This is a genomic window from Segatella maculosa OT 289, assembly GCF_000243015.1.
GTDB classification, from domain to species: domain Bacteria; phylum Bacteroidota; class Bacteroidia; order Bacteroidales; family Bacteroidaceae; genus Prevotella; species Prevotella maculosa.
This window is the reverse complement of sequence record NZ_JH594500.1, coordinates 449,017-555,342: the sequence shown is the minus strand read 5'-3', so window position 1 is coordinate 555,342 and position 106,326 is coordinate 449,017. Positions and strand designations below refer to the sequence as shown.

Annotated in this window: 100 protein-coding genes and 3 pseudogenes (1 of these 103 only partly in view); 62 read left to right on the top strand and 41 right to left on the bottom strand. The window is 45.8% G+C overall.

Features of this window, described 5'->3' with window-relative positions; translation table 11 throughout:
* The first annotated feature begins 219 nt into the window (after positions 1-219).
* Both HMPREF9944_RS02235 and HMPREF9944_RS02230 read left to right on the top strand, forming a co-directional pair.
* Positions 220-1,896, top strand: a complete 1,677-nt coding sequence (locus HMPREF9944_RS02235) for a hypothetical protein (protein ID WP_008564155.1) — start codon at positions 220-222, stop codon at positions 1,894-1,896.
* Positions 1,897-2,142: 246 nt separating this feature from the next.
* A complete protein-coding gene (locus HMPREF9944_RS02230) occupies positions 2,143-2,583 on the top strand; it encodes an HU family DNA-binding protein (RefSeq protein WP_008564154.1) in 441 nt (146 codons plus the stop codon).
* A gap of 532 nt (positions 2,584-3,115) precedes the next feature.
* Here HMPREF9944_RS02230 and ppdK read toward each other — a convergent pair.
* Positions 3,116-5,833, bottom strand: a complete 2,718-nt coding sequence (ppdK, locus tag HMPREF9944_RS02220) for a pyruvate, phosphate dikinase (RefSeq protein ID WP_008564150.1) — start codon at positions 5,831-5,833, stop codon at positions 3,116-3,118.
* Between the two features lie 215 nt (positions 5,834-6,048).
* On the opposite strand from ppdK, the gene rlmD reads away from it, so the two are divergent.
* The 6 genes and pseudogenes from rlmD to HMPREF9944_RS13500 all read left to right on the top strand — a co-directional run.
* Positions 6,049-7,494 carry a 23S rRNA (uracil(1939)-C(5))-methyltransferase RlmD gene (gene rlmD / locus HMPREF9944_RS02215; RefSeq protein WP_008564148.1) on the top strand — a complete coding sequence of 482 codons (1,446 nt, stop codon included), beginning with the start codon at positions 6,049-6,051 and terminating at the stop codon, positions 7,492-7,494.
* A gap of 17 nt (positions 7,495-7,511) precedes the next feature.
* A complete protein-coding gene (locus tag HMPREF9944_RS02210; RefSeq protein ID WP_008564146.1) occupies positions 7,512-8,636 on the top strand; it encodes a porin in 1,125 nt (374 codons plus the stop codon).
* Between the two features lie 270 nt (positions 8,637-8,906).
* Positions 8,907-9,824 (top strand): homoserine O-acetyltransferase MetA, encoded by a 918-nt coding sequence (metA, locus tag HMPREF9944_RS02205; protein WP_008564144.1) that lies wholly within the window; start codon positions 8,907-8,909, stop codon positions 9,822-9,824.
* A 3-nt stretch (positions 9,825-9,827) separates the two neighbouring features.
* Positions 9,828-11,696, top strand: coding sequence for a peptidase U32 family protein (locus HMPREF9944_RS02200; RefSeq protein WP_008564143.1), 1,869 nt, complete (start codon positions 9,828-9,830; stop codon positions 11,694-11,696).
* Positions 11,697-11,705: 9 nt separating this feature from the next.
* Positions 11,706-12,722, top strand: a complete 1,017-nt coding sequence (locus HMPREF9944_RS02195; protein WP_008564142.1) for a beta-carotene 15,15'-monooxygenase — start codon at positions 11,706-11,708, stop codon at positions 12,720-12,722.
* A gap of 584 nt (positions 12,723-13,306) precedes the next feature.
* Positions 13,307-13,425, top strand: a pseudogene (locus HMPREF9944_RS13500) (IS5 family transposase); the annotation flags it as partial.
* Between the two features lie 10 nt (positions 13,426-13,435).
* Here HMPREF9944_RS13500 and cobC read toward each other — a convergent pair.
* Genes cobC through cobU form a run of 4 tightly spaced genes read right to left on the bottom strand, consistent with a single transcriptional unit; the run spans position 13,436 to position 16,313 of the window.
* Positions 13,436-13,972 carry an alpha-ribazole phosphatase gene (gene cobC, locus HMPREF9944_RS02190; protein ID WP_008564140.1) on the bottom strand — a complete coding sequence of 179 codons (537 nt, stop codon included), beginning with the start codon at positions 13,970-13,972 and terminating at the stop codon, positions 13,436-13,438.
* Positions 13,969-14,742: an adenosylcobinamide-GDP ribazoletransferase gene (cobS, locus tag HMPREF9944_RS02185; RefSeq protein WP_008564139.1), complete on the bottom strand. Its 774-nt coding sequence runs from the start codon at positions 14,740-14,742 to the stop codon at positions 13,969-13,971. The genes cobC and cobS overlap by 4 nt, the downstream gene beginning before the upstream one ends.
* A 3-nt stretch (positions 14,743-14,745) precedes the next feature.
* Positions 14,746-15,783 (bottom strand): nicotinate-nucleotide--dimethylbenzimidazole phosphoribosyltransferase, encoded by a 1,038-nt coding sequence (gene cobT, locus HMPREF9944_RS02180; protein ID WP_008564138.1) that lies wholly within the window; start codon positions 15,781-15,783, stop codon positions 14,746-14,748.
* 2 nt (positions 15,784-15,785) lie between these two features.
* Positions 15,786-16,313, bottom strand: coding sequence for a bifunctional adenosylcobinamide kinase/adenosylcobinamide-phosphate guanylyltransferase (gene cobU, locus HMPREF9944_RS02175; RefSeq protein ID WP_044113195.1), 528 nt, complete (start codon positions 16,311-16,313; stop codon positions 15,786-15,788).
* A 226-nt stretch (positions 16,314-16,539) separates the two neighbouring features.
* Here cobU and HMPREF9944_RS02170 point away from each other — a divergent pair, with 226 nt between their 5' ends.
* The 15 genes from HMPREF9944_RS02170 to HMPREF9944_RS02100 all read left to right on the top strand — a co-directional run bounded on the left by HMPREF9944_RS02170 (position 16,540) and on the right by HMPREF9944_RS02100 (position 32,417).
* Positions 16,540-17,628 carry an OmpA family protein gene (locus HMPREF9944_RS02170; protein ID WP_008564134.1) on the top strand — a complete coding sequence of 363 codons (1,089 nt, stop codon included), beginning with the start codon at positions 16,540-16,542 and terminating at the stop codon, positions 17,626-17,628.
* An 894-nt stretch (positions 17,629-18,522) separates the two neighbouring features.
* Complete coding sequence (locus HMPREF9944_RS02165) at positions 18,523-19,776, top strand: nucleotide sugar dehydrogenase (protein WP_044113194.1); 1,254 nt, start codon at positions 18,523-18,525, stop codon at positions 19,774-19,776.
* Positions 19,777-19,828: 52 nt separating this feature from the next.
* Positions 19,829-20,575, top strand: a complete 747-nt coding sequence (locus HMPREF9944_RS02160) for a cytidylyltransferase domain-containing protein (protein WP_008564131.1) — start codon at positions 19,829-19,831, stop codon at positions 20,573-20,575.
* A gap of 10 nt (positions 20,576-20,585) precedes the next feature.
* Complete coding sequence (locus tag HMPREF9944_RS02155; RefSeq protein WP_008564130.1) at positions 20,586-21,626, top strand: N-acetylneuraminate synthase family protein; 1,041 nt, start codon at positions 20,586-20,588, stop codon at positions 21,624-21,626.
* Entirely contained in the window at positions 21,626-22,126 is a 501-nt protein-coding gene (locus HMPREF9944_RS02150; RefSeq protein ID WP_008564129.1) for a KdsC family phosphatase, read from the top strand. Before HMPREF9944_RS02155 ends, HMPREF9944_RS02150 begins: the two co-directional genes overlap by 1 nt.
* On the top strand, positions 22,123-23,403 hold the full coding sequence (locus HMPREF9944_RS02145) for a DUF4910 domain-containing protein (protein WP_008564128.1): 1,281 nt from the start codon (positions 22,123-22,125) through the stop codon (positions 23,401-23,403). The genes HMPREF9944_RS02150 and HMPREF9944_RS02145 overlap by 4 nt, the downstream gene beginning before the upstream one ends.
* The gene (locus tag HMPREF9944_RS02140; protein WP_008564127.1) at positions 23,400-24,413 is read left to right on the top strand and encodes a hypothetical protein; all 1,014 of its coding nucleotides are present in this window, start codon (positions 23,400-23,402) and stop codon (positions 24,411-24,413) included. The genes HMPREF9944_RS02145 and HMPREF9944_RS02140 overlap by 4 nt, the downstream gene beginning before the upstream one ends.
* A gap of 15 nt (positions 24,414-24,428) precedes the next feature.
* Positions 24,429-24,941, top strand: coding sequence for an acyltransferase (locus HMPREF9944_RS02135; protein ID WP_008564126.1), 513 nt, complete (start codon positions 24,429-24,431; stop codon positions 24,939-24,941).
* A gap of 10 nt (positions 24,942-24,951) precedes the next feature.
* On the top strand, positions 24,952-26,232 hold the full coding sequence (locus tag HMPREF9944_RS02130; RefSeq protein ID WP_008564125.1) for a lipopolysaccharide biosynthesis protein: 1,281 nt from the start codon (positions 24,952-24,954) through the stop codon (positions 26,230-26,232).
* A gap of 68 nt (positions 26,233-26,300) precedes the next feature.
* Positions 26,301-27,470: a glycosyltransferase family 4 protein gene (locus tag HMPREF9944_RS02125; RefSeq protein WP_008564123.1), complete on the top strand. Its 1,170-nt coding sequence runs from the start codon at positions 26,301-26,303 to the stop codon at positions 27,468-27,470.
* 193 nt (positions 27,471-27,663) lie between these two features.
* Positions 27,664-28,260: an acyltransferase gene (locus HMPREF9944_RS02120; RefSeq protein ID WP_244861097.1), complete on the top strand. Its 597-nt coding sequence runs from the start codon at positions 27,664-27,666 to the stop codon at positions 28,258-28,260.
* The gene (locus tag HMPREF9944_RS02115; RefSeq protein ID WP_008564120.1) at positions 28,245-28,964 is read left to right on the top strand and encodes a glycosyltransferase family 2 protein; all 720 of its coding nucleotides are present in this window, start codon (positions 28,245-28,247) and stop codon (positions 28,962-28,964) included. Before HMPREF9944_RS02120 ends, HMPREF9944_RS02115 begins: the two co-directional genes overlap by 16 nt.
* A complete protein-coding gene (locus HMPREF9944_RS02110) occupies positions 28,964-30,049 on the top strand; it encodes a glycosyltransferase (RefSeq protein ID WP_008564119.1) in 1,086 nt (361 codons plus the stop codon). Before HMPREF9944_RS02115 ends, HMPREF9944_RS02110 begins: the two co-directional genes overlap by 1 nt.
* A gap of 2 nt (positions 30,050-30,051) precedes the next feature.
* Positions 30,052-31,290, top strand: coding sequence for an O-antigen ligase family protein (locus HMPREF9944_RS02105; RefSeq protein WP_008564118.1), 1,239 nt, complete (start codon positions 30,052-30,054; stop codon positions 31,288-31,290).
* A 41-nt stretch (positions 31,291-31,331) separates the two neighbouring features.
* Positions 31,332-32,417, top strand: coding sequence for a glycosyltransferase (locus HMPREF9944_RS02100; RefSeq protein ID WP_044113192.1), 1,086 nt, complete (start codon positions 31,332-31,334; stop codon positions 32,415-32,417).
* 154 nt (positions 32,418-32,571) lie between these two features.
* Here the strand turns inward: HMPREF9944_RS02100 and HMPREF9944_RS02095 are convergent, their stop codons facing one another.
* Positions 32,572-32,934, bottom strand: a complete 363-nt coding sequence (locus HMPREF9944_RS02095; protein WP_008564116.1) for a hypothetical protein — start codon at positions 32,932-32,934, stop codon at positions 32,572-32,574.
* A 929-nt stretch (positions 32,935-33,863) separates the two neighbouring features.
* Between HMPREF9944_RS02095 and HMPREF9944_RS02090 the strand changes: the two genes are divergently transcribed.
* Positions 33,864-35,099 (top strand): site-specific integrase, encoded by a 1,236-nt coding sequence (locus HMPREF9944_RS02090; protein WP_008564115.1) that lies wholly within the window; start codon positions 33,864-33,866, stop codon positions 35,097-35,099.
* A gap of 14 nt (positions 35,100-35,113) precedes the next feature.
* On the top strand, positions 35,114-35,476 hold the full coding sequence (locus HMPREF9944_RS02085) for a hypothetical protein (protein WP_008564114.1): 363 nt from the start codon (positions 35,114-35,116) through the stop codon (positions 35,474-35,476).
* A gap of 49 nt (positions 35,477-35,525) precedes the next feature.
* On the opposite strand, the gene HMPREF9944_RS02080 is transcribed toward HMPREF9944_RS02085, so the two are convergent.
* Positions 35,526-35,828 (bottom strand): helix-turn-helix domain-containing protein, encoded by a 303-nt coding sequence (locus HMPREF9944_RS02080; RefSeq protein WP_008564113.1) that lies wholly within the window; start codon positions 35,826-35,828, stop codon positions 35,526-35,528.
* Positions 35,829-35,865: 37 nt separating this feature from the next.
* The gene (locus HMPREF9944_RS02075; RefSeq protein WP_008564112.1) at positions 35,866-36,144 is read right to left on the bottom strand and encodes a helix-turn-helix domain-containing protein; all 279 of its coding nucleotides are present in this window, start codon (positions 36,142-36,144) and stop codon (positions 35,866-35,868) included.
* Between the two features lie 221 nt (positions 36,145-36,365).
* Here HMPREF9944_RS02075 and HMPREF9944_RS02070 point away from each other — a divergent pair, with 221 nt between their 5' ends.
* Both HMPREF9944_RS02070 and HMPREF9944_RS02065 read left to right on the top strand, forming a co-directional pair.
* A complete protein-coding gene (locus HMPREF9944_RS02070) occupies positions 36,366-36,719 on the top strand; it encodes a helix-turn-helix domain-containing protein (protein ID WP_008564110.1) in 354 nt (117 codons plus the stop codon).
* Positions 36,703-37,023, top strand: a complete 321-nt coding sequence (locus tag HMPREF9944_RS02065; protein ID WP_008564108.1) for a helix-turn-helix domain-containing protein — start codon at positions 36,703-36,705, stop codon at positions 37,021-37,023. Before HMPREF9944_RS02070 ends, HMPREF9944_RS02065 begins: the two co-directional genes overlap by 17 nt.
* 89 nt (positions 37,024-37,112) lie before the next feature.
* On the opposite strand, the pseudogene HMPREF9944_RS12650 reads toward HMPREF9944_RS02065, so the two are convergent.
* The 10 genes and pseudogenes from HMPREF9944_RS12650 to HMPREF9944_RS02010 all read right to left on the bottom strand — a co-directional run.
* Positions 37,113-38,171 (bottom strand): annotated as a pseudogene (locus HMPREF9944_RS12650) (DNA methylase); the annotation flags it as partial.
* 123 nt (positions 38,172-38,294) lie between these two features.
* Positions 38,295-38,834, bottom strand: a complete 540-nt coding sequence (locus HMPREF9944_RS02055) for a ClbS/DfsB family four-helix bundle protein (protein ID WP_008564105.1) — start codon at positions 38,832-38,834, stop codon at positions 38,295-38,297.
* 87 nt (positions 38,835-38,921) lie between these two features.
* A complete protein-coding gene (locus tag HMPREF9944_RS02050) occupies positions 38,922-39,371 on the bottom strand; it encodes an HU family DNA-binding protein (protein ID WP_044113189.1) in 450 nt (149 codons plus the stop codon).
* Positions 39,372-39,677: 306 nt separating this feature from the next.
* Positions 39,678-40,649 (bottom strand): hypothetical protein, encoded by a 972-nt coding sequence (locus HMPREF9944_RS12480; protein ID WP_008564103.1) that lies wholly within the window; start codon positions 40,647-40,649, stop codon positions 39,678-39,680.
* Between the two features lie 200 nt (positions 40,650-40,849).
* Positions 40,850-41,689 (bottom strand): annotated as a pseudogene (locus tag HMPREF9944_RS02035) (SAM-dependent methyltransferase); the annotation flags it as partial.
* Positions 41,676-42,107, bottom strand: coding sequence for a DUF1896 family protein (locus HMPREF9944_RS02030; protein WP_008564101.1), 432 nt, complete (start codon positions 42,105-42,107; stop codon positions 41,676-41,678). The pseudogene HMPREF9944_RS02035 and the gene HMPREF9944_RS02030, both read right to left, overlap by 14 nt.
* Before the next feature lie 274 nt (positions 42,108-42,381).
* Entirely contained in the window at positions 42,382-44,511 is a 2,130-nt protein-coding gene (locus tag HMPREF9944_RS02025; RefSeq protein ID WP_008564100.1) for a type IA DNA topoisomerase, read from the bottom strand.
* A gap of 34 nt (positions 44,512-44,545) precedes the next feature.
* Positions 44,546-45,940: a DUF3945 domain-containing protein gene (locus tag HMPREF9944_RS02020; protein WP_008564099.1), complete on the bottom strand. Its 1,395-nt coding sequence runs from the start codon at positions 45,938-45,940 to the stop codon at positions 44,546-44,548.
* A gap of 173 nt (positions 45,941-46,113) precedes the next feature.
* Complete coding sequence (locus HMPREF9944_RS02015; protein WP_008564096.1) at positions 46,114-47,811, bottom strand: ABC transporter ATP-binding protein; 1,698 nt, start codon at positions 47,809-47,811, stop codon at positions 46,114-46,116.
* A gap of 2 nt (positions 47,812-47,813) precedes the next feature.
* Entirely contained in the window at positions 47,814-49,559 is a 1,746-nt protein-coding gene (locus HMPREF9944_RS02010; protein WP_008564095.1) for an ABC transporter ATP-binding protein, read from the bottom strand.
* Between the two features lie 204 nt (positions 49,560-49,763).
* Between HMPREF9944_RS02010 and HMPREF9944_RS02005 the strand changes: the two genes are divergently transcribed.
* The 6 genes from HMPREF9944_RS02005 (at position 49,764) to HMPREF9944_RS01985 (ending at position 55,619) form a co-directional block, all read left to right on the top strand.
* Complete coding sequence (locus tag HMPREF9944_RS02005) at positions 49,764-52,139, top strand: TonB-dependent receptor (RefSeq protein WP_044113184.1); 2,376 nt, start codon at positions 49,764-49,766, stop codon at positions 52,137-52,139.
* 18 nt (positions 52,140-52,157) lie between these two features.
* On the top strand, positions 52,158-53,339 hold the full coding sequence (locus HMPREF9944_RS02000; RefSeq protein ID WP_008564092.1) for a hypothetical protein: 1,182 nt from the start codon (positions 52,158-52,160) through the stop codon (positions 53,337-53,339).
* A 139-nt stretch (positions 53,340-53,478) separates the two neighbouring features.
* Positions 53,479-54,459: a helix-turn-helix domain-containing protein gene (locus HMPREF9944_RS01995; protein ID WP_044113182.1), complete on the top strand. Its 981-nt coding sequence runs from the start codon at positions 53,479-53,481 to the stop codon at positions 54,457-54,459.
* Positions 54,460-54,546: 87 nt separating this feature from the next.
* Complete coding sequence (locus HMPREF9944_RS01990) at positions 54,547-54,924, top strand: hypothetical protein (protein ID WP_008564090.1); 378 nt, start codon at positions 54,547-54,549, stop codon at positions 54,922-54,924.
* A 112-nt stretch (positions 54,925-55,036) separates the two neighbouring features.
* Entirely contained in the window at positions 55,037-55,270 is a 234-nt protein-coding gene (locus tag HMPREF9944_RS12645) for a hypothetical protein (RefSeq protein WP_008564089.1), read from the top strand.
* A 22-nt stretch (positions 55,271-55,292) separates the two neighbouring features.
* Positions 55,293-55,619, top strand: coding sequence for an RteC domain-containing protein (locus HMPREF9944_RS01985; RefSeq protein WP_044113225.1), 327 nt, complete (start codon positions 55,293-55,295; stop codon positions 55,617-55,619).
* 136 nt (positions 55,620-55,755) lie between these two features.
* Here HMPREF9944_RS01985 and HMPREF9944_RS13275 read toward each other — a convergent pair whose 3' ends face one another.
* The 4 genes from HMPREF9944_RS13275 to mobA all read right to left on the bottom strand — a co-directional run bounded on the left by HMPREF9944_RS13275 (position 55,756) and on the right by mobA (position 60,044).
* The gene (locus tag HMPREF9944_RS13275; protein WP_315456030.1) at positions 55,756-55,959 is read right to left on the bottom strand and encodes a permease of the drug/metabolite transporter; all 204 of its coding nucleotides are present in this window, start codon (positions 55,957-55,959) and stop codon (positions 55,756-55,758) included.
* Positions 55,960-56,263: 304 nt separating this feature from the next.
* Positions 56,264-58,273, bottom strand: a complete 2,010-nt coding sequence (gene mobC / locus HMPREF9944_RS01975; protein WP_008564086.1) for a conjugal transfer protein MobC — start codon at positions 58,271-58,273, stop codon at positions 56,264-56,266.
* A 140-nt stretch (positions 58,274-58,413) separates the two neighbouring features.
* Positions 58,414-59,646, bottom strand: a complete 1,233-nt coding sequence (gene mobB / locus HMPREF9944_RS01970) for a conjugal transfer protein MobB (protein WP_008564085.1) — start codon at positions 59,644-59,646, stop codon at positions 58,414-58,416.
* Positions 59,631-60,044, bottom strand: a complete 414-nt coding sequence (gene mobA / locus HMPREF9944_RS01965; protein WP_008564084.1) for a conjugal transfer protein MobA — start codon at positions 60,042-60,044, stop codon at positions 59,631-59,633. Before mobA ends, mobB begins: the two co-directional genes overlap by 16 nt.
* 783 nt (positions 60,045-60,827) lie before the next feature.
* Between mobA and HMPREF9944_RS01960 the strand changes: the two genes are divergently transcribed.
* The 20 genes from HMPREF9944_RS01960 to avs4 all read left to right on the top strand — a co-directional run bounded on the left by HMPREF9944_RS01960 (position 60,828) and on the right by avs4 (position 80,110).
* Positions 60,828-61,610 carry a ParA family protein gene (locus HMPREF9944_RS01960; RefSeq protein ID WP_008564083.1) on the top strand — a complete coding sequence of 261 codons (783 nt, stop codon included), beginning with the start codon at positions 60,828-60,830 and terminating at the stop codon, positions 61,608-61,610.
* Complete coding sequence (locus tag HMPREF9944_RS01955; RefSeq protein ID WP_008564081.1) at positions 61,594-62,022, top strand: DUF3408 domain-containing protein; 429 nt, start codon at positions 61,594-61,596, stop codon at positions 62,020-62,022. The genes HMPREF9944_RS01960 and HMPREF9944_RS01955 overlap by 17 nt, the downstream gene beginning before the upstream one ends.
* Positions 62,023-62,047: 25 nt before the next feature.
* Positions 62,048-62,401, top strand: a complete 354-nt coding sequence (locus HMPREF9944_RS01950; RefSeq protein WP_008564079.1) for a DUF3408 domain-containing protein — start codon at positions 62,048-62,050, stop codon at positions 62,399-62,401.
* Positions 62,398-62,988 carry a hypothetical protein gene (locus HMPREF9944_RS01945; protein ID WP_008564077.1) on the top strand — a complete coding sequence of 197 codons (591 nt, stop codon included), beginning with the start codon at positions 62,398-62,400 and terminating at the stop codon, positions 62,986-62,988. Before HMPREF9944_RS01950 ends, HMPREF9944_RS01945 begins: the two co-directional genes overlap by 4 nt.
* Positions 62,989-63,017: 29 nt before the next feature.
* Positions 63,018-63,758 (top strand): ParA family protein, encoded by a 741-nt coding sequence (locus HMPREF9944_RS01940; protein WP_008564076.1) that lies wholly within the window; start codon positions 63,018-63,020, stop codon positions 63,756-63,758.
* A complete protein-coding gene (locus HMPREF9944_RS01935) occupies positions 63,746-64,351 on the top strand; it encodes a hypothetical protein (RefSeq protein ID WP_008564075.1) in 606 nt (201 codons plus the stop codon). The genes HMPREF9944_RS01940 and HMPREF9944_RS01935 overlap by 13 nt, the downstream gene beginning before the upstream one ends.
* Before the next feature lie 144 nt (positions 64,352-64,495).
* Positions 64,496-64,795 (top strand): DUF4134 domain-containing protein, encoded by a 300-nt coding sequence (locus tag HMPREF9944_RS01930; RefSeq protein WP_004341665.1) that lies wholly within the window; start codon positions 64,496-64,498, stop codon positions 64,793-64,795.
* Between the two features lie 4 nt (positions 64,796-64,799).
* Positions 64,800-65,177, top strand: a complete 378-nt coding sequence (locus HMPREF9944_RS01925) for a DUF4133 domain-containing protein (protein WP_004362402.1) — start codon at positions 64,800-64,802, stop codon at positions 65,175-65,177.
* Positions 65,174-67,660, top strand: a complete 2,487-nt coding sequence (locus HMPREF9944_RS01920) for a TraG family conjugative transposon ATPase (protein WP_008564073.1) — start codon at positions 65,174-65,176, stop codon at positions 67,658-67,660. Before HMPREF9944_RS01925 ends, HMPREF9944_RS01920 begins: the two co-directional genes overlap by 4 nt.
* Positions 67,661-67,809: 149 nt before the next feature.
* Entirely contained in the window at positions 67,810-68,439 is a 630-nt protein-coding gene (locus tag HMPREF9944_RS01915) for a DUF4141 domain-containing protein (protein ID WP_021663181.1), read from the top strand.
* A gap of 2 nt (positions 68,440-68,441) precedes the next feature.
* The gene (traJ, locus tag HMPREF9944_RS01910; RefSeq protein ID WP_008564070.1) at positions 68,442-69,518 is read left to right on the top strand and encodes a conjugative transposon protein TraJ; all 1,077 of its coding nucleotides are present in this window, start codon (positions 68,442-68,444) and stop codon (positions 69,516-69,518) included.
* Between the two features lie 19 nt (positions 69,519-69,537).
* A complete protein-coding gene (gene traK / locus HMPREF9944_RS01905; RefSeq protein WP_008564069.1) occupies positions 69,538-70,161 on the top strand; it encodes a conjugative transposon protein TraK in 624 nt (207 codons plus the stop codon).
* Positions 70,158-70,490, top strand: a complete 333-nt coding sequence (locus tag HMPREF9944_RS01900; RefSeq protein WP_018920027.1) for a TraL conjugative transposon family protein — start codon at positions 70,158-70,160, stop codon at positions 70,488-70,490. The genes traK and HMPREF9944_RS01900 overlap by 4 nt, the downstream gene beginning before the upstream one ends.
* On the top strand, positions 70,441-71,802 hold the full coding sequence (gene traM / locus HMPREF9944_RS01895) for a conjugative transposon protein TraM (RefSeq protein WP_008564067.1): 1,362 nt from the start codon (positions 70,441-70,443) through the stop codon (positions 71,800-71,802). Before HMPREF9944_RS01900 ends, traM begins: the two co-directional genes overlap by 50 nt.
* A 38-nt stretch (positions 71,803-71,840) precedes the next feature.
* Positions 71,841-72,761, top strand: coding sequence for a conjugative transposon protein TraN (traN, locus tag HMPREF9944_RS01890; RefSeq protein ID WP_008564066.1), 921 nt, complete (start codon positions 71,841-71,843; stop codon positions 72,759-72,761).
* Position 72,762: 1 nt separating this feature from the next.
* Complete coding sequence (locus tag HMPREF9944_RS01885; RefSeq protein WP_008564065.1) at positions 72,763-73,347, top strand: conjugal transfer protein TraO; 585 nt, start codon at positions 72,763-72,765, stop codon at positions 73,345-73,347.
* Between the two features lie 2 nt (positions 73,348-73,349).
* Complete coding sequence (locus HMPREF9944_RS01880; RefSeq protein WP_044113170.1) at positions 73,350-74,195, top strand: toprim domain-containing protein; 846 nt, start codon at positions 73,350-73,352, stop codon at positions 74,193-74,195.
* A gap of 27 nt (positions 74,196-74,222) precedes the next feature.
* Complete coding sequence (locus HMPREF9944_RS01875) at positions 74,223-74,684, top strand: DUF3872 domain-containing protein (protein ID WP_008564063.1); 462 nt, start codon at positions 74,223-74,225, stop codon at positions 74,682-74,684.
* Positions 74,668-75,177 (top strand): lysozyme, encoded by a 510-nt coding sequence (locus HMPREF9944_RS01870; RefSeq protein ID WP_008564062.1) that lies wholly within the window; start codon positions 74,668-74,670, stop codon positions 75,175-75,177. Before HMPREF9944_RS01875 ends, HMPREF9944_RS01870 begins: the two co-directional genes overlap by 17 nt.
* 241 nt (positions 75,178-75,418) lie before the next feature.
* Positions 75,419-80,110, top strand: a complete 4,692-nt coding sequence (gene avs4 / locus HMPREF9944_RS01865; RefSeq protein ID WP_008564061.1) for an AVAST type 4 anti-phage nuclease Avs4 — start codon at positions 75,419-75,421, stop codon at positions 80,108-80,110.
* Between the two features lie 316 nt (positions 80,111-80,426).
* Here avs4 and HMPREF9944_RS01860 read toward each other — a convergent pair whose 3' ends face one another.
* The 10 genes from HMPREF9944_RS01860 to HMPREF9944_RS13270 form a co-directional block, all read right to left on the bottom strand.
* Positions 80,427-80,657, bottom strand: coding sequence for a hypothetical protein (locus HMPREF9944_RS01860; protein WP_044113168.1), 231 nt, complete (start codon positions 80,655-80,657; stop codon positions 80,427-80,429).
* A 4-nt stretch (positions 80,658-80,661) separates the two neighbouring features.
* Positions 80,662-80,916, bottom strand: a complete 255-nt coding sequence (locus HMPREF9944_RS01855) for a hypothetical protein (RefSeq protein WP_005847781.1) — start codon at positions 80,914-80,916, stop codon at positions 80,662-80,664.
* Between the two features lie 27 nt (positions 80,917-80,943).
* Positions 80,944-82,218 carry a PcfJ domain-containing protein gene (locus tag HMPREF9944_RS01850; RefSeq protein ID WP_008564054.1) on the bottom strand — a complete coding sequence of 425 codons (1,275 nt, stop codon included), beginning with the start codon at positions 82,216-82,218 and terminating at the stop codon, positions 80,944-80,946.
* Positions 82,219-82,235: 17 nt separating this feature from the next.
* Complete coding sequence (locus HMPREF9944_RS01845) at positions 82,236-82,766, bottom strand: antirestriction protein ArdA (protein ID WP_008564052.1); 531 nt, start codon at positions 82,764-82,766, stop codon at positions 82,236-82,238.
* 21 nt (positions 82,767-82,787) lie between these two features.
* Entirely contained in the window at positions 82,788-83,204 is a 417-nt protein-coding gene (locus HMPREF9944_RS01840; RefSeq protein WP_008564050.1) for a PcfK-like family protein, read from the bottom strand.
* Between the two features lie 17 nt (positions 83,205-83,221).
* Positions 83,222-83,812 carry a hypothetical protein gene (locus HMPREF9944_RS01835; RefSeq protein ID WP_008564048.1) on the bottom strand — a complete coding sequence of 197 codons (591 nt, stop codon included), beginning with the start codon at positions 83,810-83,812 and terminating at the stop codon, positions 83,222-83,224.
* Positions 83,809-84,105, bottom strand: coding sequence for a hypothetical protein (locus HMPREF9944_RS01830; protein WP_008564046.1), 297 nt, complete (start codon positions 84,103-84,105; stop codon positions 83,809-83,811). The genes HMPREF9944_RS01835 and HMPREF9944_RS01830 overlap by 4 nt, the downstream gene beginning before the upstream one ends.
* 11 nt (positions 84,106-84,116) lie before the next feature.
* Entirely contained in the window at positions 84,117-84,335 is a 219-nt protein-coding gene (locus HMPREF9944_RS01825) for a hypothetical protein (protein WP_004341687.1), read from the bottom strand.
* A gap of 12 nt (positions 84,336-84,347) precedes the next feature.
* On the bottom strand, positions 84,348-84,557 hold the full coding sequence (locus HMPREF9944_RS01820; protein ID WP_019189062.1) for a hypothetical protein: 210 nt from the start codon (positions 84,555-84,557) through the stop codon (positions 84,348-84,350).
* Between the two features lie 170 nt (positions 84,558-84,727).
* Entirely contained in the window at positions 84,728-84,949 is a 222-nt protein-coding gene (locus HMPREF9944_RS13270) for a hypothetical protein (RefSeq protein ID WP_244861093.1), read from the bottom strand.
* Between the two features lie 515 nt (positions 84,950-85,464).
* Here HMPREF9944_RS13270 and HMPREF9944_RS01810 point away from each other — a divergent pair.
* From HMPREF9944_RS01810 to HMPREF9944_RS01795, 4 genes are read left to right on the top strand one after another with little or no spacing between them, the layout of a single operon-like run.
* Positions 85,465-87,870, top strand: coding sequence for a TonB-dependent receptor (locus HMPREF9944_RS01810; protein WP_406674614.1), 2,406 nt, complete (start codon positions 85,465-85,467; stop codon positions 87,868-87,870).
* Between the two features lie 29 nt (positions 87,871-87,899).
* Positions 87,900-89,327: a hypothetical protein gene (locus HMPREF9944_RS01805; RefSeq protein WP_008564041.1), complete on the top strand. Its 1,428-nt coding sequence runs from the start codon at positions 87,900-87,902 to the stop codon at positions 89,325-89,327.
* Between the two features lie 51 nt (positions 89,328-89,378).
* Complete coding sequence (locus HMPREF9944_RS01800) at positions 89,379-90,785, top strand: hypothetical protein (RefSeq protein ID WP_008564039.1); 1,407 nt, start codon at positions 89,379-89,381, stop codon at positions 90,783-90,785.
* A 21-nt stretch (positions 90,786-90,806) separates the two neighbouring features.
* Entirely contained in the window at positions 90,807-91,916 is a 1,110-nt protein-coding gene (locus HMPREF9944_RS01795; RefSeq protein WP_008564037.1) for a DUF4876 domain-containing protein, read from the top strand.
* A 497-nt stretch (positions 91,917-92,413) separates the two neighbouring features.
* On the opposite strand, the gene HMPREF9944_RS01790 is transcribed toward HMPREF9944_RS01795, so the two are convergent.
* Genes HMPREF9944_RS01790 through HMPREF9944_RS01780 form a run of 3 tightly spaced genes read right to left on the bottom strand, consistent with a single transcriptional unit; the run spans position 92,414 to position 96,316 of the window.
* The gene (locus HMPREF9944_RS01790; RefSeq protein ID WP_008564035.1) at positions 92,414-93,298 is read right to left on the bottom strand and encodes an FAD-dependent thymidylate synthase; all 885 of its coding nucleotides are present in this window, start codon (positions 93,296-93,298) and stop codon (positions 92,414-92,416) included.
* A gap of 32 nt (positions 93,299-93,330) precedes the next feature.
* Positions 93,331-94,011: a tetratricopeptide repeat protein gene (locus HMPREF9944_RS01785; protein ID WP_008564034.1), complete on the bottom strand. Its 681-nt coding sequence runs from the start codon at positions 94,009-94,011 to the stop codon at positions 93,331-93,333.
* Positions 94,004-96,316, bottom strand: coding sequence for a penicillin-binding protein 1A (locus tag HMPREF9944_RS01780; protein ID WP_008564033.1), 2,313 nt, complete (start codon positions 96,314-96,316; stop codon positions 94,004-94,006). The genes HMPREF9944_RS01785 and HMPREF9944_RS01780 overlap by 8 nt, the downstream gene beginning before the upstream one ends.
* 169 nt (positions 96,317-96,485) lie before the next feature.
* Here HMPREF9944_RS01780 and pyrB point away from each other — a divergent pair, with 169 nt between their 5' ends.
* The 5 genes from pyrB (at position 96,486) to dapA (ending at position 101,233) form a co-directional block, all read left to right on the top strand.
* Positions 96,486-97,442 carry an aspartate carbamoyltransferase gene (gene pyrB, locus HMPREF9944_RS01775; RefSeq protein ID WP_008564032.1) on the top strand — a complete coding sequence of 319 codons (957 nt, stop codon included), beginning with the start codon at positions 96,486-96,488 and terminating at the stop codon, positions 97,440-97,442.
* Positions 97,443-97,445: 3 nt separating this feature from the next.
* Positions 97,446-97,901 carry an aspartate carbamoyltransferase regulatory subunit gene (gene pyrI, locus HMPREF9944_RS01770; protein ID WP_008564031.1) on the top strand — a complete coding sequence of 152 codons (456 nt, stop codon included), beginning with the start codon at positions 97,446-97,448 and terminating at the stop codon, positions 97,899-97,901.
* Positions 97,902-97,953: 52 nt separating this feature from the next.
* Positions 97,954-99,234, top strand: a complete 1,281-nt coding sequence (glyA, locus tag HMPREF9944_RS01765) for a serine hydroxymethyltransferase (RefSeq protein WP_008564030.1) — start codon at positions 97,954-97,956, stop codon at positions 99,232-99,234.
* Positions 99,235-99,626: 392 nt separating this feature from the next.
* Positions 99,627-100,058 (top strand): Hsp20/alpha crystallin family protein, encoded by a 432-nt coding sequence (locus tag HMPREF9944_RS01760; RefSeq protein WP_025830016.1) that lies wholly within the window; start codon positions 99,627-99,629, stop codon positions 100,056-100,058.
* 287 nt (positions 100,059-100,345) lie between these two features.
* Complete coding sequence (gene dapA / locus HMPREF9944_RS01755) at positions 100,346-101,233, top strand: 4-hydroxy-tetrahydrodipicolinate synthase (RefSeq protein ID WP_008564028.1); 888 nt, start codon at positions 100,346-100,348, stop codon at positions 101,231-101,233.
* Positions 101,234-101,640: 407 nt separating this feature from the next.
* Here dapA and HMPREF9944_RS01750 read toward each other — a convergent pair whose 3' ends face one another.
* The 6 genes from HMPREF9944_RS01750 to atpB form a co-directional block, all read right to left on the bottom strand.
* Positions 101,641-102,609, bottom strand: coding sequence for a F0F1 ATP synthase subunit gamma (locus HMPREF9944_RS01750; RefSeq protein WP_008564027.1), 969 nt, complete (start codon positions 102,607-102,609; stop codon positions 101,641-101,643).
* Between the two features lie 12 nt (positions 102,610-102,621).
* Positions 102,622-104,205 (bottom strand): F0F1 ATP synthase subunit alpha, encoded by a 1,584-nt coding sequence (atpA, locus tag HMPREF9944_RS01745; RefSeq protein ID WP_008564026.1) that lies wholly within the window; start codon positions 104,203-104,205, stop codon positions 102,622-102,624.
* 25 nt (positions 104,206-104,230) lie between these two features.
* Entirely contained in the window at positions 104,231-104,767 is a 537-nt protein-coding gene (locus tag HMPREF9944_RS01740; RefSeq protein ID WP_008564025.1) for a F0F1 ATP synthase subunit delta, read from the bottom strand.
* A gap of 12 nt (positions 104,768-104,779) precedes the next feature.
* On the bottom strand, positions 104,780-105,298 hold the full coding sequence (gene atpF, locus HMPREF9944_RS01735; protein WP_008564024.1) for a F0F1 ATP synthase subunit B: 519 nt from the start codon (positions 105,296-105,298) through the stop codon (positions 104,780-104,782).
* Between the two features lie 17 nt (positions 105,299-105,315).
* The gene (gene atpE / locus HMPREF9944_RS01730; protein ID WP_008564022.1) at positions 105,316-105,558 is read right to left on the bottom strand and encodes an ATP synthase F0 subunit C; all 243 of its coding nucleotides are present in this window, start codon (positions 105,556-105,558) and stop codon (positions 105,316-105,318) included.
* Between the two features lie 63 nt (positions 105,559-105,621).
* Positions 105,622-106,326: the 3' portion of a F0F1 ATP synthase subunit A gene (gene atpB / locus HMPREF9944_RS01725; protein ID WP_044113157.1), read on the bottom strand. 345 nt of this gene lie beyond the right edge of the window; 705 of the gene's 1,050 nt are visible here — the last part of the coding sequence; its start codon lies off the right edge, out of view; the stop codon is at positions 105,622-105,624.

Genomic DNA, 106,326 nt, shown 5'->3' with positions numbered 1-106,326 from the left:
CAGGCCGTCAGTGGTCAGCACCAACACATCGGACAAGGTGGCACGTTTGGCAATGCAAAGCGAGGCAGTGATGAAGAGTGGGAGGAGACCTCCCCCAACCCCTCCGAAGGAGGGGAGAACACCCTGCCAAGCTATAATGTGTGGGAGGAATAATACCCACCCCGGCCCTCCCAAAGGGAGGGAGAACAAACTTGTAGAATAATTAAAAGGAAAGAGCAAATGAAAGTAAAGACAATAATAAAGACTGGCCAACTATTCATAGTGGCGGTATTGCTTGCCGCCTGTGCCAATGAATACATTGCGCAGGACAAAAAGAAAGAGAACGGAACGGAAGCACCGAAAGGCGGCGTAGTCTTCGCGACCAATGACACAAAGATTTCGGCAAAGCGCCGGTTCATAGATGAAGACGAGTTTGCCGGAGCAAAGACACGCACAAACATCAAGCACACCGTGGGCCAAGGTGCCGATGCCTATTGGACGAGCGACGACTTCATCTGGGTGAAGAAACAAGACGGCACTTGGGCTAAAAGTACAGCTATCACACTGCATGACGGCGGAGCCAGCGCAGAGTTTTCCCTGCCCGGTAGCAAGTCGGACTATGCCGACGGTTGCGAAGTGCGCTACACGGGAAACTCCTTGACTTCTTATGGTTCGCCTGCAGCATCAGGCTCTGTCGGTTTTCCCAAAGAGCAAAGTCGCACGGCACCCAACGACTTCAGTAAAGCTGGCGACTGGGGCGACTGTGGCTCAGGTATAGCACGCAACACAGGTAATCCTGACAAGTTCAACTTCACTCTTACACATAAGTCTTCCTATCTTTGCTTCCTGCCTCGTTGCGAAAACGCAGCGCTTGCACCGAATATTCGGCTGAAAGGTATTAAAATTACGTCGACGTCGAACCAGATATTCTTTTCCTATATTCACGATTTTGACGGTGAACACCTCACAGAGATAGGATACCCCCAACTCTTTCAGTCTATCAACGTGACCCTTCCCGACTTCCCCCTCTACACCGACGCGCGCCAAGAGGACAATGCCACCTATCTCGTCGTTCCCCCCGACACCTACGACTTCAAGATAGAGTACACCGTCAAAGACCCGACGACCAACGTGGAGGCCGTCGTCACCCAGACGCTCACCAATAAGACCTTCGACAAAGGCAATATCTATGACGTTACGGCCAATCTCACTGTGCCATCATTGCATACGCCTAAATACTACATGTGGGATGCCCGGCAAGACTATTGGTGGGGCCACTTAAGAGCCGACGGAACACCCGATGGCAATTATCCAAAAAGTAAGATAAACGACCCGGAGCGGTGGTTCAATACTAATTACAACCTGGGCAACCGCTACGATGCCCAGACCGCACTCTTCCAAACGCTCCCCAACGCCAACGAGCTGTGCTGGTATGTACGGTATGGCGACCCGCATACTGATTACGGATATCGTGTTGTGGCCCGAAATGGGCACCTGCAGAATGTCTATCTCAGTGGTGGCCTTTGGCTGAGAAAGAAAGCCGCCATCGTGGCCTACCTCAAAACTCAAGGGTATCCGAGCAACCTCACCTGGGAACAGATGAAAGAGGCCTACTGGCCCACGGCCGGTGCTCCCCACATCGATTACCGCGTGACCCCTCAGACGCCACTTCCTAGAACCAACACGACCTACGGCACTCCCTCCAACCTTGCAGACTATTTCTTCCTGCCTGCTTTGGGTTCATACAACTACGAGGGCACGCTGTACCTTATCAACTCCGACGGCAACTACTGGTCGTTGAGTGCCGGCCCGCAGTACATGTACGACGCGTTTACCCTGCACTTCAGCTCTACCAAAGTGGAAGTGGTAATCGCCAACCGCCGCGATATCGGGTTGAGTGTGCAGGCGTTTGAGTGAGCCCACGGCCCGAATTCAAGCGACATTTCCGCCCGGTTGGAAAAAGATAGGGATGTAATCAGAAAAAGATCTAGATGTTTTTTAAAAAACATCCTGATCTTTTTGGAAAAACATCTAGATCTTTTTTTAAAAACATCTGGATGTTTCCAGAAAAGGGGCGGGAAGGGCCGGAAGCGACAAGAGGAAATGAGAGATTTATCATCATAACAATCAATTTTTTAACCGCATTAAAAGAAAGGAATAACTATGGCAAATCGTCCATTGCAGTTTGTCTTGAGACTGCGCAAACTGAAAGTGAAAGGCAAGGAAAACAAAGTTGACATGCAAGTGGCCGTTCCCACGGGGCGCAAGCGAGTGGACTTCCGCTCGTTTTGCAAGGCGGTGTCGAACAACACCACGTTCTCGCCCGAGGAGGTGCACGCCGTGCTGAACATGAGTATTGCCACGGCACGCAACTTCGTGGCCAACGGCGACACGGTGGAGTTCGGCGACATGGGAACGCTGCTGCCTTCGTTCAAGAGTAAGGCGGTGCCCAAGGACGAGAAGTTCAATGCTGTCAAGCACATCGTGAAGCCCGTTGTCCACCTTATGCCCTCGAAGAAGTATTTCGAGCTGAACGACGCGAGCTTCGAACAGGTGGAAGACAAGAAGAAAGGCAAAGGAGGGATAGGGCAGCACGGGAATTAAGGCCCACCCCCGGCCCCTCCCGAAGGGAGGGGAGGAGAGCCTCCCCCCAACCCCCTCCGAAGGAGGGGGAGACCGAGCTTGCGAGGAGTTAGTTTGCACGCTGTTTGTGCTCCCCTCCTTCGGAGGGGCTGGGGGAGGTTTCTTGGGGAGGGCGCACGACTTACCTGTATTTAGTCAAAATCAAAATTCACCTTATGATTAACTCGCTTGTCTGTGTTGCCCTCCCCGTTTTAATACACACCCGGGAGCCTGCCCCAAAAAAGCCCACCCCGAAAGCCTCCCCCCAACCCCCTCCAAAGGAGGGGGAGACCGAGCTTGCGGGCAATGATGAATAATGTCATTATGAATTGAATAGACCTTGTGAACTAAAGTGTTCGCAAGGTCTATTTGCATTTTACTCCCCTCCCTCTTCGGGGAGGGGTTGGGGGAGAGGCTTCTACTCCCCCTCCCTCGGGAGGGGTTGGGGGTGGGCTTCTCCCCTCCTTTGGAGGGGCAGGGGGAGGCTTTTGGAGAGGCTTTCGGGGGGAGGCCCTTATTCTATTGCTGCCTGTGCTGCTGCCAATCGGGCGATGGGTACGCGGAACGGTGAGCAGCTTACATAATCGAGACCGACGCGATGACAGAATTTGACGGACGAAGGCTCGCCACCATGTTCGCCGCAAATGCCACACTTCAGGTCCGGACGGGTGAAGCGGCCTTTCTCTACGGCCATTTCGACAAGTTGTCCTACGCCTGTCTGGTCTAAGACTTGGAACGGATCGACTTTCAGTATCTTCTTCTCAAGATATACGGGCAGAAAACTTGCAATGTCGTCGCGGCTGTATCCGAACGTCATCTGCGTGAGATCGTTCGTCCCGAAGCTGAAGTATTCGGCTTCCTTGGCGATGTAGTCGGCTGTCAAGGCGGCACGTGGGACTTCAATCATCGTTCCGACCTTGAACGAAATCTCGACGCCTTCTTTCTCGAAAAGGGCTTTTGCCGTTGAGCGAATGACATCTTTCTGCATATCGAACTCGTTGACAATGCCGATAAGTGGCACCATGATTTCGGGCTGTGGCCGGTAGCCTTCTTTCTTCAGCTCGATGGCTGCGCCGAGAATGGCACGCGTCTGCATGGCCGTTATTTCAGGATAGGTGTTGCCCAAGCGGCAGCCGCGATGACCGAGCATCGGATTGTGTTCGCTCAGGGAGTTCACTCTGTGTTGGATTTCCTCGACAGAAAGTCCCATTTCCTCGGCCATGACTTTCTGCCCGGCAAGGTCGTGGGGAACGAACTCGTGTAGGGGCGGGTCGAGCAGTCGGATATTGACAGGGTAGCCGTCCATCGCTTTCAAGATGCCGTAGAAGTCTTGCTTCTGATAGGGCAACAGCTTCTCGAGTGCTTTCTCGCGCCCTTCTTTGGAGTCGGAAAGTATCATTTCGCGCATGGCCTTTATCTTCTCATTTTCAAAGAACATGTGTTCCGTGCGGCACAGACCGATACCCACCGCGCCGAAATTGCGTGCCACTTCTGCATCATGGGGCGTATCAGCATTCGTACGGACAACGAGCTTCGTATATTTCTGACACAACTCCATTAACTGTGCGAAGTCTCCCGTGACTTCGGCTGGCTTGGTCTTGACTTCACCGAGATAGACTTCGCCCGTGGAGCCATTGATGGAAATGTAGTCACCTTCGTGAATGAGTTTACCATCGATTTCGACCGTGCGTGCCTTGTAGTCCACATTAATGGCACCGGCACCGCTGACGCAACACTTTCCCATACCGCGGGCTACGACTGCGGCGTGGCTGGTCATGCCGCCACGTGCGGTCAGTATGCCTTCGGCTGCACTCATACCGGCAAGGTCTTCAGGACTCGTCTCGATGCGAACCATAATGACCTGATGTCCCTCTTCATGCCATCTCTCTGCGTCGTCGGCAAAGAAAACGACTTGACCGCAGGCTGCACCCGGACTTGCAGGGAGGCCTCGCGTTAGCACCTTGGCATTGAGTTGGGCTTCCTTATCGAATACGGGGTGAAGCAGCTCGTCCAACTTGTTAGGCTCACAACGTAGGAGTGCCGTTTTTTCGTCGATTTCGCCTTCACGCAACAAATCCATGGCTATTTTTACCATGGCAGTGCCGGTGCGCTTACCATTGCGTGTCTGAAGGAACCATAGGTGTCCTTCCTGAACCGTGAACTCCATATCCTGCATGTCATGGTAGTGTGCTTCCAACTTCTGCTGAATATCGTTCAACTGTGCATAAATCTCGGGCATGGCTTCCTCCATCGACGGATACTTTGAAGCACGGACGCTCTCATCGATGCATTGTTGCTCGGCCCAACACAAAGAACCTTTCTTGGTAATCTGCTGTGGGGTGCGAATTCCTGCAACAACGTCCTCGCCTTGTGCATTGACCAAATATTCTCCATTAAAACAATTCTCGCCTGTTGCCGCGTCTCTGCTGAAGCAAACGCCGGTAGCCGAAGTATTCCCCATGTTGCCAAAAACCATGGCCATAACATTGACTGCGGTCCCCCATTCAGCAGGAATGCCCTCCATCTTGCGATAAAGAATGGCGCGTTCGTTCATCCAAGAATCAAATACGGCACAGATGGCACCCCACAACTGTTCCATCGGGTCTGTGGGGAAGTCGTTGCCCGTCTGCTGCTTGATGGCTGCCTTGAAAGCCCTTACCAATTGCTTCAGTTCGTCGACGTTCATTTCGTTGTCAAGCGTAATTCCACGCTGCCGCTTCACGTCCATGATGATGGCCTCGAAGGGGTCGATATCCTCTTTGTTGACTGGTTTCATGCCGAGGACGACATCTCCGTACATCTGTACGAAGCGACGGTAACTGTCGTATGCAAAGCGTTCATTACCGGTCTTGCGGGCCAAACCTTCTACCACCTCGTCATTAAGGCCAAGGTTTAAGATGGTATCCATCATGCCCGGCATACTCGCACGTGCACCGGAGCGCACACTGACGAGCAGTGGATTGTCAACATCGCCAAACTTCGACTTCATCAAGGTCTCAATATGCTTGACTGAAGTTTCGACTTCTTGCTTTAACAGGTTGACAACTTCCTGCTTGCCTTTCTCGAAGTATTCGTTACAGACGTCTGTCGTGATTGTAAATCCGGGAGGCACGGGAACGCCAATCAAATTCATTTCGGCAAGGTTCGCTCCTTTTCCACCAAGCAGATTTCTCATATCTGCTCCACCTTCGGCCTTACCGTTTCCGAAAGTATAAACTCTTTTCTCACTCATAGTTAAATAGGTGTCTGATAGTTTTATTTCGTTAAATTTATTTTTTGTATCGCAAATATAGTATAAATAAATTAAGTTACCAAACTTTTAGTTCCTTTTTTGTAAACCACACCTTACATTTCACCATATAGGCAAGCATGAGGGAATTAAATGACTGTTCCACGTCAGACTTTGGGATTATTTTACTACTTTTGCAAACAAATTCAATATCAGATATGACAAGAAAGCATAAGCCTTTCCCTATATTAGAAAATGTGTTGATTGAGGCGATTGCAGCCGAAGGCAAATGCCTCTTCCATTACGAAGACAAAGTGGTCTTCGTCTCTTTTTGTGTTCCTGGGGACATTGTGGACGTGCAAATCACCAAGAAGAAACACAGTTTCATGGAGGGCAGGATTGTGCGGATAGTACAATATAGTAAGGTGCGCGAGACACCGATGTGTGTTCATTTCGGTATTTGCGGCGGATGTAAATGGCAGAATCTTCCCTACGAGGAGCAATTGAAAGCCAAGCAGCAGCAGGTTTTCGACCAATTGACACGTATCGGAAAGATTGCTCTCCCGGAGTTCAATCCCATCATGGGTAGTGTCAAGACGAAAGAATATCGTAACAAATTAGAGTTTGGCTGTGCCAATAAACGCTGGTACACTAAGGAGGAAATAGAGGCGATGCCGCCCCGTGAAGCGGGAAAGGAGGGCAATTTGAACGAGAGTGCCATCGGATTTCATATCACAGGCGCATTTGACAAAATTTATCCGATAGAGAAATGTCTGCTGATGGACGACCTGCACAATCAAATCCGCAACGAGATAAGCCGCTATGCGAAAGCACAAGGCATGTCGTTCTATGACATCCGCGCACAGCACGGTTTGCTGCGTGGTTTGATGATGCGCAATTCCAATACTGGAGAGTTCATGCTTTTGGTGCAGTTCCACTATGACGAAGAAGGCGACGAGCAACGCGCACAAAGCCTGCTTCGGCACGTCGCCGACCGCTTCCCACAGATAACAAGTCTGATTTACGTGGATAATCAAAAAGGGAACGACACCTTCGGCGATTTGGAACTGACGACGTTCAAGGGGACGGACTTTATCTATGAAACGATGGAAGACCTGAAATTCAAAGTGGGTCCGAAGAGTTTCTACCAGACGAATACCGAGCAGGCTTATCATTTATACAGTGTCCCTCGCAAGTTCGCCGCACTCACGGGCGAGGAACTCGTCTACGATCTCTACACCGGGACGGGCACAATAGCCAACTTCGTGGCCCGCCGCGCCCGCCGGGTCATCGGCATAGAATATGTGCCCGAGGCCATTGAAGACGCAAAAGAAAACAGCAAGGTGAACAATATCGCCAATACGCTGTTCTACGCAGGCGACATGAAGAACATTCTCACCGACGGCTTCATCGCCGAACACGGTCGCCCTGACGTAATCATCACCGACCCGCCGCGTGCAGGCATGCACCCCGACGTGGTGCGCGTCATACTGAACGCAGCCCCGGGGCGCATCGTCTACGTGAGCTGTAATCCCGCGACGCAGGCGCGCGATTTACAGTTGATGGACACGGCATACAAGGTGACGGCGGTTCAGCCCGTCGACATGTTCCCTCACACGCCCCACGTAGAGAACGTGGTCTTACTGGAAAAAAGAGACAACTAAAATACCTACTGAAAAAGATGAAAAAGACTTTATTCGCCGTGCTGCTTGCGCTCTCCGCGCTCAGTGGCAGTGCGCAGCAAAAAGAATGGTTCAGCAATGTCAGGCTGTCCGGCTACGGCATGGCCCAGTATCAATGCAGCGACCAGGAAGGAAGCAAGAGCAACACGTTCAATCTGCGGCTGCTCCGCTTATCGCTCGATGGGCGTATCCTGAACGATTTCTATTGGAAGACGCAGATTCAGTTCAACGGAAACACATCGACCTTGGGCAGTAGTCCGCGCGTCGTCGATTTGTTTGCCGAATGGCAGAAGTATGATTTCTTCAAGGTCAAGATAGGCCAATACAAACGGCCGTTCACATTCGAGAACCCCATGCACCCCATCGATCAGGGCTTCATGGGCGTGGGGCAGGCCGTGTCGAAACTGGCCGGCTTCAGCGACCGAAGCGGCGAACAGCCCAGCAACGGCCGCGACATGGGGCTGCAAATCCAAGGCGATTTCCTCAAGAACGCGGCCGGTCGGCATCTGCTGCACTATCAGATCGGACTCTTCAACGGGCAAGGCATCAACACGAAAGACGTAGACCAGCGCAAAGACCTTATCGGTGGCCTGTGGGTGATGCCAGTGGCGGGCATGCGGCTCGGTGTGTTCGGCTGGGAAGGCTCTGTGGCCCGCAAGGGCAAATGGCTCGAAGGTACGACGCGTTATGAGGGTATCCGTTCGCTGCCGAAGCACCGCTACGCCATAAGCGGCGAATACAAGTTCGACGACTGGACACTGCGCTCGGAGTATGTCCACTCGATGGGCCGCGCGTTCGCAAAGCCCATCAGCAACACGAATGCGCAGGACCCCGGCTTCACGAACTGCGAGGTAAACGAGACCTTGGGCAGCAAGGCCGACGGATTTTACAGCTTGGTCATCGCGCCCGTCGTCAGGAACAAGTTGCACGTGAAGGCGCGCTACGACCTCTACCGGCCGAGTGCGGAGTGGGGCAGGGCGCGCACGCAGTATGAGGTGGGAGCCGACTATCTGTTCCACAAGAACTTTCAAATCAACCTCGAGTATGCACGCATCAACGACCGAGGTCTGAAGACGGCGCATAATTATAATGTGATAGACGTAGAGGTGGACTTCAGGTTTTGAACGTCCGTCACCGACCTGTTTTTAAAGAGACATAGCTCTAATTCAAAAGAGAGGGGGATCTAATTTCATTTACATCCCCCTCTCGCGCTCGTGACATCCCCCTCTCGCGTTCGTGAGACCCGGGTCTCATGCCCGTGACATCCCCATCTGTTTTAAAAAACATCTACGGCTGACAAAAACGGCGAATACGGCGGGTTTGCGGCATACTCTTTTCCGTTTTCGAATAAAAACCGTTATCTTTGCATCACCGAACTCATAAGAAAACGAGATATGCCGTTAAGATTACCCGACAGATTGCCTGCAATCGATATTCTGAAGCATGAGAACATCTTCGTCATGGACGAGACGCGAGCCCACAGTCAGGAAATTCGTCCGCTGCGGATCGTGGTGCTCAATCTGATGCCGCTGAAGATAACCACGGAGACCGACCTCGTGCGTCTGCTCTCGAACACGCCGTTGCAGATGGAAATCTGCTTTATGAAACTCAGAAGCCATACGCCCAAGAACACGCCCGTGGAGCACATGATGATGTTCTATAAGGATTTCGACGAACTGGCCACGCATAAGTTCGACGGCATGATCATTACCGGCGCACCCATCGAAATGATGGATTACGAGGAGGTGGAATATTGGGCGGAAATCAGGGAGATATTCGACTGGGCGCGCACGCACGTCACGAGCACCATGTATCTGTGCTGGGGCGCGATGGCTGGGCTGTATCATTTCTATGGCATTCCTAAATATGCGTTGCCGAAGAAGATGTTCGGCATCTTCCGACAATACCCTTTGTCGCAGGCTTTGCCCATATTCCGAGGTTTTGACGACAGCTTTTTCATGCCACAGAGCAGGCACACGGAGGTGCGGCGCGAAGACATCGAAGCCGTGCCCGGACTCGAAATCATTGCGGCGTCTCCCGAGAGCGGTGTCAGTATCGTCATGGCGCGTGGAGGTCGGGAATTCTTCATCACCGGGCACTTGGAGTATGCGCCGAATACGCTCGACCGCGAGTTCAGACGCGACAAAGACGTTCGCGACGACGTGGAACTGCCCGTCAACTATTATCGTGACAATCGCCCCGAAGCGGGACCGGTGGTGTCGTGGCGGGCGCATGCCAACCTGTTCTACAGCAACTGGATAAACTATTACGTTTACCAGCAGACTCCGTATAACATTGACGACATCAGATAAGAAATGCGCACACTGGAACTGCTGGCTCCGGCCAAGAACCTTGAATGCGGCAAGATGGCTATCGACCACGGGGCAGACGCGGTGTACATCGGGGCCACGCGCTTCGGTGCCCGTGCGGCTGCAGGCAACAGCGTCGACGATATTCGCCGGCTCTGTGAGTATGCCCACCCGTATGGCGCACGGGTTTATGTCACTGTGAATACAATCATCTACGAAGACGAACTCTCCGCCACTCGGCTGTTGCTGAAAGACCTGAATGCCTGCGGTGTCGATGCACTGCTGGTGCAGGACATGGGCATCTTAGAAATGGTGGCAGAGTGGCGGGAGCCGGAACCTTTCAAGATGGAACTGCATGCCTCGACACAGACCGACAACCGCTCTGCGGAGAAGGTCAGATGGCTGCAGGAACTTGGTTTCAAGCGGGCCGTGTTGGCGCGTGAACTTTCGGCCAAGGATATTTCGGAAATCCGCGAGAAGGTTCCCAATATGGAGTTAGAGGTTTTTGTGCACGGAGCGCTGTGTGTCAGTTATTCCGGCGTGTGCTACGCTTCAGAGCATTGCTTCCACAGAAGCGCAAACCGTGGGGCCTGTGCGCAGTTCTGCCGAATGAAGTTCGACTTGTTGGATAATGCCGGCAGAGCGGTGGAGCATCAGCGCTATTTGCTGTCGATGCGCGACATGTGTCGCATTGACCATCTCGAATTGCTTGCCGACAGCGGTGCCTGCTCGTTCAAGATCGAGGGCCGACTGAAAGATGTGGAATACGTGAAGAACGTGGTCAGCGCGTATAGTTGTGAGTTGGACAAGCTCATAGCGAAACGCCCCGACGACTATCGGCGCGCTTCCTACGGCAAGGTAGACTATACGTTCCAGTCCAATCTGCGAAAGACTTTCAATCGCGGATTCACCACTTATTTTCTGGAAGGCCGCCAAAACGACATTGCCTGCTTCGACACGCCGAAAGCGATGGGCGAGTATGTGGGCAAGGTGAAGGAGCTGCGCGGCGGCTCTTTCAATGTGGCCGGCACAGCGTCGTTTGAGAATGGCGACGGGCTGTGTTTCGTCAATGACCGGCATGAGTTGGAAGGCTTTCGCATCAACAAGGCCGTCGGAAATAGACTCTATCCGCTGAAAATGCCGTCCGACTTAAAGCCCGGCGTGGCCCTCTATCGCAACAACGACGTGGCGTTTTCCCGCCTGCTGTCGGGTGTAACGGCCGAACGCAGGCTCCCCGTCAAAATGAAATTCCGTGCGACTGCCGACGGTTTCGCACTTCATGTTGAAAGCGTAGAGACGGGGGTAGAGGTTCGCTCGGAAATAACGTTCGCGCATCAGGAGGCCCGTCAGCCGCAACACGATAATATAAAGAAGCAACTGACAAAGTTGGGCAACACCATCTATTCGTGCAGCGATGTCGAGGTGGAGGAAGAGGCCGCAAGGCTGTTTGTTCCATCAAGTCTGTTGGCAGAACTTCGGAGAGACGCCGTCCGGCAATTGGCGCAAAAAACGGTCTTGAGCAAAGAAGTGCTGAGCCGGAAGCCGGCAGAAACTTGCGCCCGCGGGGTGGGGGACGTGCCGCGGGAATACGCGCAGTTTCCCTATCTCTATAATATTTCCAACCACCTTGCCGAGCGTTTCTATCAAGCGCACGGATTGGAAAACATTCGTCCGGCTTTTGAATTGGCGCCGACGAAGGAACCCTTGATTATGCAGTGCCGGCATTGCATTAAATATTCGCTGGGCTTTTGTGTCAAGCGAGGCGGCAAACAACCCACATGGACGGAGCCGCTTTATCTCCGGTTGGGAGACGGACGACGTTTCCGACTGGAATTCAACTGCGCGGCGTGCCAAATGAACATCTATGCAGAATAAAAAAAAGATATGAACATTGACAGAAACCATACGGTCCGACAACTTTTCCGCTGTGCATGCGCGGTGGCGGCAATCTTGCTGCTGACCTCGTGCTACCACCGCAAGCAGACCACGCACGATGCTACGGTGACGTATAATGCGAAGCAGCTCGACTCTCTGTCGTTTCAAACCAAGCACCACTACACCAACAATTTCAATTTCATTGTGAAGGCCGACTCGCTGGCCCTTATCCGACAGCAGCCCGAAGAGGTGTCGGCCCTGCTACCCACCGACACGATTTATGTCCGCAAGCACGATCATCTGGTCGTGGCTGATATCAGAATCATGCCCACAGACTCGATAGACTCGGTCTGGGTTCAGGTGGCGCGCGACCAATCCACGTTCGGCTGGCAACGGGAATCCTATCTGCTGCCCAAGGTGGTGCCCGACGACCCGATTTCGCAGTTCATCTCCACCTTCTCCGATATCCATCTGCTGATATTCCTGATAGTCATTGTCGGGATATTGGCCGGCTACGTCATTCGCAAACTCATGCGCAAGAATGCCCATCTGGTGCATTTCCGCGACATCGATTCCTTTTACCCTACGTTGCTGACCCTCATCGTCGCGTCGGCCGCAGCCCTCTATGCCGGCATACAGAACTTCGCCCCCGACGTGTGGCGGCATTTCTATTTCCATCCGACGCTCAATCCCTGTTCCGTTCCGCCGTTGCTCGCTATCTTCCTTTCCTCCGTATGGGCCATGCTTATCGTGGGTATCGCTGCCGTGGACGACACTTTCCATAAACTCCCTGCGGCCGAGGCCGTGCTTTATATATGTGGGTTGATAGGTGTCTGCGCTGTGGATTATATTGTCTTCAGCATTTTGTCGCTTTATTATATCGGCTATCTGCTGCTGGCGGCCTATGTCTATTTTGCGCTGTATCGCTATGCCACAAAATCGGGCACGTCGTTCATCTGCGGCAACTGCGGCCGTGCGATGCGCCGAAAGGGACGCTGTCCGCATTGCGGGGCGTGGAATGATTAGGGGCGATACTATCAGCCGCACGGGGATGCTTGGCCGCCCGCACCGTGAATTGCTGGACGCGATACGACTCGTCTCAGGCAGTGTCGAGCTGCCGTATTTCGGTGTGTGAATGCTCCAAGTTTTGGAGATGGCTCTTTTTAGAGATTTTAATTATCATGGTTATAAATGTTATTTGCTAATAATGTGGTGCTTTTGCCGTAGGGCGCAGTATTTCGTTTTTCCATTTTTTTGTTTCCGCCCGTGGGCGTCACACTTTTTTTCTTTTCTATTATCATCGCCCGGGGGCGAAAGCAGTTGATTGTTAAAAAATATATCTTCGCCCGTGGGCGACGGATATTTCATTACGTTTTTTTAACTTCGCCCGTGGGCGAAAAGATTTTCTGTTAATTTTTATTTCGTCGCCCGTGGGCGAAGATCATTTTATTAACCCTAATTAACTTCGCCCGTGGGCGACGGACATTTTTTCTCGGTTCAACCCCTTTCCGCCGTGGCGGAAGCCCCGCGCCCCTTCGGTTTCCTTGTTTCGGGGGGGTATGCCTTCGTCATCGGGCCGCTGTAGTTGATGGTGATGGGGTAGTCATTCCTCCCAAATAGACAGGATAATCGACCGGACTTCCCTCTACGAAGCATTATGGAAATCGCCTGTACCAAGGGCTATAAATCAACGGGTCGCCCGAGTTATGACGGCTTGGTGTTGTTCCAAGATTTTAGTTTTATATTTCAATCTCTTCGATTCCTCCGAACGGCACGAGGTTCTCGAAGGCATTTTCCTTAGTGAACAAACCGCCGTAGATGCCGGCACAGATAAGGACGCCGCCATGAGAAAACACGGCGACACGGTTGTAGGAGCGAGTTTTGAGTTGGTCGAGAAAGGCCGCGACGCGACGGTAGAGCATGGGAAAACTCTCGCCGCCGGTGGTTTCGAGGTGCATATAGTCTTCGTACCACGCAAGGATATGCGAGTCTTCGCGTTCGATGTCATCGTAGCGACGCATCTCCCATTCGCCCATGTTTATCTCCTTGAGACGGTCGTCGAGCGTAGGGGTGGGGTAGCCGCAGTAAGCCGCCAACTGGCGGGCACGCGTCAGCGGCGAAGAGAAGATGGCATCGAAAGGTAGGTTCTTTTGAAGGTTGTGCTTGGTGGCAGCGGCTTCTTGCTCGAATGTGTCGGCAAGAGCTACGTCGCTCCAGCCATAGCATGTACCTTCGGGGAGGGCTACCTTGGTATGTCTGATGAGTGTTACTTTCATGAATTGAGTGTGATGTAGGTGAGATAGAAAGTGAGTTCAGTCAGCAGGAACACGGCTCCGCAACAGTCGCCTGTATAGCCGTTGATACGGCGATGCATCAACAGGTAGAGCAGATAGAATACGAGTGCAGGCATAGCGATGCCGAGGTAGGGCAGGCCTGCAAAATACCACAAGCCGATAGCGGGAAGTGTGCCTTGTATGAGGAGCAACAAACCGGCCTTGATGCTTATTTTGCGGTAGACTACTTGGCCTTTTGCCGTTTCGGCCGTCCGTGCGTAAGGCATCATCTGAATGAGTTGGGCGGTCATCATCTTGAAGAAAGGGTCTGCTGCAAGTATCATCAGTGCTGTGATGCGTGGCGGGAGTATCGTTAGACTTTGATGGAGCAGCATGAAGTAGAGGACGAGCCCCACGACGCCATAGGTGCCGATGCGGCTGTCTTTCATGATGTCGAGAATGCGCTTGCGGTCGGTTCCGCCTCCACCGAAGCCGTCGATGAAGTCGGCAAGTCCGTCTTCATGTAAGGCTCCGGTGATGAGAATGCGCACGATGATGGCTGCCATGGCAGCCAATGCTGTCGGCACAACGAACGAACCAAAGTAAAGGGTGGCTGCCATGCAACCGGCGGTGAGCCAGCCAGTGAGCGGCCATAGTTCGACTACGGTTTCGTAGGCTTCTTTTCGGGGTTGATGGATACGCCAGAAAGGTAGGCGAGTGAAGAATATGAAAGCGGCGAAAAGGCGGTCGCGCCATGGAAGACGAATATTCATCGGTCAGAAATATTTAGTGATATGGGCATTGTCGAAGTTGTTCATCTCGTTCATCATACGTACGGAAGATTCGATAATGGGATAAGCGCACAGGGCTCCGGTACCTTCGCCGAGCCTCATACCTAAGGATAGTAGAGGCTTGGCGTTCATGCAGTCAAGCATTCTGCGGTGCCCGCTTTCGCCACTGCAATGACCAAAGACGGCATAATGTAGAATGTTCGGATATAATCTTGATGCCGCCAGCATGCAGGCCGTCATAATAAAACCATCGACCATGATGATCATGTGGTGCTCGGCAGCACGGAGCATGGCCCCGATAGCTCCTACCATCTCAAAGCCTCCGAAATAGCGAATAGCGTCAATCGTTTGGCAGGAACGAGCATTGAAGCGGATTAGGGCATTCTTCAAAACGTTCTCTTTGTGGCGTATGCCTTCGTTGTCGAGCCCCGAACCGGCCCCGATACATTCGCTTAGTGGGATGTTTCCGAAAAGACTCATCCAGATACTCGACGGACATGTATTAGCAATCCCCATTTCTCCCATGCAAATAACGGTACACCCCTCTTCAAAACAGCGGTCGGCCATCTCTTTCCCTGTGCTGATGGCTCGGTCGAATTCTTCTTCTGTCATGGCCGGACCATGCAGAAAGTTCTTAGTTCCATAGGCTATCTTGCGGTCGATGATGGTTGGATAGGCCGTGAGTTCATGGTCTATTCCCATATCAATGATATGTAGTTTGAAGCCATGCTGACGGCATAGCATGTTGACTCCGCCACCACCTTTAGTGAAATTAATCATCTGTTGCCATGTCACGTCGCGGGGAGAGGCCGATACACCTTCGCGTTCAATGCCGTGGTCTCCTCCGAAGAGCAAATGGCAAGGGTGGGAAAGTGTAGGAGATAATGTTTGTTGAATAAGTCCGATTTGCAGGGCCAGTTCTTCTAATCTCCCTAAAGAACCCTTAGGTTTATTCAGATTGTCAATCTTCTTGACAAGTAAAGCTTTGATATCCTCTTTGGGTGCTTCTATATTGAACTTCATCTCTATTTGATTTTAACGGGAATCCCTGCAACCATCAAGATAACTTCGTCGGCTTTAGCTGCTACATATTGGTTCATCCAGCCTTCCAAATCGGTAAAGCTTCTTTGAATGGCATTATCACTGACGCTACCGCTCCCGATTTCATTGGTCACGAAGATAAATGTTGCCTCTTGAGCCGTGAATTTATCGAATTCTCTTTCGATAGCCTCCAAGGCTTCGTCAACTCCGGGTTGTTCTCCTACTTTTCTATCTTTATCATAAAAGAAGTTCGTACACCAAAGCGTGATACAGTCAATCACGCACACCTTATTATATATATAGTGCCTTGACAGATATTTCTCTTCTTCTATGTTCGTCCAGTTTGCTCCTCTACGTTCCCGATGTCGGTTTACACGTTCTTTGAATTCTTCGTCCCATATGTGCGCTGTAGCCATATAAATAGGATAGTCAGAAAGCGATAGCGCCAATTGCTCGGCATACATGCTTTTACCTGACCGTTGTCCGCCGGTAATCAGTATAATTTTTTTCATGATGCGAAGATAATAAAAACTTATCTAAGAACCGATGATGACTCAAGAAACAATAGAGAAAAAGGTGTAAAATTGATAAAGTCAATTGTTTTTTCTCACTTTTTATGCTTTGTAGCATAATTTTATTTGTAAAAATTTGGTGGTTCCAATATTTTTTAATTACTTTGTACCCGTAAAATAAGAAAAAGAATAAATTCAATAATCATTAATTAATTTTTAGAGAGACATGAAAAAGTTAGTTTTATTGTTCGCTGCGGCTACTATAGCGGTATCTGCTTCTGCGCAAACTGTAGAGGAGAGCAAGACGTTCGATAACATCTATGTAGGTGTCAACGGCGGTGTCGCTACAAAAACGACGAAGAATGACGGTGTAAAAGGTAGACTGAAGACATTGGATCCCAATGCTGGCATTCGTGTAGGTCGTTGGTTTACTCCTGTGTTTGGTTTGGCTGTTGAAAGCAATGCTTATTTCTCAAATAAGCCTTGGAAGTCAACTGGCACATTTGTTCGCTTTTTGAATACAAGCCTTCTCGGTACTGTTAATCTGAGCAACTGGTTTGGCGGTTATAAGGGTGAGCCACGTACGTTCGAAGTTATTGCTCTCGGCGGTATTGGCTGGGGTCATCTGTTCGGCAATACGAAGCAGTATAAAGCAGCTAAGTGCCACAATAACTTTACTTCAAAGTTGGGACTTGACTTCGCTTTCAATTTAGGTGCAGACAAAGCATGGCAGATTTATGTTGAGCCGGCTATCATCTATGGTCTCAACGATAAGACCAACAGTCCTTATCACTTGGGTAACGATGTTATTCAGTACAATGTAAATCACAGCTTTGTGCAGTTGAATGCCGGTTTGGTTTACAAGTTCAAGACTTCTAACGGTACTCATAACTTCAAGATTGCAACATTGCGTGATCAGAGCGAAATTGATGCACTCAATTCACAGATTAGTGATCTTCGTGACGAACTTGCAAAGAAGCCAAAAGAGGTTATCAGAGAAGTTGTTAAGGAAGTTCCTGCTGAAGGAAACACTGCTTGCACCAATCCTCTGTTCGTAACATTCGCTCAAGGCAAGTCTAAACTTACAAGCGATGCCAAGAAAGTTCTTGATAATATTGCACAGGGTAGCAAGGTTCAGATTGTTGGTACGTCTTCTCCTGAAGGCTCAACCTCATTCAACAATAGACTTTCTCAGAACCGTGCAAACGTTGTTGCTAACTACTTGAAGAATAAGGGTGTGACCGTAGAAAAGGCTGATGGTAAGGGTGTTCAAGGCATTACTTCTAACCGTCTTGCTATAATCTACGTAAAATAAAGCAAGAATAAAATCCATAGAGGACCTTTTTGGGGCGACATAATCCTTGTCTCCCCGATAAAAAAGGTAGTTAAAAGATAAATAATGCATGAGTTCGGTACGTGGTGTATCGGACTCATGTTTTTTTGTTTTATATGGTTGTGGAGCTCACGTTGTGAGGTTTAGAATTTAATCTCAGCTATTTTGCTACTTGATATGACTGATATTACAGTCTAAAATGACTGATATTAGAACGTAATATGGGTGAGATTGGAATGCAAGCCATAAGCTGTTGATTATCAATATAACTGGTATCTCGAACAACTTGAATAAATATAGGGGGATGTACAGCTCACGTGTCCGCTCAAACAGTCATGTATATATATTCAATTCCAATGATGCCACCTCCTTGGCTTGGTCATATTACGTCGTAAAACAGAGGAGATAGAAAGGAATGTAAGCCATATTTACATACAACATTCGGCTATTAGCAAAGAAAAAACACAAAGAAACCTGTATGTGATTGATTTTACAGACCGACTTATGATGGTTTTATGTGTTTTTTTTGTATTTTTGCAAGGTCTGTTATGAACAAACTATTGATCAGACTGTAAGATGGTTGTGACGCAATTTTGGATAAAACAAGGTTGCAGAGCAAGGAATTAGAGAATTATAAGGTTATAAAACGACAAAATGGATAGGCGTATTGCAGATATAGTGAGCACGATTTGCCCTTCTACGCCATTCTTTCTCTATCCCTACGGACGCTCTTATATGTGGTTTGATTACGTGCATGTTCTCGTACTACTTATTCCATAAGCATGGAGTGAGTGGGAAGAGAGTTCTTGTTAGTAGTTTTTACAATCCGGTTGGGGATAAACGGGATTCTAATTTGCCATAAATTAAAAGTTATCAATGGAAAATAATAATATGAAAATAGCTATTGCGGGCACCGGATATGTGGGACTCAGTATCGCAACGTTGTTGGCACAACATCATCATGTGGTGGCGGTAGACGTCATACCTGAAAAAGTGGAGATGCTGAACAGGCGCGTTTCCCCCATTCAGGACGAGTATATTGAGAAGTATTTCACTGAGAAAAAGCTGGATTTGACAGCCACACTTGATGCTGCTTCGGCCTACAAAGATGCCGATTTCGTAGTGATAGCTACGCCTACCAACTACGATCCCGTAAAAAATTATTTTGATACCCGGCATGTGGAAGAGGTTATCGAACTTGTCTTGCAGGTGAATCCACAGGCCATCATGGTGATTAAGTCCACAATTCCTGTGGGCTATACCGAAGGCGTTCGTGCAAAATACCATTCCGATAACATCATTTTCGCGCCAGAATTCCTGCGCGAGAGTAAGGCACTCTATGATAATCTCTATCCCAGTCGCATTATTGTCGGCCGACCTGAAGGAGATGAGCGATTGGATAAGGCGGCACGCTGTTTCGCCAGCCTCTTGCAAGAGGGCGCTATCAAGCAGAATATCGAGACATTGTTCATGGGATTGACGGAAGCCGAGGCCGTTAAGCTTTTCGCCAACACCTATCTTGCCTTGCGTGTCAGCTACTTCAATGAGTTGGATACTTATGCCGAGATGAAAGGACTGAAGAGTAAGGATATAATTGATGGGGTAGGGCTTGACCCACGCATTGGTACGTTCTATAATAATCCTTCTTTCGGCTATGGAGGCTATTGTCTTCCCAAAGATACGAAGCAGTTATTGGCCAACTATGCAGATGTTCCTGAGAACCTGATTGAGGCTATCGTGGAGAGTAATCGCACACGTAAGGATTTCATTGCAGATCGTGTGCTCCACAAAGCAGGCTACTATGACTATTATCATCGTGGAGATTATGATTCAAAACAAGAGCGGCAATGTGTCATCGGCGTTTATCGACTGACGATGAAAAGCAACAGCGACAATTTCCGACAGTCAAGTATTCAGGGTGTAATGAAGCGTATCAAGGCGAAAGGAGCCGATGTCATCATCTACGAGCCTACACTTGAAGACGGTTCAACGTTCTTTGGCAGCAAAGTCATTAATAATCTTGACGTGTTCAAACAGCGTTGTCAGGCAATCATAGCCAATCGCTACGATAATTGTCTGGAGGATGTCAAAGAAAAGGTTTATACAAGAGACTTGTTCAGAAGAGATTAGGATAGAATAAAATAAGACAAGTGGTTGGAAATTATAATAAAAGAACGGGCTTATGATTACATTTATGATTCAGGCGCGTGTGGGTTCAACGCGATTACCTAACAAAATACTCCTGCCTTTCTATGAAAACAAGTGTATTTTGCAACTGTTGCTTGATAAACTCAAGCAGGTTGAAGGTACGAACATCGTGATAGCGACCTCTAAGGATTCGCAAAATGATGCGATAGAAGCATTGGCCAAGCAAGAAGGTGTGCGTTGTTTCCGAGGCGAAGAGAACGATGTATTACAACGATTTATCGATGCGGCGCATGCCTTTGATGCAGAAAGACTCATTCGCATCTGCTCTGACAATCCTTTTTTAGAGCTTCATTCAATCCGGCAATTGGTGGAAAAAGCACGGCAGAGTAATTGCGATTATATGAGTTTCAATATCAATGGCACACCATCGATTAAAACACACTATGGCTTTTGGACAGAATATGTGACGTGCAATGCCTTGGAATGTGTGAAGAACACCACGCAAGAGCCACTCTATCACGAGCATGTCACGAACTACATCTATAGCCATCCCGATGATTTTTCCATTGAATGGTTAGATGGTCCTGCGGTTCTGGCTACTCATTCTCATGTGCGATTAACTACCGACACACGCTCGGATTTCGAGACAGCACAGCAGGTTTATAGTGCATTATGTAGCAAAAACCCCTATCCTTCCATTGCCGAAGTAATCGATTTCTTAGATCATCACCCCGCATTCTATCAGCAAATGGAAGCGCAAATCAAGCAAAACAGCAAATAAACGTAACGATATGGAAGCGACATATATAATAGGTGAGATTGGACAAAACCATAATGGCTCAGTTGATATCGCCAAACTTTTAACAGAATTAGTATCACGTCCGATTACAGAAGAAGATTTCGGCTTAGCCCTTATGCCTATAGATGCGGTCAAACTGACTAAGAGAGACCTCGCAGAAGAGCTATCATCATCGCAGATGAATCGCCCCTATGACACGCCAAACTCCTTTGGAAAGACTTATGGTGAGCATCGTCAGTTCTTAGAACTCAGTGATGAAGAGCACTACGAGGTCTATAAATATGCCAAGTCTTTGGGCTTAGAGTTCGTCGAAACGTTATGTGCAAAAGGGTGTTTGTCACTACTTCGTCTCTTCACGCCCGACAGATTGAAAGTTGCCAGTCGTGATTTAACCAACCTTCCGCTATTGGAAGCCTTAGCCGAAACGCGCATACCGATTATTCTTTCAACGGGTATGGCAGGCAAAAAAGAATTAGATGAAGCTTTAGAAGTGATAACAAAGTATCACGATAACATCGCTATTCTGCATTGTGTATCGCAATATCCAACCGAACCCGATAATCTAAACCTTCTCACCATTCGCTATCTACAGAAGCATTATGGTCAATATACCATTGGCTTTAGCGACCATACGATTGGTATTGCTGCCCCAATTGTAGCCGTAGGTATGGGCGCAAAGATTATCGAAAAGCATATCACCATTGACCGGGGCATGAAAGGTACCGACCAAAAAGGCTCTTTAGGTCCTGATGGTGTACGTAGAATGGTGCGCGATATCCGCTTGGTTGAACATTGGTTAGGCACAGAAGACCTTTACATTGATCGGAGTGTTGCTGCGTCAAAAGTTAAACTTGAACGCTCCATTGCGTCCAATAAGGATTTGAAAGTGGGCCATATTATCACCGAAAATGATATTCATATGCTTAGTCCGGGCGATGGTTTTAAGTGGTCAGAACGTTCTCTCCTGATTGGAAAGAAGCTCAAAACGTTCGTTCCCAAGAATGAGATTATTTACCAAAAGTATTTGGAATGATGAGAAAACTCCCCCGAATAATACTTACAGACATTGATGGTGTGTGGACCGATGGAGGCATGTACTATGACCAAACGGGCAATGAGTGGAAACGTTTCAACACGTCAGATAGTGCAGGCGTGCTGTTTTCTCATCGCCTTTCCATCCCCGTTGGCATCATTACAGGCGAAGATACCGAGATTGTTACACGCCGGTCAGAGAAGCTAAAGATTGATTATCTTTATCAAGGCGTTAGCGATAAGTTGAAAGTAGTGCACGAAATCTGTCGTAATTTGAATGTAACATTGGCAGAGATTGCCTATATCGGTGATGATTTGGGCGATTTAGAAGTGTTAAAAGCGGTGCAAAAAGCTGGTGGAATCACAGGTGTCCCAAGCAGTGCTTCAGCCTATATCCGATCCTATAGCAGCATCGATTTAGAGAAAAGAGGAGGCGAAGGCGTCTTCCGTGAGTTTGTAGAACGCATCATTATCGGTGCGAATGAACAATTGCCATTATGAACACAACCGAGTTAGAAGCTATTTTTGATGAGCTTTGGCCATTGAACCGAAGTCTTTCGGGTGAAGGAAACCGTCGATCCTTTGCTATTTTAAACCATTATATGCCTTTCAACATTCGTGAAATTCCAAGCGGTACTACTTGTTTTGATTGGACAATCCCGCCCGAATGGAATGTAAACGAAGCTTGGATTAAAGATGATAAAGGGCAGAAAATTGTTGATTTCAGAGACAATAATCTACATCTTCTGGGCTATTCTACGCCGATTCATGAAACGATGTCGTTTGAAATGTTGTGCAAACACCTATATACTTTGCCCGATTTTCCCGATGCAATACCTTATAGGACGTCCTATTATTCAAGGCGATGGGGCTTTTGTTTATCGCAAAACCAGTTCGACAAACTCGATAAAACAGCCCAATATGAAGTGTTGATAGATAGTAGTTTAGATGAAAAAGGCAGCATGACCGTGGGCGAGGCCACCTTAAAGGGCGACTCAGAGAAGTGCGTTTACCTCACCTCTTACATCTGTCATCCCTCCATGGCCAATAATGAGTTGTCGGGACCACTGTTGTTATTGGAGCTCTATCAGCGCTTAAAGCAGAAGCATTTGCACTACACCTACAAGTTTTTACTTATGCCTGAGACCATCGGAAGCATTTGGTATCTCTCAGAACACTATCAAGAGATGCTGCAAAACACGCTTGCAGGCATCGTTCTTACCTGCGTAGGCGACCGCGGAAACTTCTCGTTGAAGAAGTCACGAATAGGCGATTCCGACATCGACCGCATCGCAAGCTATTACATTCAACAAAAAAAAGGAACTCTTATCGACTTCTTTCCTTCGGGAGGAAGTGATGAAAGGCAATACTGTTCTCCCGGTATCAACCTTCCATTCTGTTCGATAACGCGAACGATGTATGAGCAATATAAAGAATATCATACCTCAAAAGACAATAAAGCTTTTATCTCTTTCGAATCTATTTTGGGCTCTGCTGACTTGCTTGAACGTATTATTGACACCCTCGAAAATGATGAAATATTTATCAATCTCATGCCTTATTGTGAAGTTCAATTAGGAAAACGAGGGCTCTATCCTACATTAAGTGCCGTGGGAAATAAGTCAGATGAGCTCAAAGCCATGATGTGGTTACTCAACTATTCAGATGGGAAACATTCCCTTTTTGATATTATTCAAAAGTCGAATATTAACCTCGATAACTTTCTTTCTGCGCGCAATCGCTTATTAGAACAACATATAATCAAAAAAAAGTCATGACTTCTGCCTTTCAAAAAGCAGTACCTTCTGTTTTCGTTATTACCTCTCCGTTTCAAGCGCTTTGTGCATTTAATGCCCTCAAGGAGTTCGAAATTACTGACTATCGCTTTTATTTAGCCCTGATAGAGGACGTTCGTAATGAACAGCTTTTTACGCTTTTCAGACAGCAAGGCATTGCTTATGAAGTTGTAAATATGGAAAAACTGACGAAAATCGATAGCATTAAATTCTTGAAGCCTCATATTTCAAAATACAAACGGCTGTTTATCGGCGATTCACGAAACCTCTTACAATACTATATTGGGCTGTCACGGTTGAGTAATGGTGGAAGCATCGTCTATTTAGATGATGGTAATGATAACATATTTCTACTGAAGGGATATAAACCTAAGGTTCGGATGAGAGTGCGATTACACCAATTATCATTTGTATTGGCCTGTAAATTGCGGAGTATAGATAACCATAACAACATCTATACCGTATATGGAGACATTCACAATGTAGCCTTTAATATTCGTCTAAATGATTTCAAACAAATCGTTAATCAGCAGAACAATGGCGACCTCCGCGATGTTTTTTTCATCGGAACCAACTACGATCGTTTCTGCGAACCGGGCAATCTGCCTTTTGATAGGGTGATGAATAACTTAGAAGCTACGTTCAAAGAACTGCAAGAACGGTATGGAAGCCAACACAACATTTACTATATTCCACATGGAAGAGATACGCACGAACTTCCCAAATCACTGTGTTCAAAGTATAATGTGCAATATATTAGACCGGAAGTGACCGTTGAGCTATTCCTTTCCAACCTTGGATACCAGCCTTATTACGTATTAGGTTACACTTCAACGGCACTTTATAACATCAAATTACTATTCCCAAAGACACGTATTGAGAATGTTATCTTTAAGGTAAAAGCCACAAACGATTTCATTAGGCAAATAGAAGTTGTAACCGATTATTATAAAAATCATGGCATTAAGACTATATGTGCCAAGGAAAAATAAACAAGAAAATAAAATATGGTACTATTTTCTAAATTGCGGTTAGCAATAAACTTCTTCCAAAAATGGTGGTTTACGCTAAGGGCTAAACGTATATTGGGCGGCTATGGTGAGGGACTTGAGGTGAACAAACGATGTCTTTTCTCCCAACAAACTATGGTAAAAGATTATTGTTGTTTTAACGGAATGAAGATTTTAGGGAGTGGAAAAGTTCACATTGGAAGCTATTTTCATTCAGGAACCGAGTGCATGCTTATCACTGAAAATCACAATTATGAGGGTAATCAAATCCCCTATGACAGCACATATATCTATAAAGACATCACCATTGAGGACTTTGTATGGATTGGAAACCGCGTTATCATTATGGGAGGTATCCGTATTGGTGAAGGCGCAATCATCGCTGCAGGTGCTGTTGTCACGCGAGATGTACCCCGATGTGCCATTGTTGGCGGTAATCCTGCCCTCATTATCAAATACAGAGACGTCGCTCACTTCGACCAATTAAAACAAGAACGAAAGTTTCATTAAATCTTTTTGGATGACGATAAACTCAATCTTTCTGCACGCTAAAGGTAATAAGACATTAGTGAACGGATCGCTCTACTCGCTTTTTTCATTCTTAGGACAAGGTTGTAACTTCCTTATCCTCATTTTGGTTGCTGGTTATATCTTACCTACCGATTATGGAAAACTTAGCATTTTCAGCACAATTGTCACCTTTGCAGGCTACTTTATTGGGCTTTCGACCTATGGATATGTATCTATTTCCTATTTCCGTGAGACCTATTCGGTATTTAAAAAGGACTTTACGGCTATTATTTTCATTCACACTTTGTCGTTTCTTGTACTCACACTGGTGGCCTCTTTACTCACCGATAACATGGTAAAAGCCTTGGAAATAACACGTCCTTTGCTCTATTATGCACTGATTATTTCGTTCGGTAATCTCTTGTTTAATATTCATCAGGATTATCTTCGTATTCAAGAACGACTTAAAAGCTATGGTATTTGGAGTATTACTAATGCACTTTTGAACTTTATTCTTACCCTAATTTTTGTTATTCTGCTCAAGCAAGGATGGCTCGGACGCATCGATGCACAGTTGATTTGCATAACCATCTTGGGGCTGTTGGCACTTTTTTCATTCTACCATGCCCGTCTTTTCACTACAGGCTTTTCGTGGAAACGCTACAAAATGATTATCTTTTTTGGTCTCCCTATGATTCCACACTTGGCTACCATATGGATAAAACAGGGCTTAGACCGCTATATTATCAATTATCATTACTCTACTTATGAGGTGGGTATCTTTAGTTTTGCCATTAACTTGGTTACTGTTATTGTCATGATTGGTTCGGCTTTCAACGCTACTAATTCCGTAACACTCTATCAGATTTTGGGTAATAAAGCCACTTCAAGTGAAGAAAAACGCATGGCTTTGCGTCGACAAACTAAGACTATCGCTTGCGTTTATGCTGCAGCGAGCGTTGTTTATGTACTCTGTATCGTCCCCATTTGCTATATCGCATTGCCCAAATACACTCCTGCTGTCCCTTATTTTCTCATACTTTGCGGCTATGGAATACTGCAATGCTTTTATTTTCTCTATTGCAACTACATGTTTTTCTACAAGGAAACAAAACAGTTGATGTATATAACTTTCGGCTCTTCACTACTGCATCTCACGCTTTCTCTGCTGTTTACGCAATACTCTCTCTATGTAACGGCCACGATTTACGTGCTGGTTCAAGCCCTCATCCTAGCGTTGGTGGTTCATTATTCAAGCAAGATATTAAAGGAGAATTTGGTAGAATGCTAAGTATCATGCGCCGTTAAGCACGGCAAAATAATTATTTTCTGCGAGGTTTATTATCTAAAAATCTATTTATGCGCATTGCAATCGTAGGTCCGGCCAATCCTTTTGAGTTTAAAAGCTATTTCAACGGCAATCAAAATCCACCCAATATCAATGGAAATGCGGCTTCTGTGAATGCACATATTCAATCACTGTTGGACTTAGGACAAACGGTTGAGGTGTTTACTTATGATATAAACAACACGAATTCAAATCTGTTTTTCAAAGGAAAACAGCTCCGCTTTACGGTCATCTCACGTAAAAAGAATATAATTATTCGCTTTATTCGCATGGATATTGTGCGGAATTTACGCAAGGAAATCGGTAAACGATGGTATGATATTGATGTGATTCATGCGCAGTGGACCTATGAATATGCCTATGCCATCACAAAATTTGCAGGGGGAAAACCCTGTTTCTGTACGGTCAGAGATTGGTGTCCTTATCAGATACCGTTGCAAAAGCGATTGGGAGATAAACTTTATTGGCATGTAAACCGTTTTTTCTTCAAACGTGTTTTTGCAACTTCCGATCTCCATTTTATAGCTAATTCCGAATATACTTACGCCTGTATCAAGGCATATCGTGCGCAACTGACCCCTCATAAGCTATTCAACGGCATTAAATCACAGTTCATTCTCACCGAGAGAACACACTATCCCGCAACGACGACTTTCGTTTCGATTGCGCAAAGCATCACCGAACCGCGCAAAAACATCGAAAAATTGTTACAAGCCTTTCAGAAACTACGTACGTATCACGACACGAAACTCCTCTTGATTGGTGCGTATGACGAGGAAAAAGTGAACGCATGGCGCGGCAAGGGTCTCTTAAATCAAGTGGAACTGCGGGGCAGTATTGACCATGATAGTGTAATTTTGGTGTTAGACGGTTGCTCCGTTCTGGTGCATCCTGCTATGGAAGAGACTTTTGGAAACATTCTTTTAGAGGGCATGGCACGTCGAATTCCTGTCATTGGCGGCCTTCATGCAGGAGGCGTTCCGCAGGTTTTGGGGCAAGGGAAGTATGGTATTCTCTGCGATGTCACAAGTGTTGACAGCTTGTTACAGGCCATGTTGAAGGCAGAGGACCCCAAGATTGCTCAACCACTCATTGCAGATGCCACAACTTATCTGCAGCAGAACTTCAGTTCCGACGTGGTAGGCAAGAAGCATTTACAGGTCTATCAAACTTATATTTAAGTTAATGCGCTTTCAATATCAGCCATATTACTTGTTAATCTCAGCCATATTAGGCGCTAATATCAGCTATATTACACGCTAATCTCAGCTATATTGCGACGCAATAACAGTGCTTTCAGTTCATCATGTTATGACTTTCATGCATCATCTCACATTTTTCTTTCGCATCAAACGCAAATTGGTGCAAATCATTATGCTTAGATTGAACCCCATCAAGTTTGCCATTTATGGCATCAAGTTGGGCAAACGGGCGTGTATTTACAATCATGTTTATCTGCATGTGCACCCCAAAAGCAACGTAACCATAGGCGATTCGTTCACCATGACGAGTGGAGACAATTTCAATCCGCTATGCAGAAATATTAAAGGTTGCATCTATTTGGAGCGCGAAGATACGATAATCAAGATTGGAAATCATGTGGGTATGTCGTCAACTTGCTTGTGGGCAAAGCGCGAAATAGTGATAGACGACTACGTAAACATCGGTGGAGACTGCATCATCATGGATAGTGACGCCCACAATCTCGATTGGCGCGTGCGTGATTCGGGCGAAATGTTCGATACAAAAACAACGATGGACGTACACACTGCAGTCTGTAAGCCCATTCATATTTGCAGCCATGTGCTCATCGGAGCACGCACTATCGTTCTCAAAGGCGTTACTATTGGACGAGGAAGTGTGATTGCTGCGGGCAGTGTTGTGACCAAAAGCATTCCCGAAAACGTGATTGCGGGCGGAAATCCATGCCGAATTATCAAAGAAATCAATACATCATGCAACCCAAGATAACCATTATCACTGTTTGCTATAATGGAGAAAAGACGATTGAAAAGACGCTGAAGTCGGTCATCAATCAGTCTTATTCGAATGTAGAATATATTGTTATTGACGGAAAATCTACCGATCAAACGCTTGATATCATTCGAAAATACAGCGATAAAATCGCGAAAATCGTGTCGGAACCTGATAAAGGAATCTTCGATGCAATGAATAAAGGCTTGCAATTGGCTACGGGAACGTGGGTGAACTTTATGAATGTGGGCGACCGTTTCTATGCCGATACGACGCTCGAGCAGTTGTTTCAAGATGAGATTGCACCCGAAACGGGCATCGTTTACGGTGATACGGAGAGTCAAAAGGGCCTTTTGAAGATGACACCTTTCTATCAACGGCGGAAGAAAAATGTGCCGATGGGCATCTGTCATCAAAGTCTTTTTGTAAGAACGGAGCCTGCAAAGCGCATCGGTTTCGATGAAAAGTTCAAGGTGACGGCCGATTATAACATGGTGTTTCAGCTTTACAAGCAGGGCTACGGCTTTCATTATGTGCCCGTTCCTGTGGCGGTTTACGACCTAAGAGGGTTCTCGGCAAGAAACAATGTGCTGCAGTTCAAAGAGATAGCAACCATTCGTGGTGTGAAGAAAACGCCGGGATATTATGTAGATTATGCGTTGGTTGTAGTAAAATCCATCATCAAAAACATTTTATATTGATGAAGATTCTACACGTTATCAACGGCTTGACAAGTGGAGGAGCAGAGCGATTGGTCTGCGATATTGCCTGTATGGCAAGCGATGATGCGCACGAAATCAGTGTGCTCTGCCTCTCTTCACGGCATGATGTCTATACGGAAGCTATGCGGAAACAAGGTATAAAGGTGTGTTGTTTGAGTGGGGGAACGGTGTATAATCCGCTGCTTTTGTGTAAATTATTTGCCTTTTTCCGAAAGCACACGTTTGATATCGTCCACGTACATCTGTTTCCTTCGTTTTATTTCATGGCACTGTTGAAGCAGTGGGGCATGAAAAGTAAGCTTATTTATCATGAGCATAACACCTTGAATGGCCGGATCAACTCTCGGTTCTGGCGGTTTTGGGATAAAAAAATGTATGCATCGTATGCGAGAATCATATGTATCAGCGATGCTGTTAAGGCTGTTCTTCAACGGGTTTATGCGTTGGATAACCGGCAATTGACGGTGATTTGCAACGGAGTCGACATTGAAAAGTGTCATAAAGCCACGCCTGTTCCACGGCAGGAACTTCCGGCAGGAATTGCCGTCGATGACAAAATCATCATCATGGTAGCCCGTTTCAATCCGCAAAAAGACCATCAAACATTGCTCAAAGCCTTGACTATGCTTCCTGAAGACTATAAGCTTTTGCTCATAGGAGAGGGCGAAATGCAGCTGCAAGTGAAGCAACTGGTGGTAGATTTCGGCGTGAACGACCGCACGTTTTTCATGGGTTATCAATGCGAACCGGCCCGCTTCGTGAAAGCATCCGACGTGTTTGTGCTCTCATCTGTATTCGAAGGCTTCGGCTTGGTGTGTGTGGAAGCTATGGCTTGTGGCACACCTGTCATTGCAAGCGAGGTGCCGGGAATGGCCGATGTGGTAGGGGAGGTCGGTCGGTTGTTTAACGTAGGCGATGCAAAAGCATTGGCAAACCATATTTTGGAAGTGATGAACAATCCTATATTGTGCCGACAAATGGTGGAAAAAGGGCTAGAACGGGCGCAGCAATACGACATTCATTGCATGACAGACCGCTTGATTGGCCTTTATGATTCTATATAAGTATGGATAAACTCATTCGCTTCTTCGCCATCAGAGTACTGATATGCACGCCCATTTCGGTATGGTTTGCCTTGTCGGAGTACCTTCGCATCAGCTATATCTTGTTGCTGTTGGCCTTTGTTTCAGATGCGATTTATAGCCTTTCTCATCGTGAAAGCAAGTTGATTGTGTTCCAATCGAACACGCAAAGACAGCGTCTTTTGTTTGTTTGCTTCATCGGAATCATCGTGATTTCCTTTGTCGTAAACTCGGTTTGGCACCCACAACCCAAGCTAATGTCCAACTTTATCGGGACATTAGGCATCTTTTTTCTGCTTTATTTCTATTATTCATCACTTGTCGAAAAGTATCTGTCGGTGGTGTTATGCTTTAAATATTTGGCTGTCAGTTGCGTGCTTTTGATAGGAATTATCGTTGTAGATTCCGTGCTTGTCAACTTCTTCGGGATTAAAATCCACGATTATTTCTGCATCGGTTACAATGGGAACACCGACTATTTTTCACGCTTTATTTGGACAAGTACGGCCGCCCCGACCGAAGAACCGGGCGTTTCGGCCCAGTTTCTCAATGCCCTTCTGCCATTTGCTCTTTGTCATTTCAAGGGCAGGAAGCGTGCTCTGGTCTGTTTGGGCTATGCCTATTGCCTGTTTTCGCTATTTTCAACGACAGGCATTGTGACGTTTGTCTTCATAGCAATGGTTCATGTTTTCTTGTTTTCACGGCGCAGCGTAAAGCTTTTTCTATTGATGTTCACCATTTCGTTGGCAGGTTTTGTGGCTGTATCTTACCAAGCAAACGATGAATTTCAAATGTATGTCAATCAAATCGGGATTATAGACAAGGTCGCATTTTCAGGTAAAACGGCCTCTGATGCCGACCGTTCCGAGGGCATGAAGCTGGCTGTTGACAATGCAATGGAGGCTCCTTTGTGGGGTATGGGACCGGGTTATGGCAAGGCAATCCGTGAGACCGGCTACCTCAGTACGTTCTTGGGGTTCATGGGAAATTATGGTTTTTTGGGTGGATTTCTTTTCATTTTGTTTTGGATAACGTTCCTTCAAAAGATTAAAAAGATGCCTGATATTCCGGAGAAAAGGGCACTGTTGGCTTCTTTTTTAGCCGTTACGGTTGCGGCATGCATCGGGGATTGCCTCCACATGTTTATGTTATGGTTCTTGTTACCGATTATCAATAAGTCCTATAATCACAGTCTACGGCGTGGAAAGTTGTCGGTGGCGTAGTGAAAAAATAATTGTTGTAGTAGAAACCAAATACAATAGCGATGAAAATAATGATGATTGGCCAGCTCATTGGCGGGCTCGACTCTTACATTCGTAATGTAATTGAATATACTGACGACCGCTTTGAGTTCGTGATTGTTACGGGAAAGACCGACAATCACAAGCCTATTGTCAAGCGAGGGACGGTTGTTAAGGAGTATCATGTAGACATGTTCAGGGCCTTGAACCCGCAAAAAGACCTGCGATGTCTGTTGGATACGATTAGGATTATCCGCAAGGAGAACCCTGACATTATTCATTGCCACAGCGCAAAAGGCGGTGTAATCGGCCGGATAGCGGGAAAGTTGACGAAAAAGAAGACCTTCTATACGCCGCACGCCTTTTCCTTTCTTTCGGCCCAGTCAGGCATAAAGCGGCAGATTTATCTCTTTTTTGAACGCATTTGCAGGTTTGACAGTTTTGTATTGGCATGCTCGAACTCTGAAAAAACAATAGCTGTCAAGCAGGTGGGTTATCGTACTTCGCATGCAATGGTATGGAACAACGCGGTTCCCGATGCCTCAGATGTGGAACCGGCTCCGCTGGATTATCCGGCAATATGCTATATCGGCCGGCCTTCTTATCAGAAGAATCCACAGTTTTTCGTTGAGCTTGCCAAGCGAGTTCATACAAAACATCCCGAAATCAAGTTCTATTTGCTCGGCGTCGGCTACTATTCGCCCGATTTAGGTGCCGTAGAATCGCTGGTCAAAGCGTATCAATTAAAAGACACCGTTATCCTGAAACCGTGGTTGAGCCATGCAGAAACGATGGCCATCGTCAAGAGCTGCCTGTTTTACCTCACGGTGTCACGCTATGAGGGTCTGCCTTTGGCCGTCATAGAAGCGATGTCTTTGGGGAAAGCAATCGTGGCTTCAAACGTATGGGGGAACATGGATTGCGTCGCCGATGGCTACAACGGGAGGCTTCTTCCGCTCGAGCTCGATGTTTTTACAGACACTTTGCTCACCTTGATTGAGGACAAGGAGCTGCGGGATACGTATTCCCGCCATTCGCGCGAACGGTTCGAGCAGCAATTTCTAATTACCCGCCAAATCAAGAACTTGGAGGCGATCTATGAATCATAGGAAGAAAACTGCGCTATAGTAGGGAACCGAGAAGGCTATAAAGTCTTTCTTCCGCCGCTCCGCCAGGCAGTTTGTTAGAAGAAACATAACGAAAAAGCTGCATATCCATTGTGGATATGCAGCTTTTTGTTATATGCTCTCTTCAATATTCCGATTACATGTTGAGACCACGGTTGTTCATTGTGGTGTTGAGAAGAAGAAGATACTTGCTGTACTGGCTGTTGTTCAGAATGTAGTGCATGTATTTGAGATTCTTCTCGATGGCTTTGTCGACCATAGCCTTACGCTCGTCCTTGGGGGCATTGGCTGCGTTCATCATCTCGATGCAGAAAGTTTTGTGTACATCCTCCACACTTTCGAGCTGATCGCTTGAGAGACCAAGGGCCTGAGCCAGCTTGCCATAGTTAACAGTCATGTCATAAGCAGCAACCGTGTTGGCTGCCTTTGTGTTCTCACCCTCGGCAAAAGCCATTGTCATACTCATAACTGCAACGAGTGTCAAAATCATCTTTTTCATAATCTTTTTACCTTTCTTTGTTTGTGGACCCTTTTCTTTTCGGTCCTGTTATACTTTTTATGTTTATCCTAAAATGTCTTTTTGTTTCCTTAAGACGTTGCAAAGGTATGACAGAAATACAACATCTGCAAGCAAATATAAGATTGTTTGCGCAAACAGGCGCTTTTATTGACATAAATCAATAGTCTGGCTTTCGGATTATAAGTACCTTATTATATATAACCGGAGGTTGTTTTTTCGGGAAAGATGCACCGTTTTCTCAAACATGATGGGAGGAGCCGGAGAAAACGATAGCAGTTTTTTGTAAAACGATAGTACTTTTCCGGTAAAACGATAGTACTTTTTTGATGAAGGGATAGTACTTTTTAAATGATACAATAGCACCTTATCAAAAAGACAACAGTATCTTTCCTCAAAAAGGTATATACCTTTTCGTTAAAACGTATATACCTTTTTATGAAAAAGTATATACCTTTCTAATTAAAAGTATATACCTTTTCAGTTAAAAGTACGCACCTTTTTAAAAGAGAGGGTATAGCTTTCCATAAAACCGCAGTATTTTTTGATGAAAAACTATCCTCAAGGTTCAAGAAAAGGCAAAATAGCGTAAATGAATTGTGAGTCAGTCAGTTCTGATTTTTAAGCCATTTGTCCGAAAACCGTCAAAAGACAGGCTTATGCCTACTTCGGACAGAGCAGCGTTACCAAAACATTACCACCTCCTTTGCAGGTGAGGATTGGGAAAAGCGGTAACGAACAGCACAAAATCCGACCTGAACTTCGGGGATTACCTCCTGCAAAGGTACGTCGATGAAAAGAAACAGGCAAATAAATTGCGGATTGTTTCTTTACCATTGAACGACAATATTTTGCATAGCAACAAATAACCTGACAATGAATAGTTTTGTAAACCGTAAAAAGTCAGAGTTATGCGTAGTACGTTTAAGGTTCTGTTCTACCTCAAAAAGAACGCTCCCAAGAAGAACGGTTCCGTTCCCGTGATGTGTCGTATCACCATTGACGGCACCATTGCCCAGTTCAGTTGCAAATGCGATATCCATCCTGATTTGTGGGACATCAAGAGCAATAGAGCTTCGGGAAAAAGTGCCGTTGCGTTGGAAACCAACCGTTTTTTGGACAAGATACGTGTCGGCATCAATGCCAAATACAAGGAGATAGCCGAGCGGGATAACTATGTCACTGCCGAGAAAGTGAAGAATGCTTTCTTGGGTTTGGAAATGCGGTACGAAACCCTGCTGAAAGTCTTTGCCCAGCACAATGAGGACTTTTTCAAACAGGTAGATGCGGGTTTGCGAAGCCCATCCACCTACCACAAGTATAGTACGGTCTATAAACATTTGGAGGAGTTCATCAAGACCCGCTACCATGTCAGCGACATTGCGTTAAAAGAACTCACTCCGGCTTTCATCACCGACTTCGACATCTTCCTGCGCACCGAAAAGCAATGCTGTAACAACACGGTATGGATTTACATGATGCCCCTACGCCGTATGATTACCATTGCCCAAAAACACGGATGGATAGTCCGTGACCCCTTCGTGGATTACAGCATATCTGCCGAAAGTACCGACAGGGACTATCTGACGAAAGATGAAATCCGTCGGCTGTTGAATTTGAAGTTCAGGCGCAAGTCGATGGAACTGGTTCGGGATTTGTACGTCTTCTGCTGCTTTACGGGCTTGTCCTTTACCGATATGAAGAACCTGACCAAGGACAATCTTCAAACCTCCTTTGACGGTAAACTCTGGATTATGACCAAGCGACAAAAGACGGGTGTGGAATCCAACATCATGCTTTTGGACATTCCGAAGCAGATTATCGAGAAGTACGATGGCATGGCGAAGGAGGATTACCTCCTACCCGTTCCGCAGTATATTACCGCCTGCAAGAACATCAAGAAAATCATCGGACTCTGCGGTATCGAAAAAGAGATTACGTGGCATACCAGCCGCCATACTATGGCGACGGAAATCTGTCTGACCAACGGCGTTCCCATCGAGACCCTTTCCAAGATGCTCGGACACACGAATATCCGCACCACGCAGATTTATGCCAAAATCACACACGAAAAGGAAAGTCGGGACATGGCGGCACTTTCCGATAAACTGAGTAAGATAGAGCAGTTCAATGGGATCACTATATAATAAGGAGGAGAGCTATGAAAAGAGAAATCATAACCATTGGAGAGAACGGAAAAGTATATATCCCGACAGCTCCCGTTTGGATGTCAGCTTGCGAAATTGCCGCCTTATTCGGAGTATTCTCCGGTAAGGTAAACAATCACATCAAATCTATCTTCAAAGAGGGCTTACTCAGAGAAGATGAGGTGATGCAAACGCTATTGTTTAAGGGCGGGGCGGTGGATTTATACAATATTGAAATGATCACGATGCTGGCGTTTCGCTTTACCTCTCCACATGCCAAGAGTTTTCGTCAATGGATCATCGGAAGACTGACCGAAAAGAAGAGAACAAGTCCTCCGCTACTTGTGTGTTGCGGCAAAGGTGGATGGTACAACTGAATATGAGAACAGGCAGTAAGAGAAGAGTTTCTTACTGCCTGTTTCTCCGTCAAGGCTTCTCAAACCGAGGACGGTAATTCTCCTGCAACAGCTTTTCCACATCTTCTTCCCGGTAGAGTACCTTTCCGCCTAACTTGATAAAGGAGATTCTCCCCATATTGCGATAATCCTGTAACGTGCGCCGATTGATATGCAACAGGCGGGATAATTCATCATCCGTCAGATAGCGATGCCCGTTAAGCAGAGGTATGTTCTTTTTCCGCAGGATATCAATTCCCTTTATCATACGGTCGCTCGCGTTGAGAAAGTATTCAATCTCTTCGTTGTTCTTGGTCTTTACATCGTTGTCCATATTTTACATCGGATTTAGTGGTGATACTATTCATTGGTCATAAAGCGGAGGATTGTTCGAGCAGTTTCCCGACATCCTCCGGCTTGTAGAACATCTTATACCCTATTTGCGTATAGGGCAGCATTCGGTTGCTGCGGTAAGTTTGCAGGGTACGTAAACTGATGTTCAGGATTTGGCAGACATCCTGATTGTCCAGCCACCTGCCCATACGCTTCTCGTCACACTCCCGACACAGGGCATCGACTTTGGCGGTCAGAATGCGGAAACGTTCCATCATGGCTTCATACGTTTTCTTCTCGATTGTTATTACTTCCATATTTCTGTTCGTTTTAAGATTACACTTTGTGCAAATGTACTTACGGAGTAAGTATTCAAAAGCAGCTTTTCCCTTACTGCGTACTTGTGGCTTCAATATGGATACTTTTGTCGTATGGTTTTTGGAATCAGACAGAAAAATCTCTATTCAGTACATATTTAGCATACAATCCGGACGATTTTAACTCCCGAACTTTGCAGTATAATCAAATTCAAAGCGTCATGGATGTCATAACAATCGAAAGCAAAGCCTACCACGAACTGATGGGCAAAATAGAGAAAATCCTCTGGTATGTGGAGAAAGAGGAAAAGGCAAAGATAGAGTATGAGAACCGCCTTGTTACCAATGATGAGTTAGCCGAGATACTCGGCATCAGCAAACGCACTCTCCAGCGTATGCGCAGTGCGGACAGAATCAGTTACAAGATGATCTACGGACGTTGCTACTATGACCTGCACGACATCGAGGAGGCGATACGAAACAAGAACTTGTACTGCAATCCTCAGAACCTGAAAGAGCTACGGCATAACTTCGAACTTAAAAGCAGGAGGATAAAGGATGGAACTATTGGATAGAGAGACTTTCCTTGAATGGATGGAACGCATCATAAAGCGTTTCGATGACTTGAAACAGACGACTGCCGACATACCCCAACGTCCGATGATAGATGGAGAACCGCTGCTGGATAACCAAGAGGTGTGCATGATGCTTCAAGTGAGTAAGCGTACCCTGCAACGTTACCGTGCATCGGGGACGCTTCCTTTCCAGATTGTCTATCACAAGACGTGGTATCTGGAGTCGGAAATCCTTGCCTTTATGAAAGCCCATTTTACGGAGAACCTCAAACGAAAAAGGAAGAGATCTCCCAAAGGCACGTAATTTCGGATTATACGCAACAGCAAAGCCCCCGTTTTTGTCGTGATGACAAGTCGGGGGCTGTTGTTTGAATGTGATGATAACATTACAGATTATATTTTCGGTCTGACGATAAACACCTTTTCTGCCAAAGACGGCGGCAGTCCGTCCATAGAGGGCTGTGTAGTGGAGCTACTCTGCCCGCTGCTTTCCAACGGTCTGTCGGTTTGAGCCGCAGAGGTGCTGACGGAGGGGGCGGCGACAGTCGGCTCAATCGGACGTGACCGCTCCATTTCCTCCCTCGTTCCTTCGCCATCCTGCATCATTTCCACTTCCTCTTGCGGACTATCTCCTTGCTCAATGGGCTTTAGGGAGAGCTGTATCTTGCGGTCAAGGGCAGCGAGTTCCGTTTTGAGGTCTTTAAGCTGCTCTTCCTTTTTCCAAGAGCCATTCAGCACCTCCTGCAATACGGGAATATCCTTGGCTATCTTCTCCGTGTCCGTCCGAAACTTCTCAATCAAGCCGGGTATCTTTTCCAAGGCGTTCAGGAAATTCATACTGGCGAGTTGCGGGTCTGCCGCAATCCTGCCGTTGTTGTAGCTGTACTTCATTCCACTTTCTCCCATCACGAAGAACTTGTTCTGCGAAAGGTCGAAACTTTGGAGGAGGATTCCGTCTTGACCACAAGATTAAATCCGTAGAGTGTTCCGATATTGAAATACTCTCCCCGTGTGCAGGCTTTCTCGTTGATTTCCGCGAGCTTGGCGGCAATGCGTTTCGGGTCACTTCCTTCTACCCCTTTGAGTGTTATCGGGTTGAGGATATTGCCCTCCTTATCCTTCTGCACACGGCTTTGGTACAAGTCCCAGTCGCTTTGGAAATGGGCAATCAGTTCCTTGTTTCCGTCCACCGTTCTCATAACTTCGTCCAATCGGCTTCGGGAGGATGACTTACTGCGAATGAATGCCTGCCGCTCGCTGTCCAAGCCGGCAATCTTCTTCTCCAACTTTGCCTTTTCCAGCAGGTCGGTATTTCCGGAGAGGATGGCGACGTATTCGGAAAAATTCATACCCGATTTCTCGTCCATACTTCCCTCATCAATGGTACGGCTGCCCATACGGTTGTTTTTGAGCTGTTCGATGAAGCTTATTGTGTAACAGATTGCTACGATAAAGGGGGTATGTAGGTTTAAACAAAAGAGAGTTTGCTACATTAGCGCGTGGCAAACTCTTTTATTGTATGACTTTTATATTCACGCTATAATCGTGAATAATTCTATTCTAAATATTTTTGTGTTATTTCTTAGATATTTTGATGTGTACCTTTATCTTCTTCATTGCCCAATCATAATGGCTCGCAGTTACCGAAACACAGTAAGAACCGAGTGGAGAAGTACCTGTCCAATCCAATGCACCTTTGGCAAAGAGTTCATCATGGGAGTAATTCTCTATCAATGCCATTACTGCTTTATGACTCTCTTTCAATTTTGCCTTTGCTTCCGTCAGCGGTGTGATTTGGTGCTTCTTCCAAAACTCCACATTCATTGCAGGGTAGGTTCTCCAATTATATGATTCGGGAAGAAAGGGTTTATGCTTGCCGTTACTATTGGCTTGTACCCAATCTAACAGCAATTGATGCCACTCGTACAGATGTACAAGCACATCTCGCAGGTTCTTGTCCCTGCCCCAGTGTGCTTCCTTGCCTGCCGTAGCCATTTCATCTGCAAAAGTTGCCGTCTGCTGTTCTTCGTTCATACCATCGATAATCTTCCACATTTTTTCAAATTGTCCGTTGGAAGATGTTATCAAATCTGTCTTTGTTGTCGCTCTTGCCATATATTTTTCTATTTTGATGATTACTTAATTGTAAAAGAAAGTGGAGCGACAGCCTTTGCAGGCAATCGCTCCGTCATTTAAATAAAATCACGGATTTTCCTCGCTTCTGCCATTATTCGGTTTCGTACCTTTCTTAGCCTTTGGCTCCGTCTGCTCGTAGGTAACATCGGTAAGTGTAAAATACTTGCGCGAGGGCGAAAGCCGCACGACAGGCTTCTCGATATGCTTTTGCACGTTGAAGACCTCGCCTTGTGGTACGATTTTACTCTTGAACGAAGGGCTTAATGTACCCAAATCGCCGAACTCCACGATGTCGCCGTTTGCCACGATGTCACGTGCAATTTCCGTGGCGTAGTTCAAGACGGCTTCCACTTCCTGACGGTTGAACGTGGTGGACTTTGCCACACGCTCGCAAAAACTGCGGAAATCCACACGATGTCTGCCCGTAGGGTGGGCAACCTGTACGGTCTTTCCAGCCTGAGGACCGACATTCATCTTGCGTTCCATAAGAACGAATTGCAGTGGTTTATTTGCCATAATTCAATACTGTTCCCCCTTTGTTATATCTTCCGAAGTCGGAGGATTTCGCTTGCAGAAGACACTTCTTATACTTACAACGCAAATGGTATCCGATTTATTGCCCAAAAGATACCGAGTAATCCGAAAAAAGATACCGAGCGATTGTGAGATTGCTCGGTATCTTTTTGATGACCTTCTATTAGTTCTGAAAAGGCTTCTTCAAAGAAAACCCTTCGAAGCATAACTCTATTATGAAAAGTTTGCCAGCCTCTCAAACTTTTCATTTCATAGACTGCCCTCATTTTATGGAGATTTCATCAGTATCTACAAAAATAATTTCTTCCTTATCAGTGTTCTGAATATATCATATTGGGGGAGAACATCTTTTGATGCTGTCATAAACTTTTTCCAATCCTTTTGATGTAATTCCTCTGCCTTGTCATCGTCATATCCAAGTGCATAATAGTCTTTCAACTTATACCATACTCTTTTATCTTCTTCTTCCTTTTCTTCTTTACTCATATCTTCGTAATATTCGCCTCGATGTTCAGGATTTCCTGTTATGCTATTTAGCACAAACCAATAGTTTTGTAAATGTTTTACAAAAGAAGAGTAAGCATTATGTATTTCATTATCTCTGAATTTCTGTCTTTCATCATTTTCATAAGTATACCATAATTTGTCCCAAATATTAAAATAATATTTAGAATAACCCGCATTATTTATGGAGTGTTTAATGCTTTCTATCAACTCGTCTTCCGATACAACGGAACAGCGTTTATTAAAAATCTGAATATCAAACTTTAATGCTGGGCTTTTAAGAAAATTTCCCTCTAAATCATCGTATTGCTTTACGATAGACAATATTGGTTCTTTCAAACTTAACTGTTTATTAGTATTATAAGATAGTATTCTATGATTTCTAATATCGAAAGGCAAATCATTAATCTTCCCCGATGCTTCATTGAAAACCAAAACAATACGTTCCCAACCCAAACAAGAAACAGCGTATCCAAGTTCAAACATAACATTAGGATTCGATGTTCCTTTATCATTGATTTTCCCAATGATAGACACATCACAAATGAATATCTGGCAATTGGCTATCTTAGACAATACCGTATCTTTAATTTCAACAGCTCCTGCATTGCCGCGAGTACTTTCGGTTGGAGTTACTTTCATCTCTTCCGTGTCCAACTCCTTGCAAGTTTTTTCTAACTCTCTCCAAATATAATTTTTATACTCTTTTCCAGGCAAATCACTCTGCCAAGAGAAGAAGATATCAAATTCTTTCATTATTTCTAAAGCTTAAGATATAGTTTGTGGTTTTACCGTATGCAAAGATAGTCCTTTTTATTATAAGCCGCAAAGATAGCAATATCAATAGTCGAATTTTTCTAAAATAAGGATTATAATCATATCCTAAAAAATGAAGATATAGGTTGGGAATAACATCTTGGTTTTGGGATTTGTCGAGGAGTGTCCACCGATTTTCAATTCATCAGCAGACGGACTGCCGAGACAAGTCGGGTATGGTTCATCAGCCACTCCCGTACCGGCTCGTTCGTCGGGACGTTCATAACTCCCTGAGAGGTGATGAATGCCAACACACCGCCTTTACGGAGCATATCCACCCCCTTGACGAAGAAGTAATTGTGCAGGGACATGCGGGCGACCTTTCGGGCAGGTTCGTCCGTCTTGCTGAAAACAGGGTCGAAGACGGCCACATCTCCGAAAGGAATGTTGCTGCTGACCACATCGAAATAACCTCCGAACTTGGATTCGATTTCCTCGAAGCCCCGGATGCGTATCTTGTCTTCGGGATGCAGAGCGGAGAGCATCTGTCCCGTGAGAATGTCTTTCTCAAAACCGAAGGTAGTATGCCCTTCGGCTGCAATGCCGTCAAAAGAGCGGATGAACTCGCCCATTCCCGCTGAAGGGTCAAGGATGCGTTGGGGGACGATGCCTGCCTCCCGTAAGGAAGCGGCAATATCCCGTACTACGGGCGCAGGAGTATAGAAAGCGGTCATCACGGAGTTCTTCAGGCTCTGCATATAGCTCTTGTATTGCGATTCGGAGGTGGTGTTATCCCGAATGGTGCGATGCAGTTCCATCACCAAGGGGAAAAGTTCCAACTCCGACTTGTTCCATCGGGCGATGTCCTCCATCGTGTTGGCAGGAGAGAGGATACACTTCAATGCGCCGAAGCCCGTATAGGCTTCCAATATCGTACGCTCTTCGGGTGTCGCTGTGCGCTGTTCCCGATGCAGGGCAAAAATGGTCTTGATGGCTTCTATGTTCGCCTTTAGATGCTCCTTCTTGTTATAACTTGCCATCTTCTTCGAGTTTTAGTTGAACAAACCCCGTAATCTCCGTATAGAGGGAGTTGTATTCGGGCATATAGGCGAACTCGTCTGAAATCGAATACTTGGAGAAGATGCTTTCTAAGAGCGGGCGCAGGCGGATGGCGGTCTCCCTGACAGCTTCAAGCGGCACTTCAGCAGAGAACTCGTTCCAAAGAACGGAAGAGATGGTATCGTGGCGGGAGAAGTGCAGACCCGCATAGAGTGTCTTATTGGCGATGCCGATACATTCGGCTATGGGCAGACCGGCATCGAAGGCTTCGGCATAGGCTTCGGAAGCGGCTGCCGCACGTTCCTTGATAAAAGGAATGTCATCGGCTTTTTCGGGATGGCTTTCCCGAAGAAAAGAGAGCAGGGATAGCTCGTAGTATGAAAAATGAATGGCTGTCATATCTATGATTTTAGTGAATGTTTTGAGTTGCCCTGAAAAGCACCTAAGTAATTGGACAAAAGCTTAGGAGTAATTGAGAGAAAGCTTATAAGCTTTTTGCCTTTCAGTCGTCCGGTTTGGAAAGAGAGGCTCTCCGGTGTCTTTTAGGGCATGACATTATAATGCAAAGGCACCCGACGTCCCCGCCGAGTGCCACCACTAAAATCCGCAGTAAAAACAAGATGATTGTTTATGACCGCATCATTCAGTGGCAAAATTAGCAAATTACGGGGATTTACCTTCGGGATTTGCCCGTTTTCTTGCGTTCGGGAAAGACAAAGACCGTCTTGAACTCCCCGTCCAAGGAGAGCGAAGCCTCAAAGCTCTTACCCGCTTTGGAGGTGAAGCCCTTGATGATGCCTGTCTCCCCGTTCACCGCCAACTGCGTCAGTTGCTCGTCCGTGAGGTTCTTGCCTGCCACGCTGCGGAAAAGGGTCAGACCGCAATCTGGATCGGAACATTTGGCACATCGGGGATAGAAGACCAGTGTTCCTTTACCGCATTTGGGACAATGGATGTCGCTCTGTTTCTTGGGGAAGAGGATTTTGGAAGAGAGCAGTTCGTCGGTAATCTGTGTGGCATAGCTTTCGATGCCCTTGCGGAAGTCCCACTCTTTCAATTCTCCCCGTTCGATTCTCGCCAAGTCCGCTTCCCACTGTCCGGTCATCTCGGCATTGCCGATTTTCATTTCTCGGACGATGGAATAGACGGCAAGTCCTTTCTCAGTAGGGACGAGCGACTTCTTTTGGCGCACCATGTATTCACGGGCAAAGAGGGTTTCGATGATGGCGGCACGGGTTGCGGGTGTGCCAATACCGCAATCTTTGAGCTGCGCACGCAATTCCTCGTCCTCCAATTCCTTACCTGCCGTCTCCATAGCTGCCAACAGCGAACTTTCCGTGTGCAGGGGCTTGGGCTTGGTCGTTCCTTGTGCCAGCGAACAGGCACAGAGCGGAAGCTGTCCGCCTTCCTCCCATTGGGGGATGATGATGCCTTCTCCATTCTCCCGACTTTTCCGTTCTTCGGCTTCTGCCTGCTCCTTGTCTTTTTTTCTGCTGTTTTTGAGGACGGCACGCCAACCCTCTTCCTTGATGATTTCACCTTTGAGGATAAACTTCACATCCTCGCAGGCGGCAGTAACCGTACTGACATCTTTCACGCAACGGGCGGAGAAGGCTTCGAGCATACGTCCGACTATCATATCGTAGATGGCTACTTCCTCTCCGAACATGTCTATCGGCTTCTTGCCCGTAATGAGCAGGGCGTGGTGGTCGGTCACTTTCTTGCTGTCCACCGAATGCGCATTAAGTTCGGTCAGTCGGCGGGCCTGGACACCCCAGACAGGATGGTCGTGTAAAAAGGCTATCAGGGCAGGTATTTCGGCAAAGACATCTTCGGGAATATATCGGCTGCCCGTGCGAGGATAGGTGATGTATGCCTTCTCATAGAGTTTCTGCGCCAAGGAAAGGGTCTGTTCCGCCGAATAGCCGAACCGGCTGTTCGCTTCTTTCTGTAAAGTGGTCAAATCATACAGAAGCGGTGGTTCCTGCTTGGTCTCCTTGCGCACAATCGTTTCTACAGTGGCATAAGGAGCCTGTTTGAGTTTATCATACAGGGCGGTGGCTTCTGCCTTATCGAACCAGCGGTCGGCGGAGGAGAAACGGAAACTCTCATCACCTTCCTTTACGGCAAGGCTGAGTTGCCAGAATGGCTGTGGCTCGAACTTCTTGTTCTCCAAGAAACGGGAACAGACCATACAGAGGGTCGGAGTCTGCACCCTGCCCAATGAATAAGTGCCTCGTCCTGCTGCAATGGATATGGCTTGGGTGGCATTGATGCCCACTAACCAGTCGGCTTCGCTGCGGGCATAGGCGGCATAATAGAGATTGTCATACGCCGCTCCGTTCTGCAGACGGGCAAGCCCCTCTTTGATGGCTTTGTCCGTCAAGGAACTGATCCATAGTCGCTCAAAAGGTTTGGCAATGCCGAGATACTCGTATATGAACCTGAAGATCAACTCACCTTCCCTTCCTGCATCGGTGGCTACGATAATGCCTTCGCACGCTCGGAATAGTTTTTCGATAACTTTCAATTGGGCGACTGCCCCAGCGTCGGTTTTATAACCTTTGCCCTCCTTTATCTGACGGGGAATAAGGGTAAAGACGGGAGGAAGAATCGGCAGGTTCTCTTTGTGGAAACCCTTGATGCCGTAGGCTTCGGGCATGGCTGCCGTTATCAGATGTCCCAGTGCCCAAGTGATGGCATAGCCGCCTCCTTCAATATAACCGTTCTTCTTGTTGGTTGCCCGAACGACACGGGCGATTTCACGAGCTACGCTCGGTTTTTCTGCTATGATGACTTTCATTTGTTCTTACTTTTTGGATATTAGTGGTGGCGGATTACATTTTCATTCCCTTGGAACGCTTTTTCTCTTCTTGCTTTTGTTCCTGCCCCGTGGTAGGCTCTGTTTGTCCCTGCTTGAGCGGCTCCTTCACATGCTTGGTAGCCTCATTGGTCTTGCCTTCGGAATTGACAGCGACCTGCGTGCGGGAAGCATTGTCGGGAGTAATCTCTTTGGCTTGGGACTTGTCGGGGTTCCATTTGAGGAAGTCGAACTTGTTTTTCTCAAAGTTCGGACGCACATAGGCATTGAAAGGCTCTCCCTTCTTGTCGATAAGCCCGGTCATATAGACCGTCTGACCTGCTTTGAGTTTCGCTTGCTCTTCGGGAGAGATGTCACGTCCCAGCATCTTCTTGGGGACACGCAATTCTTTCTGCTCTGACTGTCCCTGCCCTTCGGGGGCTTGTCTTTGATGTTGTTCCTGTTTGAGAGAGCCGAAACGAAATTCAATCGACCGCTTGTCGGCATTGAATTGAAGGTTGGCATTGAAATGCTTTCCCGTTTTGGAGGTCATACCCTCCACATAGATACTCTTGCCTTCTGACAGTTCCTTTTTCTGCTCATCGCTCAGATTCACACCCTTGATTTCATCGGGGATGCGTACCCGGTCGGCACTCAGGGCGATGATGTCGTTCGTCAGGCGGTCAATACTCACGAAACTGCGGGTCGGCTCCTCTTTGCCGGGGAAGGTCAGCTCCACGGTGCGACCGAGATTGCCCGTTTCTCTGAGGGCTTTCTTGTCCTCGTCGGTGAAGGTATGCCCGAAGAACTCGCGCTCCAATTGCGGCTCCTTGCGGATGGCATGGACAACGGGGATAAATGTACCGTCTCCGGAGGCTTTCAGAGAAAGACGGGCATCGGTGTAAAGGGAGACTTCTCCGATTTTGATTGCGATGGGAATAAGTGGAGTCTTGCGGTATTGAAGTAGGTCATCAAGATGCTTGCCCTTTTCGAGACTCTCACGGCTTACACCCATCTGCTCGAACTGCTCCCACTTCACCTTGTCGGGGTCAATGCCTTGGAAGGACTGCTTCTGCTCTCCTGTATAGTCTGAGGGATTGACACGGGCGGAGTCCAGCATCTCCTTATTGGAGGGAACATCCGGAGCTTGGAGCATCTCCAAGAGTACGCGGGCACTGGCAACGGCACTCTCAAAGGGGACTTTGAAGAAGTTCAGCGGTGTGGGATGCTTGAACTGACGCATGAAGTTGGAGAGGAAGTTTTCCAGCGCATTGCTGTGCTTGTCGAACTTCAGGAAGCTCTGTTCATGCTCGGCGGTGGGCGGAACGGTTTTCAGTCCGCCTTTCTCGTCCGTACCTGTGACGGCTTTGAGATTCTCGTCTTTCTGATCCTTGACCAAAAGGACTTCTTGGTCTTTGATTTTTTCGTCCATATTATAATGTATTTAATGGCACCAACAGCGGTGCACGGACAAAAGTAAACCAAAGAAACCGTGTATGTTAGAGGTTTGAGATAACTGCGTACTTGTGGCGTCGATATGGATGGAAGTGGCAAAAAAAGAGGTATGGCTCAAACTCCATACCTCCATATTTTTCATTGATTAGGTTATTGCATTGACAATAGTTTGCAATACACTCCGCCTTTTGCTTCGAGTTCGGCGTGCGTTCCATTCTCTACAAGTTGTCCCTTGTCCATCACGATAATCTGATTAGCGTTACGGATGGTTTGCAAATGATGGGCAATGACCAAGACTGTGCGATTTCGGATAAGGGCAGACATTGCCTGTTGTATCTTATATTCATTGACAGGGTCAACATTGCTCGTTATCTCGTCCAAAAGAATGATGGGAGCATCTTTGAGGAACGCACGAGCGATTGAAAGCCTTTGTTTCTGACCTCCGGATAGACCCAAACCGTTTTCTCCGATTTTTGTTTCATAACCTTCCGGCAGGCTGATGATAAAGTCGTGTATCATCGCCCTACGTGCTGCTTCTTCGATTTCTTCCTGCGTAGCATGTTGATTGCCCACTTTGATATTATTGGCAATGGTATCTGAAAAGAGAATAACATTTTGCATCACTACACTGATTTTACCGAGCAGATAATCATAGTCCATTTCTCGAATGTCTATACCACCGATACGGATACTGCCGGTCTGCGGTTCCCAGAAACGGAGTAACAGGCTGGTAATGGTTGTTTTACCAGAACCTGACGATCCGACAAGTGCCGTTACCGTTCCTTCGGGAACATGGAACGTGAGATTTTTCATCTCAAAACTTTCTGTCTCATAATGAAATCCCACTTTGTCAAAAGAAAGATTGAAACGGGTTGCTGTTCTCGGCTGTTCAGGATTGGTGATAACAGGGGCATTCAATAAATGGGAAATGCGTCCGTAGCTGTCCTTTACCTTGATGTAATTCAACCAATGATTCTCCATATTGACAAAAGGTTTGTAGAATTCTTTTGAGACGATGATAAACATTAAATAAGCGAAAAGAGAAAGTTCCCCCTGCTGTGTCCACCAAAGACCGATTGTAGCCATCAGAGCGAAAGCCAATTCTATCAGAAAAGTGTATCTGCCCACACTTACAGCTGCCAAACGAGAAGTATTCTTACTGCTTTCTCCAAATTCACCAACAGAGTGGTCGAGTCTGTCACGGAACATTCCTTTTCCTCCAAATACTTTCAAAACTGGGATGCCCTTGACATATTCAACAAAGAGGCTGACCATATCTGCCAGATTATTCTGTGATTCCTCCTGTGCTTTCATTCCCGAGCGAATACCCCGATATAGAGAAAATAGGGCAATGGGGAGAATGGCTACCATTGTCAATCCCATGCGCCAATCCACGCAAAATAGTCCAATACCGAGTATTAGAGCTACAATAAAGTCGGCAGACATCCGTGTCCATAGATGTCCTACTACCATTTCCATATTATCAACGTCTTTGTGAATGACTGTACTTATCTCTCCCAGACGCTCATTGGTATAGAAACCGAGTGAGAACATTTTCAATTTCAATATGATTTTCTCGCGGATACGTTCCACAAGATCAAATCCGGCAAAATGCTTACTCATATCGGCAATGGCATTGGATATGGTTTTCAAGACCAGCAGACCACCGAGTACCCATGCTGCCGAAATGAAAGAGATGCTTTCTCCTTGTATATGACGGTCGATGAGAAACAAGACTGTGAGCATTATCGCCGTGCCACAAAGGGCATAAACCACGAAAAACAGTGCGGAGATAATTAGATGCCGAACTCCGCTAGCGGTCAATTCATTCAGTATATTGCGTACCATTCTTATTCCTCCTCTTCTTTTAATTGCCATTTACTTACTTGTTCTTGCGTTTCCGTCATATTGCGGTACAGAGAACAGTCTTTCATCAGTTCTTGGTGTGTTCCCTTCGACACGACCTGCCCTTTGTCCATCACAACAATACGCTCCATATCCTGAATAGTATTGAGACGGTGAGCAATGGTAATGACGGTCTTGTTGCGCTGCAATTCATCAAGAGCTTCTTGGATGAGTTTCTCATTCTCTCCGTCCAATGCGGCAGTGGCTTCATCGAGAATAACTATTGGAGAGTCTTTGAGCAACATTCGGGCGATGGAAATACGCTGTTTTTCTCCGCCAGAGAATTTTACGCCGGCTTCGCCTGCCAGCGTATCATAACCATTCGGCAAGCCCATGATAAAATCATGAATATGAGCACGCTCTGCTGCCATTTCCACTTCCTTTTGTGTGGCGGTAGGTTTTCCTATACGGATATTGTCCCGAATAGTTGTGTTAAAGAGAAAAACCTCCTGCTGTACCATCGAAAAATAATCAGCGATATTACGTTCGGAGAGTTCCGTAATATTCTCTCCTCCTAGTCGGATAGTACCTGTTTGAGGTTGCCAGAACCCCATCATCAGACTTGCCAGTGTGGTTTTTCCCGATCCGGATTCGCCGACGATAGCTGTATGACTTCCTTTCGGAAATTGAAGACATACATCTTTCAGCGCATTGTCTTCCTTGTTTGGATAGGAAAATGTAACATGCTCGAAACAAACATCCGTTTGTGTCGTATCCGTTTTCTTGTCAGCAGTTTCCTTTGTCTGTACCTCTGTAATGGACTGTACTTTTGCCAACGACTGACCATAGACGATTCGGAAATGTTGGAATGTTGCCAACTTAGCAAAAGAGGACGAGAACAATCCACCCAATATCAGGGCAAGAATAAAACGGGCTACAGTTAATTCGCCCGAACTCATCATCCATAGTCCAATAAGGGTCATTACCACGATACCACCTTCCAAGAACATCGTTATCAATGTCATGGGAACAGTAACGCTAAACATGCTCCGCTTTACCCAACGGATGTAGTCGCGCATACCATCAAGTACCCGTTTCGTTCTGTTCTCCTCGTTACTGAAGGCTTTGATTACCGATATGGTAGCCACATATTCCAAAAGGTCTTCCGACATTTTTTGCGTACTTTCCATAAAGTGTTGAAAGCTCCTTCCCCAAAGTGTTTTGACAGCCATTTGCAGAAGAAATGCTACAGGCAAAAGAGAAATGAGCGACAGCCCCAAACGCCAGTCCAACACCATAATAATTACCCAGAGTAAGGCAGGAAAAAGCGTAGCCGAAAGGATTTCGGGTAATCCATGTGCTAAATAAATTTCAATTTGTTCCACATCGTGGTTGATAATATTCACCAAGTCGCCAACTTTCCGTTCTTGAAAGAAACCGAGCGGCAAGCGTTGCAGATGACTTATGATACGCAACCTCAATCGTGTAAGGGCATTGTAAGCCGACCGGTGTGCCCGCCAAATTGAGGTTCCATAGAATACGCCTCGAAGCATTGCAAATAGTATCATTATTCCTCCAATACCCCAAACTATTAAGGGAGAGAGTGTGCCATTCATCAGCTTGTTCACTGCCCACACTACCAGCAGTATAGGGAGTGTACCTAAAATAAGGTGCAATATGACCACTGCATTGGAGAGCAGGCTGCGGCTCTCCCGTTCCTCATCAAGAGGTCTGACTTTTTGTTTATCCATATATATGATGTGTCGTTTTGATTTTTTCTGCTGCAAAAGTACAGCAACAAACAGGAATAAAATAACCCCAATAAGCATTACACTGCCCCAAAACAACAATTTGCTCGCATATAAACACAACAGGGGTATAAGCGTGGATAATAGGGTTATTTATTTGCTCGGCAGGTAAGTACCTTTGCACAGAATCTCACAAACAAATATGATATGTCAATCAGCTCAATAGTCCATTTATACAAAAGAATGCTCATTGTCGGCTTTCTATTGTTGTGGTCTTTTCCTATGTTTGCACAACTGCAACCAACAGAAATAAAAGTTATTGATGCAGAAAATGGGAACAGTATAGAATTTGCCGCCGTACATTGGAAAGGTTTGAATGCTCCAACGTACACAAATGGTACGACTACAAACAGGAAAGGTATTGCAAAACTAAGTGCATCAAGTAATCAAAAACTTATGCTTATGGTAAGTTATGTCGGTTATCAGACCATTACCGATACGATTACTGCAAATGGGAAGCGTTATACCATAAGACTACTCCCGGAATCAACAGAGTTAGCAGATGTAGTGGTCTTCGGAAAAACAAAAGCACAAGTTCTCAGAGAGTCGCCTGAAGCAGTTTCTGTAATAAATGCGAAAGAACTTCAAGGCAGATCTATTTCGTTAGAAACCGTTTTGAATAAAACCATAGGTTTGAAAGTTGGGCAGACCGGCGGTTTGGGAAGCAGTTCGAGAATTATTGTTCATGGATTGGAAGGAAACCGCATTCAAATCTTATGGGACGGAATACCAATGAGTACTTCTGACGGGGCTTTTTCTCTTGATGAAATTCCGATAGACATTATAGAAAGAATAGAAGTCTATAAGAGTATCATACCCGCCCGTTTCGGATGTGATGGATTGGGGGGAGCCGTCAATATCGTTACTAAAGAGTTTAGTACGGACTATTTAGATGCCTCGTATGAATTCGGGTCTTACCAAACACACAAAGGAAGCGTCTTCTCTCGCAAGAACTTTCCAAAGAGTGGCGTTCTACTCGGTGCGGGAGGTTATTATACATCTGCAAAGAATGACTACTCTTTCAGAGTTCCCGAGAGAGAAAATCTGTTGGTAAGACGTGACCATGACCGTTTTCGTTCGTATATGTTGAAGGGAAAAATTGCTTTCACGAAATTTTGGTTCGATGAGATTAGTACCGAGTTCGGGTATTACAATCGTTTCAATGAAATCCAAGGTATCTTAAAAAACATACAACATGCCGAAAACCAATCAGGAATGTTTATGTTGGAAAACAAACTGATAAAAAGCGGAATGCTGAACGACCGCCTTAATCTTGAGTCCCATTTCTCCCTTTCACATACAACAAACAATTTTGTGGATACGGCACGAGTTAATCACGATTTCGAAGGAAACATATATCCGAGTCCGAATGGGCAGGGAGAAACAGGAGATGTTCCTCACAACTCAAATGACAAAGGCTTGGAAATCAATGAACGTATCAATTTTGATTACAAGTTGTCCGCCAATCACAGTTTGAATCTGAACACACTTATTAACTACGCCAGAAGACAACCGAGCGACAACATTGCAAGTCAGCATGCAGGTTTTGTTATCGGAGGATTTCCCAGCAAAAAGACCAGTGTCATTTCGGGGTTGACTTGGGAGTCAAAACTCTTTGATAAGAAACTGACGAATATGCTCTCCGCAAAGTATTTCCACCTCCATTCCGAGATAGAAGATTTGACTTCATACGAGCTGATTGAGGCTCCGAAGAAAAAGAACAATACGACCTCACAAATAGGCTGGATAGAGGCAATAAAATACGAGCCCTTCAGAGGTTTTCACTTGAAAGCATCTTACCAGCGGGCAATACGCCTTCCCAATTCACAAGAACTATTCGGTGATGGTATCATCACCTTTCCTGCAGCCGGATTGAGACCAGAGAAAAGCCACAACTTCAATCTGGGGTTCTTAATAGACAAAAATGATATCCTCGGATTATCGCGATTGCAGTTTGAAGTGAACGGTTTTTATATGCAGGTAAGCGATATGATAAAACTGATGAAACAGCACATGGCAGCCGGATATGTAAACGCAGAAAAGGTACATATCAAAGGTATAGAAACCGAAATAAAATTGGACATATCGCCAACGGTCTATGTCTACGGAAATCTAACTTATCAGGATGTGCGTGATGTCTTGAACTATTTACCCGGTACCCAAGCCCCCAATCCGACAAAAGGATTGCGACTGCCGAACATTCCCTATTTGTTCGCCAACTTCGGGGCGGAGTATCACAGCAACCGATTATTCAAGAATTGGTATGTCAAGGCTTTCTGGGACGGCAAATTTACTGAGGAGTTCTTCTACTTCTGGGAACTTACCGAATTGCAGAAACGCCGCATTCCTCGCAGTTTCGTCAATGATATAGGTCTGTTACTGACCTATAAAAACAAATATTCCATCGCCTTGGAATGCCACAATCTGATGAACAAAGAAGTGTGGGATCAGTTCCGTCAGCCGTTGGTAGGACGGACGTTCCATCTCAAATTCAGATACGTCTTCTCGAAAGGTATTTTATAATTCTAAACATAAATAAAAATGAGAACAACAACATTGAAGAACGTAGCTTTTTCTGTTATGCTGGTCGGCTCCATAGGGCTGACGTCCTGCGACAAGAATGATGATCTCAAACCAACGCCCAACGAGGTGCAACAGCATTTTGTCTTTGTGCATTATGTGGACAAAAGTGCTTACGTCGGCACGTTTGGTGATTTGACTCCTCAAGCAACCGACAATAAGAAAGCATTCGAATTCGGCTTTGGGTGTTATCTATTCGCAAAGGGAAACACGGTACTTGTGCCCGAAGGGAAATTCGGAGATAAGGTACACAAGTTTACAAGAGGGGTGCACGGCGAGCTGCAAAAAGTAGGTACGATGACTTTTGAACAGATGGCTCAACCCGGAGAAATCAACTTCATCGGCGAACAGCGGGCATACGTTGCTTTGCACGGCAGGGGCAAGATTGCGCTAATCAATACCGCTACGTTACAAAAAGAAGATGAAATCGATCTCTCGCCTTATGCCGTTCAGGACAATAATCCCGATCCCGGTTGCAACGTCATTCGAGACGGAAAGATGTACGTAGCCCTCAACCAGCTCAACTCTCCCCACACCTCCGTACCGGGGACGGGTGCAGAGGTGGCTGTTATTGACCTTAAAACGAAAAAGACCGAAATCATCAAGGACAGTCGCACAAGTGTTGTCGGATTGTTCCGCCATTCCGACGCATTCATAGACGAGCGGGGCGACATCTACTTTTACAGTGCGGGCAACAACTTCAACGTTGCCAATAAGGAAGGTTTCCTGCGTATCCGCAAAGGAAGCGACCAATGGGACACCGACTACCTGTTCAACCTGTCAAAGACAACCATAAAAGGGATTGGCAAAACGGGGCAGTATATGATTAAGTCTTACTATGCGGGCAATGGCATTGTATATAGTTGCTTGAAAGTAACGGACACTGAATTCGGAATACTCAAGAAAGACTTTCAACCCGTGAAAATCGACATTTGGAACAAAACCATTGAAAAACTTGATTTGCCGATGACCGACAGCAATGGCTCTTTTGCCATAACTCGCTACAAGGATTTCATCGTCTTCGGAATGACGTGCAATAACGGCACAGGCTACTACACCTACAATACCAAGACGGGCGAATGCTCGCAAACACCCGTTGTTACTGCCGTGGGAGTACCTTCAAGTTTAGTCGCGTTTGAGTAAATCCATATCGCAAGAGTATTCCCTCAAACAGGAATACTCTTGTTTTTTATAGAGCATGTGATTCAACAAGGATAAAAGTATAAGAAAATCTTCTTTTTTATCCTTGTTTATTTATAAATTTGCAGAAAGGTATAATGATATGACCATAGAATTTTGTGCAATCAATAAGCCAGAAGACTGGATCGAGATGGTTGCCGAGCAATTCGGCACATCGGTAACGAACGATGGTTTTACCGTTCCGCCCTCAGCGGGCAACGGCTTTTTCAAGCAATACTATCCGTTACCGTGGCTCACATTGACCTATATCAGTTTCATGTCGTATGAACCGATGACAATGGTGCGTCGCTCGGTGGAAAACTCGAAATGGATTCCCGTGATGTTCTACATCAACGAGCATAAACATGAACAGATTATCGGCACAAGCACAAAAACGGTCGGGGTGGACACGCTTGACGGTATCTTTATGCCTTCAAGCAATATCCCTACGGAGTGGACTTTCGCCCCTAAACGACAGTATGAAAACATCACACTGACTTTCAACAAGGATTGGATAGAGCAAATGGATACGGCTTGCGAAACCTATATCGGTCGGTTGTTCCAGTCGGACAAGTCTTTTTATCTCTTCGAGACTATCACACCTGCGATGCAACAAGTATTGTATGGCATCAAGGCGATAGCCAAAAGCGATGCACCTTTCTCTCCCCTCCATCTGCACGGAAAGGCAATAGAACTGCTGACAATATTCCTTGAAAAACTCGAAAAGCGTTCGGAAGTAAAATCTCTTTCCAACTTAAATTTGAACGATGTGGAGGCTGTCTTCCGTGTCCGTCGTCAGATTTTACAAAGTTTGAACAACGTACCGAGCATTCCCGAACTGGCACGTGAAGTAGCAATGAGCAGTTCCAAACTACAAAAATGCTTCAAACAGGTCATCGGCAAGGCGATTGCCGAGTATGCTCTATCAGAAAAGATGGAATGGGCAAAACGTTTGCTTTCCACCCGTCTTTACTCTGTATCCGAAGTAGGCTATAGAATCGGATATGCCAATCTCAGCCATTTTACAGAGGCTTTTCGCAAATATTACAAGATAAACCCCAAGCAATATCTCGACTCTTTATAGATTTGATAAAATGGGGATATTGCTTAGCATTTGAGGGTTATTTTACATTAAGTAATATCCCGAACTTTGCCTGAAAAACATCAGGTAATGGGAATAATGACATTTAAGTTTCATCTTTTTGTTGGAGTAGCAATCTTTTTATTGTTTTCCTGTATTTCTGTGTGTGCGCAATCTCCGAATGAAACCATCTCTCTCCAAACTGAAGATATTTCAATGAAAAATCGCATTAAAATAAAAGACTATTTCCGTGTAGGCTTTTTCGGAGGAGAAACAGAAATACCTAATTACTACGGAAAGAGAGTTTTGATAGAAGTGGACACAAAGAATCATCGGTGTCACTTTAAGGAAAAGACAATGATTATGAAGAACAAGAGAAAATTGGTATTGAATAACAATACTATTAAATTCAAACTTTCACCCTCAGAAAGTTATTTTACGACCAGTACGTTGAAACAAGGGAAATAATCCCAGTTTTATCCTTGCAACCTCCATCTGTTACAATTAAAAGTTGCAACAGATGGAGGTTTGTGTATTTATCATCATTACAAATAATTCACTCATTAAATGATATCAAAATATGAACAGACTTGTCAAAACAGAATCCTTTAAAATGCTGTTTTCAAATGACAGCACAACTGCAACTAACAATCTTATAAAAGAAGTTACAAGATTGGGAGAAACCGAAGTAAATCTTGCTTCATTGTATCGTACTCTTCATTATACTCGATTCCATTTGGAAAGTATGATTGATAAATCAGGTATAACAACTGAAACGGGAAAAAAATGTGGAGGAACTGCTTTTTGTCATTGACATGGAGTTAGAATTACTGAAGATGCGAATACTGGGAGTTTTACCTGCTGTACACCCTAAATCTGCCAAGAATTTCCGCTGGACAGGCAAGACTACAGATTTGGTTGAACTGCTCTATGCCCTTGACACCTGCAACTGTATCAACAACGGCGAAATCGGTGTGGAGGAATTAGCGGATGTTTTTTCTGAAATCTTTGGTGTAGAAATCAAGAACTGTTACAATGTCTATATGAACATGAAACGCCGCAAGGATGACAGTCGCACCTATTTCCTTGATGAACTCCGAGAGAAACTCAACAAGCGTATGGTGGAGAGCGACCTGAAAGGCGGTAAATTCAAGAAACGATAAATCAAAAGGGAGATACTTCGAATCGGATTATCTCCCTTCATTTATTTTCTGCAACTATCGGTTGCAGAAGTTTTTCTAATCTCTCAAAATATAGACAGCAATTCCTCCAACCCTCAGTTGGAAAAATTACCACCTCCTATCGAAAAGCCCTGATAACTTTATAGACAGCCCACAAGCTGGTGAAAGGAGTTGTAAAAACTCCGATGACGACAAAGAGAATCAGTTTGAAGATATAGTAAACAATCCACTGTCCGTTTGTTCCAGCAATCATTTTATATGGGATGAACTTCTCTACGAAGAGGTATCCCGACCATATCGCCATCAGTATATAGCCGGACATCCATCTCATATCCTCAAAACCTTTGGTCGCTAAGAAATTCCATCTGAAACCTATGACAAATAAAGAGATGAGAAACAACAGGCTGAAGATGCTTCGCCAAATCTCACTACGTTTCCTTTTCTGAAAACAAGGTGTACAAAGTATCGGCTGATACCTTGCCGCACATTCTGAGCATAGTCCTTTCCCGCAATCTGAGCATTGGGCAACTGCCGTTTCTTGGGTATGATTAAAACAGTTCATAGTGTAATCATTTAGCGTTTTCAAAAATACAAAAATCCCGCCTTAGCACCAAGAAAAACATCCATTATTTCTTGGTATTGAGCAGTTTGGAGAGTTCCGGGTCGTCGGAAATCCGTTGCAATTCCCGTTCCACGATTTCGCGAACCTCTGTCTTTACCCGATCATAGTTTGCCTTGGTTTCCTGTTCCATCATATCCTCTCCGTTTTCATTCGTGAAGTCCGTCAGAATGGGTATCGGTCGGTAGGCTGCAGTTTCCTTAGCCACTTTCGCATTGTCCACCACAATCTCACAGTGGAATATCTTCTGCTCGATACGTTCGGAGAAGTTGTCGGCGACTGCTCCCACGAACATACCTTGCGTGAGCGTGGAAATCTTGCTCTGCGGAATCAGGCTGTCCATCTGCGTGGAGATGGAGATCGTCTTGTCGCTTCGGGTGATACTCATACTTTGCCTCTTTTGAAGCACTTTCCCGAAACGTTCCGATAAGGTTTTTGCCGTCTCGCCGACCACCTGACCGGAGAAAATGTTTCCGACAGTATTCATCACCACAGCCGCTTCCTTGTCCCCATAATCTCGCTTCAATTGCGAGAAGTCCTGAAAGCCCAAGCATACCGCCACCTTGTTGCTTCGTGCGGTGGCAATCAGATTGTCAAGCCCTTTGAAGTATATAGTAGGTAACTCGTCTATCAGCACCGAACTTTTCAGCATCCCTTTCTTATTGATGAGCTTGACGATACGTGAATTATACAGCCCTAATGCTGCTCCGTAGATGTTCTGCCTATCGGGATTATTCCCCACACAAAGGATTTTAGGCTCTTTGGGGTTATTGATGTCGAGTGTAAAATCATCACCCGTCATAATCCAATAAAGTTGCGGGCTAATCATCCTTGACAAGGGAATCTTGGCGGAAGCTATCTGTCCTTGCAATTGGTCAGCCGCCCCTCCGAGCCAAGCGTCCATGAAAGGAGAAAGGTAATTCTCCAATTCGGGATAAGAGGTAAGAATGGGAAATATATCCTCGTATTTGCGGCAGAGAAACTCAATGGCGTGCGGAAAAGTACAATACTTGCCACCCTCAAAGATGCGAAGATACCAAATAATGGCGGCAAAGAGTACGATGGGCGATTCCACGAAGAAATCACCCTGCTTCTGTACCCACGTCTTGTTAAGGTTGAGCATAATCGTATAAGCCGATTCGTAGGCATCCGATATATCACTCATGAAATTGGGGTGTATCGGATTGCAGCGGTGCGATCGCCTCGGATCATCGAAATTGATCACATAAAACTTCGGCTTGACCTTATAACCCTCCGAGTGGTGCAGCAGGTGATTGTACACAATCGTCGAGAGGTCGGGATATTTGAAGTCGTAACAGTAGATGGCAAACCCCTTCTCAATCTGCTGCTTGATGAAATTGTTGATGATAGCATAGGACTTACCGCTGCCCGGCGTTCCTAAGACGGAGACCGCACGGAAAGGATTCACCACGTTTATCCACCCCTTGTTCCATTTCTTGCGGTAATAGAATCGGGTCGGCAGATTGACCGAGTACTCGTTTTCCAAAAGCCTTGTCTCCTGCATAAAGGATTCGTTCTCCTGATTGAAGACATCCTCCATCAGGTTGTTCTTCAAGAGGCGGCTCATGTAGAGTCCCGCCATCAGCAGACATACATACCCTATGGTTATCGTAAAGGTGTAGAGCGCTGCATTGGCTTCAATGGGTAGCGGCAAGGCAAGTATCCACCAATTGAGGAAGAAAAAGACAAAGCCAATGCCCATAAATACCCATATTTTCGACCACGTGATATGCTCCTCTTTAACGCCCTTCGTGCCCAGACAGGAAAGCCCCATCAGTACCAATGCAAAGAGTTTGGTGTAAAGCATATTGCCGAACAATCCCGCCGTGCGCTGGAAGTTCATCAGTATCCTGTCCACCACACCGATATTCACGCCCCATAGCCGTATCGCCTCATAGCAATACCAATAGAGGTGGGCTACTACCAATATAATACTTACGGCACGCAGAAAATCCATGATTTTCGCCAGTGCCCTCAAATCGTCTTCTTGTTGCATAGTGTTTCGTTTAATTTCGTTCTTACTTTTATGATTGTTGAAATTGTCTTATAAGAGAATTTGGTGCCTCTGATAATTCCTGATATTCAACATATTACAAACTCCCCATTTTACTGTATTTTAGAGACGGAAAATATGGCTTATAACCGGGGCTTTTGCTGTTTCTTCTTTCTCTGCATCCGTCTGCGGAACTGTTCTTCTTCCCAGTCCGTTCCGTGCGCTTCCATAGGCAAATCAAGAAGACCGCCCAAGATGGAATTATCCTCTGTCGAGAATGTCTGAGATACAGACTGATTTTCTGCTTGAGGGATAGTAACAGATAGTTCGGGATGCGGGCGGTCGAACCACTCGGCAATGGCGTTTGCCGAAAGTTCCTTGCCCAATCGTGAGCCATTGACGACACAGCCGTTGTTATGGTCTATAAAGGTGATGCCGTAGAGCCGCCCTTCTTCGTTCTCACGGAAGAGGACATCAATACCCTTGCGATAGAGATTATCCCTGAAATCCTCTCTTGTGGCAGAATTCCTCAATGTACCGGCTACAACCGCTTTCGTCTTGGGGGCAAGATGCTTTTCTTTCAGTTTCTCCTTTGAAGCCTTGAAGCTTTTTTGCAAGGCTTCATATCCGACAGCCTTTCCAAAGAGAGAGGACTTGAAAGGATTGCTGACTTTCTTCCCTTTATCATCAGTCGCAAAATAGACCAGCCCGTTGTAAGGCTTCCCATCCACTTCTCCCTTGACTTCTTCCACACATATATTATAGGTGGAGAGTAAGGCGCGGTATTCCTTGAAACTCGGACAGTGGTAGAATTTCGCTGCCGGTTTGATAACCGAAGCCAGTTGTTTCTTGAAGCTCCCTTCTTTGGGACGAACTTTCTGCAAACGAAAAGCCTCCTTTACCCGTTGCTTTTCGGCAGGCAGCAATCCGTATTTCCGCTCTATCTCCCGTGTGATACGCTTGCTCTTATAGAAGTTGTTGCCATCGTTAATCTTCTTTCCCCGTTCATCGACGGCCAAGGTGACGATATGCAGGTGATGCCTGTCTATGTCCTCGTGCTTATACACGACAAAGGGCTGGTTGCCATAACCCATCTTCTCAATATATTCCAATGCGATGGCAGAGAACTGCTCATCGGAGAGCTTGTCATCGGGATGCGGATTCAAGGAGATGTGTATAACCGGTTTTTTAGTGAGGACATGACTTGGCATACATGCCAGAAAATCCTGCATACACGCAGTAATATCATGTCCACCATCGGCAGGAGAGAACACTTTGTTGGTCTCCAAAACCTTGGCAACACCCTCGTTTACCTTCTCTCCATTGTACGCCAATGCCCCATAAAGGGAACTACCATAGCTTATTTTTGCGACCATTTCTCCTGAAATTCACGGGTGAGTTGTACGATTTCGCCTCCGATAGCTGCCAATTCGAGCGTCAGTTTCTCCAACTTTGCGAGCATGGCAAAGGCTTTCTTCTCCGTAAAATTGCTTTTCAGAGCGACTACTGTCTGGTTATAATTCACTCCCACGCTGCGGAACTGTCCGTACAAAGTCGTCAGTTTTTGATAGTAATCGAGCAACGAACGATCGACTTTTATCACTCGGAATGTTTCATTAAAGATTCTTACTTTGATGAAAGCCGACTGACTTTGTACGCCCGCCGTCTCTTTCATGGAGAGAAACTCGGCAAATTCCATCGCCGTAAAATTGACCGAGACTCGTTTCTCGGTCTTCATTTTGGAGCTTACGCCCCGCATTTTCTTTTGTTTCATTTCTTACTTTGGATTTTAGTGTTTCACGGCCTCACCGGCATTCGAGACAAGGCATTCTCTCCTCCAAGAAAAACGACTTCGGAGTTTTTTCAGCCCTCTGCAAGAGCAAGGGTTTTATGCTGCAAAAACGGAGTCGTGCTGCATAAAACATACCTTGCTATTTGCTCCGGCGCAAATAAATTCGTCCGCGAAGGACGGAAGTCGAGTCCCTCAAAAAAGAACGCTTTATGCCTCGAAGGCTTCGGCTTACCGCTTGGGTGCAAAGTTACTAAGCGTTGTGCCTAAAGCACTTACCTTTTACGGAGCCACAAATACGCAAATCGACGCCACAAGTACGCAGTTAGCAAAAAGGGTAGAAACAAGGGGGTAAAGGTATCTATATTTGCCCCGTCGGACAGCTGTTTGCGGGTCGGTGGACATACTTGCCTGCCCAAGTCTAAAAACCTGTCTGCAGCCATTTGAACAGACAATCACGGAAATGGAAATAGGAATGAGAATATGTACAAGTTATTGCACCCGTCGCCCCTCGCACCCTTGCGCAAGGGTACAAGTGTGGACGTATGGATGGGGGGACGTGGGTAAGTATGACTCCCATCATATAGCCCCACCCTTATATAGGGAGGGACATATCCCGAAAGGCAGGTCTATGTTCCCTTGTTGGAATGCCTGTCCGGGGATTCATTCCCTCACGGATTTATTTCCACATCCACCTTTTCAAGGCAACAAACCAAGGTGTACACACCTTTCCACACATATATGTAGAACCATTAAACAGAAAATGAAATGAAAAAGAAACCTGTTTTCATTGCCTTTTCCACCCAGAAGGGCGGTGTCGGCAAAACGACCTTTACGGTCTTGACAGCAAGTTACCTGCACTATGCCTGCGGGTATAACCTTATTGTGGTGGATTGTGACTATCCGCAATTCAGCATCAATGCCATGCGTCAGCGTGACGCACAGGGCGTGGATTGCAACCCCGCACTGCAAGAATTGGCAGCCACCCAATTCTCCGAGTTGCAAAAGCCCACGTACACCATCCTTTGTGCCACGGCAGAGGTAGCCGTGGATACGGTCAGGGAATATCTGGACACGCACGACTCGGATACGGATTTCGTCTTTTTTGACCTGCCCGGAACCATCAACAATGACGGTGTGCTGACCACTCTCTCCGGTATGGATTATATTTTCACACCCATCTCCGCCGACCGTATATCCTTGGAAAGCACGCTGAGCTTTTCAGCCATCATCAAGGAGGCGATAACCGACAATACAGACACTGCCAACAAAGGGATTTACCTATTTTGGAACATGGTGGACGGCAGAGAGAAAACACCCCTCTATGCGATGTATGAAAAGGTCATTGCCGAGTTGGGACTTCCTGTCTTGAAGACGGCAGTCCCCAATACGACCCGCTATAAAAAGGAGGTAATGGAGGAGGGTACGACCCTCTTCCGTTCAACCATCTTTCCCGCCTCCCGCACGCTGCTTAGAGGCAGTCGTCTGAAAGAGCTTGTGGAGGAAATCTTGTCCATCGTAAAACCTGAAGCATATGGCAGGAAAGAATAAAGGGGCGATAGATCCCGTCGCTATCCGGGAACTGATTTCACAGGGTATCCCGATGAAAAAGAAAGAGAGCGAGATAACACCCCCTCCCACAGTCGAAGAGGAGGATGAGTCTGTTTCGGAAACACCGAAAGAGGCTTTGGAAGAACCACAACTCCCCATCCGAACACGTCGCAAGAATACCACCAAAGGAGATTACATCTCACTCTTCATGCACCGCAATGACCTATACGACCGCAAGGCAATCTACATCTCCAAGGAGTTGCAGGACGAACTGTCGGAAATCGTCCTCTTCATCCGAAAGAGAGAGATGACATTGGGTATGTACGTGGAAAACATCCTTCTCAAACATTTGGAGGACTACAAGGAAGAAATCAACCGATTAAGTGAAAAGAACTTCAAGAAATTATTGTGATATGAAACAGAAAAAAGATCGACCAATGGCAGGTAACAAGTCCTGCAGAGAACGAAAAAGCGTCTCTTCAAAAGTAACCATCCGTAACTCCACCACGCTCATCGAGCATTCCGAGGGACACCCTACAGGTCTCCTTCAGGAAGGGAGAAGCGATTACGAAACCGCCTTTCTGCAACCCCTGAACATCGGAGACCGAAAGGGCGTGTTCATTTCCAAAAAGACACAGGAAGAGATTGCCGAAATCGTCTATGTGGCAGCCGCAGGCAAACTGACGATTGGAGCATTCGTAGAACATATTCTCCGGCATCACTTAGAGAGTCACCGTGATGAGATAGACGCCTTGTTTGAGCAACAGTTCCGTAAACGTTTCGAGCGATGAAGCAGGTGATTGTCATTCTGCTGTCGGTAGGCTTAGCCTATCTCGGCAGCGTACAGGTTGCCCGCTTTCTGTACGGACGCTATCGGAGTGCCGTGAGACTCTACCGTGACCTGCAACTCTTTTTCAAGGAACGGGGCAAAGGGAAAGTCGTCGTTACCATCCGTATCCCCAAAAGGGAATCCTACCAAGAGGAGAATGTCCTTTTAGCCGAGTTGCCCATTGAAGAAGAGCAACAGGAACAGACACCTGAAACGGGAATGTCGGAAGAGACCTCTCCAGACATTTCCAAAGGGGAAGAGGATTATGTATTGATGGAAGTCCAAGGAGAAAGCCACTCCCTTTCGGAAAGTATCACCGTGGAAGAACTGCAACAAATGGGTAATGTCCTCTCCTGCAAGAATGCTCCGATAGAGGAAGCCACGAAAGCCGCTGAAACCATCTATAAGATACACGACTCCCCAATGTTCCATGCAATTAAGAAAGCGGCTGGAGAGCGTGTTCGGGAACTACTGGAGCGCGTTGCCGAAGAAGCCCCGAAAGAGGTTCAGTCAGGCAACTTCGATTACAAACGATTTATCAAGACATAGTATTCACCCGTTCAAAGCAAAGAGAAAATATGAGTAAACCCATTTATCTCGCCATCGCTTCCCCCAAGGGAGGTGTCGGCAAAACCTCGCTTACGGTACTTGCCGCAAGCATTCTGCATTACCACAGAGGATACGATGTCGCCGTCGTGGATTGCAACCATCCCGTCTATACCATCGCCCGTCTGCGGCAACAAGAGTCGGAAGAACTGAATCATCAAAGGCTGATGCGCCTGAAGCATCGGGCATCCTATGTCACTTATCCGATTATCTGCACTCCGGTGCGGGAAGCCTTGAACAGGGTGGAGCGACATTGTGCGGACAATCCCCCTCGCTGCATCCTCTTCGACCTCCCTCCATTGATGCGTACCGAAGGGACGGTGGAGCTGCTTTCAGCAATGGATGCCGTCGTCTTTCCCGTTACGGGCAGTCCGATGGATATGGAAGCCGTCCGCCATTTCATAGACATCTTGGGAGAGCAGATACTGACGATGGGCAAGGGCAATATCAGAGAACTTTACCTGCTTCGCAATATGATAGAGGCTTGGGAACGTAAGGATGCCGACGAACGCTGTCGCACCCTTTCCGATGAAACGGGAGTCCTCTTGATGCAGACCTCATTGAGCCACTCCCGTTTGTGTCGTCCGCTGCTTTCCGAACGCAGAAGAGGGGTATGCACCCTCTTCCCACCCCACGGAGGGAAGTTGAGCAGGCTCTGTATTGAGTTGGGTAATGAGCTTCACGAAATCCTGCAACGCCTATGTACCGAATAGTCCTTGCCGCTCTCTTGCTCTACCTTTTGTGGCTACTTCTTTTTCTCTTGTATGAGGGGGAAATAAGAAAGAAGGGAGCATCCCCAAAAGAGCCTTGTCAAACGGTCTGTGAAGCCGAAATCATCGGTAAGAGTCGCTTTAAGATAAGCCACTCGACGCCACAAGTACGCAGTTATCCAAAAGGCGAGGCAGAAGCAAAAAAGGCTTCTACATTTGCCCTCGAAAACGGACAAGAGCCATCGGAAGAGCCGGATGATCTGCCCGACATAGATGAGTTTCCTTTAGTGTATGAGTCTTCGGATGCTTCATCCTTTGAAGAAGAGGAAGATGAAGAACTTCCCGTATCGGGAAAAAGCGAATATGCCACGGGAATTGATTTCGAACGGGTGCTGGAAGCCTTGTCGGTCATACACCGAAACGCCTCTTCCATAGCGGAGCGACAAAGAGCCGGTGAGACATTGACCGAATTGGAAGGCACTCGTCTGATGGAAACACTCCGAAGCGACAAAGTTCGTTCTTCCACGATAGACGATATTGTCCGCAACCGTTTTGAAGAGCTTTATGTTCCCTCTGACGGCAGGGACAAAGAGTAACAAACCCATTAAAAAGTCAAAGACGATGAAAGAAAAAGAGTACGGCTGACATATGAGAGAAGCCACCACTGAAATCCGAAAGTAACAACAGTATTCACCCGTCGGGAGGACATATCCAATCCTCTCGGCACAAAACAAAGATTTATGACCAAAAGACATTTCCTTATCGCAGCCATTCTGCTGCTTTCCATTTCCTCTGCCTTTGCCCAAGGCAACGGTTTGTCGGGTATCAACCAAGCCACGAGCATGGTGACGAGTTATTTCGACCCTGCCACGAAACTCATCTACGCCATCGGTGCGGTCGTGGGACTTATCGGAGGGGTAAAGGTCTATTCAAAGTTCTCGTCCGGAGATCCGGACACCTCGAAGACCGCCGCGAGCTGGTTCGGAGCCTGTATTTTCCTTATCGTGGCAGCCACCATTTTAAGAAGTTTCTTCCTCTAAACCTATGGAGACCTATCCCATCAACAAGGGGATCGGTCGCTCGGTAGAGTTTCAGGGACTCAAAAGCCAGTATCTGTTCATTTTCGCCGGAGGGTTGCTTGCCCTTTTCGTGCTGTTTGTCATCCTCTATATGGCGGGTGTCAATCAATGGATCTGTATCGGCTTCGGAGGGACTTCCGCATCCATTCTGGTGTGGCAGACTTTCTCCCTGAACAAGAAGTACGGGGAACACGGGCTGATGAAGCGTTCCGCTTTGCACAGCCACCCTCGATACCTCATCAACCGACGACGCATTCCCCGTCTGTTGCGGCACAAGGAGCTGCCAAAACGAAAGAGAAGAGAGAATAAAAGAACGAACAAAGGAAAGGAGGAAAGACAATGAGAAACGTACTGAAAGCCACCACGCTGGAAAACCGCTTCCCGTTGCTTGCCGTCGAAGAGGGGTGCATCCTCTCGAAGGACGCCGACATCACGGTCGCCTTTCGGGTGGACTTGCCCGAACTCTATACGGTGACAAGTGCGGAGTATGCTGCCATCCATTCGGCTTGGGTAAAGGCGATCAAGGTATTGCCGACCTACAGTGTCGTGCACAAGCAGGACTGGTTTGTCAAGGAGGGTTACCATCCGGACTTGCAAAAGGAGGATATGAGTTTCCTCTCCCGCAGTTTCGAGCGACACTTCAACGAGCGACCGTTCTTGAATCACGCCTGCTACCTGTTCCTGACCAAGACAACCAAGAACCGCAGCCGGCAACAGAGCAACTTCTCTACCCTCTGCCGTGGGCATATCATCCCCAAGGAGGTACGGGACAAGGATACCGCCCGCAAGTTCCTCGAAGCCACCGAGCAGTTTGAGCGGATTATGAACGAGTGCGGTTTTGTTCGTCTTACCCGACTGAACGACGAAGAGATTGTCGGCACGGAGGAAAAACCGGGACTGATAGAGAAGTATTTCTCACTCTCCCTTTCCGACACGACGGTATTGGAGGACATCGACCTGAGAGCCGACCGTATGCGTATCGGCAACAAGCGGCTCTGCCTGCATACGCTCTCCGATACGGAAGACCTGCCCGGGCTGGTAGGCACGGATATGCGCTATGAGCGTTTATCCACCGACCGCAGCGACTGCCGCCTTTCCTTTGCCGCTCCCGTAGGGCTGTTGCTCTCGTGCAACCACATTTACAACCAGTATGTCTTGATTGATGACAGTGCCGAGAACCTGCAACGCTTCGAGAAGAGCGCACGGAACATGCATTCGCTCTCCCGTTATAGTCGCTCCAACCAAATCAACAAGCAGTGGATTGACGAGTATCTGAACGAGGCGCACAGCTTCGGACTTACCTCCGTCCGCTGTCATTGCAACGTCTTGGCGTGGAGCGAGGAAGAGGAGGAACTTCGCCGTATCCGTAACGACGTGGGCAGCCAACTCGCACTGATGGAGTGCAAGCCTCGACACAACACGGTGGATGTGCCGACGCTGTTCTGGGCGGGTATTCCCGGCAATGAAGCCGACTTTCCTGCCGAAGAGAGTTTTTACACGTTCATCGAACAGGCGGTATGCTTCTTCAATGAGGAGACCAACTACCGTGATTCGCTATCTCCGTTCGGCATCAAGATGGCAGACCGCAGTGGCAAACCCATTCATCTCGATATCTCCGACCTGCCGATGAAGAAAGGCATCACCACGAACCGAAACAAATTCATCTTGGGTCCTTCGGGCAGTGGCAAGTCGTTTTTCACCAACCACCTCTTGAGGCAGTATTGGGAGCAGAACACCCATATCGTCTTGGTGGACACGGGAAACAGTTATCAGGGCTTGTGCGAGATGATACGCCACAAGACGCAGGGCGAGGATGGGGTGTACTTCACCTACTCGGATGAGAGCCCCATCAGCTTCAATCCCTTCTATACCACCGACAAGGTGTATGATGTGGAGAAAAGGGAGAGCATCAAGACACTGCTGCTGACCCTTTGGAAGAAGGATAACGAGCCAGCCACCCGTTCGGAGGAGGTCGCCCTTTCCAATGCCGTGTCGCTCTTTATTGAGCGTATCAAGGCGGACGATGGTATCGTACCCTCGTTCAACAGCTTTTACGAGTATCTCACCACTGACTACTCGGCATTGCTCCGTGAGAAAAAGGTCAGGGAAAAGGATTTTGACTTGGCCAATTTTCTCAACGTGCTGGAGCCGTACTACAAGGGAGGCGAATATGACTACCTGCTGAACTCGGACAAGCAGCTCGACCTGTTGAACGCCCGCTTTATCGTCTTCGAAATCGATTCCATAAAGGATCATCCCATCCTTTTCCCCATTACCACCATCATCATTATGGAACTCTTCATCAACAAGATGCGACGTCTGAAGGGAATACGGAAAGTCATCCTTATTGAGGAGGCTTGGAAAGCGATTGCGTCCGCGAATATGGCGGGATATATCAAGTATCTCTACAAGACGGTAAGAAAATTCTTCGGTGAGGCGGTCGTGGTGACGCAGGAGGTGGATGACATCATCTCCTCAGACATTGTCAAGGAGTCCATCATCAACAACTCCGACTGCAAGATACTGCTTGACCAGCGCAAGTACATGAACAAGTTCGACCAGATTCAGGCACTCTTGGGACTGACGGACAAGGAGCGGGGGCAGATACTCTCCATCAACCAGAGCAACGATGCCACACGGTCGTACAAGGAGGTGTGGATCGGACTGGGAGGTGTGCAGTCTGCTGTCTATGCCACCGAAGTGTCGAAAGCCGAATACCTCACCTACACGACGGAGGAGACCGAGAAGATGCGCGTACTCGCCCGTGCCGAGCAACTCGGCGGAAATATGGAGCTTGCCGTCAGGCAGCTCGCCGAAGAAGAGTAATCAATGAATGTTTAACCGCGTAATACAACAAGTCCGAAAAATATGACGTCATATTTCAAGAAAACAGTCGACTGATTTTTAGATTTACTCGACTGATTTTTCCGAGTGGCTCGAACGACATTGTATCTACGCTAAAATCAATTTGAAAAATGAGAAAGAAAATTTTAATGCTTATGGCGTGCGGTTGCCTCTTGGCAGGCAGCGCACACGCCCAGTGGGTGGTCACAGACCCCACCAATCTTGCACAGAGTATCATCAACACGACCAAGGAAATCGTGCAGACCTCCAAGACGGTCAAGAACACGCTTGACAACTTCAAGGAGGTCGAGAAGCTCTACAATGAGAGCAAGAAATACTACGATGCCCTGAAAAAGGTGAACAACCTCGTGCGGGACGCCCAAAAAGTAAAGGAGACGATTTTGATGGTCGGAGAAATCTCCGACATCTATGTGAAGAACTACAAGAAGATGCTCTCTGACCCGAACTTCCGTCCGGAAGAGCTGGTCGCCATTGCCAACGGCTATACCAAACTGCTCGGGGAGAGCAACAACCTGCTCAAGGAACTCAAGCAGGTAGTGAACATCACCACGCTGAAGATGACCGACAAGGAGCGTATGGACGTGGTGGATCGCTGCTACAAGGAAATCAGGGATTACCGCAACCTTGTGCGTTACTACACGAACAAGAACATCTCCGTGAGCTATCTCAGAGCCAAGAAGCAGCAGGACACCGACCGGGTGCTCTCGCTCTATGGAACGGATAACGAAAGGTATTGGTAATCATGGGAGCGGAATTTGACAACCTGCACCAAGTCCTCCGTTCGCTTTACACGGAGATGATGCCTATGTGTGGTGACATGATAGGTGTCGCCAAAGGCATTGCGGGCTTGGGCGCGCTCTTTTATGTGGCACTCCGGGTATGGCAGACGCTTGCCCGTGCCGAACCCATCGACGTCTATCCGTTGCTCCGTCCCTTTGCGCTCGGTCTCTGCATCCTCTTCTTTCCGATGGTCTTGGACACCATCAACGGCGTGCTCAGCCCCGTTGTGCAGGGGACGCACAAGATGCTCGAAAAGCAGACTTTCAGCATGGACGAATACCGCAAGTTGCGGGACAAGCTGGAATACGAGGCGATGGTGAGGAATCCCGAAACAGCCTATCTGGTGAGTAACGAAGAGTTCGACAAGAAACTGGATGAACTCGGTATCTCTCCCTCGGATATGGCGACGATGGCGGGTATGTATGTGGAACGCAGTATGTACAATTTCAAGAAATGGTTTCGCAATATGGTACGGGAGTTCTTGGAACTTCTTTTCGCCGCTGCCGCCCTGCTTATCGACACGCTTCGGACATTCTTCCTGATTGTCCTCTCCATTTTGGGACCAATAGCCTTTGCCATCTCCGTGTGGGACGGTTTCCAAAGCACCCTCACGCAATGGTTCACGAGGTATATCTCCATCTATCTGTGGTTGCCTGTGGCGGACTTGTTCAGTTCGATGCTGGCAAAGATTCAGGAACTGATGCTCAAACACGACATCACGCAGTTGCAGAATGATCCCACCTATACGATAGATGCTTCGAACGGTGTGTACCTCGTCTTTATGATGATCGGTATCATCGGCTACTTCACCATTCCGACGGTGGCAGGCTGGGTGATACAGGCGGGCGGAATAGGCAACTATGGCAAGAACGTGAACTATGCGGCAGGAAAGGGTGCCAATATCGCAGGCGCCGCGGGTGGAGCCGTTGGCGGTTTTGCCATGGGACACGGAAAACAGGTCTTGCGTAGTGCAGGACATAAAGCCAAAGAGGTGGCAGGGCAGCTTTTCCACAGGAGAGGCGGCAATGCTCCCGAATAATAAATAAAAATGAAAAGCTATGGAATTTAAGTCATTAAAGAATATCGAAACGAGTTTCAGGCAGATACGCCTCTTTACCTTGGTCGTCATCTGCCTGTGTGCTGCCCTTGCGGGCTATTCGGTATGGAGTGCCTACTCCTTTGCCGAAGCCCAACGGCAGAAAATCTATGTGTTGGATGGCGGTAAGTCGCTGATGCTCGCCTTGTCGCAGGATCTGTCGCAGAACAGACCCGCAGAAGCCAAGGAGCACGTGCGCCGCTTCCACGAGTTGTTTTTCACTCTTTCGCCCGATAAGAGTGCCATCGAGGGGAATATCTCCCGTGCGCTGCTCTTGGCGGACAAGAGTGCCTACAATTACTATCGGGATTTCTCCGAGAAAGGATACTACAACCGTATCGTGGCAGGAAATATCAATCAGGTCGTGCAGGTGGACAGCGTTCTCTGTGACTTCGACAGCTATCCCTATGCGGTACGGACGTATGCCCGGCAGATGATTATCCGTGCGACCAACGTGACCGAGCGCAGTCTCGTGACCGTATGCCGCCTGCTCAATACGAGCCGCAGCGATGACAATCCGAATGGCTTCAATATCGAAGGATTCGAGATTGTGGAGAACAAGGACATCAGTACCCGTAAGCGATGAAAAAGAAAAGTCTGTTCCGAATGATGCAGGAGGGAGCGGAGGCAAGACTCCGCCGCCTGTGCGGACGCATCCCCGCTCATCTGAGGCTGTATGTCGTCCTGACGATGCTTCTTTTCTTCGCTTTCCTTGCCAATTATGTTTTCTTCAGCGGTTTGTTCCGCCTCTTCTCCGACGGAGACTCCGAGGAGGAAGCGTTACCAGAAATCGAGCATATAGAAGCTCCTGACGTAAGGCGGCTCTATCCCAAAGACAGTATCAACCTATTAAAGTATTACGATTATGTTCCCATTCAAAAGAAAGACAGCCTCCGATACGAGCACCTCGCCTGAGCTGACGGAGGAAGAGAGACAAAGGCGAAAGAAGTTTGTCATCTATCCCCTGATGTTCCTGCTTTTTGCAGGCTCTATGTGGCTCATCTTCGCTCCATCGGAGAAAGAAGAGGAGAAACAGGCGAAGGGATTCAACACGGAAGTACCCGACCCGACAGCAGCCGAACTGATCGGTGATAAGAAGAAAGCCTACGAGAAGGAGATGATGGAGGAGAAAGAGCAGGAGCGCAGCCGCGCGATGCAGAGTCTGAGTTCCATGTTCGGGGAGATGACAGGAGGACAACCGGAGCAGAGTTCCGAAGAGTTGGCATTAAAGACGGATTTGTCGGAAAGAGATAACGGCTTTGGCTCTCGCACTGCTGCTCCGCAAGACGGCTTTCACGCCTCTGCATCAGCCTACCAAGACATCAACCGCACGCTCGGCAGTTTCTATGAAGCACCGAGGGAAGACCCTGAAAAGGAAGAACTGCGTGCCCGATTGGCAGAGTTGGAAAACCGTCTGAGCAGCGAACAGCAGTCGCCCGCCATAACCGTGAACGACCAGATGGCACTACTTGAAAAGTCCTATCAGTTGGCGGCAAAATATATGCCGTCGGGCGGTGGACAGTCCTCTTCCAATATGGCATTGGCATCGGACGGGGAGACGGCTTCCGAAGGGAAAGCGGTCGTAACTACCCGAAACGGGAAGGCGGTAGCCTTTCCCGTTTCCCCCGTGAGCGAACAAGTGGTGTCGGCTCTGGCACAGCCGATGAGCGACTCGACTTTCCGCTCCGAATATGTCAAGGAGAGGAACTACATATTCCATACCGCCATCGGAACAGCCCCGCTGACGGAGAAGAATACCATCTCCGCCTGTGTACATACCCGGCAGACGGTTACGGACGGGCAAACGGTACGTTTCCGTCTCTTGGAGCCGATGCTGGTATCCGGTAGGGAAATCCCTCGGAACACCTCGGTGGTCGGCGTGGCGAAGATACAGGGTGAACGCCTGAACGTACTCATCTCTTCGCTGGAATATCACGGGAACATCATCCCCGTGGAGTTGGCGGTGTACGATACGGACGGACAAGCTGGGATATTCATCCCCGGCTCGATGGAGCGCAGTGCCGCGAAGGAGATTGTCGCAGGAATGGGTACTTCCGCAGGTAGCAGTATGAACTTCTCCACTGATGCGGGCGCACAGCTTGCCGCTGATTTGGGGAAGGGACTGATACAAGGCACCTCGCAGTATTTCTCTAAGAAAATGCGTACCGTCAAGGTACATCTGAAGGCTGGTTACAAGGTATTGCTCTACCAATCGGACAACAAGTAATTCACAGTTATTATTCACCACTTTAATCCAAAGTAAAAATGAAAAGAACAGTTTTAGCCATCGCCCTGATGCTGGGCGCAGTCTGTGCCAACGCACAGGAAACAACTTCAAGCGGAGATCTCTATCAGGGGCTGACTCGCAAAATTGCCTTTGAGCGGATGATACCACCCCACGGTTTGGAAATTACCTACGATAAGACGGTGCACATCATCTTCCCCTCTGCCGTGCGCTATGTGGATCTGGGTTCGCCCAACCTCATTGCGGGGAAGGTGGACGGGGCGGAAAACGTCATCCGTGTGAAGGCGACGGTCAAGGACTTCCACGAAGAGACGAACATGAGCGTCATCACCGAAGACGGTGCATTTTACACCTTTAATGTCAAGTATGCCAACGAGCCGCTGTTACTCAATGTGGAAATGGCGGACTTCATCCACGATGGGGAGAGCGTAAACCGTCCGAACAACGCCATGGAGGTCTATCTCAAGGAACTCGGAAGCGAAAGCCCGATGCTGGTAAAGCTCATCATGAAATCCATTCACAAGGAGGACAGGCGGGCGGTGAAGCACATCGGCAGCAAGTCCTTCGGTATTCAGTACCTGCTCAAAGGGATGTACTCGCACAACGGACTGCTGTACTTCCATACGGAACTGCGCAACAAATCCAACGTGCCGTTCGACATCGACTTCATCACGTTCAAAATCGTGGACAAGAAAGTCGCCAAGCAGACCGCCATGCAGGAGCAGGTACTGCTTCCGCTGCGTGCCTACAACTATGTTACCTGCGTGGCGGGACAGAAGAGCGGTCGCACGGTGTTCACCCTGCAAAAGTTCACTATCCCCGATGACAAGCAGCTCATTGTGGAGATGCACGAGAAGAACGGCGGAAGAAACCAGTCTTTCGTTGTGGAGAACGAAGACCTTGTGCGTGCGAGGGAAATCAACGAACTCAAAGTGAAGTGATATGAGAAAACTCGCATTTTTCCTGTTTGTCGTGTCGCTTGCCCTCTTCACAGAGCAGGCGCACGCCCAGCGTTGTCTGCCCAAGATAAAAGGTATACGCCTGACCACAGGTATGGCGGACGGTTTTTATTCTTCCTCTTCTAAGAATGAGACGGGCTATACGTTCGGGGCTTCGCTTGCCACCTATGCCAAAGGCGGACATCAATGGGTGTTCGGAGCGGAATATCTCCGCAGATACCATTCCTATCGCGAAAGCCGTATCCCAGTGGAGCAGTTCACGGGCGAGGGAGGTTTCTTCTCAGGCGTGCTTTCAGACGGAAGTAAAACCTTTTTCCTATCAGCAGGTATTTCCGCCTTGGCGGGCTATGAGACGGTCAATGGTGGAAAGAAACAGCTCTTTGATGGCTCCACACTACGTAATAAAGACGGTTTTATTTACGGTGGGGCAATCACCCTACAGGCGGAGACCTATCTGAGTGACCACCTTGTACTGCTGCTCTATGGCAGGGAACGTTGTCTGTGGGGAGGTGCTACGGGGCATTTTCATGCACAGTACGGTGTCGGACTGAAAATCATGATGGACTAACGATGGACGCACGACGAATGAGAGCAATTTCGATTGCGGACTTCCTGAACGCAATGGGGATTCAGCCGAGCAAACAGAAAGGAAATGCCTTGTGGTATTCCGCTCCGTACCGCATGGAGCGGAGACCCTCCTTCAAGGTTGATATAAATAGAAACGTATGGTTCGACTTTGGCATTGGCAAAGGCGGCGACATCTTCGACTTGGCAGGAGAGTTTATCGGAAGTAAGGATTTCCTCCTGCGGGCGGCATTCATCGCCAAGAGCAGCACGTGTCCGCTTCCCATAATAGAACGTCCACAAAGGAATGAAGAGAAAGAACCCTTCTTTGAGGATATTTGGGTACGTCCATTACAGGATAGCAAATTGCTGGGGTATCTGAGGGAACGGGGCATTTTCGCCGATACTGTCATAACTAATTGCGAGGAGGTTCGATACCGTGTGCATGGCAAACGGTACTATGCCATCGGCTTTCGTAACAATGCAGGAGGATTGGAACTGCGCAACCGCTTTTTCAAGGGTTGCATACCGCCGAAGGACATTTCCTTGAAGCGTAACGGCTCGGAGGTATGTGCCGTATTCGAGGGCTTTATGGATTACCTCTCGGCTATGCAATTAGGTATCATCGCTTCGGACTGGCTTGTTCTTAACTCCGTCTCCAACGTGGAGAAGACGGTGAAAGTGCTTGACTGCTATCGAAAGATAGAATGCTATCTCGACAATGACGATGCGGGACGGAGAACTTTGGAGAGGCTGAGGGCAGACTTCGGAGAAAAAGTCATTGACCGTTCCTCCCTGTATGCCGACCATAAGGATTTGAATGACTACCTGCTGTTTCAAAGGCAGGTGTGAGTGTATAATATTAAAATGTAACGAACAATGAAGAAGAAAATATCGAATACGATTTGGGTAATGGGAGTGCTTGCCCTCGCCGGGTTTTGTCTATCTGCTTGTAATCACGAGTTGGATATTCAGCAGGCGTACCCGTTCACGGTAGAGACGATGCCGGTGCAGAAGCACATCGTCAAGGGACAGACGGCGGAGATACGCTGCACGCTTAAACGACAGGGACAATTTGAAGATGCACGCTATACCATCCGATATTTCCAACCCGACGGGAAGGGGATATTGAAGATGGATAACGGTACGGTCTTCAAGCCTAATGACCGTTACCCGCTCACGAAAGAGGAGTTCAGGCTCTACTACTCATCCGCTTCCACCGACCAGCAGACGATAGATGTGTATGTGGAGGACAATTTCGGACAGACGGTAAAACTCTCATTTGAGTTCAACAGCCAAAAGGACGAGGAAAAGGAGAAACCGAATGGAGATAAGAAGTAAACTTGTCGTCTTTTGTCTTGCCTGTCTTTCCTGCTTACGGCTTTCCGCTCAGGATGGTAGAAATGTACTTCTCTCACTGCCACCATTCGAGCGTGCCATTGTCTGTATCAAGCATTTCGAGGGCTTACACGGGTTCAAGGACGTACCCTATGTCGGATACGGTCATAAGTTGCAAAAGGGAGAACGCTTTACGGCAGCGATGACGGAACGACAGGCGGACTCGCTGCTTCGGGCAGACCTGATGAAGCGTTTGATGAAGTTTAAGGACTATGGCAAAGATGCCCTGCTGCTTGCCGTCTTGTCCTACAATGTCGGAGCGGGCAGATTACTGGGATATGGCAAGCATCCCAAAAGCCGACTAATACGAAAGATAGAGTCGGGCGACAGGAATTTCTATCGTGAATTTGTCTCTTTTTGCCGATACAAAGGCAAAGTTCTGCGAGGACTTGTCAAACGACGAAATGTGGAGTTTGCCCTGTTTTATATACCCTGATTATCAAATACGCTTCTTGCGACATTTTTATGCTCCGCAAGGGGCGTTTTTCTTGCTGTTTATTCGCCTTTCTCGCTATGAATGAGTAACTTTGCAAAAAAAACAATAATTGTTATGTACAGAGGATTCAATTTATTATTAGAGGATAATTGTTTCATGGTGTCAATATTCAAGTGAGCAGTAAGTGTAGCGGAGATACATTTACTTAGAATATTAACATCAAATAGAATAAATTCAAGAAATGAATTGGAAAATTTTTGGAGTAAAATACGACAAACAAGAAACGTGGGCATTTGAACAAATGTCTTATTTGCTTTTTTGTGCAGAGTTCAACAATCGTGTTGGACTTTTCCGATATAAGAACCAAACAGGAATTGAGACAGAACCAATCGAAAAAGACGGAAAATTTTATGGTTTTCAATCTAAATACTACACTACATTAATCGCTGACAATAAAGAAGACATTATTGATTCAATTAAAAAAGCTAAATCCCAAAACAAGCAACTAGACGAATTATATCTTTACATCAACCAAGAACTTTCCGAAAGCACTACTAAAAGCAAAAAGAAACCGCAATATCAATTAGACATTGAGAAAGCCGCTAAGACAGCAGGAATAAGTATTCAATGGCGAGTCCCAAGTAATTTTGAATTACAATTATCTTTGCCTGAAAATAAATACATACATGACGTTTTTTTCAGTCTTGACCCAAACGAAGGAAATTTACTTGATGAGATTTATAAACACAACGAGAATATTTTACAAGCAATCCAGACAGAAATAACATTCGGAGACAAACAAATTAAAATTGACCGAAGTTCTGTTGTTGAATCAATAGCAAATGCTTCTCAAAAGAAAAAAAACATAATTATTTCGGGTGAAGGTGGCTGCGGTAAAACCGCAATTTTCAAAGAGTTTTATAACTCTTGCTTTAAGAAAATACCAATTTGTGTTTTTAAGGCAAATGAACTTAATGTAAATCACATTAACGACATATTTCACATAGACCACAAATTTACATTTGCACAGTTTCTCAATGCCTACAAGGACGAACCACTTAAAATATTTGTAATTGATTCCGCAGAAAAACTTGCAGAGATTTCTAGCAACGATATTCTTACTACGTTAATTCAAAAGTTAAAAGAGAATGCTTGGAATATCATCTTTACAACACGCTACGCTTATCTTAACGATTTAACTTTTTTGATAAAAGAGAATTATCAGTTGCCGTTTGACGTAAATGATGTTTCTCTGATTGGTACTGAGGAATTAAAATCAATAGCAGACGAATTCAAATTCCCACTTCCCGACAATCAAAAATTCGTAGAGCGACTTAGAAACTTGTTTTACCTAAGAGAATATGTTCAACAATATTCCAACATTGACAAACAAGGAAACTACAAAGAATTTATTGACTTGCTTTGGAAAAAGCGAATACAAAATACCGTTCAAAAAGACAACCTGCACCTTGAACGAGAAAAATGTATTATCAGCATTGCCAAACAAAGGTGTGAAACAGGACGGTTCTATATCAATGCTGATAGTTTACCACAATCAGCATTGTTTCAATTAAAGCAAGATGAAATACTTGGCTATGATGATACTCATTGCGGATATTTTATTACTCACGATATTTATGAAGAATGGACATTGAATAAAATTGTTTCCCGAAGTTTTTCAAACACATCAACCACAAAAGAGTTTCTTGACGACTTAGGGAATTCTTTACCCATTCGCAGAGCATTTAGGTTATGGCTATCAGACCATTTATCAGAAAACAGTAAGGAAATAGAAATTTTCATTCAAAGTGCTTTTACAAGCACTGATGTTATTCAATTTTGGAAAGACGAAATTTTAGTTTCCGTTTTACTCTCAGATTATTCAGAAACATTCTTTAAATTTTTTGAGAAAGAAATCATTGCAGATGATTTTGAAATACTAAAACGAATTTTGTTCCTGCTAAGAATCGCCTGTACTGATATTTCTGCAATTCAAAATATTGAAATTATAAAACCTAAAGGTAAAGGTTGGGAAGAAGTAATTGCCCTTATTTACAAACATAAAACTGACTTTTTCGACAACAACCTAAAACTTGTTTTACCTGTTTTAACTGATTGGTGCGCATTCAATAAAAAAGGAGTAACAACAAGATACACAGGTTTATTAGCATTAAGCGTAATTCAAAAAACTGAAACCGAAGAAAATTTCTTCATACACGATGTTGCGGAAGAAAAATTTTTGAAAGTGGTTTTTAATTCAGCCAATGAACTAAAAACCGAACTAAAAGAAATATTTGACAAAGTAGTTTCTAATACATGGACAGAACACAGAGCCCCCTACGAAGGACTTTGCTCTAAAATTTTAGAGAAGCCCTACATAGCAATTGAATTAATTAAAACACTTCCATTATCTGTTATTCAATTATGTGATTTATTTTGGCAAAAACAGCCGAAAAAGCAAGACGGATTTGGATATGAAAGAGATACAATGGAAAGTCGTTATGGCTTAGCGGGCAAACACGAATTGAATTATTTCCCCTCAAGTGCTAATCAAACGCCAATAAAATGGTTATTGCAAATAGAATTCTGCAAAACACTTGATTTTATCATAGATTTTACAAATAGGGCTGTTGAATCTTATAGTAAATCCGACTATGGACAACAAGACGTTAAAAAAATCACATTACACGTAAGCGAAACGAAAGTAACACAGTATTTGAGTGACGCAATTTGGAGTATGTATCGTGGAGGAGGAAGTCCCTCTGTTCCCCACGTATTAGAGTCAATGCATATGGCATTAGAAAAAATTCTTTTAGAATTTTCTCTAATCTCAAAGTCCGAAATAATTCAGAATATACTTCTTAAAATTCTCATTCAATCAAAATCAGCTTCACTTACTTCTGTTGTTTGTAGTGTTGTGCTTGCGAATCCTGATAAGTTCTATGATGTTGCTTTGATTTTATTCAAAACAATTGAATTATTTCACATAGACACGATTAGGTGTTCAGGCGAATTTCATACTAAATCGCTGTATGGTATAGGATATGGAATGGATAAAATAAAAGACATTTTATACACAGATGAAAGATTGAAAACTTGTGAAGATAAACATAGAAACTCAAATTTAGAATCATTGTTTCTGAATTATCAACTTTTTGGTGTCAAAGGATTTAACGAAGAGCAGAATACTGAATACATCGGTAAATTATACGACATTATTGACCAATATAAATCAAATACTTCAACAAGTAAATCCTTTGGAATATTGTTGGCTAGAATGGATAGACGTAATTTAATACCAAAAGTATCACAGCATGACGACAACCATTTACGAATAGAATTTACGCCTAAAGAACTTTCTGACGAACATAAAAAGGAAAGCGAAGAAGCGTTAAATCAATATCAAGAACTTCTTAAATACTCTTCGCTAAGAATGTGGGCTGATTTTTTGATTGGTGCGAGAAATCAAACTAAAAGCGCAAAGCAAGAGGAATATGACAACAATCCTCTTTTAGCTTTATCAGAAACAAAGCAACTTGTTGAAGAACTGAAAGCAGGACGAAACGGAATAGGTATGCTTGATTATTCTATACCTGCGTTTTCGTGTTCTAAATTATTACTTGAACACAAAGACAAATTATCAAAAGAAGATAAGGTTTTTTGTAAAGAAATTATTCTTTCTTCCCTGTCGAATCTTTTCACCGATAATTATGATTATCAAATAAGTGATGGCGTTGAAGCCTCTATTCATGCAATTCCATCATTAATAAAAGAATACCCTGATGAAATAGAAAGCTATGTTTCTATAATGGTTTTAACTCTTTTCGATGAAACATCTCTTGGTGCTTACAAAAGAATATGTGATTACGTTATTGAATCTATTCATAATTCAAAATTATGGGAGCAAAATTCAAAAGTTGCACAGGCAATTCTGTTCGGATATGTAAAACTCAAACCCATATACAAAACCATTGTTGCTGAAAAAAGAAAAGAAATTGGTTGGGGACGAATTTCTAAAAAATCCATTTTCGAAGAATTAGAGAAAAGAAATTCTGATTTCACTTTTGAAAATTCATCATTAGACATAAACAACATTACTTCACTTGATATTCATTCTTTGGAAATAGTTCTTCAGTTAATACCATCTGACACGAAAGATATAATTCACTTAGAAATTTATGCAAAATCGTTGCCCTTATTAGCTTCACAGTTATTAAAAGACAGAAGAAGTTACAAAGATGATTCAGGAGACGATTCTAACATTTACTTATTACGCTTGCATATTTTCAAGAATTTTGCTTATTTCATTTTACATAGAGAGAAAAATGAAATTGATGCGTTTCTAAAACCATTTGTTGATTCATTTTCTTCAACCGAAGAAACAGCTTCATTTATTGGAGAATTAGTAAGTGCAGAGGATTATCTAAACAAGTATGAACAATTTTGGCATATTTGGGACAATCTATATCCAAAAATAAAAGAACTATGTGCAAATCCATGTGGCTATCATTTAAAAGAAATCATAATAAATTATTTTTTCGCATGGCGTTGGTGGCGTGAAGGAATTGAAGATTGGCATAGTTTAAAAGAGGGAAATTTATCCCTTTATGCAAATGCTTCAAAAGATATAGGAAACATTCCTGCTGTATTGTATTCTGTTGTCAAAGTTTTAAATTCAATCGGGACAAACTTTAAAGACGAAGGTATTGATTGGATTCATGCAATTGTGTCAAACAACAAATTGTTACATCATGACGACTTAGAATCAAACACTTTATATTATTTGGAAAAGTTTTTAAGAAAGTTCGTTTTCATCAACAGACAAAAAATAAAAGAAGAAATTAGATTGAAAAATAAAATTATTCCGATTCTTGATTTCATGATTGAACGAGGTTCTATGCATGGATATTTATTAAGAGAAAGTATTTTATGAAAACCATAACAACATGAAAACACCTGCTTCCAACAAGCATATAGGCATAAGTAGTGCTGTAGGCTCGTGGAAGCAGCGGTGAAAACTTGCAAGTATCTTGCTTGTACAAACTACAGTTAACTATCCCTTGCACTAATATGTCGATCGATATGAAAATAAGTTGAAAATGATTTGGATTTGTCTTAGAATTCTTTTGAGCCGTCTCAACTCACTGTCAAAAGTAACGAGGTGTTTTTCATTGGGGTTTCTTTGCTCCTTTCTTTGTCCGCCCGATGCTCACGAAAGAAAGGAGCGGTCGGCAAATCTGCCGACCGCTTTACTCCGTCAGTTTTTCTTGAACAGTTATCCGTCCCGTCCTTACATCGGGGTGAGTGGAGAAAGCCCAATTGATTTCCTCATCGGGCAGGGTGCTGTGAATGTTCCCACCCATTACCAATCCGCAATTCTGAATGACCTTTTGCCGGGCTTCCTCCCTGCTTTCGGCAACTACCTCAAACACCCCCTCGAAAATGTACTGCGTCCGTACTCTGTAAACTTTCTTCTTCATATTCTCAAAATTCAACCTTTAATAATCTGTGTTCCTTTGGCTCTCCATTGGATAACCTGCGGTGGGTAAGCCAAAAATGGTGTGCGCCATAGCCGTATGCAAAGAACTTGTCAAGTTCCGTTTCTTCGGCTATCCGATTGACGGCTGCCCTCAATTCCTTCTCGTTGGTGGATAGGGTAATGGCATTGATTATCCTTATAAGGATATGGGGTATCTCATCCGCCCAGTTGCATACGATGCTTTCTATTTCTGCTTTCATATTCTGTGATGTTTTGGTAATTGTTTCTTATGCTGTCGCCCTCATTCTCTGCCTTATCAATTTGCGGTTGGCATTGACAAGGCTCACGATTTGGTCGTGATATTCCGTATTCTTATTGCACACGCCACGACTTTGTACCACTTTGAGCGTGTCCAGATTGACCTCAATCGTTTCTATCCGTTTGCCCTCAATGGTAGCCGAAAGGATAAGTGAGTTCTCTTTGAGATAGTAGGCATTGTCGAATACGCAATGATGCATTGCCACACCCTCTTCCAAATGTTCCCGCACGCTCTCCAAGACGTGGACTTGGATTGTGCCGTCCGTGAATGAGATACCGAAGAACTTGGATTTGAGTTCGTGGAAACGTCTCTCGTCCTCCATCGCCTTTTTGCGTTTCTTCGCCTTCTCTTCTTTTTCCCTTTGTCTGCGGAGTTCGTGTTGTCTTAGGTCGTGTTCCCGATATAGGTCAGTGGGGCAAACATACTTCGGGCTGTGAATGTCCTTGCCCAATCTGCGGAGCATATCCACATAGTCGCACCATATCGAAATGTCCTCTATTTCATAGCCGTTGCGAGTGGCTACCTTATAGGACTGCCAACAAGCGTCAAATGTCCTTGAATTGTTGAGGAAGTATTTCAGATGCTCGGATTGGCCTGCTTTCAGCAAAGTTTCCGCACGGCTGTCGGACAATATGGAGGGAATAAGGATTGTCGGGGCTATGCCGTGTAAATCATCTTTGAAACCATTCCTGCGGTGTGTGTCCGTAACCTTGAACTTGGGATATATCTGTGAGTACGATATATGGCGGTAGGCTTCGTTATCATTGCGGATTGCCATTGGCGAACAGAAAGAAAAGGTATCAATGTATCTTCCCAATGTCCGTCGAACGGCAACAATCGTCTTTCTTCCTTGTGCGTTCCACCAATACTGACCTATTTCAATGGTGTGATGTTCTGCCCTGCAACCTTTCTCCATTTCAGAGGAAAGAAGAAACATTCTCAATACTTGGTACTCTCCGCACGTGGTTAGAATGGTGAAATATTGCTTCTGCCTTATCTTACGCTCAAAGGTTTCCTTGACCTGCAACTTCGCTCCGCAATGGGGGCAGGTGCAAGTTTCGGCAGATTGTTCCATCACCCAACTATGCCCACAATCCATACACGTTGTGCGACCTTTGGGCAGTCGATAGGCGAAGTGGTCTATACACTCACGGAATGCCCATTTGCTCTGTGTCTTGGTTATCGGGCGAAGGTGCTTGCTCTCTGCAAGGACTGCCTTCTCAAACTTATTTCTCGGTTTCATTTTCTGTCCTCCTTGTTTTATTCGTTACGAAATACATAGCCGTCCTTATACCAAAAGTCCGTGTCAAAAAGGTCATCGGCATATTTGGAGAAGTCGAAGTAACTCAGTGCAAAATCAGGTAATTCATTCTCCATTTTTGCAAATTCCTCCGCAAAATCCTCCCTGCTTGCATAACTGCCCATATAGGCGGATTGGAAAGACTTTACAAGGCTGTATGCGTCTTGGGTTAGTTTGATGTTGTTTCCGTCCGCCCATACCCAAAATGCTTCTTTCTCTGTGTTGTTCAGTCTGTCCAACTCGTCCCGAAGTTCAAAGAAGTTTTCCTCCAAATGCCCCTCGTCTATCAGACCATCGGGGATTTCCTCCCACGCTTGGAACATATATTCGGGTTCTTCCTCGTCCTCGTGTATCTCGGCACAACGCTCCATAAAGTCGTCCAAATCGTAGAAGTCCGAAAGTTCCACCCATTCGCCCTGCAATGAGCCGTTGTTGTACTTGGCATAAGTGCCTACATAAATCCGTGCTTCGTTCAAATCCTTTGCTTCCATTTTCTTTTGTTGTTTAGAGGGTTAAAACTCGAATAGTGAGGGTTGTGCTATCTGCTGTTCCACCTGCTTCTCCGCTTTTGGTTTCTTGGTGGTCAGTTTGCGGTATTCCTCCGCTTGGTATCGCTCGATAACCTTTTTCCGTGCTTCTGCTTTTTCCTCCTCTGTAAGTTCGATAGTATGGTTTACCACGACTTGACAGTTGATGGACTTGCCCACCTCGATGTTATCCTCATCGTAGTAGTGAACGGCAAGGGAATAGACCTCCTCATCGGACAGACCTGCACACCCCATTTTTTGGACTTCCGTCAAGATGTAGGTAATGCACTCGTCTATGTTCTTATTCTTCTTGCAGAAATTCTCCGCAAAGAGTTCATCGTATGATGCTCTGGTTTCCAAATAGTTTTTGATAACGTCCTTAAAATGTTCTGTACCTTTCATTGTCTTTGTTGTTTTTATCAGTTGAATAATGTTCCGTTGGATAGAAATTCATAATTGTTGGCTTCGCAACTCTCAGCAAAGGCTTCTTCGCTGAGTTGATATTCCATATCGTCCCTGCAAGCCTTGAAAAAGCCGTTTAAGCACTTGTTCATAAGTTCGTAAAGGGTGGTGTTGTCGGGGGCTTTTAGAAAGTCGTATATAGGCTGTAATATCTCATAGTCCATATAATAGCCCGTCAAAACACAATCATTGGTGACGAATATACGGCTCTTGCGCTTTGTCTTGTAATTGTGTCCCCAAATGGTTTTGGGTATATACAAGTCGTTCCAATAGTTATTGACAAGGTATTTCAGAAGTCTAACCCCTTTCAAATTATCTTCTTCCTCGCTGTAATGAGAAGTGAAACGATACCAATAGGAATAATCATCGTATGACCATCTGTCCACCTTGATATTGAATATCTGTTCAAAGGCTTGCAATGTCTTCTCATTTTCGTCTGCCCAACTATAGTCGAAATGTTCCGCCCAATGGCTGTGTGCTTTCGCTTGTGCCTCTCTTGTCAGTTCGTGGAGGTTATATATATCGTATGTTCTTGTTTCCGTTCTCATATTCGTTTGATGTTATCGGGTTTGTTATTGATGATGTCTTCTCCGTTGTCCGCAAAGACCTCGATAGTCGGCTGTCCTCCATTTTCCTCTATGGATAGGTTTTCGGAGGTGTCATACAAGGTTTCTCCGTCTGTGATGATGATTTTCTCATCATCCTCAAAGCAAAGCACGTCCTCACCTTGCCACGACTTGACAAGGGCAACGGCTTCCTCGTAATTCTCGGCTGTTACTTCAAAGTGGGTGCGTTCCCAACAAGTAACCTTTCTGTCTTGGTAAAATCTGAATGCTTCCATTGTTCCTATTTTTAGATGGTTGTCAAAATGATTTCTTGGATATAAATAGGTTCAACTTCTGAAAAGAGATAGAGTATAAACTCCTTTTTGTCTTTCCGATTGAGTTCCTTGTATAGTTCCCCAAAGGCGGATATGTTTCCGTTTAGGTAAACCGATACCATATACTCGAAGATGTTGTCCACTTCGTAGTATCTGCATTGCTGTGCGATTGTCTTGCTTCTTCTTTTCATATATCTGTCTGTTTAAGAAATGAGTACCCAAAGTATTGCCCCGATGATGAGAGCATAAGCCAAGATGTACACTGCGATTGCCAAAGCGATGGTAAGGAGTAGCCGAATGAGGAACTTCCCTGCACATATCCCTGCCAGCCAAAGCCAGACACTTCCGCCCCAAAGGAGAGAGCCTGCGAGTGCAAGAGCCAGCCCAATTGATATTTTGTATCTCAGTTTCATCTTGTCTGATTTTTTGATTTTATGCGGATTCCAGAGGTGAGGAAGTTGAGTTCCCATTTTTCATTTTCTCTATCCTCGTGTTTCCGACATTTTTTTTATGCGTCTTTCCGTCGGGTCGGTCGTTTTCGTTTCAGGGGCTTAAAAAGGTAGGGCTTAGGACAAACAAGGTTTTACGGCGAGAATACTACCTGCAATGAAATGGAAGTGTGGAGATTGTCGTCTAAACGGCTTGCCGCCCCGACCTTTTTTGTCCGTGGAAGCCTGGAACTACCTTTGCCGCTGACAACGAACAACCGATCCCGATGCGAATACATGGAGTCGAATGTGGAGAGGAACACCTGAGAGGACAGAGCGAAAAAATGAAAGGTAGCCTTCACAAGAAAGACTGCCATAATTGTGAGGAATAAGACAAAAAGAATGAAAACTATTGTCTGAACAGACAACTATTAGAAAAGAAAAACGGAGAAAGTTTCGTCTTTCTCCGTAGATAGTATTACCTTTGCAATAGGTTATTCGAGTTATGCAAAGCGTTGTGTGTCATTGCAGAAGATAGGTCGCTAAATCATTACCTGCTGAAAATCATAACTCACAAGGCTGTTCATAGCCAATTACTTAGACCTAAATGATAGATTTTTAGAAGAAAACGATACTACTTTTCGCACAGAACTATAGTATTTATAGGGCACGAAGACGGGAGTGGGGCAGTATCACCCCGCTTATCGGGCGTGCTTCGATTACTTAAATTTAGGTATTGCCTGTTTTATTTGTTCGTTTTAATTTTGCACTTACAAAAAATGATTGTCTGCGAGCATTTGCCGGAAAACAAGAAAAGACAATTCCCGTAGGGCAACCTTGTTAAACAATTTTTATATTCAAACTTATTAGCGAAATGCAGATACCCTGTATTATGTTGGAAAGCGCTGCGTGGTGCAGCCGCCTACAACTCAAAACAGTCATGTTGGCCCTACTGTTCATCGCCGGAATTCCGCCCGGAAAGGCTTCGACAGACGAGTTTCCACAAAACAATCAACAAGCAGAAACGACGCAAGTCGCGTTTATCGTGTTATCTTCGACCACCCGAGAGCCCGTCATCGGCGCTACAGTGCGATGCGACAAAGCCGTCATGGGAGCTGCTACTGACGCGCAAGGCAAGTGCACGTTGCAACTGAAAGGCAGCGCGAAGAGCGTCCGGGTGGAGGTCTCCTACATCGGCTACAAGAAAGTTTCAAAGCAAATCGCCGTTACACCCGACAAACCCGTCGTGATTCTGATGACTGATGATGCCAAGACGCTCGACAACGTGGTCGTTACGGCACAGAAACGGCATACGTCCGTGCTGCAACAAACGGCTACGATTGGTTCAGAAGAATTGGAGAAAGGCGGTGCAAGTTCGCTGGCTAAGATGCTCGAGACCGTTCCCGGCGTGAGTTCCATCAGCACGGGCAACACCATTGCCAAGCCCGTCATACAAGGCATGCACAGTAGTCGCATCCTTTTGATGAATAACGGTGTGAGACTCGAAAGCCAGAGTTGGGGGGCCGACCATGCCCCTGAGCTTGATTATACGGGTTCGAGTATGGTCGAAGTGGTGAAAGGAGCCGAGTGTATCCGCTATGGTTTCGGAGCCATGGGCGGTGTGGTGCTGCTCAATGATGCCCCTTTGCCCTATGGACATCACCACGTCAATGTGAAAGGTAACGTCAATATGGGCTATGACACCAATGCCCGCGGTGGCAGTGGCAGCGGTAGTATCGAGGCTGGCTACAAGCAATTCGGCCTGCGATTGCATGGCATGTACACCAAAGGTGGGGACTATCGCACTGCCGACTATATCCTCAATAACACGGGCTACAATACGATTAGCCTCTCGGGACAGGCCGGTTGGCAAGGCAGAAATCTCACAGTGACTGTTTTTTCGAGTATCTATTATCAGCGTAGTGGCATCTATTATGCCAGCAAGATATCTGATTTGGACCAGCTGCTCAAGCGTTTTGAATACGGCCGACCCGACCCTAAGACGCTCTTCCCGTTCTCCTATCGCATTAAACCACCTTTCCAGCAGTCGCAACACGTGACTTTCAAGGGTGAATTGAAATGGGATATCAGTGCCAATCATCGGCTTGACTTCACACTTTCCTTTCAAGAGAACCTCAGACAAGAGTTCGAGAACCGAAAGAAAACGCAATGGAGTTGGATCCCTGTGCAGGACCTTATCTTGAAAACCTATAAGTTCGATGTGCTCTGGCATGCGAAATGGAAGCTGTGGAATATGACTACCGATGCCGGACTTTCCAATACTTATCAGACCAACTACAACTATCCGGGTACAAAACAGCCCGCTTTTGTTCCGAATTTCGCCGCACTTTCGATGGGAGGTTACTTCCTTCACAAGGCGCAGTTTGGCAAATTGCAATGTGCATTGGGCATGCGTTATGACTTCCGCGTCATGTCGGTCAACGGTTACACGAGTCTCAGCAACTACACCTACTATGATGACTTCAAACTCTACAGCAATTTCACCACAAGTCTTGCCGCCCATTATCAATTGAATGCGAATTGGGACGTGCGGGCTAATATCGGTTGGTCGTGGCGGCCTCCAGATATCAATGAACTCTATGCTATCGGGCTCCAAGACGGCTCCTATTGGGTAGTCGGTAACCGGCATTTGGCCAGTGAACGCGGCTATAAATCGGTCATCGGCGCACGCTATCGCAATGTATGGTTCTCTATTGAGCCGAGTGCTTTCTATCAACGTATCGACAGTTATATCTACGACCATATCGGAACAGGTAAAGACCGCTTCCACAATCACCCCAGTGGGAAATATCCCAAGTTCATCTACGACCAAGATGACGTGAAACTCTATGGCGGAGATATCGAGGCAACGGTTCATCCGATAGCAGAACTCACGTTGGTCGGGAAAGGTGAATGGATGTTTGCACGCAACATTACGCGCCACGACTGGCTTCCTTTCATGCCATCCGATCGTTATGGGCTCTCGGCAACTTATGTTCGTCCCTTGGATACTGCGAAGAAGCATCAGGTTTCGCTTTCGCTTTCGGGCGTGTATGTCACTAAACAGACACGATTCGACCCTGATAAGGACCTCGTCAGTGACTCACCTGAGGCTTATTTCTTGCTGAACGGTACGGCGGATTACACTATTAGACTGCCCCACGGCCGACAATGGAAGGTCATGTTGGTGGGAGAAAACATTCTTAATGCGCTTTATAAGGAGTATACCGACCGCTTTAGATATTATGCACATGAGCGTGGGGCCAACTATTCCATTCGTACCATCTTCAGGTTTTAGTATGTCAACCCTATATAAACGATAATAATATGAGACAATTCTATATGCTTTTCTGCGCAGCATTGCTCTGTGTGGGCTGCAGCAACGACCAAGTAGACGACTTCTTCAAGAAATTTATCAAAGCACCTCCCTCATCCATCGATCGAGATGTGAAAGGACACGATCAAATATATGCCGTTCATGCCATCCTACGTATGGGGTACAAAGGCGGACTGATTGGTGTCGGTCCCAACGGTACTGATTCCGTGGACAGCTACACGATGTATCATGTGGCAGGCGACTCAACCTTGCTTCCCATTATGCAAGAAATAGATATGGCAAAGGACGATGACGGCCAGATGACCATCACGACCGAGCGAGACCATTTCGACGTCATCGCTTCTGATAATATCTATTATGGATTGGAACTGCTCTATTACGATCAGAACGGACTCATCATCAACCACCAGTTTGCAGGCTATCCTTATAAGAAAGACAAAGATGGCGCGAATATTCCCGATGAAGATAATGCGACATTGTTAGTTCATCAGCACTTCTTTGGTGTGGGGAACGGTTCGCTTGATAAGGCTCCTCAATCGGGAAAAGCGGCCGTAAAAGGCATCCAATTGGCCTATCCGCGTTCGCTCCAGACTCCTTCTACCTATTATGATCGCTATACTTTTCGGGAAAAAGGAGGAAGTGTTGAGCCTGCAACTAAATTTTCTGCTTCCAATATCTTTGCTCCTGAGGGCTTTAATTTCGGTAAGAACCAAGTGCCTTATGATGAAGACTTGGCTTGGAAAGCTATTGAAATATCTGGCAAACCTGAGGCTTTGCAGCCCTATATTGCATCGGATGGCAAGAGATATAGACTTTTCCGAGTCATCGATATGATGCGTCTCAATGAACTGACACCCGAAATCTTCACTTATGATTATCGCGATACCGATCCCGTTGAAGAAGAATTAGGTAAGCTTTTTGTTGATTCCTACAATGATGATTTCATAGATCCTGATACCGAAGCACCTCGTCAACGCTATGGGGAAACTGTTGGTTTGTTGCGACAAAACAGAAGTTTGGAATCAAATACACCATATGACCGGTTAGGTTTCAAAGGTATCCTGCAATTTCACAAGGCTGACCTTGCTTTTCAGCTGCAAGTAAGAATCTGCCACATTCTTAATAAGGGGCAACAGCATGCAGGTGAGGCGGAACGTCCAGCAAAATACTGCAACACCAATAATAGTGAGCATGGTTATATGTGGGATTTTAACCAAATACAGCCCGGTTGGGACAGTTTCGACATTGATTATCCGATTTCAATTCGTGTCATCGGCAACACCAATGACGGTCAGGAGAAATGTGTTAACGATGTAAAACGCTTCTATCCCCATGCCGATGCGGCTACTTTGTGGGAGATGCTGAGCCGTCCTGGCGACTATTTTTGGAAATATCGCAGAAATATTGTCGTGATGTAGGTGGAATACGTATGGAGAAACAAGGAAAATATACCCAAGAAAATAGAAGATATGAGTAATAAACTAAAGATAATGACGCTTGTTGCAGCGTTCTCGGCACTATGTATATCGTGCGACGATTTCATTTTCGGCAACGTGAACATCAACTACGACGAAAATCCGCTGTCGGCAAAGCCTATTCCCCATAGTGGAGCAGATCGCTACGTGGACAGTCTGAAGAAAATCAAAATCGAAGGCAGCTTGAGGAACCCAGACCCTCAAGGTGCTTTCAACAACTGGGCCACTTGTTTGGCCATGTTCAAGGAGGGACATTCTCACGGAGATGGCATGATGCACGGCAATTTTGTTTATCGTAACGCACCTTGGAAGCAAGAAGAGTTCGTCATTATTCATAATAATAATGACAAATGGCCTGCGGTGGAAGTGCAAAGAGAGAGCACCGTCACCTATCTTGAACAGAACGACGGTAAGAAAGGCCCCGATTACATCCGAATCATCGGTGGGCGACTGAAACGTTGGGGCCTTTGTCTCTACTTCTTCGACAGAAATGGGAAGCTGTTGAACGATGATATTTTGGAGCATTCCGATGAATATCAGATTTTCTTCAGCGTGAGTGATGTCGACGACAAGGGCAAGGCTTACACCGTTACCGACTGCCGTGGCACATGGTATCCAAAGAAAGATAAATATGGTGAGTGGAAAGCGGGCGGAACAATAGATACAAAGCCTGTTCCGTCTCCGTTCTTTGCTGACAAGATTTCATGGAAGCAGCGTGCCGATGCTACGCCCCGCATCTTCGAGTACACCTATCGCGACACTTGGATCCATGATGCCATGGCCGATGGTGCCCGTGAACTCTTTAATCAACGGCTACTTCCGCCCCTTGGACGCACTGATGCCGACTGGGCAGTAGCCCCTTATGACCAAGACCGTGTGGGACTGAAAGGACATTTCAACTTTGATATTGAAGCCGACGAAAACGATTCAAGACACACGGAATGGCCACTTGAAATTACACGCCGCGTGAATCCTGTTACAGGTGAGGCTGGAAAATACACGCGTCCGTCCTATCTGTTGCCCAAGTTCTATCTATCGGTGCGCGTGATGAAGTGCCCTAAAGGTAAGAAGGCACTTATTCCGCGCGATGAATACTTACGGCGGCATTCCACTTATGAGTTCTTGAGTCCTTTTATCTGTGCTGAAGCCTACAATCCCGATGAAGCCAAGGACTATGGCGCAGACTCAGAGTGGAAGGAAGTCATTCGTTTCAATATCCCAATCAAGGTGTTTTGCAGTAGTTTTGACACCGACCCGACTACCATTGACCCCAACGATCCACTGTATTATTACTTGGGTCTTGAGATAGGACTCTCTCCCATTGATGCCCTTGAAGCCTCTCAAAACCTCCAGACCCATGGTGTCGGTGGTGGTTCAGGCTTGGGTAACTGGTTCTTATAATCACTCTTTCAAATGAATATAATGAAAACAAACATTCGAAATTTTCAGAAATACGGCTTATTGCTCATGGCTTGTGCCTTGTTGACGGGCTGTGTAAGAAACGAACTGCCCGAAAAGCGGTCTACCTCGAAGACGAAAATCGACCACCTTATGATCAAAGAAGTCTTCTATGCAGGCCACTACTGGGTGCGCGACGTACACAAATGGGGGCTCCAAAACCTCTATCAAATGTATAACGACGACCAATATATCATCATTTATAACCCAACGAGCGAAGTGAAATACCTTGACGGACTGGCCCTCTGCACCAATGCTATCGACCCCACTAACTCCATTCAGTTCGCTCCAAAGGACGATTTCGTCGGTCGCTACTATGGTGCTGCTGCGGTATCTTACTTTCCTGGCAAAGGAACCGAGCACCCCGTGCGGCCCGGACAGGAAATCGTTGTGGCAAAATATGCCATCGATCACAAGGCAAAATTCATCGATGACCTTGTAGCTTCGGCCAAAGAATATGGAGAAGAGATAGACTTGTCGATGTATAAAGGGCTTGATGCCTTCCTTGATCTTTCAAAGGCTGACTTTGAATGGACACAGCAGGAGTTCACATGGGGCGGGAAGAACAATCCGAACGTACCAGATATGCAGCCGATACTCATCGTCACCGACAAGAAAGGAAAGAAAGGACCGGAGCATCAGATAGCCGACATTACCGAACACAACGGAATTGCGCTCATCAGGCTACCGTGGACGCCCGAAGACTTCAAGGCCAATTATCTTGATACCAAAGACCGAAAGGGCTATCTGCATTACATCACGGTCACGAGCAGTGCCTTTGCCGACTTCTATGCCATAGAGATTCCCTTTGCCAACGTCATAGATTGTATCACTGTTTGCCCACGAAGCCGTTTCCAAATGCGCCCCAGCAAACTCGACAAAGGCTACAATGCCGTCACGGACGTTGACTTTTCGAGCATCAAACAATCCGACTTGCCCACCTATTCGGGCTTGGCACTCACTCGGAAATGGGATGGAAGGAAGTTCGTTGACGATGATAACACCAAAACGGACTTCGAAACCAAAGTCGCCTCTCTGTCACGAAAAGATAAGAAGGGAAACCCGATCAAATAGGGTAGGGGATACGGGGCTGAAACTTTCAGGCAATCTTCGTATATCGTTGGTAGGTAAATGAACCAATATAGGCCATTTCGGCTTACAATATCAGCCATTTTACCGCGTAATATGGGCCATATTACAGTGTAAAGTGGCTGATATTAGCATGCAAAATGGCTGATATGACAAACCGATTGACTAAGCCTGATTTCTCTTTACACGTTTTTGGTTATTGTTACTGATATTGTTTCCACATCTTTTACTTGCTTCTTGAAAGGGTTTACTGTTTGCATGAGACTTTCCTGAAAGGGTTTACGTCGTGGAATTTCTTTACATGCGACTTAGATGTGGTCCCGTCGGCTGCAAAGTTAAGATTTTCTTTCATAGGACGAAATCTAATACCATGAAAATATAAGGGTGATCATCAGGGAATATGTCCATGGTGCTGTTAAACTCGTTGTATTTTGTGTCTGATTTACCACCCGTCTTATCGGAAGAGCAACCTGTTTGTCATACTATAGCAGCCCTAATCGCTCGAACTCCTCGTAGAGCGGCTGTGCAATGGCCTTTGCATCGGGGTGAGGTGCGCCGGTAGTGCCAATAGCTCGCAGGTCGAAAAAGTGCTTCCAATCGCTGACGAAAGCCGTGTGCACCAGCTCGGTGTTCACGTCAAGCGGGAGGACGGCGCGTGCCTCTTGGGGCTTTTTGCCCAGCGAAATCAGGTTGAGGTAGGCAAGTTCGCAGGCAAGATTCGCAAACAGCCAATTATCGACGGCGTTCCATGTCTTAGTTTCGCCCGCAGTAATCATGTCTCTACATAGTCGTTTCAATTGATCGGTACCCGTCGTTTGCGGTATTTGAGAATAATCCGGCTCGTTTTTCACCCACTCGGGAAGGTTGACGGTTATTTCGCCGCCGAATTTGTTTTTGCCGTAATTGCAATAACGTGTGGACTGCTCGGCCATTGAGTTGGCACGGTGCCTGTTGAACTCGCGGGTGACGGCCACTTGGGTAGTGAAGTGCACGGTGACGCGCCGCTCATGATGCTCGGAAAGCTCCGTAAGAAGTTCCAAATCAGCCATGCGTTTGTTCTCGGCTAGCACCCTAAGATTGGTCGTGATATAGGCTGTGTGGCCGATGATGTTCACATGTGAGAAACGGTTACGCACGTAATAGTCCGATCGTTCGCCCTCTTTTACGGTCATATAGACGGTGCCATGCTCCAGCATGGCCGTATGGTCGGCCGCAATCATGCGTTCCACGAAGGGTTTCGCCGAGCCCTCGGAGACGTTTTGTTCGCTTTTGTAACAGACTCTTCCGGCCTTTTCGATTTGTTTGTATATGCCTAAAAGGCCGCTCTCTTGTTGCCAGATCTCGAATGACGGTTCTAAGATTTTCATAAAATCGACGTATGGGTTAAGTTTTTGGTGAATTATTTTCTTGCTCTTTCGAAGAATTCTTTCAACGAAGCTCTCGCGACACCCAAGGAAGACACAAGATATTCCAAGTCTTCCAAGGCCTCTTCTTTCTTTTTCAGCATGAGTCTGACATCGGCCCTCGATAGTCGGTAATCACGGTTATGAGGTTCCCGCTTGATGGCTTCCGTGTAATCGAACGCAGCCAGCTCGAGCATATTCCGTTCACGTTCCATGTTTGCTCTTGCGGCATACGCAACGGCACTGTCGGGGAACTGTGAAATCACGCGGTTGATGCCGTCGAACGCCTCGGTGAAATGCCTGTCGGTCTCGTTGAGAAGGGCCAGTCCCAACTGTGCCTCAAAACTTCCGGGCACGATACACAGCAGGTGTTGATAGTCCAAACGTGCGAAATTGTATCTCGACAGTTTGCCGTTGACATAGGCACGGAAATAAAGTGCGGCTGGATTGTCTGCGTCTCTCGATAGTATGCGGTCGTATTCTTCCTTGGCATACTCCCATTCCTGCAGCAGCATATTCCATGAAGCCTTCTTCAAGCGCAGCTCCGTGCTGTCGGGGTGGTATGCCAGTGCTTCCGTGGCCTTGCGCAGGCTGTCGCGGAGAGCGTTTGTCTTTTGGGCATATCCTGTGATTACTTGAATGCAGCAAAGGGCAAGTGCGAGTAAAGTTCTATTCATATACTTCGTCGATTTGATATGCTGTGTTGTCTGCATCCTGCTTCGGGCAGGGATCGAAACCTTCGGGAAGCCCGAATGATACCTTGTTATTATAGCCTAATGCCCTGTCTCGGTAGACTTTCTTCATATAATAGGCCCAAATGGGCAGTGCCATGGTCGCTCCTTGCCCCATGGCCATGTTGTCGAAATGGATATCGCGGTCTTCACCACCGACCCATATCCCTGTCACCAATTGTGGCGTGAAGCCGATAAACCATGCGTCGCTATTCTTATTGGTAGTTCCGGTCTTTCCTCCAATTTCGCCTTCCAAGTGATATTTATAGCGGAGTCTTCCTGCAGTTCCGCCATCGACGACGCCCCGCAGCAACACAAGCATCTTGTCGGCACTCTCTGCGCTGATGACTTCGTTCATACGTGGTTGGAAACTAGCGATGACATTTCCCTCGTTATCTTCGATACGGCTGACAAACATTGCGGCTGTCCGTATACCATGGTTGGCAAATACGGAATAGGCACTCACCATCTCCGCAACGCTTACATCACAAGGTCCCAAGCATAACGACATGGAGGGATGTATGTCCGGATTGTTGATTCCGAATTCATGTAAGGTGGATACAAACAGTTGCGGATTGAGTTTGCTCATCAGGTAGGCTGATATCCAGTTGTTACTATGTGCCAGTCCCCACTTCAAAGTGACCATTTGTCCATATCGTGCGTGTGAGGCATTACGTGGTGTCCAAGCCTGCCCCGCAACGATATAAGTCTTTTGTACATTGGGGGCCATGTCACATGGAGAATATCCGTTCTCCATAGCCAATGCATAGAGGAACGGCTTAATCGTGGAACCAATCTGCCTATGTCCGCCTGTTACCATGTCATACATGAAGTGATTATAATCCAAACCGCCGACATAGGCCTTAACGGCACCAGTCTTGGGATCCATACTCATAAAACCGGCGCGCAGAAAGCTTTTGTAATATTTAATGGAGTCCATTGGGGTCATAAGGGTATCGATATCGCCATGATAAGTGAATATCGTCATATCGACAGGTTTGTTGAATGAAGCCATGATTTCTTTCTCGCTTGCACCGGTTGACTTCATATTGCGATAACGTTCGCTTTGATACATGCTCCGGTTCAAGATAGAACGCAGTTGCGATGCACTGAGTGCCCCGGTAAATGGCGCATTCTTCTTGCTGCGGTTCTCTTTATTGAAGGCTGGTTGCAAGAATTTTGTCACATGCCCATAGACTGCTTCTTCGGCATATAGCTGCATTCGACTGTCTATTGTGGTGAATATTCTTAGGCCATCCGTATAGATATTGTAAGGCTTACCATCTTTTTTAAAGTTCTTGTTACACCAGCCATAAAGCGGATCGCTCACCCATGCAATCGAATCCAGTGTGTATTGTTGTTTGTTCCACGAAGGATAATCGGTGATATCTGGTTTCTCGGCCATCATATATTGGCGCAGAAATTCACGGAAGTAGGTTGCGTTTCCATCTTTATGGTCCGTCCTATGAAAGTGTAGCGTTATGGGCATGGCACTATATTCATCATATTCGGCTTGGGAAAGATAACCCACCTTCAGCATCTGCCCCAGAACAATATTACGACGGTCACGTGCTCTGTCAGGAAACCTGACGGGATTGAAAAGAGATGGATTCTTACAGAGTCCGATAAGCATGGCCGATTCAGCAATATTCAAGTCTTTGGCCTCCTTATTGAAGTAAGTGTTTGCCGCAGTCTTTATTCCTACCGCATTATGCAAGAAATCAAAATAGTTCAAGTATAAAGCTATGATTTCTTCTTTCGTGTAATTACGCTCGAGTTTCACGGCAATAACCCATTCTATAGGCTTTTGCAATATTCTTTCTAAGGAATTATGCACTTGTTCAGAATACAACTGCTTTGCCAATTGCTGTGTAATTGTAGAGCCTCCACCAGCAGAAGCCTGTCCTAAGAGCCCACGCTTTACAATCGCTCTACCCAATGCGATAAAGTCAACTCCACTATGTTCGTAGAAGCGTTCATCTTCGGTTGCTACCAATGCGTCTATCAGATGTTTGGAAATCTTGCTATATGGGATTACTATTCGGTTTTCTTTGTTCAGATTGTAGGTTCCCAAAACCTTTCCATCAGAGGAATACACTTGGGTAGCAAAACGATTTATCGGGTTTTGCAAATCTTCTATCGGGGGCATGTAGCCTATCCAACCGTTCCATATGGCGGTGAAAGCTAATGCCGACCCGCATATTGAGAGTATCAACACACTCCATAAGAAGTGAATAAAAGCCTTTCTCATCTTGTTTTTTAGCAAAAGTATTACTGGCAAGTGCAAAGTAGACGCGTTTACCATTTGCCGAGCATGACAATATTTGGTGCAAAAATACAATTTTTCCATCAAATAGCACACACTAATCAGAAATAATGCTTAACTTTGGAGACGAATTCGGAACATCAACCATATACAAATGAAGAGACATGATTTTGTAACGATTGCCGATTTGGATAAAAATGCGTTGCTTTATCTTATCCGAATGGCGCAAGAGTTCGAAAAACATCCTGACAGGGAGTTGCTAAAAGGAAAGGTTGTTGCCACACTCTTTTATGAACCTTCAACCAGAACGAGACTTAGTTTCGAGACTGCAGCCAATCGACTTGGGGCAAAAGTCATCGGTTTCAGCGATGCAAAGGCTTCCAGTGTCTCGAAAGGTGAAACGCTTAAAGACACAATTCTCATGGTCAGCAACTATGCCGACGTCATCGCTATGAGGCATTACATTGAAGGTGCTGCGCAATATGCTTCGGAAATAGCACCCGTTCCGATTATCAATGCAGGAGACGGAGCACACATGCATCCCTCACAATGTTTGTTAGATCTTTACTCCATTTATCAAACACAAGGCACACTTGAAAATCTGAATATTTATCTTGTCGGTGACCTTAAATATGGTCGGACTGTTCATTCGCTGATCATGGCCATGCGTCACTTCAATCCCACGTTCCATTTCATTGCGCCTGAAGAGCTTGCCATGCCGCAGGAATACAAACTCTATTGTGAGGAGCATGGCATAAGGTTCGAGGAGCATACGGAATTCAATGACAAAGTGATTGCTGATGCCGATATTCTGTACATGACGCGTGTACAAAAGGAACGCTTCTCCGACTTGATGGAATATGAACGTGTAAAGAATGTGTATATATTAAGGAACAAAATGCTGAGTCTTGCAAAGTCCAATATGAAGATTCTTCACCCGCTTCCCCGCGTAAATGAGATTGCCTATGATGTTGATGACAATCCTCATGCCTATTATATCCAACAGGCTCGGAACGGACTTTATGCACGTGAGGCCATCTTCTGTCATTGTCTTGGTATCACGTTAGACGATATCACGAATGACAAAACCATTATCCATTCTAAATTCTAAGTCATGGGAAAGAAAGAAATGCTTGTTTCTGCAATCGAGAACGGCACCGTTATCGACCATATTCCGGCTGAAAAGACCTATCAGGTTGTTGATTTGTTGGGATTAAGAGGCTCTTCCACGCCTGTGACCATTGGCTATAACCTTCCTTCAGAGAAGATTGGAAAGAAAGGAATCATCAAAATCACGGATAAGTTCTTCTCTGATGAGGAAATCAGTCGACTAAGTGTCGTTGCCCCAAAGATTGTACTTAATCTTATCAAAGACTATGAAGTCGTCGAAAAAAAGACGGTAGAGACCCCCGATGAGCTTAGAGGAATTGTCAAATGTAACAATCCGAAATGCATCACCAACAATGAACCGATGATGACCGTATTCAATGTTGTAGACAAAGCACATGGCATTTTGAAATGCAGATACTGCGACAAAGAGCAAGATATAAATAAAATAAAACTCTGCTGATGCAAATCAGTATCAAAGAAAGGAATTATTAACTACAAAATAGCATTTTGCAATGAAAAAAGATCAAGAGATTTTCGACCTTATTGAAAGAGAGCATCAACGCCAATTGAAGGGAATGGAGCTGATTGCATCTGAAAACTTTGTTAGTGACGAAGTAATGGCTGCCATGGGGTCTTGTCTTACCAACAAATATGCCGAAGGACTTCCCGGAAAGCGCTACTACGGGGGATGTCAGGTCGTTGACGAGGTCGAAGACCTTGCCCGGAATCGTGTCAAGAAATTGTTTGATGCAGAGTTTGCCAACGTGCAACCTCATTCCGGTGCGCAGGCCAATGCCGCCGTATTGTTGGCCGTTTTGCAACCCGGTGACACGTTTATGGGATTGAATCTCGACCATGGCGGGCATCTTTCTCACGGTAGTCATGTCAACACTTCGGGTCTGCTTTACAAGCCCGTAGGTTATAATCTAAACCGAGAAACAGGACGTGTGGACTATGACGAGATGGAACGACTGGCCCTTGAGCATAAACCGAAACTTATAATCGGCGGCGGATCGGCCTACAGTCGTGAGTGGGATTATGCACGTATGCGTAAGATTGCCGACGAGGTTGGAGCGATATTGCTGATTGATATGGCCCATCCGGCCGGATTGATAGCCGCAGGTTTGCTTGACAATCCGCTGAAATATGCACATATTGTCACCAGTACAACGCATAAAACCCTTCGCGGACCACGTGGTGGTATTATCCTTATGGGTAAGGATTTCGATAACCCTTGGGGCCTGACTACGAAGAAAGGTGAAGTGAAGAAGATGAGTATGTTGCTCAACTCAGCCGTTTTTCCGGGCACACAAGGCGGTCCGCTCGAGCATGTCATTGCAGCCAAGGCCGTTGGTTTCGGTGAAAATCTCGACCCATCATGGAAAGAATATGCCATGCAGGTAAAGAAAAATGCTGTGGTTTTGGCCGAAGACTTGATGCAACGAGGCTTCACGATTGTCAGTGGCGGCACGGATAATCATTCAATGTTGGTTGATTTGCGGGCGAAATATCCCGATTTGACCGGTAAATTAGCCGAAAATGCCCTTGTTGCCGCTGATATAACGGTCAACAAGAACATGGTTCCGTTCGATACGCGCAGTGCATTCCTGACCTCAGGCATACGCTTGGGCTCGGCAGCGATAACAACTCGTGGTGCAAAGGAAGACATGATGCACCTTATTGCCGGCCTTATCGAAGAGGTTTTGAATGATCCTGAAAACGAAGTGGTGATAAAACGAGTTCGCGAAAAGGTCAATGCAACGATGAAAGACTACCCGCTCTTTGCCTATTAAACAAGGAGTAGTGGTGGGGGTGAAGGGACCTGCAAAACCATCTCAGCCATTTTACCGCGCAATCTCAGCTATATTATGCGGTAAAGTGGCTGATTTTAGTCTACAAAATAGCTGAGATTAGAAAACGGTTTTTGAGGATTCCATTTCCTGATACAACGGAATGGAATTGTAGGCTTGGAGGCTATAAAACTTAAAATAATTAAGATTTACTGACAATTTTACTTACTATGTCAGCAAATATGGTTAAAATAGATTTACAATAGGGACATTTTGTCATGTTCAATCCGGCGGCATGTTTGTTGCAAATGTAGAGGTGGATAATGAAACCGAAAGGCATGAAGATCCAAAAGAAATTTAATGTAGAACTAAAATATAATTAGGAGGTTTTTATGATGTTGTTTCCAGTAATGCGTACAAATAACAATTGGTTGGACAATGCATTTAATGATTTCTTTAGTGACGCTGCTTTGTCGAAGATGAACTCTACAGCACCTGCTGTCAATGTCAAAGATACCGAGAAGGCTTACGTGATGGAGGTTGCAGTGCCGGGCATCAAAAAGGAGTTTTGCCGTGTGAATATTGATGATAACGGCAATCTTGAAGTGGCCATCGAGAACAAATTGGAGCACAAGGAAGAGCGTAAGAAGGAGCATTATTTGCGTCGTGAATTCTCTTATTCGAATTATCAGCAGAGTTATGTTCTGCCCGATGACGTAGATAGAGATAAAATCTCGGCCAAGGTGACGGACGGTGTGCTCGAAATAAACTTGCCGAAAGTTGTTAAAGAAGTACAGAAAGTGCAACGTAGCATAGATGTTTTGTAAGTTATAAGACATCAAATGAAGACAGGGTCGGAATGGTTAGCATTCCGACCCTGTTTTGTTATTTTATACTTGTAATGTCTTTTTATATTAGCAAAGGGCTTATGAATGGAGTTTCAGATTTATTGCTTTACTCTTTGATAAAGAAAAGAAGATGATTGAGGGCGGGAAAGGCGTTCTCGTCCGCTTTCAAGCACATATCTTTCCGGAATTATTTTATTAAAAACTTTTGCAATTTGATGTAAATCTTGTAACTTTGTAGTCAAGATTGAAAGTAAAAAGAACCATTTATGGCACATAACATCTTTAAAGGTCTTGGTATAGCCTTGATAACCCCTTTTACATTAAACGGCGAGATTGACTACAAGGCGTTAAAACGGCTTATAGAATATCAATTGACCAACGGGGCCGATTTTCTTTGTATCTTGGCTACTACGGGCGAAGCCCCTTGTTTGTCTAAGCAGGAGAAAGACGAGATAACGGTGTTCATAAAGGAATTGGTAGGTGGTAGGGTTCCGATTCTCAAATATTGTGGTGGAAATAATACTGCTGCCGTCGTTGAAGAAATCAAAACGACAGATTGGTCGGGGATTGACGGCGTGCTGAGTATTTGCCCATATTATAACAAACCGTCCCAAGAAGGACTTTATCAGCATTTTAAAGCCATTGCGGAAGCGAGTCCATTGCCCGTAGTCCTCTATAATGTTCCGGGTAGGACAGGGGTCAACATGAAGGCGGAGACGACGGTCAGGTTGGCGAAAGACTTTCCCAACATCGTTGCCGTGAAAGAAGCAAGCGGAAGTTTGGAACAGATAGATGAAATCATCAAGAACAAACCAGACAACTTTGATGTCATCAGCGGTGACGATGCACTTACGTTTTCAATGGTGGCCAGCGGTGCTGCCGGCGTAATCTCCGTAATAGGCAATGCCTTGCCCAAAGAATTCAGCCGCATGATCAGATTGGAATTCAATGGGGAATATGAACCGGCCCGCAAGATTCATCACATGTTTACCGAACTTTATTCGTTACTCTTCGTAGATGGGAACCCTGCGGGCTGCAAAGCGCTGTTAAACGACATGGGAATGATAGAGAACGTGTTGCGTCTTCCCCTTGTGCCTACTACAATAACGACGAAGCAGAAGATGGCAGAACTGTTGAAAGACCTAAGATATTAAGAGGCTTGTGCGTAGCCTCCACTGTCATGATGGGAACAGCTGGAATCTTGAAGAGGTGACGGAACGAAGCAGGAGTTGTTTCCAATGGTCCGTCACCTCTTCGGAGTTTCCGCCAATACATCTTTTAACTTTTGACTTTCGGCGGAATTTCCGCTGATACATCTTTTAACTTTTAACTCATATCGGAACTTCCGCTAACACATCTTTTAACTTTTGGCACCTAGCGGAACTTCCGCCGATACGTCTTTTAACTTTTGAGTTCCGGCGGAGTTTCCGCTGATATGTATTTTGCCCCCTGGCTTCTAGCGGAGGTTCCGCTACGTATTTTTTGTTTCTCGAAGTCTCGGCGGAGGCACCGAAGCTCTTTTTTTAATTTTTCCCCATTGGGATTTATCCCGAACTCGCGCTTAGTTATTGATGCTGCCACCCACGATGTCAAGTAACTCGCTGGTGATAGCCTGCTGGCGACTCTTATTGTATTGGAGATTTAGGGCGCGGAGCAATTCGTCGGCATTGTCTGTTGCCGTTTGCATTGCAATCATACGTGCGGCATGTTCGCTGGCATTGCTATCGAGCAAAGCTGTGTAGATTTGTAGATTCAGTTCCTTGGGGACCAAAGAGCTGAGCACCATATTCAAATTTGGCTCCACAATAAAATTATCATTGAGTATCTCTGCCGAAGACTTCTTTTTCGTCTCTGCCTTTGCCTTATTCTTAATATACTCTTGCGCTTTTGCCGTAGTTACATTGCCGGACAGATCGCGGTCATTCTCAAGCCCGATATTCTCTGTGGACAAATCAATCGGAAGAAAAACCTTTCGCGATAAGACCTGACTTCCAACTGACTTGAAATGATGATAGATAAGTTCGACCTTATCCACCTCGTGAGCGACGAACTTCGTCTGCAATTCTTGCGAAATCAACGCACAGTCTGTCGCCTTCGGTTTTTCTGCCAATGAAAGAAAACTACCTGCTATATGAAAGCCGCGCTTGATGGCATACTCTTCGGCTTTGCGCCCGATCGGATAAATGAGAATATCCTCAACGCCTTGGGCTGTATAATCATCAACAGTGCTCTGAAGCAACTTGAGCACATTGTTGTTAAAACCGCCACATAGGGAACTGTTGCTAGTGAAAACAACAAGTGCCACTCTTTTTATTTCACGCTTCATTTCAAATTCATTCTGAACTTCCGGAACCGTGATGAGAAAAGACTTCAAAATATGCTCAAGCAGATTTTCATAAGGCAACATGTTCTGAATGGCGGTCTGCGCATGATGCAGTTTGCTTGATGCCACCATTTTCATTGCACTCGTAATCTTACGGGTGTTTTTGACAGAAGCAATACGTGTCTTGATTTCTTTTAATGAAGGCATTGCTACGGGTTTTTACTTATATTGTCCGACAATATTTGCCATTGTATCTTCAATGACCTTGACAGCCTCATCTGTCAGCTGCCCTTCAGCCAATGCATTGATAATGTCTGCATGAGATGAGCGCATGGCATCCAAGAATTGGTCTTGACAATCACGGACATGATCCACGGGCACATCATGCATCAGACCATGTACGCCACAATACAAAATAGCAATCTGTTCACCTACCGGCATTGGGTGATATTGAGGCTGAATGAGCAATTGGTTATTCTTACGGCCACGATCCAAAGTCATTGCAGTCACGGCATCCATATCACTGGAAAACTTTGAGAAAGCCTCCAACTCACGGTATTGTGCCATATCCAATTTCAACGTACCTGCAACTTTCTTCATACTCTTAATTTGCGCAGAACCGCCCACACGTGATACGGATATACCAACGTTGATTGCCGGACGAAAACCTTGGTTGAATAGATTTGTCTCCAAATAAATCTGTCCATCGGTGATGGAAATCACGTTCGTAGGAATATAAGCAGAGACATCACCGGCCTGCGTTTCTATAATAGGCAAGGCTGTTAACGAACCTCCTCCACGAACATGGCCTTTCATACAGTCGGGAAGGTCGTTCATCTGCTCGGCAATCTCTTGTTGATTATTGATACGTGCAGCACGTTCCAAGAGGCGAGAGTGAAGATAGAACACATCACCGGGATAGGCTTCGCGTCCTGAAGGACGACGAAGGATCAAGGAAACTTCACGATAGGCCACGGCCTGTTTCGATAGGTCATCATAAACAACAAGTGCACTGTAGCCGCGATCTCGGAAATACTCTCCGATGGCTGCACCAGCAAAAGGCGCATAATACTGCATGGCTGCAGGGTCGGCAGCTGTTGCACTTACAATAATTGAATATGGTAAAGCACCATATTCTTTCAGTGTCTGTACCAAAGCTGCAACAGTAGAGGCTTTTTGCCCTATGGCCACATAAATACAATAGACAGGCTTACCTGCTTCATAGAAGCTTTTCTGGTTGATAATAGTATCTATGGCGATAGCAGTTTTACCCGTTTGGCGATCACCGATGATGAGCTCACGCTGTCCACGACCAATAGGAATCATCGAGTCTACAGCCTTCAGGCCGGTTTGCAAAGGTTCTTTCACCGGTTGGCGATAGATAACTCCCGGTGCTTTGCGATCCAAAGGCATCTCAAAGGCATCCGTCAGTTCTATATCACCAAGACCATCGATAGCTTGCCCAAGAGGATTGACAACACGCCCAAGAAAGTTATCATTCACACGGATAGAAGCAATACGATGTGTACGCTTTACAGTCTGTCCTTCCTTAATGCCAGCCGTCGGACCAAGAAGTACACAGCCAATATTGTCTTCCTCTAAGTTCATCACGATAGCCATCGTACCGTTTTCAAACTCAAGAAGTTCACTCGCTTCAACATTTCGGAGGCCATAAACACGTGCTACACCATCTGCCACAGTAAGTACAGTACCTACCTCGTCAAACTGTTCTCCACTGTTGATGCTCTGCAACTCTTTGAGAAGTACTTCTGACACCTCACTTGGTTTAATTTTATCTGACATCTTTTCTTCTTATTAAACTGAATTATTATTTCTTTAGTTCTGACAGAATACTACGCAGTTTGCCTTTTACACTTGCATCCATACGGCAATCATCGTATTCAAGGATAAAGCCGCCTATGAGGCCTTCATCAACTTCCGTATTGAATTCTACAGAACCTTGAGTCCTATTCTCAACCATCTGCTTCATCTTAGTTTCAACCTCTTGGGTAACTGCTGTGGCTGTAATAAGTTTACCACAGGTGATATTCTTATGCTTTCTGTAAAGAGTGATGTATGATGCAGCCATGAATTGCAGGGCAGTCTCCCTATCTTCTTTCAAAACAAGAGCTATAAAATGCTTCGTTAGCGATGTTACATTCTTGCCACTTGCAATTTCAAGAACCTCTTGTTTCTTTTCTTTTGCAAGCATAGGGTTTTCAATCGTAAGTCTCAGTTCAGGCACAGCAATATAATTTTGCAGAAGAATTTGCATATCTCTGTAAACCTCATCTTCTTGGTTTCCAGCAACAGCACCCTTCAATAAGGCACGAGCATATCGAACTGATATTACACCTAAATCCATAAACTACAATTTTTAGTCTTTATTCTCTCTTTTAGAAACCTCATCCAATAGCCGGTCTATCAATTCCATCTGAGATTTGTCGTTTGATAACTTCTCTTGAAGGATTTTTTCTGCAACCTGAATACTAAGTTCAGCCACCTGTGAGCGGATATCACGGATTGCAGCTTGTTTCTCAATCTCAATCTGCTTCTTTGCTTCAGAGATGAGACGAGCACTTTCTTCATGTGCCTTATCCTGTGCCTGCTCAACAATGGCATCACGAGTCATAGCCGCCTCTTTCATTATCTTAGCCTGTTGCTCTCGAGCCTCTTGTAACAAGGCCTCTCCCTCTTGTTTGATATGTGCCAAACGTTCAGAAGCTTCATGTGCCTTGCCTAAACTCTCATCAATATATTGTTTCCGTTCATCAACCATTTTGATGATGACCGGAAAACCAAAACGGGCAAGACAAAAGAAGACCACCAAAAACGCAAGGAGCATCCAAAACAGAAGTCCAAGATCAGGCGTTAATATTGATGGCAAATTCTCCATTCGTATTGATCCTATTTTTACTTAATGATAAATGCACAAGCAGCAATAGCAAACAGAGCACAACCTTCGACAAATGCCGATGTCAAAATCATATTGGTCATAATCTTACCAGATGCTTCCGGTTGACGAGCAATAGCATCCATAGCACTACCACCAATTTTCCCAATACCTAAGCCTGCACCAATTGTTGCAATACCAGCACCAAGACCGCAGCCCAGCTGAGCCAGACCTGTTGCAGCCAATAAAGTTGAAATCATCATAATTCTTACTTTTTAATTGTTATTACTATTTAATTTTTTTTTTACTATAGAAAGGACAGTTTTTTATTCTTCCGCTTCCTCCTCCTTATGTGCCAATCCAATAAAGACTGCACTCAATAATGTAAATACATAAGCCTGTACAAAAGCAACCAACAGCTCTAGGCAGTTCATGAAAAGCAACATAATAATACTGAACGTATTCAGTCCCAAGCCAAAGCCTACCCCCATAGACCATCCAAGGAAGATTACGCATGTGAAACTTAATATCACAGCGTGTCCAGCCATCATGTTGGCAAAGAGACGAATCATCAATGCAAATGGTTTTGTAAACACACCAAATAACTCTATAAGCGGCATCAAAGGGATAGGAGCCTTTAAAAATAAAGGAACATGTGGCCAAAATATATCTTTCCAATATTCTTTATTACCAAACAAGTTTACAACAATCATCGTGCAGACCGCAAGAAATAAAGTTATATTGATATTACCTGTCACATTGGCACCACCGGGGAATATGGGGATAAGACCTATCAGATTAGCTGTGAGAATGAAAAAGAATACAGTAAGCAAGTAAGGAGCATAGGTCTTATAATGCTTTTCACCAATAGAAGACTTAACAACATCATCATTAATTATCATTACCATCATCTCCATGGCACCGACAAAACCTCCAGGAGCTAAACTTTTCATGTCACGATGCTTATACCATCGTACACAATAGGCAAATATTCCAAGCAAAATAAAGACAACTATCCATATCTGCGCTAC

Excerpts from the sequence above, each read along its gene's own strand:
- HMPREF9944_RS02235 (WP_008564155.1), top strand. The coding sequence starts at position 220 with ATGAAAGTAAAGACAATAATAAAGACTGGCCAACTATTCATAGTGGCG.
- HMPREF9944_RS02230 (WP_008564154.1), top strand. The coding sequence starts at position 2,143 with ATGGCAAATCGTCCATTGCAGTTTGTCTTGAGACTGCGCAAACTGAAA.
- ppdK (WP_008564150.1), bottom strand. The coding sequence starts at position 5,833 with ATGAGTGAGAAAAGAGTTTATACTTTCGGAAACGGTAAGGCCGAAGGT.
- rlmD (WP_008564148.1), top strand. The coding sequence starts at position 6,049 with ATGACAAGAAAGCATAAGCCTTTCCCTATATTAGAAAATGTGTTGATT.
- HMPREF9944_RS02210 (WP_008564146.1), top strand. The coding sequence starts at position 7,512 with ATGAAAAAGACTTTATTCGCCGTGCTGCTTGCGCTCTCCGCGCTCAGT.
- metA (WP_008564144.1), top strand. The coding sequence starts at position 8,907 with ATGCCGTTAAGATTACCCGACAGATTGCCTGCAATCGATATTCTGAAG.
- HMPREF9944_RS02200 (WP_008564143.1), top strand. The coding sequence starts at position 9,828 with ATGCGCACACTGGAACTGCTGGCTCCGGCCAAGAACCTTGAATGCGGC.
- HMPREF9944_RS02195 (WP_008564142.1), top strand. The coding sequence starts at position 11,706 with ATGAACATTGACAGAAACCATACGGTCCGACAACTTTTCCGCTGTGCA.
- cobC (WP_008564140.1), bottom strand. The coding sequence starts at position 13,972 with ATGAAAGTAACACTCATCAGACATACCAAGGTAGCCCTCCCCGAAGGT.
- cobS (WP_008564139.1), bottom strand. The coding sequence starts at position 14,742 with ATGAATATTCGTCTTCCATGGCGCGACCGCCTTTTCGCCGCTTTCATA.
- cobT (WP_008564138.1), bottom strand. The coding sequence starts at position 15,783 with ATGAAGTTCAATATAGAAGCACCCAAAGAGGATATCAAAGCTTTACTT.
- cobU (WP_044113195.1), bottom strand. The coding sequence starts at position 16,313 with ATGAAAAAAATTATACTGATTACCGGCGGACAACGGTCAGGTAAAAGC.
- HMPREF9944_RS02170 (WP_008564134.1), top strand. The coding sequence starts at position 16,540 with ATGAAAAAGTTAGTTTTATTGTTCGCTGCGGCTACTATAGCGGTATCT.
- HMPREF9944_RS02165 (WP_044113194.1), top strand. The coding sequence starts at position 18,523 with ATGGAAAATAATAATATGAAAATAGCTATTGCGGGCACCGGATATGTG.
- HMPREF9944_RS02160 (WP_008564131.1), top strand. The coding sequence starts at position 19,829 with ATGATTACATTTATGATTCAGGCGCGTGTGGGTTCAACGCGATTACCT.
- HMPREF9944_RS02155 (WP_008564130.1), top strand. The coding sequence starts at position 20,586 with ATGGAAGCGACATATATAATAGGTGAGATTGGACAAAACCATAATGGC.
- HMPREF9944_RS02150 (WP_008564129.1), top strand. The coding sequence starts at position 21,626 with ATGAGAAAACTCCCCCGAATAATACTTACAGACATTGATGGTGTGTGG.
- HMPREF9944_RS02145 (WP_008564128.1), top strand. The coding sequence starts at position 22,123 with ATGAACACAACCGAGTTAGAAGCTATTTTTGATGAGCTTTGGCCATTG.
- HMPREF9944_RS02140 (WP_008564127.1), top strand. The coding sequence starts at position 23,400 with ATGACTTCTGCCTTTCAAAAAGCAGTACCTTCTGTTTTCGTTATTACC.
- HMPREF9944_RS02135 (WP_008564126.1), top strand. The coding sequence starts at position 24,429 with ATGGTACTATTTTCTAAATTGCGGTTAGCAATAAACTTCTTCCAAAAA.
- HMPREF9944_RS02130 (WP_008564125.1), top strand. The coding sequence starts at position 24,952 with ATGACGATAAACTCAATCTTTCTGCACGCTAAAGGTAATAAGACATTA.
- HMPREF9944_RS02125 (WP_008564123.1), top strand. The coding sequence starts at position 26,301 with ATGCGCATTGCAATCGTAGGTCCGGCCAATCCTTTTGAGTTTAAAAGC.
- HMPREF9944_RS02120 (WP_244861097.1), top strand. The coding sequence starts at position 27,664 with ATGCTTAGATTGAACCCCATCAAGTTTGCCATTTATGGCATCAAGTTG.
- HMPREF9944_RS02115 (WP_008564120.1), top strand. The coding sequence starts at position 28,245 with ATGCAACCCAAGATAACCATTATCACTGTTTGCTATAATGGAGAAAAG.
- HMPREF9944_RS02110 (WP_008564119.1), top strand. The coding sequence starts at position 28,964 with ATGAAGATTCTACACGTTATCAACGGCTTGACAAGTGGAGGAGCAGAG.
- HMPREF9944_RS02105 (WP_008564118.1), top strand. The coding sequence starts at position 30,052 with ATGGATAAACTCATTCGCTTCTTCGCCATCAGAGTACTGATATGCACG.
- HMPREF9944_RS02100 (WP_044113192.1), top strand. The coding sequence starts at position 31,332 with ATGAAAATAATGATGATTGGCCAGCTCATTGGCGGGCTCGACTCTTAC.
- HMPREF9944_RS02095 (WP_008564116.1), bottom strand. The coding sequence starts at position 32,934 with ATGAAAAAGATGATTTTGACACTCGTTGCAGTTATGAGTATGACAATG.
- HMPREF9944_RS02090 (WP_008564115.1), top strand. The coding sequence starts at position 33,864 with ATGCGTAGTACGTTTAAGGTTCTGTTCTACCTCAAAAAGAACGCTCCC.
- HMPREF9944_RS02085 (WP_008564114.1), top strand. The coding sequence starts at position 35,114 with ATGAAAAGAGAAATCATAACCATTGGAGAGAACGGAAAAGTATATATC.
- HMPREF9944_RS02080 (WP_008564113.1), bottom strand. The coding sequence starts at position 35,828 with ATGGACAACGATGTAAAGACCAAGAACAACGAAGAGATTGAATACTTT.
- HMPREF9944_RS02075 (WP_008564112.1), bottom strand. The coding sequence starts at position 36,144 with ATGGAAGTAATAACAATCGAGAAGAAAACGTATGAAGCCATGATGGAA.
- HMPREF9944_RS02070 (WP_008564110.1), top strand. The coding sequence starts at position 36,366 with ATGGATGTCATAACAATCGAAAGCAAAGCCTACCACGAACTGATGGGC.
- HMPREF9944_RS02065 (WP_008564108.1), top strand. The coding sequence starts at position 36,703 with ATGGAACTATTGGATAGAGAGACTTTCCTTGAATGGATGGAACGCATC.
- HMPREF9944_RS02055 (WP_008564105.1), bottom strand. The coding sequence starts at position 38,834 with ATGGCAAGAGCGACAACAAAGACAGATTTGATAACATCTTCCAACGGA.
- HMPREF9944_RS02050 (WP_044113189.1), bottom strand. The coding sequence starts at position 39,371 with ATGGCAAATAAACCACTGCAATTCGTTCTTATGGAACGCAAGATGAAT.
- HMPREF9944_RS12480 (WP_008564103.1), bottom strand. The coding sequence starts at position 40,649 with ATGAAAGAATTTGATATCTTCTTCTCTTGGCAGAGTGATTTGCCTGGA.
- HMPREF9944_RS02030 (WP_008564101.1), bottom strand. The coding sequence starts at position 42,107 with ATGACAGCCATTCATTTTTCATACTACGAGCTATCCCTGCTCTCTTTT.
- HMPREF9944_RS02025 (WP_008564100.1), bottom strand. The coding sequence starts at position 44,511 with ATGAAAGTCATCATAGCAGAAAAACCGAGCGTAGCTCGTGAAATCGCC.
- HMPREF9944_RS02020 (WP_008564099.1), bottom strand. The coding sequence starts at position 45,940 with ATGGACGAAAAAATCAAAGACCAAGAAGTCCTTTTGGTCAAGGATCAG.
- HMPREF9944_RS02015 (WP_008564096.1), bottom strand. The coding sequence starts at position 47,811 with ATGGTACGCAATATACTGAATGAATTGACCGCTAGCGGAGTTCGGCAT.
- HMPREF9944_RS02010 (WP_008564095.1), bottom strand. The coding sequence starts at position 49,559 with ATGGATAAACAAAAAGTCAGACCTCTTGATGAGGAACGGGAGAGCCGC.
- HMPREF9944_RS02005 (WP_044113184.1), top strand. The coding sequence starts at position 49,764 with ATGTCAATCAGCTCAATAGTCCATTTATACAAAAGAATGCTCATTGTC.
- HMPREF9944_RS02000 (WP_008564092.1), top strand. The coding sequence starts at position 52,158 with ATGAGAACAACAACATTGAAGAACGTAGCTTTTTCTGTTATGCTGGTC.
- HMPREF9944_RS01995 (WP_044113182.1), top strand. The coding sequence starts at position 53,479 with ATGACCATAGAATTTTGTGCAATCAATAAGCCAGAAGACTGGATCGAG.
- HMPREF9944_RS01990 (WP_008564090.1), top strand. The coding sequence starts at position 54,547 with ATGGGAATAATGACATTTAAGTTTCATCTTTTTGTTGGAGTAGCAATC.
- HMPREF9944_RS12645 (WP_008564089.1), top strand. The coding sequence starts at position 55,037 with ATGAACAGACTTGTCAAAACAGAATCCTTTAAAATGCTGTTTTCAAAT.
- HMPREF9944_RS01985 (WP_044113225.1), top strand. The coding sequence starts at position 55,293 with ATGCGAATACTGGGAGTTTTACCTGCTGTACACCCTAAATCTGCCAAG.
- HMPREF9944_RS13275 (WP_315456030.1), bottom strand. The coding sequence starts at position 55,959 with ATGTCCGGCTATATACTGATGGCGATATGGTCGGGATACCTCTTCGTA.
- mobC (WP_008564086.1), bottom strand. The coding sequence starts at position 58,273 with ATGCAACAAGAAGACGATTTGAGGGCACTGGCGAAAATCATGGATTTT.
- mobB (WP_008564085.1), bottom strand. The coding sequence starts at position 59,646 with ATGGTCGCAAAAATAAGCTATGGTAGTTCCCTTTATGGGGCATTGGCG.
- mobA (WP_008564084.1), bottom strand. The coding sequence starts at position 60,044 with ATGAAACAAAAGAAAATGCGGGGCGTAAGCTCCAAAATGAAGACCGAG.
- HMPREF9944_RS01960 (WP_008564083.1), top strand. The coding sequence starts at position 60,828 with ATGAAAAAGAAACCTGTTTTCATTGCCTTTTCCACCCAGAAGGGCGGT.
- HMPREF9944_RS01955 (WP_008564081.1), top strand. The coding sequence starts at position 61,594 with ATGGCAGGAAAGAATAAAGGGGCGATAGATCCCGTCGCTATCCGGGAA.
- HMPREF9944_RS01950 (WP_008564079.1), top strand. The coding sequence starts at position 62,048 with ATGGCAGGTAACAAGTCCTGCAGAGAACGAAAAAGCGTCTCTTCAAAA.
- HMPREF9944_RS01945 (WP_008564077.1), top strand. The coding sequence starts at position 62,398 with ATGAAGCAGGTGATTGTCATTCTGCTGTCGGTAGGCTTAGCCTATCTC.
- HMPREF9944_RS01940 (WP_008564076.1), top strand. The coding sequence starts at position 63,018 with ATGAGTAAACCCATTTATCTCGCCATCGCTTCCCCCAAGGGAGGTGTC.
- HMPREF9944_RS01935 (WP_008564075.1), top strand. The coding sequence starts at position 63,746 with ATGTACCGAATAGTCCTTGCCGCTCTCTTGCTCTACCTTTTGTGGCTA.
- HMPREF9944_RS01930 (WP_004341665.1), top strand. The coding sequence starts at position 64,496 with ATGACCAAAAGACATTTCCTTATCGCAGCCATTCTGCTGCTTTCCATT.
- HMPREF9944_RS01925 (WP_004362402.1), top strand. The coding sequence starts at position 64,800 with ATGGAGACCTATCCCATCAACAAGGGGATCGGTCGCTCGGTAGAGTTT.
- HMPREF9944_RS01920 (WP_008564073.1), top strand. The coding sequence starts at position 65,174 with ATGAGAAACGTACTGAAAGCCACCACGCTGGAAAACCGCTTCCCGTTG.
- HMPREF9944_RS01915 (WP_021663181.1), top strand. The coding sequence starts at position 67,810 with ATGAGAAAGAAAATTTTAATGCTTATGGCGTGCGGTTGCCTCTTGGCA.
- traJ (WP_008564070.1), top strand. The coding sequence starts at position 68,442 with ATGGGAGCGGAATTTGACAACCTGCACCAAGTCCTCCGTTCGCTTTAC.
- traK (WP_008564069.1), top strand. The coding sequence starts at position 69,538 with ATGGAATTTAAGTCATTAAAGAATATCGAAACGAGTTTCAGGCAGATA.
- HMPREF9944_RS01900 (WP_018920027.1), top strand. The coding sequence starts at position 70,158 with ATGAAAAAGAAAAGTCTGTTCCGAATGATGCAGGAGGGAGCGGAGGCA.
- traM (WP_008564067.1), top strand. The coding sequence starts at position 70,441 with ATGTTCCCATTCAAAAGAAAGACAGCCTCCGATACGAGCACCTCGCCT.
- traN (WP_008564066.1), top strand. The coding sequence starts at position 71,841 with ATGAAAAGAACAGTTTTAGCCATCGCCCTGATGCTGGGCGCAGTCTGT.
- HMPREF9944_RS01885 (WP_008564065.1), top strand. The coding sequence starts at position 72,763 with ATGAGAAAACTCGCATTTTTCCTGTTTGTCGTGTCGCTTGCCCTCTTC.
- HMPREF9944_RS01880 (WP_044113170.1), top strand. The coding sequence starts at position 73,350 with ATGGACGCACGACGAATGAGAGCAATTTCGATTGCGGACTTCCTGAAC.
- HMPREF9944_RS01875 (WP_008564063.1), top strand. The coding sequence starts at position 74,223 with ATGAAGAAGAAAATATCGAATACGATTTGGGTAATGGGAGTGCTTGCC.
- HMPREF9944_RS01870 (WP_008564062.1), top strand. The coding sequence starts at position 74,668 with ATGGAGATAAGAAGTAAACTTGTCGTCTTTTGTCTTGCCTGTCTTTCC.
- avs4 (WP_008564061.1), top strand. The coding sequence starts at position 75,419 with ATGAATTGGAAAATTTTTGGAGTAAAATACGACAAACAAGAAACGTGG.
- HMPREF9944_RS01860 (WP_044113168.1), bottom strand. The coding sequence starts at position 80,657 with ATGAAGAAGAAAGTTTACAGAGTACGGACGCAGTACATTTTCGAGGGG.
- HMPREF9944_RS01855 (WP_005847781.1), bottom strand. The coding sequence starts at position 80,916 with ATGAAAGCAGAAATAGAAAGCATCGTATGCAACTGGGCGGATGAGATA.
- HMPREF9944_RS01850 (WP_008564054.1), bottom strand. The coding sequence starts at position 82,218 with ATGAAACCGAGAAATAAGTTTGAGAAGGCAGTCCTTGCAGAGAGCAAG.
- HMPREF9944_RS01845 (WP_008564052.1), bottom strand. The coding sequence starts at position 82,766 with ATGGAAGCAAAGGATTTGAACGAAGCACGGATTTATGTAGGCACTTAT.
- HMPREF9944_RS01840 (WP_008564050.1), bottom strand. The coding sequence starts at position 83,204 with ATGAAAGGTACAGAACATTTTAAGGACGTTATCAAAAACTATTTGGAA.
- HMPREF9944_RS01835 (WP_008564048.1), bottom strand. The coding sequence starts at position 83,812 with ATGAGAACGGAAACAAGAACATACGATATATATAACCTCCACGAACTG.
- HMPREF9944_RS01830 (WP_008564046.1), bottom strand. The coding sequence starts at position 84,105 with ATGGAAGCATTCAGATTTTACCAAGACAGAAAGGTTACTTGTTGGGAA.
- HMPREF9944_RS01825 (WP_004341687.1), bottom strand. The coding sequence starts at position 84,335 with ATGAAAAGAAGAAGCAAGACAATCGCACAGCAATGCAGATACTACGAA.
- HMPREF9944_RS01820 (WP_019189062.1), bottom strand. The coding sequence starts at position 84,557 with ATGAAACTGAGATACAAAATATCAATTGGGCTGGCTCTTGCACTCGCA.
- HMPREF9944_RS13270 (WP_244861093.1), bottom strand. The coding sequence starts at position 84,949 with ATGGCAGTCTTTCTTGTGAAGGCTACCTTTCATTTTTTCGCTCTGTCC.
- HMPREF9944_RS01810 (WP_406674614.1), top strand. The coding sequence starts at position 85,465 with ATGTTGGAAAGCGCTGCGTGGTGCAGCCGCCTACAACTCAAAACAGTC.
- HMPREF9944_RS01805 (WP_008564041.1), top strand. The coding sequence starts at position 87,900 with ATGAGACAATTCTATATGCTTTTCTGCGCAGCATTGCTCTGTGTGGGC.
- HMPREF9944_RS01800 (WP_008564039.1), top strand. The coding sequence starts at position 89,379 with ATGAGTAATAAACTAAAGATAATGACGCTTGTTGCAGCGTTCTCGGCA.
- HMPREF9944_RS01795 (WP_008564037.1), top strand. The coding sequence starts at position 90,807 with ATGAAAACAAACATTCGAAATTTTCAGAAATACGGCTTATTGCTCATG.
- HMPREF9944_RS01790 (WP_008564035.1), bottom strand. The coding sequence starts at position 93,298 with ATGAAAATCTTAGAACCGTCATTCGAGATCTGGCAACAAGAGAGCGGC.
- HMPREF9944_RS01785 (WP_008564034.1), bottom strand. The coding sequence starts at position 94,011 with ATGAATAGAACTTTACTCGCACTTGCCCTTTGCTGCATTCAAGTAATC.
- HMPREF9944_RS01780 (WP_008564033.1), bottom strand. The coding sequence starts at position 96,316 with ATGAGAAAGGCTTTTATTCACTTCTTATGGAGTGTGTTGATACTCTCA.
- pyrB (WP_008564032.1), top strand. The coding sequence starts at position 96,486 with ATGAAGAGACATGATTTTGTAACGATTGCCGATTTGGATAAAAATGCG.
- pyrI (WP_008564031.1), top strand. The coding sequence starts at position 97,446 with ATGGGAAAGAAAGAAATGCTTGTTTCTGCAATCGAGAACGGCACCGTT.
- glyA (WP_008564030.1), top strand. The coding sequence starts at position 97,954 with ATGAAAAAAGATCAAGAGATTTTCGACCTTATTGAAAGAGAGCATCAA.
- HMPREF9944_RS01760 (WP_025830016.1), top strand. The coding sequence starts at position 99,627 with ATGTTGTTTCCAGTAATGCGTACAAATAACAATTGGTTGGACAATGCA.
- dapA (WP_008564028.1), top strand. The coding sequence starts at position 100,346 with ATGGCACATAACATCTTTAAAGGTCTTGGTATAGCCTTGATAACCCCT.
- HMPREF9944_RS01750 (WP_008564027.1), bottom strand. The coding sequence starts at position 102,609 with ATGCCTTCATTAAAAGAAATCAAGACACGTATTGCTTCTGTCAAAAAC.
- atpA (WP_008564026.1), bottom strand. The coding sequence starts at position 104,205 with ATGTCAGATAAAATTAAACCAAGTGAGGTGTCAGAAGTACTTCTCAAA.
- HMPREF9944_RS01740 (WP_008564025.1), bottom strand. The coding sequence starts at position 104,767 with ATGGATTTAGGTGTAATATCAGTTCGATATGCTCGTGCCTTATTGAAG.
- atpF (WP_008564024.1), bottom strand. The coding sequence starts at position 105,298 with ATGGAGAATTTGCCATCAATATTAACGCCTGATCTTGGACTTCTGTTT.
- atpE (WP_008564022.1), bottom strand. The coding sequence starts at position 105,558 with ATGATGATTTCAACTTTATTGGCTGCAACAGGTCTGGCTCAGCTGGGC.